Source organism: Xylanibacter sp., from assembly GCF_057607445.1.
Window position 1 is genome coordinate 57,672 of the sequence record NZ_DBLZAX010000006.1, and the last position, 115,343, is coordinate 173,014.

Genomic DNA, 115,343 nt, shown 5'->3' on the forward strand with positions numbered 1-115,343 from the left:
TTCATGTTCAAATACAGCGAGCGCCCCGGCACATACGCATCGAAGCACCTGCCCGACGACGTATCTGAGGAGGTTAAGCTGCGCCGCCTGGCAGAGATGATAGAGCTGCAGACCAAGCTGTCGGCAGAGTCGAACGCCAAGGACGTAGGCAAGGAGTTCGACGTGCTGATAGAGGGCTTCAGCAAGCGCAGCCGCGAACAGCTCTTCGGACGCACCGGACAGAACAAGGTGGTGGTGTTCGACAAGGGCAACTGCCACATCGGCCAGACCGTAAGGGTAAGGATAACCGACAGCTCGAGCGCAACGCTCAAAGGCGTGCTCGCAGACGGCGGCGAGGCATAAAACCGACTAATTGGAAGCACGATAATATTAACTTTGAAGAGAAAGGCGGCACTCTTATCATCAAGAGGCCGCCTTTCATGTTCTGAAAGGGCACCTTTCGCCGTCCGAAAGACCGTCTTTTGCAGCCTAAAAGGCCACCTTTTAGAGCCTGAAACATGGCCTTTTGCAACGCACTGTGTATCAATGTGTTATACAGCCCGATACATTCCGCCCCGAAGCGCCGCACGACAAGCCGCACGACAGGGGCACGAAACTGTAACTAACGGCACCAGTCCTTCATGCTGCAAGGCGCTGACAGGACACGGAAAAGCCGGCAGCGGCGTGCCTTCCGCCATGCTCCGGCAGTATGACAACCGGCATGGATTAGCCCCTCAAACAGCCCCCATATCGCCTTTGCGGCCCCTCAGACAGCCCCATAATGAACTAAAACGGCCGCCATATTTTGTTTTCTTGCACAAAAACACTATCTTTGCAACCGGAATAAACCTAAATTCCATAAAAAGAACAACCCACGGATAGATGAAAGAATTTTTACAAGTATTGCGCCGTTTTGTACCTCCCTACAAAAAATACCTGGTACTGACGGTGGTGTTTAATATCCTTTCGGCGGTATTGAACATCTTTTCTTTCATGGCCATAATACCAATCCTGCAGATACTTTTCAAGACTCAGGCGGCCAGCGTGCCTGCCGGACTGATGGACTGGGGCAGCGGCAACATGAAAGATGTGCTGATAAACAACGCCAATTATTATATCTACGAGATGATCGGGAGCATGGGCGCCACCACAACGCTGCTCGTCATAGGCCTGTTTCTGGCCTTCATGACGTTTCTGAAGACGGGTGCCTATTTCCTTTCGTCGGCTACGATAATTCCTATACGCACAGGCGTGGTGCGCGACATACGCAACCAGCTCTACCGCAAGATTACGTCGCTGCCGCTCGGATTCTTCTCCGAGGAGCGCAAGGGCGACATCATAGCGCGCATGAGCGGCGACGTGCAGGAGATTGAGAACTCCATAATGTCGAGCCTCGACATGCTCTTCAAGAACCCTATACTGATAGTGTTCTATTTTGCCACGCTGCTCGTCATCAGCTGGCAGCTGACGCTCTTCACGCTCGTCATAGTGCCCATCATGGGCTGGTTCATGGGCTTTGTGGGCCGCAAGCTGAAGCAGAAGTCGATAAAGGCGCAGTCGCTGTGGAGCGACACGATGAGCCAGGTGGAGGAGACGCTTGGCGGACTGCGCATCATAAAGGCCTTCTGCGCCGAGGAGAAGATGAACCGCCGCTTCGACAAGATTAACTCTGAATACCGCGAGAACATACGCCGCGTGAACACCCGCCAGCAGATGGCCCACCCGATGAGCGAGTTTCTCGGCACGGTGATGATTGTCATAGTGCTCTGGTTCGGCGGTGTATTGGTGCTAAACAACATGACTCTGAGCGGCCCCACATTCATCTACTATCTCGTTATACTCTACAGCATAATCAATCCGCTGAAAGAATTCTCGAAAGCGGGCTACAACATACCCAAGGGTCTCGCCTCGATGGAGCGCGTGGACAAGATACTCATGGCCGAGAGCAACATCAAGGAGCCTGAGCATCCGGTGCACATAACCGACTTCAAGAGCAAGATAGAGTTTCGCAACGTGTCGTTCAAGTACGACCAGAAGTGGGTTCTGCGCAACATCAACCTCACCATAGAGAAGGGCAAGACCGTGGCGCTCGTAGGCCAGAGCGGCGGCGGCAAGTCGACGCTCGTAGACCTCATACCGCGCTACTACGACGTGCAGGAGGGCGAGGTGCTCATCGACGGAGTGAACGTGAAGGACATGGGACTGCACGACCTGCGCTCGCTCATAGGCAACGTAAACCAGGAGGCCATATTGTTTAACGACAGTTTCCGCAACAACATATCGTTCGGCGTTGACAACGCCACGCAGGAGCAGATAGAGAACGCCGCAAGGATAGCCAACGCTCACGACTTCATCATGGAGTCGGAACACGGTTACGACACCAACATAGGCGACCGAGGCGGACGCCTCTCGGGCGGACAGCGCCAGCGCGTGAGCATAGCCCGCGCCATACTGAAGAACCCGCCGATACTCATCCTAGACGAGGCTACGTCGGCTCTCGACACCGAGAGCGAGCGACTGGTGCAGGACGCGCTCGAGCATCTGATGAAGACGCGCACCACGGTGGCCATTGCCCACCGCCTGTCGACCATCAAGAACGCCGACGAGATATGCGTCATACACGAGGGAGAGATCGTTGAGCGCGGCACCCACGAGGAGCTGCTCGCCATCGACGGCTACTACAAGAAGCTGAACGACATGCAGACACTGTAATCAACTAACCGGAGAAAGAGGAATGAAAGAGTTTTTATATAACATAATCTACGGCATTTTCTATCTGGTGTCAAAGTTGCCTTACAGGGCCCTCTATGTGATATCAGACATCGCCAACCTCGTTCTCTACCACATAGTGCGCTACCGCCGCGACATCGTCAGACGCAACATAACATCGGCATTCCCCGAGAAGAGCCTCGAGGAGTGCATCAGCATAGAGCGCGGATTCTACAAGTGGTTCTGCGACTACTTCGTAGAGACCGTCAAGCTCATGTCCGTCAGCCGTCAGGAGCTGCTCAGCCGCATAGAGTTCAGGGGCATCGACAAGATTGAGGAGTGCTTCGACAGAGGCCAGACCTGCGCCGGCATACTCGGACATTACGGCAACTGGGAGCTGCTCTCGGCCACAGGCCTTGTCATAAAGAAGCATCCCGAGGCCGTAATCGGACTGATATACCACCCCCTGCGCAGCCAGCTCTTCGACCGCCTGTTCATCAACATGCGCCAGAGCATGGGCGGAGTGTGCGTCCCCAAGAAGGACATACTGAGATATCTCGTGTCGTTCCGCAGCCAGAACCTCATGAATCTCTTCGGCTACATTGCCGACCAGGCGCCCCGCTACCGCAACATCCACCTGTGGCTGCCGTTCCTCAACCACGACACACCTGTGTTCACGGGCGCCGAGCGCATAATGCGCAAGATGAACAACGCCGTGTTCTACATCGACGTTGAACGCCCCGAACGCGGAAAATATATCTACACCTTCAAGCTCATGACCGACAAGCCCGGCGAAATGCCTGAGTTTGAGATAACCAAAAAGTTCTTTGTCATGCTCGAGCAGACCATAAGGCGCGAGCCGCGCTTCTATCTGTGGAGCCACAACCGCTGGAAACGCACGAGGGAGGAGTTTGACAAGGAGTTCAAAATTGAAAACGGACACGTGGTGAGAAAGTAGGCCGAAAGCCTGTCACACGTGAAACATATAACATTAATGGGCCGGCACACGCCACGCTGCACAACAGCGGCAAGCATGCGGCAAAGTGCCCTGGAACGGCAAGACGGCGCAAGCCGGCACGGCGGCCAGGCAGAATGCAGCCCGCAACAAAATATGTAAAATATGATTATAGGATACGACGCCAAGCGCATTGTATGTAACCGCACCGGACTGGGAAGCTACGCCCGCACACTGATCAACGACCTCTCGGAGGTTATAACGCCCGACATAAAGCTCAACCTATACGCCCCCGACAAGGGCGACAGCGCGCTGAGAAGCCAGGTAAGAGAGTCGGCAGGCGTAAGATTCGTGTATCCCCGCAGGAGCCTTTCGGGCCTGCAGAAGGCATGGTGGCGCATGCACTCAATGGTGGACGACCTCTGCGCCGACGGCGTAAAACTCTATCACGGACTCTCGGGCGAGCTGCCCATAGGCATAAAGAAGGCCGGCATAAAGACCGTGGTTACCATTCACGACATCATCTTCATGCGTCATCCTGAATGGTACAACTGGCCCGACACCAAGATTTATGCGTGGAAGTTCAGAAAGACCTGCGCCGAGGCCGACCGCATAATAGCCATCAGCGAATGCACCAAGCGCGACATAATGCTCTACGGAGGCGTAAACCCCGAGAAGATAGACGTTATATATCAGAGCTGCGGCTCGCGCTACAAGATGCGCGAAGGCGAGAAGAAGATGCACGAGGTGCACACGGGCTACATGCTGCCCGAACGCTACATCGTCAACGTGGGCACCATCGAGGAGCGCAAGAACGTGCTGCTGGCAGTGAAGGCACTGAGGATGCTGCCCGAGGACATAAGTCTGGTGATAGTGGGCAAGGCCACCTCATACACCGAAAAGGTGAAGGCGTATATCAGGGAGAACGCTCTCGAAAGCCGCGTGAAGATACTTCACAACGTGCCCAACGAAGACCTGCCCGCCATTTATCAGATGGCCGAGGCGTGCGTCTACCCCTCACGTTACGAGGGCTTCGGCGTTCCGGTCATCGAGGCCATACAGAGCGGACTGCCCGTTGTGGCATGCACGGGCAGCTGTCTTGAGGAGGCAGGCGGCAACGGCACCATATATGTCGACCCCGACGACGTCTATGCCATGGCCGAAGCCATAAAGCAGGTTGTCAAGGGAGCACCCGGACGCGAGGAGCGCATAGCCGCAAGCCGCCAGTATATAACGCGGTTTGAGGGCAACAACGTGGCCCAGCAGGTGATGAACGTCTACAGAGACGTGCTCGGCATCTGACGGCAAGGACACGCCAAAGGGGCTATAACCATATAATACAAACAAAGCAAAGGCACGGGCGGATATAAGCAATGCCGCCGCCGAAGCCCTGCAAAATAACGTAACGACTATGAACGGCGAAATATTCTCCATACTCATACCCACATGGAACAACCTGCCCTTCCTTAAGATATGCGTGGACAGCATAAGGAAGAACTCTACATACAGGCACCAGATTATAGTACACGTCAACGACGGAAGCGACGGCACGCTCGAATGGGTGAGGCAGCAGGGCCTCGACTACACCCACTCGCAGACCAACGTGGGCGTGTGCCTGGCCATGAACATGATGCGCAGCAAGGTGAAGACCGACTATATGCTCTTCATCAACGACGACATGTATGCGCTGCCTGAATGGGACAAGGCGCTGTATGACGAGATAAAGGCGCTGCCCGACAACCGGTTTTTCCTGTCGTCGACGACAATACAGCCCCGCACAAAGGGCGACTCGATAATAAACGCCGACTATGGCGACACGCCTGAGACATTCAGGGAGCAAGACCTGCTCAACGAGTTCCGCACATACAAGATGAACGACTGGATGGGCGCAACGCTGCCGCCGAACATCGTTCACCGCGACATATGGGACCTCGTGGGCGGCTACAGCATAGAGCTTTCGCCCGGAATGTACAGCGACCCCGACTTCACCGCCAAGCTGTATCTCTGCGGCATAAGGATGATGAAGGGCATATCGGCAAGCCGCGTGTATCACTTCGAGACAAAATCTACCACCCGCATACGCAAGAACATGGGACAGATGCAGTTTCTGCTCAAGTGGGGCATGACAAACTCCACCTTCAGGCGCATCTTCACATACAAAGGACACGACTTCGACAGCCGCCTTACTGACGCCTACAGGCACGACGGCCATCTGAAGGCCAACATCCTGCGCGGACGCCTGAAGGCTCTGTGGTGGATGCTGACAAAGGACTTCGGACCGCTGTGGAAGTTCTGGGACAACGACAAGAGACAATAAGCCCGCAGCCCTGCCGGCACCATACAAAACAGGCCTGCCGGCAGACTGAAATACAAAAGACCACATATCGCATTGCGAAAGACCACATATTGCAGGCTGAAAGGCCACATATTGCAAGCCAAAAGACGGCATATCGCAAGTCGTTGAATATCAATGCGATACACAGAATGCCGGCAGCACGGCAAAATGTAATATAAAATTTCATCCGAATTAACAACAACCATATATGATATTAGGAGTATTACTGCCCCACACAAAGCTCTACGGCGGCGTTAAGCGCTTTCTCGAGCTCGGCAACATCTTTGTCGAGCAGGGCCACCGCTTCATAGTGTTCACACCCGACGGCAAAGGCCCCGACTGGTTCGACTTCAAGGGCGAGATGAGCACCTTCGACAAGATTAAAGGCACAAAGCTCGACGCCCTGTGGACCACCACGGTGAAGATGATGCCCATGGTGCTTGAGTCTGATGCGCGCCACAAGATATTCTATCATGTCAGAAAGAGCGACAACGTGGCCAAGCTGATGAAAAATCCCGAGGTTGAGGTGTTCGCATGCTCGTCTAACGTATACGAGTACGACCTCAAGAAGTTCGGCCGCGAGTCGTTCAAGGCCATCGGCGGCGTAACCGTTGCCAACTATAAGCCCAAGGAGAGCTATGAGGTGAAAGACCGCCCGTTCGTCGTCATGGCATACGGACGCATCGTGGAGCGCGTTAAAGGCACCCACTACGTAGTGAGCGCGTGCGAAAAGCTCTATGCGCAGGGCTACAACATAAAGCTGCTCCTCTATGACACGCCGGTTGACGAAGGCGCCGCACGCCGCATAAAGGAGTTTACGTGCAAGTGCCCCTTCGAGTTTGTCGTAGGCCATCCTTTCGACCGCAACTGGGAGCTGTTCAACCGTGCCGACTGCTTTGTGTCGGCCGAGAACCCGCGCTACACCGGATGGAACAACACCGTGGCCGAGGCCATGGCGTGCGCCGTGCCCGTGATAGCCACCAAGGCCGGCACGCTCGACCTGCTGCGCGACAAGGAGAACGGCATACGCTCGGCACGCTGGCGCTTCTGTTTCAGACGCCACATCAAGGAGCTTTACCAGAGCGAGGAGCTGAGAAGGAAGTATGGCGAGGCAGGACTGCGCACCATACGCGACTTCGACTGGAGCGTAGTGGCAAGAAAGATAACTGATTATCTCGAGAAGAAGGACAACAACTGAATGACAACGGAGCAAGGAGTCAGGCTCCCGAACAGATAAAAATCAACAGAAGATGAAGATACTCGTAACCGGCGCGGCCGGATTCATTGGCAGCCGCTGCGCCGAAATGCTGGCCGAAAGAGGCGACGAGGTGGTGGGAATCGACAACATCAACGACTACTACTCGCCCGAGCTGAAGTTCTACCGCCTGCGCCGGACAGGGATAGAGGCCGACGCCAGCCTGCGCATGGGCCACCGCACGGTGAGCACCAAATGGGCCAACTACACGTTTCTGCGCCTCGACATCGAGGACAAGGGCGCCCTCGACATGCTGTTCGACCAGGTTAAGTTTGACAAGATAATACATCTGGCGGCACAGGCAGGCGTGCGCTACTCGATAGAGAACCCCTACGCCTACATGCACAGCAACTGGATTGGCTTTCTGAACATACTCGAGTGCTGCCGCAACTTCAACGTGGAGCATCTCGTCTATGCCTCGTCGAGCTCAGTCTACGGCATGAACAGCAAGGTGCCTTTCTCCGAAGACGACGTCGTGATAAGTCCCGTAAGCCTCTATGCAGCAAGCAAGAAGAGCAACGAACTGATGGCCCACGCCTACTGCAAGCTCTACGGCATAGCCTGCACCGGCCTGCGCTATTTCACCGTATACGGCCCCGCCGGACGCCCCGACATGGCCCCCATGCTGTTTGCAAGAGCCATTAGCGGCGGCAAGCCTATCAAGGTGTTCAACAACGGCGACATGATGCGCGACTTTACCTACATCGACGACATTGCCAACGGCACCATCATGGTGCTCGACAAGACGCCCGACGGAACGGGAACGGCAAACGGACTGCCCTACAAGGTGTATAACATAGGCCTTGGAAGCCCCGTAAGCCTTACCGACTTCATAGCCGAAATAGAGACAAACCTGGGCCGCAAAGCCGAAAAGATACTACTGCCCATGCAGCCGGGCGACGTAAGCCGCACCTGGGCCGACACCACAAAGCTCGAAACCGAGATAGGCTACAAGCCGAAGGTTGCGCTGCACGAGGGCATAAAGAACTTCATCGAGTGGTTTAAGCACTACGAGAACATTAACCTCTGAGCCGCCCATGAGCAAGGAAAAGATAATGACCATGACGGTAGGCAGCGGCTTCAGCGCGCTCAGCGGCTTTGTGGGCAGCCTGCCTCAGACGTTCAGTCAGGGGGGCACTACGCTCTACAAGGGGCGCAATACGGTGAAGTCGTTCTGCGTTGACGGCCGCACGCTCGTGGTGAAACACTACAAGCGGCCCAACCCCGTGCAGCGCGTGGCCTACTCGTTCTTCAAGAAGAGCAAGGCCGCAAGGGCATATCTCTTTGCCGCCATGCTGCGCGAGAGGGGATTCAACACGCCCCGCGAAGTGGCATATCTTGAGCTTGGCAACGGCATACTGATGTCCGACTGCTACTTTGTGTCGGAGTCGTGCATGCTGCCGCCGCTCACCGGCCTGCTCAGACGCGACGACTTTGACCGCGACGCGGCCGACGCGCTGGCTCATCTGCTGGCACAGCTGCACGAAAAAGGGGTGATGCACGGCGACCTGAACCTTACGAACATCCTGTATGAGAGGACTGCCGACGGCGGCTTCAGCTTCTGGCTGATAGACACCAACCGCTCAAAGTTCATACAGCCGACGGAGGACGACTGTGCCGAAAACCTGAAACGGCTCACACACGACAAGCGGCTCATGGACTATGTGATAAGGCGCTACGCCCAAATAAGAGGCATCGACGCCGACAAGACCGTGGCGCTGGTGATAAAGAAGCTCGACGAGTTTGAGCACAAGCGGGCCGTAACGGGCAAATTCAAGAAAGCTTTCAGAAAGATAACCGGCAAGCAGAAAAAACGCTGAAAGGCGCACGCCGCAGCACTGGCGGCAGCATGCTGGCACATAAAAAACACTTGTTACTATGAAAAAATACGATTACCTTATTGTCGGAGCCGGCCTTTTCGGGGCTGTGTTTGCCCACGAGGCGCGCAAGGCTGGACGCAAGTGCCTCGTGATAGACAGGCGCGACAGCACCGGAGGCAACATCCGCTGCGAGAGCATTGAGGGCATCAACGTGCATAAATACGGCGCTCACATATTCCACACGGACAAGAAGGAAGTGTGGAAATATGTTACACGGCTGGTTGAGATGAACCGCTTCACCAACTCGCCCGTGGCCAACTTCAACGGCAGGCTGTACAACCTGCCCTTCAACATGAACACTTTTTATCAGCTGTGGGGCACGCGCACGCCTGCCGAGGCCGAGGAGATGCTCAAGAAGCAGCGCGCCGAGTATGCCTCGATAGAGTGTCCTGCCAACTTTGAGGAGCAGGCGCTGAAGCTATGCGGACGCGACATCTACGAGACGCTGATAAAGGGATACACCGAGAAACAGTGGGGACGGCCTGCACGCGAGCTGCCGGCGGAGATAATAAAGCGTGTGCCGGTGCGCATGACTTTCGACAACAACTACTTCAACGACCCGTATCAGGGCATTCCAGAGGGCGGATACAACAGGCTCATCGACGCCCTGCTGGAGGGCACGGAGACCATACTGCAGCTCGACTTCTTCAGCCGCCGCGACGAGCTTTGCTCACTGGCAGACAAGATAGTGTTCACCGGACGCATTGACAAATACTTCGACTACCGCGCCGGAAGGCTCGAATACCGCAGCCTGAAGTTCGACACCAAGGTGATAGACACGCCCAACTTCCAGGGCAACGCCGTGGTAAACTACACCTCGGCCGACGTGCCCTACACCCGCATCATTGAGCATAAGCACTTTGAATACGGCACTCAGCCCAAGACGGTGATAACCTACGAGTATCCCGCAACATGGAGCGAGGGCCTCGAGCCGTATTATCCCGTCAACAACGAGCGCAACAACGCCATAGCGGCCGAATACCGCCAGATGGCGCGCAGCATGGGCAACGTGATATTCGGAGGCCGCCTCGGGCAGTATGCCTACTTCGACATGGACGACACCGTGGCCGAGGCTCTCAAGCTGGCAGAAAAGGAAATGGGAAATTAAGAAGTAAGAATTAATAATTAATACTTAAGAAAATTTCTCTGCCCCATATTATGAATTCAGAATTGTGAAACAAAGTTCGGCATCAGCCAATTATGATTTGTGAATTATGAATTATGAATTAAATAACTGTAAGTATCTTTCGCGCAACTACAAAGGTCTGGGCAGCGCGGGCAACAAGGCCAAGACTGACATAGAGAAGATTATGGACAGCATGGGCCTCGGCAACGCCGGACTCAGGCAGACCACATACAACAACAAGCTGGCGCACTTCTTCCTGACGCTCGCCGGAGTGATAAAGTCGCCCTTCAGCCTGAAACGCGGCGACACGCTGCTGCTGCAGTATCCGCTGAAAAAATACTTCACGCTGGTGTGCCGCATGGCCCACATGAGGGGAGCGCGCGTAGTTGTGATAATACACGACCTGGGCAGCTTCCGCCGCAAGGCGCTCACGCCCGAGAAGGAGATATGCCGGCTCAACCACGCCGACTACATAATAGCCCACAACGACAGCATGAAGCAGTGGCTCGAGAGCCACGGATGCCGCGCCATGGTGGGCACGCTGGGCATATTCGACTATCTGTCGGACACGCAGGCGGCAAAGAACAACAGCAGCGAAGACACACGCACCATAGTGTATGCCGGAGCGCTGAGCCACCGCAAGAACACCTTCCTCTACCGCTGGGGCGAGCACATAAGCTCGTTCAAGGTGAGGCTCTACGGCAACGGCTTCGAGATTGGCAAGGCGAAGGGCGCCGACAAGTTTGAGCTGATGGGCTTCGTAAAGTCAGACGAGCTTATAGCCACGGCGCGTGGCCACTTCGGCCTGGTGTGGGACGGAGCCTCTGAAGACGGATGCACGGGCGACTGGGGCGAATATCTCAAGATAAACAATCCGCACAAGACGTCGCTCTATCTGCGCTGCTCGCTGCCCGTGATAATATGGAAGCAGGCCGCCCTGGCGCCGTTTGTAAGCAAGCACGGCATAGGTCTGTGCGTCGACTCGCTGAAAGAGCTCGACACCATTCTGCCCAACATCACACAGGGACAGTATGCCTGCATGAAGATGAACGCCGAGCGCATAGGCAACCTCATAGCCCAGGGCAACTTCTTCAGAACTGCCTTTGAGGAGGCTGTAAGGCGGCTTGACGAAAAAGACAATGAAAAATAAGCATAACAACATGACAAACATTACAAGAACAATACTGACGGCGCTGATAATAATGCTGGCCGCAACGGCGGCACGCGCTGCAAAGGTTGACACGCTGAGCGTGTACAGCCAGAAGATGAAGCGCAGCCTCAGCACCATAGTATACACGCCCGACGCCGCAGGCGAGGCCAAATATCCCGTGATTTACCTGCTGCACGGCTACAGCGGCAACAGCACCACATGGCCGGGAATAACCGACGTGGCGCGCCTGGCCGACACCTACCGCACCATCATCGTCTGCCCCGACGGACAGAACAGCTGGTATGTCGACTCGCCCGTCGACCCGTCGATGCAGTTTGAGACGTTCATATCAAAGGAACTGCCCGAGTATATCGACGCCCACTACCCCACCTATGCGCGCCGCGAGCTGAGAGCCATAACGGGCCTGAGCATGGGCGGACACGGAGCCATGTGGAACGGACTGCAGCATCCCGACGTGTTCGGCAACATAGGCACCACGAGCGGATGCATGGACATCTGCCAGTATCCCAACTGCTGGCAGATAGAGAAGGTGCTGGGCAACAAGTTTCAGAACGAGACAGTGTGGAAGTCTCACTCCGTATACTATTCGCTCGACCGCCTGCTCGGCTCGCGCCAGAACATCATCATCGACTGCGGCTACAGCGACTTCTTCTATCCCGTGAACCTTCAGACGCACAAGCGCCTGCGCGAACTCAACGTGAAGCACGACTTCTACGTGCGCCCCGGCGGCCACACGGGCGACTACTGGCACAACTCGATAGACTATCAGATAATGTTCTTCGCCAAGCAATTTGACAAAGTGCTGAAAGAGAAATAACTCTTTGTCCTGCCTACATGAGCGCACGGCGCAGGCATAAACGCCAACGACAACACGCGGCAGGAACATCTTTACGACATAAACAATAAAGGAAGGTGCATCAGAATATGTATGCTAAAATACATTCTGACGCACCTTCTTTTTTTATATAAAACCTGATGATTTTCTTGTGGCTAATTCATAGCGCAATGCAAAACAATCAAGATTATCTCGTAACAGTCTTATTTACGCAATTCGCCTAAATTGGATTTGTTTTTCTGTCAAACAATCCTTTTACAATATATTTCTCCTTGTCTGTTAAATCTCTCATTATGCAGAATTAGAATACTAACGATAATTGTTTCACCATTAAGCCCGACAATGTGGCAATGCCAAAACTCAACAAGGTCCCAGCTAACACATATTCTGTCTTGGCTGTATCTGTGTCCTTAAATCGAAGTAAAGATTTTGCAGCTATGATAAATCCAACAGCTTCATATTGGCCGATTAGAACAAATACCAATGTCAAGATTCTTTCTAAATTTCCAATGAGTGCCCCTGCATTTTTCATATTTTCGCAAGATTCGGTTTCTCCTATTTTATACCGTTCCAATATCAGTTTTATCAGAATATTTGTAGGTTTCAGACAGCATAATACGGCGAATATAAATATCGGAATGGATATATTGTCACGAAAGTTTAAACATTGAATTGGCAAATGGCACTGCAATACATATTGGTGTGCAATAAAACACAAAACTAAGATATGTACAATCTGGTCTATTAAAAATTGCCACAGTCCTTTGCCCATATATGATTTCACTGCATCAATCAAAAAATGTGTTACAACTATGAGCAACGCATAAAGCCAAAAACCAATGGTTGGAACAAATACCCATGAAAGCAGCCCCATGATTATTGCATGAATATATAGAAAGGAGCTTTTAAGTTTTGATACTTCTTTCCTCTTACAATATTTGTCGCTTTGCAGATAGAAATCTCCAATTACATGAGCCGTCAATAGACTTAACAACAACCAGCTGTTCATATATTTTCAAAATTTAGTTGTTCAAAATAATCCAATGCCTCTTCTATGCAATACCATTTGGCTGAAGTTGAATGCTGATTTATTCCTGACTGCTTTACACCTAATATATCTGCTATTTCCTGCTCACTTTTAGACAAAAGTTTATAATAAACAACCTCACTCTGCCGTCTTGTAGTATTATTGAGCAAGGCATCGGTCAGCATTCCGACCGTTTGTAACGCTGGTTTAAGTTGCTTGTCAGCAGGTTCAATAATGAATGTACCGTTTTTGTTTAGAGCGCCCATTCCGCTTAATGTCCGGCCTGATAAATAAATTGCCTCTCCATCCATGATGCCGTGTTCCTTATCTACAATACGCATATCACCTATTCCCACAGCTATACGTATTCCGTATGTTTGGAACAATTTTTTCTTTTTTGATTCTGCAACAGGAAAAGACTTAATGCAACTCTTAATAATTAGAGCTACCCTAAAGCTGTCCTTGGCCGAAGGCAAAAGGCACTCTATGTAATCTCCTTTTATTATCCTTCCCCAAAATCCCGGAAATCTGTTTTCGAGGACAGAAAATAAATCTTCTATCCTTTGCTTCAAGGCAATGGTTTCTTCGATACATAAAGATGTGGAAGAAACTATATCGGCAGAGATGGCTGCATACATAGATTTAATACGTTAACTATTATTTAATGCAAAGGTATGAATAATATCTATATCGGCAAAATATTATAAGTTAATTAGCTTATAAAAGTAAAAAATAAGCTATTTAACTTATTATGATGTATTATAAGTCCTAACTTTTATTCTCATCTGGCCTATATTTCTAATTCTTCGCCAAGCAATTTGACAAAGTGCTGAACGAAAAATAACTTTTTATCCTGCCTACATGAGCGCACGGCGCAGGCATAAACGCCAACGACGACATACGGCAGGAACATCTTTACGACATAAACAATAAAGAAAGGTGCATCAAAATATGTATGCTATGATACATTCTGACGCACCTTCATTCTTTTGCCACAAATGTGCGCAATAACGCAAGCGCAATAGCCATTTCCTCTCCGTCAGAACAATAGCAACTTCTTTCTATGCAACAAATAAGAAAAATGAAAATAATGATATTCATATTATTTTCGTTTCATTTTCTATAAAATATTGATATTTATATACAAAATCAGAAAAAAAATCGTATTTTTGGCTATGGATATAATTTCTTAACTAAAAAAGGAGGTGCACGAAAAAAACTACGTCTAAATTGTATTGAGGCTTTTTCTGCATTTGCAAAATGTTTATGTAACGACAATGAACAAACGGAACCGGTTGTGAGTAATATTTAAACTGATATAGGAATTTTGTCTCGCTCTATAGATGCAAACGGAGCGACGAACAAATATTACATTGATAAAATAGCCATGTCTTACATTACAGGTTCAAATTGGCAGAATTAAGAGAAAACCATCAGTTAAGTATTGAAAGAAAATACTATCTATGCATTCGGCATGCATAGTTCAAAGCACATTTGGCAAGCGACGAACTTTTATACTGATCAGCAGTAATCTACAAGCCAAATTTTACAAGCATGGTCTAACAACTATAACTTGCAAAATTTGTTTATCTGTGTTCAATAACCTTATTGTAAACGACCTTAAAATAAAAACACAATGAATAAACTTATCTTAATACTTTCACTACTATTCATGGCGCTGCCAACGACAGCACGCAACAATCCTGACGACTACAAAGTAACCTGCACGCTGACAGACGGCACGGTAATTGAAGGTTACATCTCGATTCCTTCCACATCACACCTAATTTCACCGGTATATGACATAAAAATAAGCGATACCTACAAAGGTAAAGCCCGTAAATACACATCAGAAGAAGTGAAAAGAATAGTTTACACGTCAACTCTCAATGACTCCTTACCCTTAATTTACGAATCGGTAAAAGCACAAAATAGTATACCCAATCTATTTAGCAAGGATCCAAAGCCTTTTAAGAAGCCAGTATTCCTACAGCTAATTTACGAAGGAAAGAACGTCAAAGGATATAAAACACTAACCACTGATTATACAGTGAACAATAATAGTACCAAAGTCAATTATGTTTGGCGATATTACTATCTAAAGAAAGGAGATGAGATAGCCAAAGCTTATTGGCTCGGCATAAAAGGAATCTTTTTAGTTATGAAGAAAGCCATGAAACTATATTTCAAGGAGTTTCCTAAGCTGGTAGAAATGGTAGATAAAAAAGAGATAAAAGGAAAGCAGTTCCGCAAAAATCCGGCAATGGTGCTTCCGTTGATGGATAAATTCTACGTGCCCGAAAAATAACAGCCATGTTATCATGGCCTACTAAATATCCATACTCAAAATGGCACTCGTTGACAGTTTCAACGAGTGCCATTTTCATTAGCCGTATCTTGCCATACAGACCCATAAACAAATTATTCATATCATTCCTGATATTTGCGCTAAAGTGTATGTCACAAGCAAAAGAATCACGAAAAGTTCCAAGCTTGTGCAGGCTCTGCATGCTAATATCTTTACTGACAGCTTTCGGGTGAAGTGCTTGTCTTTCAGAGGTTCAAAATTGTCTGTATTGGCAGTTTTTTCGGCTTGACAATTCTTTGTATTATATCTCCGCTTTAGTTGACAACAAAAAGCCTATGACTTACGACCAAAAAGTGGGCCGGTTTTGCATGAAAAGTGGCCCACTTACGGGTCGTAAACGGGCCACTAACAGTATGAAAGTAAATGAATGCGATTTGCTTAATGTACAGTCATACAAAACACATGAAATATTTAGACTGAAAGGAAAAACGTATAAAATAGTTACGATTTTCGGCGTGTTTTTGATTTGCAGGCTGATGCAAGACGCCATGACGGCTGAAAAGGATCAAAAAAACATATGTCTAAAAGCTGCGAACATTAGTTTTAAGCCAAGATAAGTGATTATGATTTGGCCGGAAAAGTTTCTCTTTATCAGATGTGCATACACTTCAGGCCGTCATCAAACCACACGACAGGCATTGCCGCCAGGCTTTTATTTACACGGCGCATCGTGCCTGAGCAATGGCCCATGGCAGCGCGCAGGCTTGCCACAGGCATGAACGTCAGGGCGCAATGCTGTTTAGATAGTTCTCAAGATTAGTGTATCCGTTGCTGCCAAGGACGTTGCGGTCGGCAGGATTGGCAGGGTCGAGGCCGTGCTCACGCTCCCATGCGTCGGGCATGCCGTCATGGTCGGAGTCGGCAGGGGCGGCGGCGCTCTTAAGCTCGGGCCATCCGCCCACATCATGCTGCGAGTCTATTATGCCCGTGGGCACATGGTCATCGCCCGCGTCTTTCCTGCTGCTGTAGCTCTTGCCGCCGAATGTGGCCGTGCCAGAGCGCACCTCTGCCACTATGCGACGGTCTACCGCGTCGCGCACGGGCAGCGAGCATCCCGCCCTGTCGAGCACTGCCTCGTATGCCTCGTGTGGCGTCTGCTCATCTATCTTCATGGCATCCCAGGACTTGCCGAGCCTTATCCTGTCGAGCACGCTGCTGCCGCCCTGCGGCTGCACTCCGCCGTTCCAGTTGTCGCGCGTAACAGCGCCGTTGCCCTCTACCACGTTGCCCTCTACATACCACAGACCGTAATCGTCGTCGCCGCGGCCGCCGGGGTTTACTATACGGTAAGACACCCTGCCGCCGCGCGTGGCCGGACCGGGCTTATAGTAGTTGCCCACCATGTTCACCATTATCGAGCTGAACTCTGGGTTGCCCTTCTGCTGCCTCTCGCCGCCGTAGCTGCTGTTGTAGCCCCAGTTGTAGACAACGTTGTTGCGATAGTCGTTGCGCCCGCCTCCCGACGCCCAGCGCGGGTTGCGGCTCGAGTGATGGGCTATCAGGTTGTGATGATATGTGCTGAGGTCGGAGCCCCATATGCCGCCGAAGCCGTGGCTGCCCTTAACGTGGTTGGAACCGAAGAGGCTCTCGGTGATCATGCACCACTGTATGGTTACGTTCTTGCAGTGATACACCGACATTGTCTCGTCGATGCTCCAGCTTGCCGACACGTGGTCGAGTATGATGTTCTTGCGGCCGCGGCAGCTTAAGGCGTCGTCGCTGCCGCCACTCTCGTTGCCCAGGCGCACACGTATATAGCGTATTATCACCTCGTCGGCGGCTATGCTCAGCGGATAGCGCTTTATGCAGATGCCGTCGCCGGGAGCGGTCTGTCCGGCTATGGTTATGTAGGGGTTGCGTATTGTGAGCTTTTTCTTCAGGTCGATGGTGCCCGACACGCGGAACACCACCGTGCGCGGTCCCTCGGCCTCAACGGCATGGCGCAGGCTGCCCTCGCCCGAGTCGTTGAGGTTGGTAACTTCGTAGACGTCGCCTCCGCGGCCGCCTACGGTAAACTTGCCATAGCCCTCGGCCGTGGGGAAAGCCTTAAGGCCGTCGGCCATGCACAATGCCGGCACGAGGGTAGCTGCAACAGAAAATATAAGTTTCTTCATGGTTCAGTAAGACTTGTTTTAACCTTATATAAAAGCTACAGTGCAGGCTCTGCGCATCACTGCAGCACCTCTGTGCCTTGGGCCACGCTCTCGGTCTCGGTGCTCTTTGTCCACGGCATCTTGTCCTTGGGCCACACGCCGTCTACGATGGGATAGGTAACGAGCTTTGAGGGGTCTATCACCACGTGCTTTATGCGCTTGCGGTGCCATGAGTAGGTGATATGCACCAGTCCGTCGCTCGTCTGTATCACTGCCGGATACGAATACTGCACTGCGCCGGTGCGGTATTCAAGCACGGCGGCAGCCTCCCAGTCGATGCCGTTGCGCGTCATGGCCACGGTCAGTATGCCCCTGCCCTTGCGCCCGCCTATGGTGTCGTTGCGCGTAGAGTGGTTGTAGACAAGCAGATGGCGGCCGTCCTTCAGCGTAACGGCGTCTATGGCCGAGTTGTTGTTGGGCAGCGTGGTGTCAGTTATCGGGCCCCATGTCAGTCCGCCGTCGTCCGACCATGTCTGCGCTATCCTCGTGTCGGGTCCGCTGCCGTTGGGGCGTGCCAGCAGCTGCAGGCGCTTCTGCGAGTGTACGAGGAAGGTGGGCTGAATGAGCTTATACTTTGTTCCGGCAGGATCGCTCAGCGCCGGCGTCTTGGTCCATGTGCGGCCGTTGTCGGTGCTACGCTCCACGTGTATGCGCTTGCCGGGTGCGTCCTGCAGGCTGGCTCCTGCCACGATGGTGCCGTCGTCGAGATACACGGGCTTGTTGACCACAGGACCTACGAAGCCTTTGGGCAGGGCCACGGGGCGGCTCCACGTGAGGCCGTTGTCAGAAGAGGTTATCACGCGGCCCTCGTCTATCGTCGGACAGAGATAATATATCTGTATGTCGCCTCCCTTGAGCTGCACCAGCACCGGATTGAACACCGTGCCGCCTTCGCCGTCGGCTATGGCCACAGGCTCCTGCCACGTGCCGCCCTTGGGCTTGCGTGCCAGCCATATCTTTACGTCCTTGGCGCGCTCGCGCGTGCCTCCGAACCATGTGCATAGCAGAGTACCGTCAGACAGTTCCATTATAGACGATGCGTGACAGTCGCGCGTGGGAGACTTCATGAACACAAACTCCTCGAGCACTATGGCCTGCTTGCCCGGATCGGCCTTGCTGCCTGCCCATGCCGAAGCCGCAAGCAACAAGGAGCATAACAATATTGAAAATTTCTGCATATAATATTAAGTTGTATTTAATGTTTTTTATTTCACTGTAACAACCACACGGGCGTAGCGCGTAAGGCGCGGCGTGCCGTTGTCGGTAACCTCACACACCACGTGTATGGTCTGCCCGGACTTTGCATCGGCAGGAACTGTCAGCATTACATTGACAGACCCGCTGTCTGATATATCAACAGAAGCCGGATATGTGCCGGCCTCGGCATACTGCCACCAGCTGAAGGTGAGGCTGTCGCCGTCGGGATCGGAAGTGCCCGCAGCGCTAAGACTGACCTTGCTGCCCGGCTTGGCCTTTATGTCGGCACTATGCGCCAGCACAACCACAGGCTGATGGTTGGCATCTGCATAAGACTTGACGCACCAGTCGGCACGGGCCGCAAAATCGTTCTGCATTGCAATGCTCCATCTCCACATCGGCTTAAAGTAAGCGCTGCGCTGTTCGTCGGTGGCAGTGCTGCCTGGACGAAGACTGCATCGCCCCCAGCCGTTATCGCCATACCAGCGGCCTTCAGGATACTTATATCCTTCAACAGGCACAGGGTCAAGCCATGTGTTCTCGCGCACCAGCACGTAACGGCCACCCCATCCGCCCCATGAGGGATTCTCCAGATTACGCAGTCCGACATTTATTGTATGCAGGAAAGCCGGAGAGTCGCCCTCTGAACGGAAGTCGCCATTGTCATGAGCCTTATACGAACCACACAAGGCACCATGATTCTGCAATATGTTTTCCTTCATCCATGCGCCTTCATAATACTTCTGCATATAATCAGGCTGAACCATTTTCCAACGGTAGGCGATGGCCTCAAACTGGTCAGATATGATTGTCTTTATGTTGTATTTCTTCCAATGAGGACGTATATAAGCCTGATATGTGCTGTCCTGCTCCCATATAAGGAAGAGCCTCATCTTGTCTGCCACCTCGGCCATGCGCTCAGGATAAGTCTCCTCTATGGTCTTCAGCGCACGGGCTATGGTGTTCGTGCCTCCCCATGCCTGTATCCACACCGGGCGCTTGTCGGCATTGTCGAGCAGCACCTCAACAATACGCTGTGAGCCTTTAGTAACTTTGTCCATTTCACCTTCAGTCTCTACATTGCCAAGATAAGTACGGCTGCGCAAAAATTCAGGTGAAGGATATCTCCTGTCGTGCTTCAGCAGATTGGGATAGACCTCGGCATATGCATTCAGCGTAGGCTCCATCCAGTCGTCACCGGCCCATTTGTGGCCATGCCAGTGATATTGCGAGCTTGATGTTATGATACCCTCAATGTCCCATTCGTTTGAATACAACAGGAAACGCACCAAAGAGCATTCATCGTCTATCTCGCCGTCGCTCGTCACGATAACTCTTGTTCTGTCATCCTGAGCCACAGCCTGGAACGGAGTGCCGCACAGCAATATTATCAACGGCAGGCTCAAAGCTAGAAATATTCTTTTCATTTGAAACAGTATTTATTTTCAGTAACGTCATTTAACAACATTCACTATTACACGGGCATAGCGCGTAAGGCGCGGCGTGCCGCTGTCGGTAACGGCCAGTATGATGTGCATCGTGCCGAGACGGCCGCCCTTGGGCACTATAAAGTAGGCGTCGCGGCTGTCGTGGCCCACTATCTTTAGCGGACTGCCTGTGCGCGCCGTAGCCACGTTGAAGGTTCCCGGCTCGGGATAGTAGAACCAGCTGTACGAAAGGCTGTCGCCGTCGGGGTCAGTTGTGCCTGCTGCGCTCAGTCTTATGGTGTCTCCCGTGGCGGCTGTCATCTCTGCCGCGCATGCCAGTGCAGGCACAGGCGGATGGTTGGCCTCGCCGTAGTCCTTCACGGTCCAGTCCATGCGTGCTGCAAAGTCGTTCTGATAAGCCTCGCGCCAGCGCCATATCGTGGCCTTGTTGCTTGTGTGCCATGAGCCGTCGCAGCCCATCACCTCGTCTTGCGCGTCGGTCCATATCGGCCTTGTCTCAGGCTCAATAAACCAGCGCTCCGTGCGCGGCTGATACAGCTCGTAGCGTCCGCCCCAGCTGCCCCAGTCGGGATGCTCGGCACAGCCCAGTCCGTTGTCAATGAGATACATAAACGTGGGCGAGTCGCCCTCCATCAGAAACTTCATGTAGGGATACTGCTTGCCCAGCTCGCCCTTGCTGCGTATGTGCTCGTCGAGCCACGGATTGTCAACTATGCTGATGTCGGCCCCGGCAAAGCGGCCGTGAAACTTGTCGCCGCTGATGCCGCTCCATGTGGCGTAATGGTATCCGCCAAGGCGATGGAAGCCCGGACTGACGATATAGAACAGGTCCTTGAACGTCTTTCTTATCCACACGCCGCTGTCGTCCTGGTCTGAAATGGCATACACACGGAGCTTCGACACAAAAGCCTTAAGCTCGCTCTCGCTGCGCGTGGCCTTAACCTTCCACAGTGCCTGCGCCAGACAGTTGGGGCCGCCCCACACAAGCACCCACACCGGACGGCTGTCGCTGCGGTCTACGGCCTTGATTATCAGTTCGGATCCTTCAGAGTCCATGCCCTTGCCCACGGCATGCATGCCGTAGTCGGGGCGTCCCTCCTTTATCACCGACAGCAGATAGCCGGCCGAAGGATAGCCCTTCTCGTGCTTCAGCAGATTGTCTCTCACCTTGCCGTATGCCGTCACAATCTCGCGTATGCGCCATGCTGCCGTCTCCTTCTTCTGATGCACCGACGTTGTGGCAACAAGTCCTTCAACGTCCCACTGGTTAGAGTATGTCAGGAAGCGCACCATCGACATTGCGTCGTCTGGCTCGTTCTCAATGTCCGTAAGCACTATCACGCGGGGCTTGCCTGCATTGCCTTTATCTGCCGCGAAAAGCCTCAGCGGCTGAAGCACGGCAATGACAACAAACAGTAATGTAATCTTGATTTTCATGATATTAATATTTTCTGATTTTCAATCACTTGCTGATTATGTTCCGCTAATATAACATTTTTTGTGGCGAGGCACGCAACGCAAAGCACAAATAGCAGTCGAATAATCAAAAATCAATATATCTGAAAGCCGCAGACATTAATCTCAAAGTTTTAAAAAGCAATAAAAAACAACGGTTTATTGCGCCATGTATAATAAAAAAGCTAATTTTGCACGACGACACGCAGTTGTTATCATAACAACATTCTGACCTACATGGCAAGTATCCTTATAGTTGAAGACGACCTTACATACGCAACCATGATGCAGACATGGCTGCGCAAAAAGGGTTTCACGGTTGAGAGAGCAAGCTCCGTAAGCGCCGCGGCACGGGCCGTGACCGACAGTACGGGCTTCGACCTCATACTGTCTGACCTCCGTCTGCCCGACCACGACGGTCTGTTTCTGCTCAACTGGCTGCGCAAGAAGAATATGCAGACGCCATTCATCGTGATGACGAGCTATGCCGAAGTGCAGAACGCCGTGCTGGCCATGAAGTCGGGAGCGTGCGACTATATAGCCAAACCCGTGCAGCCCGATATCCTGCTGCAAAAGATAAACGACGCGCTCGACAGCCACAATGCCGCAGCAGGCGCCACGGCAGGCGCCACGCCAACGACAGCGACAACACAAGCAGCCCACGACAACAACGCGGCGGCAGAACAGAAGACGCACACGGCCGCCAAGAAATACATAGAAGGCACGAGCGAGGCCTCGCGCCAGCTCTACGAATATGTCAACCTCGTTGCGCCAACGCCCATGTCGGTGCTCATTCTCGGAGCCAGCGGCACGGGCAAGGAGTATGTGGCGCGCCGCATTCACAGCCAGAGCAGCCGCGCCGACAAGCCCTTCTTTGCGCTCGACTGCGGAGCCATACCCAAGGACGTGGCGGCATCTGAGTTCTTCGGATACACCAAGGGAGCCTTCACAGGCGCCACGACCGACAAGCGCGGAGCCTTTGAGGAGGCCAACGGCGGAACGCTGTTCCTCGACGAGGTGGGCAACCTGACCTACGACGTGCAGGTGCAGTTGCTGCGTGCCCTTCAGGAGCGCAAGGTGCGCCCGTTAGGCTCGCCAAAGGAGATAAGCGTAGACATACGGCTGGTGTGCGCCACCAACGGCAACCTGGCGCAACTCGTGGCCGACGGAAAGTTCCGCGAAGACCTTTATCACCGCATCAACGAGTTCACCATATATATGCCCGAACTTAAAGACCGCGGCGCCGACCTGTTTCTGTTTGCCGACCTCTTTGTCAGTCAGGCCAACGAGGAGCTGGGGCGCAACGTGGCGGGATTCGACGACAAGGCGTCGGAGATGCTTGCGCGATACAGCTGGCCGGGCAACCTGCGCGAGCTTAACAACGTGGTGAAGCGTGCCACCCTGCTTACGCGCGGCTCATACATCGGCACCGAGGAGCTGTCGAAGGCCATGACGCGCCCCATGAGACAGGAGCCAACAGCCCTGCACGACGAGCAGACCGAACGACAGCGCATAATAGACGCCCTGCGCGCCACCGGCGGCAACAAGACCAAGACGGCCCAGCTGCTCGCCATCGACCGCAAGACGCTATATAACAAGATTCAGAAATACAACATCGAGGCGTGAAGGGGCATTTGCCAATTGAGAATGGAGAATTGAGAATGGAAAAACAAAGTTCGGCGTCAGCCAATTATGATTACTCTTGTGGCGGTTAAAACGGGGATGTTTTAAGGCTGCAAGTTTCACATATTAGTCAGCATAATTCATACTGAAGATTTGCATAGTCAACTTAACTCTATACATTCAGCAAAAACATCGTAACATGATCAGGAGAATAATTATTGCGGCTTTGGCCTTAATGTGCATCATGCCATACACGGCCAAGGCGGACACTACTCTGAGCGAAAGAATATATATACTTTCTTCGATATGGAAAGAAATAAGCAACAACTTTGCATTTCCTGAGAAATTCAAGGAGACTAATCCTGACAGCCTTTACAGATGCTATCTTACTAAGGTCTTGAATGCCGAAAGCGAACAGGAGTTTTCGGACTTAATGACGCAGTTCATGGCTCACTTCGACGAGGGACACACGCGATTTAACGACAGCAACATCATACGCTACAGGGTGCCGCTGATACTTACATGGGCTGGAGACAAACTGCTGATAACCAACACTACAAGGCAGCTAAAACCGCTGTTGCCTGTTGGCAGCGAGATTAAGAAGGTGGACGGCCTGACGCTCGACGAATATCTGCAAAGGCATGTCTATCCGTATGTTTCGGCTCCCAACATGGAATGGAGAAAGAGAAAGGCTCTCGACATATTCCTTACAGGCAAGGAAGGCGCGGAATTTCATATTGAGATAACGACTCCTAAGGGCAAGACCATAAACACAAAACTCATGACAAGCATAAGGAACTACGACGACACTGACGACTGGAGCATCAGACGCGACACGGCAAAATGCCGCATAAAGAAGCTGCCAGGCAACATCATGTATATGAAGATGAGCACGTTCACGTTGCCCGGCACAATAAAAAGCGCTTTTGAGAATAACCTCTCTGATTTCTTGTCTGCCAAAGGCGTGATATTCGACATACGCGGAAACCGAGGAGGAACAGACGAGTCATGGCACAACATAATAAGACATATCGCCGACAGAAACACTAACATATTCGACGGCTTAAAGATTATGACAAGAGTGGCTAACACGGCTTACGAGATGTACGGCAAAAATGTCAGCCAACTGGCCGACTACTATAACGGCGTGGCCATGCAGCCCGTTCAGGAAGGCTGGTTCGTGATGAAGAACAACACGCCCGACTCGTTGAGAATAACCGCCCCCGTTATAATTCTTGTTGACGGATTTACGGCATCGGCAGCCGAAGACTTTGCCGCAACAATGAAGAACCTGTCGCTCGGCAAGATTGTAGGCACGCCGACAGCGGGCGTGATAAGCAGTCCTAAATTCTGCAACTGGGGGCACGGGTACTCGTCGCTGATAGCAGAATGCCGCTTCACCAATCCCGACGGCTCAGATATTATCAACACCGGCATACAGCCTGACGTCTGCATAGAATATACCGAAAGCGACGCACTGGGCAAGACCGACTCGGCACTAACGGCTGCGCTGAAGATGCTGAAAGGCAAAAAATAGAACAAGACATCAACCCCAATCAAAACAAAATCATGATTATGTCCGTTTTGCTCAGTCATTATATGGCATAGCAAAACGGACATAATGCAATATATAAAGAACATTTATTTTATTATATGGCGCTAAGCATGCCGCTCTTTTTGCCGCTGCGGCCTGAGCATCAGCCACACCCCCGACATACACAACAGCCCTACGCTCAGCAGCGTAAACCATATGCAGCGCTCATTGCCCGGAATGCGCACGTCGTAGGGGTTATCCGGATTATACAGCACCCCAATGCTGTCGCCTTCACTACAGAATGGCAGATAGCACTTCTCCGATATATACGTCTTGCCGTAGCGCTCTGTCTCGTAGCTTATGCGCATCTCCCAGTGCGTACGCCTCTTCCGGTGCCGGTATTCTCTCTTATAGCTGAGCTTGTCTATCACGCCCGTGGCATAGCCCAAAGCGCCTGAAGCCTTCGACAGCGACACAAGCCCGTAGACGCCTCCGCCGAGCATGAGCAGTCCTACGACAAAGAGCAAAAGACAAATAATCTTATTGCGAGACGACACCGCACATCTCCCTTCCGTTCCCTGCTCCGAATATCGTTTATCTGTTGTGTATTTCATAATCTAAACCATTTCTGCTACAAAGATAGCCAAAGGCGAGAGCAACGACAAATAAAAAACAACAAAGTTTTTTTCATTTGGCACTGCCGAGCCGCATCCTATCTTATCTAAAGATAGCCAAAGGCGAGAGCAACGGCAAATAAAAACGGCAAAGTTTTTTGATTTGGCACTGCCGAGCCGCACACTATCTTATCTAAAGATAGCCAAAGGCGAGAGCAACGACAAATAAAAAACGGCAAAGTTTTTTCATCTGACTTTGCATTAAAATTATTATATTTGCAACAAAACAAACATCAGACAAAGAATAATGAAAATATATAAAATATGCTTCAGCCCGACGGGCGGAACCGAAAAGGTGGCTGGATTTATTGCCGCAAAGCTCGGCAACGACATAGTAAACATTGACCTTACCGACCGCAAGGCCGACTTTAAGGGCGTTGCTCTCAACGGCGACGACGTGGCCGTGATAGCCGTGCCGTCGTATGGCGGACGCGTGCCTGCACCGGCAGCTGAACGCATAACGCAGATCAGCGGCAACGGCGCAAGGGCCGTAATAGTATGCGTATACGGCAACCGTGCCTATGAGGACACTTTGGCCGAACTGCAAGACTGCGCTGTGAAGGCAGGATTCAGCATCGTAGCAGCCGTGGCTGCAATAGCCGAACACTCTATTGTCCGCCGATATGCCGCCAACCGCCCCGACCAGGACGATTATACCGCACTTAACAAATTTGCCGAACAGATAGCCGCCAAGCTGAACAGCAACTACTCTGCCACGCCTGCAATACCCGGCAACAGACCATACAAGAAGGCCGGAAACGTAGGCTTCGTGCCCCGCCCCACAGCCCAATGCACAAGCTGCGGCCTGTGCGCCTCAAAATGCCCGACAGGCGCTATCAGCGCGGACAACCCTGCAAAGGTGGACAAGAAGGCCTGCATATCATGCATGCGCTGCGCCGCCGTATGTCCTCACGGCGCAAGAAAGGTGAACAGACTGCTCCTCTCTGCAGCAAACATAATGCTGAAGAAAGTATGCTCAATAAGAAAAGAATGTGAGCTTTATCTCTGACATCACAGGGCGTATGACTTTTTCCGGCATCTCACTTACAAGATTCCCCTACCCCTGACAGCAGCACTTATTTGTAAACATTCTTCATGTTTTCCCGACCGTTTGACGCTCTCAGAACACGCATGCTCTTCGCCATACCGCGGTTTGGGGCAGAAAAGGACAAAAAACGGGGCGTTTTGTTAAAACGCTGACTGACAGGGAGTTGCAGCAAATAAGAGAGAAAAACAGAAGTGTTAAAAAACATAACCGGCCCACTTACGCATAAAAAGTGGCCCAGTTACAGATGAAAAGGTGCCATTTCTGAGGCTCAAACCTATAGTTTCAGGCCCAGAAATGAGTGATTTTAGTGGCATTTGTCTGTTTGTTCGCAAACGTATGTTAATGAAACGACGTTCTTATTGTCACTTCATTAACATACATTTACTTTTTATTTCCTAGATTGAAAAATATTTTTGTCATAAGTTTTTACCGCCATCTCCACGCCTCATTTAAACTATGAAATAAAAAGCGCCTATGAAAAATCTAACCAAAATCAGCTCAATATAAAAAATACAGACCGAATACTAATAACCGATTTTGGTTAAAAAAATTTTCATTATTTTGCGTTATCTTTTGTTTATATTTATATTTTTATTTAATTTTGTCGACGAACTAATATATCTGTTACCTCCGGTGAAGCTGAACACAGTTCACTGATAACGGCGGGCATAAGGTCCTGCTGGTGACAGAATGTGGTCGGGGCCTCAAGTGCAAGGCCCATCAGGCTAACACCGGATAAGGTATACAATTTACTTATTTTGCATATTAAAGACATTTACCTGCAACTTGTTACTAACTTAAAGATATTTACAGGCATAAGCTTTGTTATCTGAGAATTGAGCAAACATTTCCTGACGGGTGTGTCTTTTAATTATGTATTTAGCGCTTAACCGCAATACGCTAAGACAAAATGTGCTCGTTGTCTAATGAGAACACCCGGCGAGGCGGGCAAACCTCAAACACCGGATTTGCCTCCGATGTGTCCCCCAGAACGTGTAAATCAGCTAAAGGGGTGTCCCCCCGTAGTGTCCGGAGACAAAGTGCCGACCCGCCCGACAAGCCCGACCAGGAGGCTGTGTGGTTCCTGATGAGGGCTGCATACGGACAGGAGAGAAAAGCCAAAGACATACTTGAGGCGGAAAACATAGAAGTGTTCCTGCCCGTAACCAACAAAATGCGCATAATAGGCGGCAAGCGCAAGCTGATAACAGAATCGTTGATACCCAACTTTCTGTTTGTACACACCACCGAGAGAATGATAAGAAAATACGTGGGAAGCCCCGGGCTCAGTTTTCTTCATCACTATTATATCCCCAACAAAGACGAAAACGGCTGTCCGATAGGCAAAAGCGGAATAAAACCGCTCATAGTTCCCGACGACCAGATGGAGTCTTTCCTCAAATGGTATGAAACTGAAGACGAGAACAAGATGTTCATCTCCGACACTGAGAGCGACATATCCAAGGGGGACAAGGTGAAGATAATAAGCGGTAAGTTTACCGGATTCAGCGGCTTTGTCTGCCGCGTAAAAAGGCAAACCCGCGTGGGGGTAACCATCAATGGCTTCGGCACGATAGTGACAGCATACGTCCCGAAGGCATTTTTACAAAAAGTCACAGAACAGTAAAGAAACAAATTATATCTACAGCAAATATATTTTAAACAGATATGGATATCTTAATCGGTAAATTTGGTAATCAGCCATTTAAACTGACCGAACCAAGCATAAGCCGCGAGCATGCCTTGTTTCATCTTGACGAGGCCACCGGCAAAATGACCCTTAGAGACAACAACTCGACCAACGGCACATGGATAATGTCGGCCAGCGGCAGCTTCAAGCGGCTTACGGGCGAGGTTCCGGTGAGCCTCAACACGCTTGTGCGCCTCGGGGCAAGACACACCTTCCGCATAAAGGAGCTTATGGCGCAGCAGCCGCCCAAGACCGACGACGCCGTGGACATAAGCGAGCTGCGCAACATCTACGAGACCTACAACCGCAACAAGATGTCGCTAGAGGCCAAGACGTCGAACATAATGATGATGAGAATGGCGTCGCTGTCGCTGGGAAGTATCTTTGCCATACTGCTGACGATGCTTCTGCCCAAGGATTTTGCGGGCGACACCACCGCCAGCGCCGCCATCAAGGTGGCAGGCAGCATCATAGCCATAGGCTTCTCGTGGATCATAGTTGACGTGAAGAACCGCAGCCTCATACAGCGCAAGGACCAGAACGAGCGCTTTTTCAGGAAGAAATACTGCTGCCCCAAGTGCGGCTACCACTTCGGCACAAAGCTCTATGAGAACATCCTGGCCGAGGGCAAATGCCCCAACAGCAGCTGCAAGTGCAAGTTCAAGGGAAAATAACAACCTTAAAAAGACATCATATTATGAAACACACAAGCATGATTAAGCTGATATCGCTGTCGCTGATGCTCCTGCTGGCAGCAGCGGCATTTCCGCAGAAGACCTACGTGGTGTCGGTCGGCATAGGCGAGTACAAGTATCCGCAGGTGGCCCCGCCCCTGCCCTGCTCGGTGGGCGACGCCCGTGCCGTGTCGCGCTTCTTCTACAAATACAACGGCAGCAGCGTGTTCATGCTGCTCAACTCTAACGCCACGCGCGACCACATACTGAGAGTGCTCAAGTCGGAGTTTGCCAAGTCTACGCCCAACGACGAGATAATCTTCGTCTACAGCGGCCACGGCGTGCAGGGCGGACTTACCACCTACGAGACCAAAGACGCCTCGAGTCTCATAACATACAACGAGATACAGAACATCATGAAGTCGGCCAAGGCCCGCCGCAAGGTGATTCTGGCCATGGCATGCTATTCGGGAGGACTAACGCTGAAGAACAGCAACGGCGGCAGGACGCCGCAGCGCAGCACGCAGAAGACAAGCGTGATGCTCTACACGTCGAGCCGCGCCAACGAGGTTTCGTGGGAAAGTCCCGACATGACCAACTCATTCTTCATCAGCCGCATACTCGAGGCCTTCAGGGGCGCCGCCGACAAGAACGGTGACAGGAAGGTTACGGCGCGCGAGCTGTTCAACTATGTCAACCCGAGAGTAATCAGCGACACTGAAGGCCAGCAGCATCCACAGATGTGGGGTAAATTCGACGACAGCATGGTGGTCGTTTACGTAAAATAAAAACAACTATAGCAACAATGATAATAAAATGTCCATACTGCGGCCGGCGATTCGAGCTTCAGCGCCGTCCGCCCGAAACATTCTGCTGTCCCAAATGCTCATATAAGGTGCCGTTCAGCGTGATACTGCAGGAGCAGCACTCTGAGAAGACCATGGCAGCGCCGGCATCAGGCGCCCCAGTTACGGCAGGAGGCGAGCCCCAGGGACTGCCCACGTCGGTCATCAACGGACAGGGAGACAAGACGGTGGTGGTAGAGGGCCTCAACGGCGGTCTGAAGACAAGGCTCATACCCGAGCTGCAGCAGAAGAGCAAGGGCATACTGCAGGTGAGCTTCCAGGGCATGAGCTTCGGCACTATTAGCCTGCCCCACGGCAACTACTACAACCTGGGACGCAAGAGCTCTGACAGCACCGCACAGATAAAGATAACACCCGACATAGCCATGAGCCGCATACATGCAGGCATGCGTACCGTGAAAACGCCCGCAGGGCAGATTGTCTACCAGATAACATCCGTGAAGACAGAAAACCCCGTATACGTCAACGGGCATGCCATACCCAAGGGCAAGGCTTACAGCCTGAAGACGGGCGACATGATAAAGATGGGCGAAACCCTGATGAGGTTTCAAATGGTGTAAACACTGAACAACGATAGATTATGTCACAGAACAAGACAATAGTACCGGGCGTCGACTACGACAACCCCGGAAGCAGCGAGTATGACGAGGCAGCGTTCAGCAGCCTCTACACACGTTCGGGCAACGACGACAACCGCACGTGCATAGCCGGCGCGCAGGGACAGGGCTTCCAGGCACAAAGCGCGTCAGGCGCAGCCGTGGCCGACAGAGACACCCGGCAGATAACCATGCAGAACCGCGTGATAGTGGGCTGTCTCTTCTCCATATCCCACGGACTGCTTGGCGAGATGTTCCCGCTCTATCTCGGACGCAACGCCATAGGGCAGGCTGCCGGATGCGACGTGTGCCTAAGGGAGAAGACCGTGTCGCCCGAGCACGCCATACTCTACATACGCAAGGAGGGTAACCCCGCGCGCTTCAACATGACCATAACAGACTACAACTCGGCCAACGGAACCGAAGTGAACGGCACCGACGCCAGATATAACACTCTGACCGTAAACGAGAACGACGTCATAAGCATAGGCAGACACTACAAGCTGCTCGTAAAGACATTCAACGTGGAGGAGGCCGGCCTCTTTGAGGACGAAGGCTTTGAGGAGACAGGCATGGCGGCTGCAAGCGCCGCAACGGCAGCAGACGCCCAACCCGAGGCTGACATACAGGACAACTTCTACTCACCATCGGGCAGCAGCGACGACTCCTCACGCACCGTCATATCGGGCATGTTCTGACACGCCGGCCACACGCCCGTAAACCATCATACAGAAACATATATCGCTTGACAATGAACGATAACCATCCTACATCTATAATCGGCCTTGAAGAAATAAAACTCATAGCCTCAACAGACACATGCGAGGCATACGGACGCTCCGGCATAGGCGGACGCGAAGAAAACCAGGACTCATACGGCGGCATGGTCAGCGGCAGGGCTGTCATCCTGACCGTATGCGACGGCATGGGCGGCATGAACGGCGGACAGACGGCATCGCGCATAGCGGCCACGGAAATAGTGCAGACCCTGGCCGAAGTGCCGGCAGAGAAGATTGGCCCCGAGGCCGTGAGCAGCGCCGTTGCCAACGCCAACGCAGCCATCTACAGGCGCGCGCTCAACGACCCGCCGCTGCGCGGCATGGGCACCACGACGACGGTTGTGGCCATAACGCCCGAGGCGGCATATCTGACACACATAGGCGACAGCCGCATCTACCAGCTGAGAGGCGGAAAAAAGATATTCAGAACCTTCGACCACTCAAAGGTGTTCGAGATGGTTGCGAAAAATCTGATGACCGAAGAGCAGGCGCGCCTGTCGAGCTTCTCCAACATAATAACAAAGGCCCTGGGCATAAGGCCGCAGGCTGCTGTCCAGGTGGAGAAGATACCCTACAGGGCCGGCGACAGGTTCATACTCTGCTCCGACGGCATATGGAACTGTGAGCCCGAACCTAAGATCATAAAGATGTTCAACGCCTCAAAGCGTCCCGACGAAACCCTGCGCTATCTGACAGAAAGAGTCAACGCCATAGGCATACAGAACGGCGAAAACCACGACAACCTTACAGCAATAGTTGTCGACATGAAGAAAGACTCAACATACCAGTACAGCTACATGCGGCGCATAAAGGACGCTCTGTCAGAGCAGATAAGGCAGATAAAGAACAAGAAATAAAAAAGATAGACATAACGCATGAAGAAAATAACAGTAGGACGCGGCAACGACTGCGACATTGTCATACCCGACGAAAGGGACAACGTGAGCAGACACCACATGGTCATCTCGTTCAACCTGCTTGGCAAGATGACCATAAGCGACACAAGCAGCAACGGCACCTTCATCAACGAAAGGAGAATGCTGAAAGGAACATCCATACCCGTAACAAGAAACGACAAGATAAGGCTCGGAGACCGCTGGAACTTCGACTGGAACCTGGTAAAGGACCCTTACGTAACAATGCGCAAGACAATTATTGCGGCAGCCTCACTGCTGGTTGTTGTCATCATTGCTGCAGTATGGCTCATGTCTGCCGGACTGGCGCCGGCACCCGAAGCTGCTCCTGCTGCACCTAAGGAATATGTAGAGCAAGGCAAGGGCGAATGGAACAAAGACTCCACCAACAAGGTTGCCCCCACGGAGATGTCGATACCCATAGGCACCAAAGCCGCTGCCGGCGACAACGACGCAAGCACCCGCAGGCGCAGCAGCAGAAAGCAGAGCGCAGGCAAAGCCGTAAAGGCTAAAGGCAACGCAGGGCAGACCAAGGCATCGGCCAACGTGAATGCACGCACGGACAACATGCCTGTAATAAACTGACAATAAACACATCCGGCAGCATGGGCAATAAGCCAAAGGCCGGATGGCTGACATAAATACCGACCGGCATTAAGGATTACAGCAACAGCTGCCGGCAGAAAGCAGATAAAACACAGAATAATAAAAACGTTTTTAACAATAATGCGGACAACTATATACAAGACTGCATCAGCAGTTGTTCTCCTGTTGACCATCATAATTCCTGCATACGCACAGCAGGAAACCACCCTGATAATGAAAAACGGCTCAAAGATTACGGGCAACATCGTGGTTCAGAGACCCGGCAAGGACATCACCGTGGAGGCAACAGAAGCACTGCTGGTGGTCAGCGACGGCGAAATAAAGTCGAAGAAAGACAAATATGTAAGATACGAAAAACTTCCGCGCGAATGGAAGCGCTGGGCCATGGAAACAAAGGCTCTGCAGGGGAACGCCGACGGGCGCTATCTGATGATGCACAGCATAACAACAGGAAACTACACCTACACCGACGTGGTGAAGACCGAAAAGGGCAACGCGCAGACCGACACTTACCTGCAGGCCGTGCCGACAACATTCAGCATAAAATGGAACGACATACAGGAAATCAGGCGCAAGGCTCCTGAGGCTGAAGAGGCCACGGGCGTTGACGACGAGGTGGAGACGGCGGCAGGAAAGACTTACCGCGGAACCATAGTGTCGCAGAAGATAGGACAGACGCTGGCTGTAAAGACCAGTTCGGCAACGGTAGAGCTGGGCATGGGCAACATACGCGAGATACGCAAGGTGGCACGCTCGCTCTCGCAGCCGCTCTTCGGTCAGGCAGGATTTGTCAACACGATAGTGATGAAGGACGGAACATCCAAGGACGGCATAATGACAGTTCAGCATTATGGCGCTAAGGCCGACGACCAATATGTAACGCTGCTGCACGAGGACGGCTCGAAAGAGAAGATACTAGCAGCCGACGTAACGGAATACAGGACAGCATACACCGGTGAAGACGACGAGACATACAAGCCCGGCAGAGTCTACGTAAACGAGTTTGCCATATCAAGGGCAAGGACAATGACCGAAGACGGCGTCACGGCCTATGTGGACAAGAAGGTGTATCCCTTTCCCGAAGGCATCGTTACCACCTTCAAGGCTGCCGGCGCCAAGTTTCAGGGCAGCTGGTACCTGATAGCCCTCGACAACGTGGAACTGAAAAACGGCACAAAGAGCCAGGGCTACACCACCAAGACAAGAAAGACCAACTGCATTGACCCGTCGACAACCGACATGTCGGGCGGCATTAGCAGCATATCGTTCACCTATCTCTCACCCGGCTTCTATGCCCTCGTATGCGACGACAGCCCTGAAACCTACGTGATAAAAATAACCAAATAGGCATACATAAAAATAAATATATGCGCAGGCTTTCAGTCTATATCTCCTATAATGAACGACGCCCGCCTGAAAAAAAATTTGAGTTAACCGTAAGAAAGTCATCCTAAACAAATCTATACTAATATAAAGGCAAGGCCGGCTAAGGGCTGAAGCCTCTGAGAACAGAAAACGAAAAAAAATAACCATTAAACTGTAAGATTATGAATACTAACGGAACTAACCCAGGAATGAACGTTGAGGATTATGAGGATAAAGCCATCCAGAAGAGCAATGCAGCAAAGAGAATAGCTGTTGGCGGAGCAGCCTTCTTAGGAGGAGCGGCAGTGGCCGGCGGAGCAGCCTATGCGGCAGGACAGCCTGAAGGACAGACGGCAGACGAGACGCTTACAACTGAAGACATAATAGGCGGAGCCGAGGCAGGAAGCGAATATAAGGAAGCTGAAACACAAGAAACCCAGGAGACTCACACCGCTACGCACACAACGACAGAACACGTGGTGATAGTGGAGAAACCGGCGGCAGAAGTGTATCATGAGGAGGCACAGGCGGCAGAAGAGCCGAACGTAACATGGGACGAAACCACAAACTTCTATGTAGGCGACACAAAGATAGGCTCTATCGAGGAAGGCACCATCAACGGCCATAAATTCGCAATAGCCGACGGCGACGGCGACGGCGTGGCTGACCTGCTCGCCGTAGACTCAAACGGAAACAACCGCTTCGACCAGGACGAGTTCATGCAGCTCAGCGAATCGGACAACATACACATGGGACACGAAACGGCTCAGGTAACCAACGAGCGATTCACCCCACAGGAGATAAACGGATACGATGAACAGCATCAAGCAAATGAAAACTATATAGCACAGAACCAGGAGCCTATATACAACAACTTTGAAGACGAGAAGACCGGCGAGGCATACCACGGCGACTTCGCAGAGAACAATCCTGACTACAACCCTAACGGACTGGTAGACGGATATAACTCTAACCAGTATCTGGCAGAAAACGACAGATATTCAGCCGAAATGGAAGGTTTGCCCAACCCTGAAAGCCGTATAGACGACGGATTCAACGAAGACATAGCCGAAAACGACATATATGCTGCCGACGAACAGCCTGAAGAATATATAGCCGAGAACGATACTTATACTGACGACAGCACATACACTCCCGAAGTGGACGATCCTGCAATGGCACAAGCCGAAACATACGGCGAGCCTGACAACATTGAATACGACAGCGACCTGGCCGAAAACAATGCTGATGCCGAGGCCGACGAGAACAGCGAATCGCTCGACTCCATGATGGAGAATGAGGAGTTTCTTGGATAAATAGAGAAATAACACAGATAGTCAAACAATAAAAACAATTAAGAATATGCCTAAGAAAACTTGTCCAAACGGACATATATACGACTCTAACATCTATGGTGACGAATGTCCGTTGTGCCCTAAAGACGGCAACAGCACACAGTTTAACTCAAAACAAGATTTCGGAATGCCTCCGTTCGACCAGGCTCCTGACTCAGCATACAGAACACGCGTTGCCCCTCCTGCAGGAATGCCGCAGCAGGGGGCAATGGGTTCGCCTGTGATGGGCGGAATGGACGCTGCCGGCGAGACACGCTTCCCCGGACAGCAGCAGTCGGCACAAAGACCCGTGAACGGCACCATAATCAGACAGCCCAAAGGCGTGCCCACGGCACAGGGACGCAAGCTGGTAGGATTTCTGGTAACCTACAACCGCGATCCGCTGGGCAAGTCATACAACATTTATGAGGGCAAGAACTTTATCGGACGCGACCGCTCATGCGACATCTGCGTGCCGGAAGACAAGCAGATGTCGGGCCGCCACATGTCGCTCCTTTACAGAAACGTGGACAACAAGTTCAAATACCGCGACGAGCAGTCGAGCAACGGAACCTTCGTCAACAAGGAGCTTTCTGACGAAGGCGAACTGAAGAACTACGACATAATACGCCTGGGCAGCACCGTGTTCATTTTCATAGCAATACCACAAATAGGATAATATCATGGAAAACTATATAATAGCCAACTGCACCGACACGGGCAGGGTGCGCAGCGTTAATGAAGACAGCATGACCACGTTCGACTCTCCAAACGGAAGAGTCGTTGTAGTATGCGACGGCATGGGCGGACAGAAGGCCGGCGACGTGGCATCGCAGCTCGCCGTGGCCGTGATACAGGACATCCTGACCGACAACACATTCGCCACAGCCGAAGAGGCTATCAACAGCTCTATCATTGCCGCCAACCAGGCCATACTGCGCAGGGCTTCGCAGAACGACGGACTAAGCGGCATGGGGGCTACATGCGTGATGATCATCATCAGGGACGGACAGGTTTACTACGGCTCTGTGGGAGACAGCCGCATATACTACGTGGCCAACCGCAACATACATCAGATAACCAAAGACCAGTCGTATGTCCAGGCGCTCGTCGACTCAGGACAGATAAGCAAGGAAGACGCCGAGCATCATCAGGACAAAAACCAGATAACCAATGCCCTCGGACTTGAGAACATGACACCTCCCGTGATAGGACAGATGCCTATAACACCAGAGCCGGGCGGTGTGTTTGTGCTGTGTTCCGACGGCCTCAGCGGCATGGTCAGCAACAATGCCATACTCAACACCGTAACACGCTATGACCTGCCGCTGAAGGAGCGTGCAGACATGCTGGTGAGCCAGGCCAACGATGCAGGAGGAGTAGACAACATAACGGTGCAGCTCGTGGAGTTTCCAGGCGGAGGAGGCAAGCGCGGCAGCATGCAGCCCAACGGCTACACCTCAACACGCGCAAAGAAAAGCCACACGCTGCTTTACTCCATAATAGGCCTGCTGATGGTGGCAATAGCCGGCGGAGGCATCTACTGGTACCTGAACAAGGACAGCAAGCCGCAGACAAAGCCCGAGGTAATAATGAAGAAGACACAGACACAGGCAAAGCCGCAGCCGAAAGCTGAGAACGCTGAACCTTCAGCACCCGAGACTACGAATAGCACAAAGGAGGTGAAGAAGGTGATAACCGTAAAGGAAAGCGAGCCCGTCAAGACCGTAAAGCCAAAGGTTACAGACAACAAAATATCTACAAAGAAAGCCATCACGAAAGAAGCTCAAAAAGCAACTGACAAGAAAGGAAGCTCAAAGACAGAAGAGATAAAGAAAAAGATTGTCGAGGAAAAGAGCGGAGACACCGGCAGGAAAGAGAAAGATGGCATTGTGTATGAAAATCTAAAAGGCGAAAAATAATTATCTCGATGAGACAAATTGCTAACTATATCATTGACGACGAGCCTATTGCCCGTGGAGGCATGGGGAGAATATTCCGTGCACGCGACACCAAGGGCAACATAGTGGCGATAAAGGAGATTCTCCCGGAATTTGCCACCGACTGGTCGATAATAGACAGAATAGAAAAGGAGGTGAAGTTCCTTGTAAGAATAGACCATCCCTCTATCGTAAAGCTCTATTCGGCCTTCCGCGACGAGCACACACAGTGCTACTATATCGTCATGGAACTTGTTGAAGGACTGAACATCGAACAGTATGTAACAAGGCATGGCCCCATACCAGAACAGCAGGCTGTGGAGATGATGATGAAAATACTCGACGCGCTGCAGTGCGTACACGACTCACACATCGTGCACCGCGACATCAAGCCGTCGAACATCATGGTGCGCCCTGACGGCAGCATCTGCCTGCTGGACTTCGGCATAGCCAAGGATCTTGACAACAATAACGGCAACACCATACCGGGCTCTATACTCGGCACAAACGGATATATGAGTCCGGAGCAGGCTGCCGGCTACTCCATAAACTACCGTTCGGACATATATGCCGTAGGCTGCGTGTTCTTCTATATGCTCACAGGACACCATGCCTTCAACACGCTCTCCAACGAGTTTGAGACGAAAGACTCGATAATAAACGACGAATTTCCGAAGCTCTCCAAATACAAGAAGGGCATATCCGACGTGCTGCAGAAGGTGCTCGACAAGGCTACGGCCAAGAACATGATGCAGCGCTACCAAAGCTGCTACGAGTTTATGTCGGCACTGAGCAACGGCACCAACGTAAGCAACATATCATCGCGCAACATGCCGGTGAAGATATCCGTAGGCCGCGAGATGTGCGACATCATAGTGAACGACTCGGCACGAAAGATAAGCCGCCACCACGCTGACATAGAGCTGAAGGAGTTTACCGGAGGAAAATATTATGTGTTTACAGACTGCAGCTCAAACGGCACTATCGTAAACCGCAAGTCTGTATGCAAGACCTCGGTAAACATCCCCGCAAGCGGGCCTGCCCCGGAGATTTATCTCGCAGGAGTGATTGAGGGACATCTCGACTGGAACAAAGTGGTGGAAGAACTCGACAAGCGTGCACGTGCCATACAGGACGCGGAAGACACGCCGACGGAAGATGACAACACCGTGTCGGAAACGACAACCATATCCAAGCCCAATGAAGAAAACGCTAAATATGTAGAGAAGGATGCCACGGGATGGCTGATAGCAGCCTACATATTTGCCATTCTCGGCGGATTCTTAGGAATAATACTTGGCACGGTGGTAGCCACAGGAAAGGTGGAGATGGTGAGCGGCGAAAAAATATACAAATACAAGTCTGACCACCGCAGGCTCGGATGGGGTGCGGCAATATTGTCCATCATATCCATGGTCGTGTGGAAATTCGTCATCCTTGTGTGATAACCTTCCATTACTGATATATAAGACTCTTGGAGACATTACCCGCCGGCGGAATTATCCTGACTGGCAGCTGACAGTTATAGTTTCAAACGATATCATTTCAGCCTGCGGAACATGGGCTTTCGTCTTCTGAAAGATAACCTTTCACAACATAAAAGGACACCTTTTGGAAACCTGCCGGAATCAAGAGAAAACCGTAAGAAAAAGCCGCAGAAATGCGACAGACCGTAAGTTCCGGCGCCATGGCATAAAAAAACCTGACGTCTACCTTGAAAATCATTCATTGAAGCAACATGATACCGACAGACATACTTAATTATAGAATTGTGCGCCACCTGGGCTCAGGCGGCATGGGCAGTGTTTATCTTGCTGTAAACACAAACATTGACCAACAGGTGGCAATAAAGGCCTTGAAACCTGAAATAGCCCGTAACCCCGCGCTCCGCGCACGATTCAAGCAAGAGGCCGAACTGCTCTGCTCGCTCGACCATCAGGGCATTGTGAAGTTCCTCAACTATGTTGAAACGCCTGAAGGCGTGTTCCTTATAATGGAATATGTCAAAGGAATAACGCTCGAAGACTTCATCAACAAGAAAAACGGTCTGATTGTCGAAAAGAAAGCCTATCCCATGATATGTGAGATACTTGATGCGTTTGAATATGCCCACTCCAAAGGCATTGTTCACCGCGACATCAAGCCCTCGAACATAATCATACAGGAAGACGGGCATATTAAGATAATGGACTTCGGTATAGCCCAGATTGTGTCTGAGGCGAACATGGCTGACAGCAGATACATAATGGGCACACCGACATACATGAGCCCCGAGCAGATTTACGGCAGGAACGTAGACACCCGTTCGGACATATATTCAATCGGAGTGCTGATTTACCACATGCTGACAGGCCGCGCACCGTATGACTCAACCATGCTTACGGCGCAGGAAATAAGGCAGAAGGTGGTGAGAGAAGACATGCCGCGCATGGCAGAATATTATCCTTATATATCAAACAAGATACAGGAGGTTGTAGACAAAGCCACACAAAAGATTCCCGAAGCACGCTATCAGTCGTGCATGGAGATGAAGGCCGCCGTGAAGAAAGCCATTGCCCCCGACCCTATACCGCGCCCGCTGATCTACGGAGGAGCAGCCGTCGCGGTGATACTGATGCTCGTGGGCTTCTTCACATGGGACTACTACCGCACAAAGGTAAAATACTATCGCGATTATGTTGAAGTCTACGGCATACCCGAAGGAGTGGGCCGGCTGAGCAGCAGCGAAATGTCTCACCGCGAGGCGTCGTACCGCTTCGAGTATTCAAGACACAAGCTCCGCCGCGTGTCGTACGTGAACAGCAAGGGCAAGCTGGTTGACCATCACGACTCTGAAGACAAAGACCGCATAGTTGACATGACGCTGCTCTACACCGAAGGAAGCGGAAAGGTTGACTCTGAGAAATTCATGGACCGCAGCGGCAAGGTGCTGTACGTAAAAGACTACGACAGCAACATGAAGACCTGCACCTTCAAGCTGGACGACGAACTCGGCACCGAGATGACGCTCAACGCACAGGTGAAACTCTTTCAAAGCGCATTCGATGTTTCTCTCGACGGAAAGGGAAAGATATCAAAGTACATTCTCGAATACGATGACGAAGGACATCTCGTGAAGGTTGAATATGCCGGATTCGGCAATGTCAGGGTGCCCGACGGACAAGGCATCTTCGGCCGCAGATATGTCCTTGATGACGAAGGACGCGTAATAGAGGAACACTATCTTGGAAAAGACGGCAAGCCCAAGGCCACACAATTCGGCCTCGGCGTGAAGAAATTCACCTACGACGATGACGGCAACCTGTCTAAGATTGTTTACCTCACGGTGGACGGAAAGCCGAGCAGCGACGGCAACAACTGCCCGGTGGTGCTGCTGACCTACGACAAATGGGGCAACCGCACATCAGAGAAATACACCGACATAAACGGCCAGCCGATGATACGCAAGGACGACGCATTTGCGGGCATACTCTACGAATACAACGACGACGGCACATGCAAGAAGAGACAGTATCTCGGAGTAGACGGCAGGCTGACATACGTTAAAGGCGTCAGCGGATATGTCAACGAGTATGATGACAACGGATACCTGTCGGGCATTTCGTATGTCGATGCCAAAGGAAATGCGGCATACTTCAACGACACGGATGACGAAGCCACATATTCGAAACAGAAATTTGTCAACGACGACAAGGGGAACATTATCGACCACAAGCTGCTCGACGCGTCGGGCGAACTCGTAGAGACGGCATACTTTGCCCACAAGAAAAGCACATACGACTCGCTGGGCAACATGCTCACAGAATATTACTTCGACAAAAACGGAAAGATATACGCACCTGCCAAACTGGGATACGCCGGTCTGGAGGCAAGATACGACAAGCAGGGACGCCTGGCAAGACTCACCTACATGGGCGCGGCCAAGGAGCGCATAATGCTCTCAGACATGCACTTCTGCTATTTCACCAAAGAATATGACGCCCGCGGAAACTGCACGAAGTTCTCTTACTTCGACGACAAGGACAAGCCGGCCATGACATCACAGGGAGCGTCAACGGTGTGCTATGAATATGACGACAACGGAAACGAGACAGCGCGCTACTTCCTCGACACCGAAGGCCGTCCGTGCGTGCTCAACAATTTCTGCTCACGCGTGGAATACGAGTACGACAGCCAGGGCAACTGCATATCAGAAAGGCACAAGAACACCGACGGAAAACTGATGTCGGTGTCGGGAGTGGCATACTATGAGTGGGAGTTCGACCAGAAAGGCAACGTAACGGCCGAACGCTCCATGGGCACAAACGGAAAGCTTGCCGCAGGGAAATATGAGATCAGATACAAATATGACGGACGCGACAACGTAACCGAACGCTCATACTTCAGCAGCGGAAACAGGCCGGCACTGTGTGACGGGGGATATCACAAAGAGGTGATGAAATACAACTCGAACAACATGTGCGTGCAACAGGAATACTACGGAACCGACGGCAGGCTGAAAAACATCAGCGGACAGAACCTTGCTGTCATAAAGCGCGAATACGACGAGCGCGGAAACAAGACCTCGGAAGTGTTCTTCACGCAGAACGGCACACGAGGATGCGACAACGAGAAGGTGCACAAATACTACAACCAGTACGACAGAATCGCCAACAAGGTGAGCCATCAGATTTCATTCGGCATTGACGGCAAGCCCGTTGTAGCCAACAACATCGCGGCTGAAGGCCGCACCGTCTACGACAAGCGGGGCAACATGACCAAGATAATGTGCTATGACGGATACGGAAAGAGCATAAACGGCAGACAGGGATGGAGCGAGTGCAGATTCACATACAACGAAGCCGGCGACATCACCTCGAAGGCATACTTTGACATCAACGGTAAAGCCGTTGCCGACAAGAGCGAGAAGATACACAAGTATACATACACATACAACGGGATGCGCATGCTAAGCAGCGAATCTTATTACGGCGCCGACGGCAAGCCGGCAAACACGGCAAGCGGATACAGCACCGTAAAATATAAGTACAACAAGCAGAACCAGCTTACGGAAACGGCATGCTACGGAGCCGGAGGCCGCCCCGTGGACAACAGTCAGGGATGGCACCGCCTGGTTTACTCTTACAGGGCTGGCACACAGTATAAATGCGTCTTCTACGACAAGAACAACCGCAAGCTGGGCACAGCCACAAACACAGACGGCAAATGGAGCCTGCAGGTGGAGCAACGGCAGAACATGACCGGAGGCTATGGCTGGCAGGCAGCATGGCGACAAGCGGCAAGAGAGTGCCCCACGAGGATAGCCGACGGACTGACAATAGAAAGCGTAACCGTAGGCAACGACGCCGTTACCCTGGCCGTATACATCGAGAACTTTTCATCAGAACAGATAACAAGCGAAATGCTCAACGTCCTGCGGCAGTTTGTGTCAACACTTAGAAAGTCGACGTCGACGCCGTCGTATGTTGACATACGCATGATAGTGTACGACATGAACCACGAAAGGACAGCCATAATATAAAAGAATAAGAACAATAACACCTATAAGACGATGAAAACTTTAAAAATCATTATCTGCCTGCTTTTAGCGTTTACGGCATCAGCATCGGCAGGCGATCTGACTCCGGCTCAGAAAGACGCACAGCTAAAACTTTACAACTATTTGCAGAAGAAGAAATACGAACCTTCTGTCGACACGTCTGACAACAGTGTATGCTTCCGCCGCGAGGGAGTGCTCTACTGGATAACGTTCGACGAAAACTCGCCCATACTCTACACCTTCCACAGAAAGGCATTCAAGGTGGGTGCTGACGAGATGTCGTATAAGCGCATACCCAGCATAATAGCTGCCAACGAGGTAAACCGCAAGCACAAGACCGTGAAGCTTACCGTTGAAGACAAGAAGGTTGAGATAGCCATACAGGTATATGCCGCAAAGACCGAAGACTTCACGGCAGTGTTTTCAAGCTACTTCTCAAGATTCGAGGATGTAGACACCGACTTTAAGAACGAATACCAGACGGCTCTAAAGGCTGAGCGCGAATCAATGAACAGACTGGAAGAGGAGGCACGCAAGGACCTTCCGCCAAGCGTGCTCACCGACAAGATTGTCAACATGTCATTCCGCCTGCTCGATGCTGACGGCGTGGAGAAGACGGCCTACGACCAGCCTCTGCGCAGCTTCAACGCAAGATACATACAGGCACGCATAGAGTTTGCGCCATGGAGAGAGAAGGCACAGGACTTCGACCTGCAGCTGAGGGTTACAAGACCTAACGGAAAGACCATCTGCATGCCAGGAAAAAAAGTAACCTCGGAGATGAACATAACACTCGAGAAGTCGAAGAAGAACCAGATGATAGAGTTAGGACAGTTCGGCTCGCCTAAAGAAGGATTCTGGAAGGCCGGTGAATACAAGGTGGAAGTCATCGAGTCGGGCGACGTAATTTACACCACCACGTTTAATATCCTGTAAAACACACACAACATGAAAAAGCTAATCATATTTGCCGCCATAGCCGTGCTGACGGCGGCTTTGTGCGTAAGCTGCAAGCAAAAGAACAAAGACATTGAACTGCTGCAGAACTTTGTTGAAGAGATAAACTCACAGCCGGGCAAAGACCTTGCTAACGGAACCGTGCTGACAAAATGTGAATACAAGCAGGGCGACAGCCTCTTCACATACAGGATAAAGATAAGCGACGACCGCTTCAGCAACGTTGCGGCAGACTCGGTGAAGAGCACGTTGTCAAAGAAGCTGACAGAGCCGGGAATGCAGAAACTTGTAAAGATACTGTCGCGCAATTCTATCGGACTTCAGTATGTCTACGAGATGGAAGGCAACGAGATGAGCGTAGTGTTCACTCCTTCTGAACTTAGCACACAGCAGAATCAATAACATTTCATCAACGTTGTGTCAGAACCGGATTTGCCCGTACACCTGGCTGCAGCAGCAACACGTTGCATGCTGCGCCTCAGGTAGCGGTCAAAGCGGTTCCGGCACTTTTTTATTATAACACATATTGTCATGACATTCACAGATTCAGTCAGATCATGCATAAACAAATATGCCACCTTCAGCGGGCGCGCATCGAGGTCAGAATTCTGGTGGTTCTGGCTTTTCATCTTTATTGTGCAGATCGTTTCGCTCACCATATTCTCCGTCATAGGCTATCTGCTGGGAGGCTACGACGGCTGCACGATATCATTATCTATCTGTTCAGTATTATGCATCCTGCTGCTCACCGTGCCATACTTATCGGTGCTTGTCAGGCGCCTGCACGACACTAACCACAGCGGATGGTGGTATTTCATATCGCTGATACCGCTCATAGGCACAATATGGCTGATAATACTTCTTGCCACCGACAGTGACGAGGAGAACAAGTACGGCCTGCCTGTTTATTAACACACAACACCTTTACAAGCAAAGAACTGAAAAAACAACAATAAAAAAATGGCAAAAATAAGACTACAGGGAGAAGAAGAGAAAAGAAAAAACATATGTTTTGAGGTTGACACCGCCAATCCGCCAATAGGCGAAGGAGGCATGGGCAAGGTGATGAAGGGCGTCTGCATAGACATCGCGACCAACATATCGCGCCCCGTCGCCATAAAGTTTCTTTATGAAGACCTGCCGCCACACGCCATCGAGAGGGCACGGCGCGAGGCATCAATACGCCTGCGCAACGACAACCTGATAGAGATGCTCGGATTCATCGAAACCGAGACTAAGCACGGCACGATGACACGCAAGCACTACCACGTTGTCAGCGAGCTGCTTAACGGCATTCCGCTGTCGAGCATCTTTGAGGGCAAGTGCACCGACGCCGACGGCCACGAGAATCCGTTTGCCAAGAAGCTGCTAAAAGAGTTTCAGGCAGACTCCGTACACTTTGCAAAAACCATAATGCTCAACGTGCTTTCAGGACTCATAGCGCTGCACGACGCTGGATACGTACACCGCGACATCGACCCGTCGAACATCATGCTGACCGAGGACGGACACATCAAGCTGATCGACTTCGGTATAGCGAAGCAGGTGAACAAGCTCACCACCAACGACCGCGGACTGACAACTGCCGGAACCTTCATGGGTAAGGCTGAATATGCCGCGCCAGAGCTTGCCATAGGCGACCTGAAACACCAGAACCAGACCACCGACATATACGCCATGGGCATACTGCTCTATCAGTGCATCGTGGGCCATGTGCCGTTTGAAGGACAGTCGCACGTAGTGCTCGAGAAACAGCTGCACAAGAAAATTCCACTCGCACAGATCAAAGACCGCGGCATGCGCAAGATAATAGAATGCGCCACCGACAAAGACCAGAACGTGCGCTATCAGACAGCGGCACAGATGCGCGTGGCGATAGAAAACCTCGACGGCAAGAAGCGACAGCTCAAGAAGTCGACAAGAATAACCATAGCTGCCGCCTGCGCAGCCATAGCGGTTGCCATAATAGCCATAGGAGGCGTGTCATATCACAACAAGAAGGTGGAGCAGGAGCAGATAGCTCTCGAGATAAAAGCCACCAACGACTCGCTGCGCACCAAGACCGAAACCCTCACTCTCACGGCCGACAAGAGCCTCGCCACGGGCGACAGGCACGACGAGGGATACGAACGCCACTATATCGACGCCTACAAGAAATACATGGAGGCACTGGCCATTGCCAAAAAGATAACAGAGAACAAGCCTGACACCAAGAACATAAGCCTCAACCGCGACAAGGCCAAGGACGCCCTGCTGAAGGCAAAGGCCGAACTGGAAGCCAAGGCTAAAGACTTTGAGGCCAGCGACATGCAGGATATAGCCAAAGAATTCCACACCAGAGTTAAGAACATTACAGACGCATTAAGTTATAATCCATAATCTTTTTTTGAACTATGAGTACTATTGCCAAACTTCTTTTAACCGTTGTCATTGCCGTGTTGTCTCTTCAGGCCAACGCACAGACCGCCGGCGACCGCCTGTTTGCACAGGGACAGAAGCTGCAGCTGAAGCAGACCGTAAGCTCGCAGAAACAGGCCATTGCAAAGTTCAGCGCAGCCAAGAAGGCCTACGACTCAAGCACCAAGAAGGCCATGTGCGACAACCAGATTGCAATATGCAGGAGCAACATCAAGCTGATAACGCGAAAGACAAGGACCGTGACGAAAAAAGAGACCGTCGTGCTCGAGAAAGCCGACTCTGCCGTTCCGCCCGAGGTGGCCAAAGCCCCCGTAAGGCTCAGCCTGTCGGTGTCGTCGGTAGAATTTAAGTCGTCAGGCAAGAAGAGCGACAACCACGAGGTGACGGTAAACTGCAACTACGACGACTGGACCTACACCTTCCCGGAATGGGTCGACGTCACCAAAAACGGCAACAAGCTGACGCTTACCGCCGACCCCAACAAGACAGACGGAGAACGCTCGGGCGTACTCACCGTAAAATGCTACGATGAGAAGGCCGAACTGATGATCTATCAGAAAAAGCCGTTCTCGCTGAAGTCTCTCATCGGCGGCAAGAAGTAAGAACAACATAAGCAGACATGAATATCACTGACCGTGAAGTGGTCCGGGCACTGCTGCAACGCGACGCCCGGGTCACAAGGGACTTCTTTTACCGTAAATGCTATCCGCTCTTCAAGTCTGTGTACGACAACTACCACACAGACTGCTCGTCGTGCATGGAGTTTATAAGCGAAATATACGTCCACATAATGACTCCCGACAAAGCCGGCGGACAATGCAAGCTCGAAGGGTTCAGATACCAGAGCACGCTCTTCACATGGCTAAAGGCCGTGTGCCTCTTCTACTGCTACAAGAGATATGAGCGCAGGACAAAAATGCCGACAGAACAAATTTCTGAAAAATTTGACGGCCAGGGTGTAAGAATCGACACCATTCCCGCATCTATAGAGTTAGACATCTCATCTCTTCAGGCCGACGACGCCGAAACCATACTGAGGCTGATGCCCAACAGAAGATACAGCAGGCTGATAAGGCTGCGATATCTATGCGGACACACCAACGAGGAGACGGCCATGATGATGGGAATGAACATGAACACCTTCTACAACAAGCACAAGATGGCTAAAGAACAATTTTTAAAGACACTAAGAACGGAGGAAATGCGACATGGATGACTACGGCAACTTTACCCTTGACGAGAACATGTTTTCGGCATGGCTCGACGGAAATATGACGCCCGACGAGGAAGAGGCTTTCATGGACATGTGTGCCGACGACCCCGCCATGGGCGAAATACTCGACGCCAACGACCAGGTGGACGACTACTACGAAAGTCTTGTAGACGGAGGATACGAAATACCCGAGGAGCTCGACACCGACTTCGACCTGCCCTACATATCACCGGCAGACGAAGACGACGACATTTACAGCTATGAAGACATCGAACCGTATGACGACAGCAGCGACAGCCATGACATGACTGACGACGGCATGACAGACAGCGACGGCTTCGACGACGACAACGCGACGGACCACTTCGGCAGCGACACTTATCAGGACATGGACTTAATGTAGCCCATACAGACACATACGGCGGGCCGCCACGCCAACGGCGGCCGCATGGACATCTGAAAATTTACTATCCGCAGCCCTCTCCCATTGAGGTGCTGCGGATATTTTTATTGCAAACAATATTAATCATTAAATCAATAATTTGCTTTAAAATTCTTATCTTTGCATAGTAACAAACATCCGCTCATCAATATCATAGCACGACCGCCCGTTGTGATTTGCTTTAAAATTCTTATCTTTGCATAGTAACAAACATCCACAGAAGCATACGGCCAACTCGCAACAATGTTGTGATTTGCTTTAAAATTCTTATCTTTGCATAGTAACAAACATCTTTAAGGCTTCCTGAGAGTTCTTAAGGTTGGTTGTGATTTGCTTTAAAATTCTTATCTTTGCATAGTAACAAACATCGGTCACCGAAAATATATCCATCGCACAGAGGTTGTGATTTGCTTTAAAATTCTTATCTTTGCATAGTAACAAACATCTATTTCGTATTGAACAACCGGTGTGATATTGTTGTGATTTGCTTTAAAATTCTTATCTTTGCATAGTAACAAACATCTATGCCACCATCTGCATTTAGAAATCCTGCGTTGTGATTTGCTTTAAAATTCTTATCTTTGCATAGTAACAAACATCATATGCTTGCGGGTAAGTTCCTCAGAAGCTGTTGTGATTTGCTTTAAAATTCTTATCTTTGCATAGTAACAAACATCCCAACTTCGGAAATATCCAAGTCACCTGTCGTTGTGATTTGCTTTAAAATTCTTATCTTTGCATAGTAACAAACATCTCTGTAAGTATTACAGAGAAACCGCTTGTGTTGTGATTTGCTTTAAAATTCTTATCTTTGCATAGTAACAAACATCGTTATGACATGGAAATGCTGACGCCGAAAAGTTGTGATTTGCTTTAAAATTCTTATCTTTGCATAGTAACAAACATCACGATATACGTAAATATCTGATGCATAGACAAATACAAAGAAAATCAGAAAATAAAAAATGATGTTTGCATAAAACGAAAATCCCGCCTTACGACGGGATTTTTTATTTGTAAGAGGTTATAAAAAACATCCGTCTCAGAACAACTCAAGCTGCTGCCCCGGAGCATTCGGCTCTACAGGTTTGTGCCCATAAAATATCTCTATATTGCCAAACTGCTTGTCGGTTATGCAGAGGATGCCCACATTGCCAAATTCAGGAAGGAACGACTTTACACGCTTTATGTGAACTGCGGCATTCTCCATGCTGGCGCAATGGCGTACATAGATAGAAAACTGAAACATGGTGAACCCGTCGCGGCGCAAGTTCTTACGAAAAAGCGCGTAAGCCTTTTTGTCTTTCTTGGTGTCGGTGGGAAGGTCGAAAAATACAAGTATCCACATAACCCGGTATTCGCTGAATCGGTCCATAGTATAGATTATTAGAAACATATTTCGTCAATGCCCAGCCGCCATACTCTTATTAGAGTTCGGGATAAGCAATGCGGCGCAGTTCGCCGCTGAAACATTTGCAGAGCGACGCTGCCGTCTGCGTGGCGGCAATCATTAGCGGACTGCGCCGGCCGCCAATCACAACGTCAAGCGTAGGTATGGAGAGCAGCTTCATCTTTAGCGGCTTCGTCAGTTCAGAATATTCTTCAGTGTCGTGTCCTGCCGCCATGTCATACACAAGTCTGTCAACATAGGGGCGGTAAGGCTCCATGATGTCGTCTGCCAGACAATAGGCGTTGTAACGGTTATGATGATGTATGCCGAGCGTGGGCAGCAAGCCGGCAGACACAAGCGAGCGGGCCATAACGGCTCTCAGGATGGCATAGCCATAGTTGAGAAGATTGTTAGGCGGCATGCCGTCGCGGCCACGGGTGAAGCCCGACAGCCCTGAAACATCCCTGAATATATGTTTCCAGTAATAAGCAGCGGCACGCCCCTCAAGATTGTCGGGGTCGCCGCTGCGCACGTCGGCCGACCACCGCTTCATGCATCCTGTTTCTATCCCCGAAATATTGTCGAGCACTGCCGCCTGGTTGTCAATCTTGGCCTTGACGGTCTGCTGCCATAGCTGCTTTTTCAGCGGCAGCGACGCTTCTATCTGCCGGCTGAAGCGCTCGCTCTGCAGCGTGTTGCCGCAAAGCGGAAGCATAAGCCCCACGGGCATGCCGCGCGAGTCGCAGGTTACAACGGCACAGTTGTTTTCGAGCAGCGCCTCGAGCAGTCCGTGCGTAAGCGTTATTTGCCGGTTGTCGAGCACAACCACACCGATGTCTTCCACCGGTATGGTTCTTGTGCTGTCTCTCTTCATGCTGTCCGGCAGGCCGCTCTTCTCCACCTCAGGCAGCTTTATTACGAGCTGCGCGTCGCGTAACGAGAGATAAGCCGGACTGGTGAAACATAGTGTGCGCTTTATCATAAATTATTTTTATAATTAATATTCACCTAAATCTTCTATCTTTCCAACCTGATTTATTCTAACCTTTACTATATCTTTTATTTTGCTTAATGTATTTATGCGTTTCCATGTAACGCCGAATAATTCTTTATTATATTCAACTTTTGTTTCCAAATGATGCCTGAAAACATAATCTTTAGAAGATAATTTCTGCACTCTAAACAAATTATGACTTATTAAGGCATAGTTTTTCGGATTAAGTAAGTCGATCTCTTTCGGATTGAATCCTGTCTCTTCGTTCGGGAATACAAAATATTCGTTCTGCTTCATCGTGAACAAGAACTGCCAGCCCAAGTCTTTGTTATATTCCTTATCTATTATGGGCAGATGCTGTATTGCCCTCGCCGTTGCCTCATAAAACGAAACCATGTGCTCCTGAAGATTACCGTCTGCATCGCGGAATATGGCCACATGGTGGTTGCCGCTTGTTTGAACAAAGTCTGTAGGCTGCTTCTTACCATCTTTGTCAAGTATAAGCTGTCCACGGTTGTCTCTTTTATCATGCAGTGCTTCAGCATTAGACACGCTGCTTATAGTTACACGCTTAATGGATATTCCTTTTTCTTCATCAAGCCATATCGGATTTTCGTCGAGGTTGGAAAATGCCTTTTGCATGTCTCCTCCATATTGTTCAAGCCTTTTTTGGAGCAGCCGTTTTATGCCAATGTCTATAACCTTTTCTATTTTCAAGTCAGGTGATACTGCTTCACGTTTTGTGTAAAGAGGCGCAAGCATTACGGTCTTCACTTTTTCAGGTACGGTTTCAGTATGCAGACTATCGGTATATAAAGGAGTCTTTGCAAGGCTGTTTTTGCCTGTAAAGGCTTTCTTGGCGTCACCGTCATGCTGCCTCAGCCGCACAAGAAGCGCTTCACGATAACGCTTGCACGCAACAGTCATTATCTTGTCTTCGGTAAATGATGCGTTCACTTTCTCCTCTTTCGTTGCATATTGTCTTATGCGTCCGTATATGGTTTCGTTATGTAGTTGTCCTCGTGGTGTGAGTTGTATTCTCTTACGCTTTCCTTTTTCTGCTTTTTTCGCCTTAGTGATGTTCACATTACGTGTAACCACCTTATTTTTCGCTTTTATAGACACAAGAATGTTCTCAAGATGACGCTTTGCCTCGGTACGGAATTCATCAAGCGGCATAGGCGGATAAAACCTAAGCTTGCCCTTGTTGTCACGATAAAGTTCCTTTCGTTCTATTGCGTATATACTGCCACCCTTGTCGCTTCGGGCATTTAAGTTGTTAAGATATTGTATGAAAGCTGGTTTTGTGAACGCAATGGTCAGCGCGTCCATTGCATGGTGACGCTGGTCGTTACGCTTTGTCCAGTCTTTAATATGCCTGATGCGCCTTCCGTCTTTGTCTTCTATTATCTCTGTTAGTCCAAGTTTGTCGTATTTATCCCAGTTAAGTTCCTTCATCATGTCAACAAGCTGCCAGTCTTCACGCAATCTGGAGGTAACAGAACCTGTTGTAGGCACTACTCTTCTTGTGATTTCTTCAAGAATCTCACAAGCCTTGCGGGCAATGTATTGAGTGTTGCTCAAGTCGCGGTTAATAAACCCATCGGGAATGTCTTTTTCCGTTGTAAGAAGCCTCTTCAGCTTTGTCTTGCTTATAATCTTTTTCTCACATAGCTGATTTATCTTTTCCTTATATTTTTCAAGTCCATCTTCTCCATATTTAACTTTCACATAATCATAAGCTGTAGAGTCGGCTTTATCCAGGTTCACGCTTCTTGCCTCAAGAGTCTTGTTCGAGAAAGAATCATCAAACAGCTTAGCCTGAGGTATGATATGTTCAATGTCAAATTCCTTGCTGAACAATTTTTCACGTGGTATATAAGTGTTCGAATAAAGAGTCTTAAATCCGTTGTCCTTCAGTTCAAGATAAAGTCTGTATCTAACAATGTCGTTGCGGCTTACGTTTTTCAGTCCGAACTCTTCTTCAAGTTCTTTCTTGTATTTCTCATTTTCAGCAGTAGTTTTTCTTATCGTTTTTACGGTCTCCTCACGCTGAGCCTTGGTTTTCTTCAGCTCGCGTGCCATTTCTACACGTATCTCGTCGGGTCTTCCGTAAGCATCCACAACAGCATTCACTACGTTAATCATCTGATTTAGGATTTTCTCAACTACAGGATTACGCAGACTGTTGCGTGGCAGAAGGTCTATCTTGTCTTTCAACGGTCTAGCTTCGATCTCTTCTTTTGTCAACGACCTTTTTGAATGACGGTAACCGGCGTATTGGCAAGCGTCGCTATATCCGAGGCCGTCTTTCATGTAAGGCAGTATCTTGTGCATTGCCCTTACGCTAAGATTGCCGTAATCAGGCTCGAGTCTTATGCCGGCAATAACGGCGGCATACTCTTTGTCAAATCCATAACATTCGGATATTTTGCTTATGAGACTTTCGTTGCCAGTCTTTGACTTGTCGCCCTCATATGAATAGAGCAAATGCCAAAACATGTAAGACGGCTGCTTGTCGAAAGCCTTGCCCTCAACAGATGAGTCAAACGAGAATATGTCTGTATTGAAACCAAGTCCGTTGAATATTGGGAACACTATACTTTCTACTTCATCAGCCGATATCTTAGAAAAATCATACTCGCCGTGCCCGCTCATTTCAATGATTTTGCTGCATGCCTCCAACAAAGCAGCCATCGTAGTGTTGCCCTTCACCTCATTATAGTTAAGGTCAAGTTCCTTGTAGTTTTCAAAGAGCAATTTAAGAATTTCTTTCTTCGTCAATTTGCTTTTGAAGTTGAGTTCCTTGAATAGAATCTCTTTCTCTTCCTGTTCGAGAAAGCGTTTGCCAAACTTTTTGCCGACTGTTTCGCCAAACAGGTCAACTTGGTTGTCTGCAACAACCATGCCCGACACCTGAAGATTGTTTATAGCCTGCCATATCCTGAACTCCTGATACATCGGTGATGACTTAGGGCATACGCGCGGACCTATTGTCTTTTTAGTCTTTTTGCCGTCCCTTTCAATTTCAATCTCACGGTTTTCAAGTTCACACAGGCTTATGAGTCCCTTTTGGGATTTAAGCGGACGCTGGTAAAAAATGATAATGTCGCGTATAAGATGTTTTAATTCAGGAGTCAGCTCTTTATGAAACTTAGACTGAGTCTCCCAGATACGTTCAAATTCATCAAGATAGTCTTGACGGTAAAACACTTGATTTTTAAGACTGAAATTAGGATTCTTATCAAGCTCGGCCATCTGATATTGCCCGACAGTAAGCTTATTAAAAAACAACTCTTTGCTGCGGTCGCTTATAGCTCCGAGATATCCGCTCGAATTTTTTATCTGTCCATTAACTTTCTGCAAGACTATTGCAAGTCTTTCAAGGTCTATTTTATGTTGCAGGCTTTCAGCACGCCATGCATAATCTTCTTTTTTCTGCTCCCATCCCTTGATATTGCGCTTTATGCCTTCTATGGCAAATGGTTTTGAACAGATAGCCCAAGTCTCCTTGTCGCCTTTACCCTTCAGTTCCTCTTTTAGACTGTCTGTCAGCACATCCGGATAAAACTGTCGCTGAAAGTTCCATATCTTGTCAAATTCAGCAACAAGGTCAGAACGGTAAAAATCAGGTATATTATTCTTGCCCTTTCGTAAAAGCGATACAACATACTGCCCTGGAGTAAGATTATCATCATAAAGTTTTTTCGCAACTTCCATACCGTCAATCAGCTGTCCGCTTTCATCATTAGATTTTGCCTTACGGCTGCTTTTATAGCCACGCTTCTTGTTTATCATAAGCAAGACACGCGCAAGTTCTTCAAGCGAAATCTCTTCTGTAACAGCTTTGGCTCTAAGACGATAAGTTTCAAATGTTGTCCTGTTACCATTTTCGTTCAACAGAGTTTCAGCCGTTATAAAACCATAGTCTTTCAGCAGACTTATGAGACTGTTACGACGAAGCTTATACCGCTGCAAGTTTCGACGCATACTACGCTTAAGGGTACGGTCGGCATTTGTTGTAATCGACTTACCTTTCTCAAAATTACTCTGTTCATCTGCAGTAAGATAGATTTCTCTTACTCCAAGCCTCGTTATAGAGGATTGTTCATTCTCGTTTTCTCTCTCTTTCACCAAAGCCCAGCCTATACTGTTGGTGCCGAGGTCTAGTCCTAATATATGTTTCATCTTCAATTAAATCAGTTGCAAGTTAAGTTAATGTACAAAGATAGCGAAAAGCGAGAGCAATGACAAATAAAAAACTATGTTTTTTAACTTGGCTTTGCCGAGCCGAATACTATCTTATTTAAAGATGGTGAAAAGCGGGAGCAACGACAAATAAAAACTATGTTTCTTACGAGCCGCGTTATAAACAATTATATTATTAATGAAGCAATAAACTATAACTGTTTTTCAGATTAAATCTTATGAATATAGCGCAGCTAATTTGTAAACTTTCTTCATGTTTTCCCGACCGTTTGACGCTCTCAGAACACGCATGCTCTTCGCCATACCGCGGTTTGGAGCAGAAAAGGGCAAAAAACGGAGTGTTTTGTTAAGACGCTGATTGACAAGGAGTTGCAGCAAATAATAGTAAAAAGCGGAAGTGTTAAAAAACATAACCGGCCCAGTTACGCATAAAAAGTGGCCCAGTTACGGATGAAAAGGTGTCATTTCTGAGGCTCAAACTTATGGTTTCAGGCCCAGAAATGGCTGATTTTAGTGGCATTTGTCGGTTCATCTGTAAATGTATGTTAATGAAATAATATTCCAATTATTGTTTCCTTAACATACGTTTACCTTTCATTCTCTAGATTGAAAAATATTTTTGTCATAAGTTTTTACCATATATACAGTAAATAACGCATGGCAAATTCTTGATGTTTTTGATATTGCTGTACGAGGAAAAAGAATGATATGCTTATGAGTTTTGCCGTTGTAATATTCCATTTCCTTACTATTTTACATATCTAAACTGTTCTCTTTGAGCAAGAAATCGAAAAGACCGATTGTACATAATACTTCTTACTGCCGAGTAATGCAAATATAGAGTTTTTTTACTTGTCTGCACTAATACTGCATTAAAAATCTGTCAACATTGACAGATTTTTAATGCAGACAACGTATGAGCAGCACATTTTTAAAAGTATTCTGATTTATTGCCGTACTATAAAAGTTTCGCTTCCATGATTAGAAAATATGTTTGCCACGACTTTTCTACAATGAGTTGTATTTGCATCACAGCCTTAACAGAAAGTATCAGTATGCAGACATAATGCCATGAAAAAAATTATCATGCTGAGTGCTACAAGAATAAGCTTAACTGCATATCATGACAAAGAAAAATACACGGCAAACAATGAAGACCATGAATATAAACTAAATAACTTAGTTAAAAATGATGTATTCTGTACTACATTCTTATATTTTCGCTATATTTGCATAACATGAACAGAAATTTGCCTTCTGCATAAAGAAAAGAATATATCGCTAAAATAAAAACTTTATTGCCATGAAAATCATCAGTCTTATACTATTGCTAATGGCCCTGACGGCAGCCTCAGCCAGAGCCGACAATAACACAACAGAAGCGCTGGGCGACAGTTGCATGAAAATAAACGACACGTTCAACGCCATGAGATATTACGGCGAGGCGCTGCAGACAGACAGCTCAGACGCTATAAAGGACAAGATGGCGCACTGCCTGTTTATGCGCGGCGAATACCGCAAATGCGCGGCAATACTCGAAGGTATGGCAAAGAAAGGCGCCGACAGTCTGAATGTGGAGACGATGCGCCGGCTGTTTGACTGCTACAGATACATGGACAACACGGCAAAACAGATAGAATGGGGCAACAGATTGCTGAGCAGATGCCCTATGGACGGCATCGTGACGGCATACATGGCACACATATACAACAGCGACGACAACATATCGTCGCCACAGAAGGCTTATGACATTACGGCAAAGTATATGCAGACAGACTCAACGTGTCTGCCCGTGATGCGCGAATATGCCGACGCAAACTTCCTGATGCGCGACTACGGCAAGGCTATAAATGCGTACAACAGGCTGCTCGAACTGGGCGACTCTACCTACAACACGGTCTACTCGCTCGGCATGGCCTACATGCAGACGGGCAAAAACCCTATGGCACGCAGATGGCTCACCAAGGCAGCCGAAAAAAGCAAGATGCAAAATGCGGGATGCCTTTACCGCCTCGGCATCGTGTGTGTCGACATGGACAGCTTAGCCGAGGGCATTGACTATCTGGAAAAATCAATCGAACTGATGGAGCCAGACCATACGGTGCTGTTTGTAGTAAAGCGCGCATTGGGCGAAGGCTACTACAAGCAGGGCAAATACTGGTCGGCAATATACGCATGGCGTGAGGCGCTTAAACTCAACCGCAACAGCATGGCCACGATATTCAACACTGCGCAGGCATACGGACTTGTGGGCAAACACGACATGGAGAAGGCTTACTACAGAACTTTCCTGAGCATGGCGGCATTGGTGAAGCCCAACAAGGAGCTTAACCAGATGGTGGAACAGGCCGAGACAGTAGTGGGAGTGAAGGAGAACTTCAACGGAGCCATAATAAGCCTGCCTGAGAACTGACACGTGCCGGCTGCCTAAAACGGAAAGACGCCACGTCGGCACATAATAAAGACAGCTTATCTCAGATTAATACAATACTAATTAAATATTTAAGCCTATGAAAAGAAATCTTTATTTTGTTTCTCTCTTCCTGTTTTTCTTCTCATTAAAAGGCATTGCGGCCATTCCTGAAGGGGCAATACCATTTATCTTTGACAGGCATCTGTATTTTCAGTGTACGCTTAATGACACCATACCTGTTACCCTAATTTATGACACCGGGGCTGATTTTCTATACTTAGACCAAGATTATCTGAAAGTAAATAATCTTCAAAATGCTTTCGGCAGAAAAGGCAGGGCCAAAATCGGGGGAGCAGGCAACAGCGGACCTCAAAGCGTAGAGATATTCATCGAGCCCGTCAAGATTCACTGCGGTGATATGGAATATCAAAACAAGATTACTCCTATAATTAAGCTGCGTGACATTCTCGGCAGACATACCGACGGCTTGTTAGGCAACACTCACCTACTGACATCTCCTTTGGAAATCAATTTTAGCGAGGGATACATAAAACAGCTTAAAAAACCGTTTAAAGATGATTTGCTTGATAACTATATAAAACTTGACGCACGATTTGAGAAAAACCGTATTGATGTAAAGGCCAAACTTCAGATTGACGAGAAGAACACCTTGGAAGGATGGTTTAGAATGGATTTAGGATGTGGATCCTCTATCAGTCTTACTAACGAGGCAGCATCTTCTCTGAATATTGATGACATACCGAAAGCATACTTCAGGACACAAGCCGGCGGCATTGGCGGCGGTTCTGACCAGTTTATTATAAGAGCCGCGCAATTCTGTATGACAGATACACTTAAAGACATCGTAATAGATTATTCTGTTAATGAAAAAGGCGCTTTGTCATTCGGCAAGCCATATTTAGGTCTGATTGGAAATAAAATATGGTCGTTATACGATATTGTCTTAGATCCGGAAAACTCTTCAGTGTGGGTGAAACGCAACAAGAATAAAGGAATGTACATGCAATCATCTGTAACCCATATGGCAACTTTTGACCGCACGGATATTTATGAAGGATGGATAGTGAACGGATTATACAAAGACGGAATAGCAGAAAAGGCCGGTATTGAAATTGGAGATATAATCATAGCCATAAACAACCGTCCGGTAAAAGAAATAACATGGGAAGAACAACGAAAGGGGCTAAATCTTAATGGAGAAGTTGAATATACCGTCAAAAAAGCCGACGGCAAGATAGTTTGCTATACATTACACGTTGACAAACAGATAATCTGATTTAATGCCTTACTGAATATTAAGTTTTTTATAATCGGGAGAGAAATTCTTATTTTTATAGGAATGAAGCTAAGATAGCCCTATTGCCGTTTTATATTGAATATCTTGCCGTCCGCTATTTTCTAGACATAGACCGTTATGCCTGCTAAATAGCAGACGGCAAGACAGCAATATGTAAAATAGACAGATGAAAACATCAATCTGCCCGCAGAAACAAACCATATACCGGCTTGCGACCGATAAAGGTTAAACAGGCTCTTGGGCAAATATGATAAAAATATGAAAAACTGTTTGAGCGTTAGCATTTTATTAGTATCTTTGCAGACAGAATTTTAAGCAAATCACAATAAGGATTATTCCGTTGTGAAAACATTGAGGTTGGCTCGTCGTCCTTTAACGGCGGGCATTTTTTATAATGGCCGAAAGGCTTTGACAAATGGGTATTGACAACAAGATTTCACAATAAGTTATGGACACTAACATTTCCGACTATGAGATAATGGCGCCCGTGGGCAGCCGCGAGAGCCTGCAGGCAGCACTGCAGGCAGGTGCCGACTCGATTTATTTCGGCATCGAGAAGCTGAACATGAGGGCTCACTCGGCAAGCACGTTCACCATTGACGACCTGCGCGAGATTGCAGCAACATGCAACGAACACGGCGTAAAGACATATCTGACGGTTAACACCATCATCTATGACGAGGACATAGAGCTGATGCACCAGATTATCGACGCCGCCAAGGAGGCCGGCATATCGGCCGTAATAGCGAGCGACGTGGCCGTGATGACCTACTGCCAGAAGGTGGGCCAGGAGGTGCACCTGTCTACACAGCTTAACATAAGCAACATCGAGGCGCTGAAGTTCTACTCTCAGTTTGCCGACGTTGTGGTGCTGGCGCGCGAGCTGAACATGGAGCAGGTGGCAAAGATACATGAGCAGGCTGAGCAGATGAACATCTGCGGACCGTCGGGCAAGAAGATACGCATAGAGATGTTCTGCCACGGCGCGCTGTGCATGGCCATCAGCGGCAAGTGCTATCTGAGTCTTGACAACGCGTCGCGCTCGGCAAATCGCGGAGAGTGCATGCAGCTGTGCCGCCGCTCGTACATCGTGACGGACAAGGAGACAGGCACGGAGCTAGAGATTGACAACAAATATATAATGAGCCCGAAGGACTTGAAGACGGTGCGCTTCATCGACCGCATGATGAAAGCCGGCGTAAGGGTGTTCAAGATTGAGGGCCGTGCGCGCGGCGCTGAGTATGTCTACACCGTGGTGAAATGCTACAAGGAGGCCATACAGAGTGTGCTTGACGACACATTCACCGAGGAGAAGAAGGACGAGTGGGACGAGCGCCTGGCAACGGTGTTCAACCGCGGATTCTGGGACGGCTACTACCAGGGACAGCGCCTTGGCGAATGGAACAAGAACTATGGCTCTAATGCCACGGAGCGCAAGGTTTACGTGGGCAAGGGAGTCAAGTATTTCTCTAAGCTCGGCGTGGCAGAGTTTACGTGCGAGGCGTGCGAATTCTCAGTAGGCGACAAGATGCTTATAACGGGTCCTACAACGGGCGTGATGTATGTAACCGTAGAGGAGATTCATGACGACACTCATGCTGTTGAGACAGCGCAGAAGGGCACCCGCGTATCGTTCCGCGTGCCTGACAAGGTGAGACCGAGCGACAAGCTGTTTAAGCTGGTTAAGGTGGAGCCGAAATATTAAATTTAGGAGTTAAAGGAGTTAAAGTAGTTAAAGGAGTTAAAGTCAAATGCTTTTCTTCTTGGGAGTTAAAGTCAAATGACTTGTTGACATAAAACAACTTTGCATTTGGATTTTTCACTTTTCGTTTTTCACTTTTCACTTTCATAAGACGGAAATTAAAGTAAAATGACGTGATTAGCCTATATGCTAAATAAAAAAATATTTGCTGCTTATATTATGTGGTCGATAGAGCAACTTAAATACTGCAAAGAGTCGGAAGACAAAGTGGAGTTCAAGAAAGGTGAACACGGAAACGTAGCCTATGACGGAGGCTCGCGACTGAAACCTTCGGAACGCCGCCGCTGCATATTGGGTTATGTTACCGCCTTATGCAACGAAAAAGGCGGTTCGCTCGTAATCGGCATGGAAGATAAGTATCCGCATAAAGTTGTAGGAACAAGACAGAATGAAAACAGCACGGGCGAACTGGAGGCAAACATATACCGCGACACAGGCATAAGACCGAAAATATACGAACTGTATGAAGATGAAGCCGAAAAAAAAGGCCGTGTTCTCGTGATAGATGTTCCGTCACGACCGGCAGGAACAGTATTCAAGTTTGAAGACGTTCCACTAATGAGAGTAGGCGAAGAACTGAAACCTATGTCGGATGAAGTTTATCTAAGTATTATTCAGGAAAATGAGCCCGACTTTTCACAACAGATTTGTCGTGATGCCACTTTAGATGAATTAGATCCTGACGCATTGTCTGTTCTTAAGGAAAAATATGCAAAAAAACAGAACAATCCGATATTTCTCACACTCAGCAACAGACAGATTCTGAGCGACCTGCAACTGATAACTGATGAAGGAGTAACCAATGCCGCCGTAATATTACTCGGCAAAGAGGATTTTATCAAGCGTGTATATCCCCAGGCATCAGTGATGCTTGAATACCGCCATTCAGAATCGCAAATAACCTTCGACAACAGGATATCCTATTCGCAGCCGTTCTTTATAATGATAGACAGGCTGTGGCACGACATAGACCTGCGCAACGGTAAGTTCCAGATTAAAGAAGGACCATACATCTTTGATGTTCCTTATTTCAACGAGGAGGTTATACGCGAATCCATAAACAACGCGATAACCCACAGAGACTACACCCGGCACAGTGAAACCGTGATTAAGCAATATCCGCAAAAACTTATTGTTACTAATGCCGGAGGTTTTCCTCATGGCGTAACTATTGACAACATCCTCACCGTACCAAGCACACCTAGAAACCGCCTGCTGGCAGATGTCCTGTCAAAAACAGGTATTGTAGAGCGTTCCGGTCAGGGCATAGACAAGATATTCTACAGAACATTGTCTGAAGGAAAAGAAGCTCCTGACTATTCAGGCAGTGATGCATTCAACGTTGAACTTATATTGTCGGCCATAATCCAAGACAAGGCCTTTGCCCTTTTCATAGAATCAGTACAGCAGAATCTTGCCGAAGACAATAAATTGTCTGTCTTTGAAATTGTTGTTTTAGACAAAATAAGAAGAAATGAAAAAACTACAGCTTTAGACAAGGCTGTAATAAAGCAACTTATGGACAGGAACCTGATAGAAAAGCGTGGAAAGACCAATGGCATACATTACATATTATGCCGGAGTTACTACGAATTTACAGGAAATACGGCAGAATATTCAAAAAAGAGCGACTGGAACACTTCGCAGGTTACATCGATAATTATACCATTCCTCACAAAATATAACAAAGCCAAAATGGGAGACTTTGTAAAACTTCTTGACGGTCATCTTACAAGACGCCAGGTAAGAGTTTATATACAACACATGGTTGACCAAAATATCCTTACTGCAAGTGGTAAAGGTTATGGCACATATTACGAAATAAGCAACAATTATAAAAGGAACTCCGTGCTTATTGACAAGGCGTTCATCTTAGGCATTGAGGAACTGAAGAAGCGCGGAAAACTTAAATGGCCAAATAATGACCAAGAGAAAGATGACAAATAAGTCATTATAACGTGTAAGTATTTAAATATCAGATAATTAAAATGGCCATGATAATATGGCCATGATATAAGATAAAATAATAAACTGTTTACAAACACATAAAAAACAAAGGATATTATGACAATAAATGAAGCACAGGACGAGGTGATAGAGGAGTTTTCTGACTTCACCGACTGGATGGACAAATATCAGTTGCTCATTGACCTGGGCAACGAACAGAAGCCGCTCGACGACAAGTATAAGACGGAGAGTAACCTCATTGACGGCTGTCAGAGCCGCGTGTGGCTGCAGGCTGACTATGAGGACGGCAAGATTTATTTCACGGCTGAGAGCGACGCGCTTATCGTCAAGGGCATCATCGCCCTGCTGATACGCGTGCTGAGCGGACACACGCCGCAGGAGATTCTCGACACAGACCTCTATTTCATCGACCGCATCGGTCTGAAAGACCATCTCTCGCCCACCCGCTCAAACGGTCTGCTGGCCATGGTCAAGCAGATCAGAATGTATGCGCTGGCGTTCAAAGTTAAAAACTAAAAGTGAAGAGTGAAGAATTCATTTGAATTGACAATTCATAATTCTTAATTCACAATTCATAATTTCCGCCTTCTTGGTCAAATCATAATTTTCAATTCTCAATTATCAATTCTCAATTTGAATCGATGCGCAAGTTAAAGGTTACGGAGATGAACCGTCTGACGGTAGACGAGTTCAAGAGTTCTGAGAAGATGCCGCTCATCGTGGTGCTCGACGATGTGAGGAGCCTGTATAACGTAGGCTCGGTGTTCCGCTCGTGCGACGCTTTCCGCGTAGAGGCTGTATGGCTCTGCGGCATCACGGCATGTCCGCCCCACGCAGAGATACACAAGACGGCGCTCGGAGCTGAGGACAGCGTTGAGTGGCGCTACTTCAAGACGGCTGCCGAAGCCGTAAGCGAGCTTCACGCCATGGGATGCAAGGTGATGGCCGTGGAGCAGTGTGAAGGCAGCACCATGCTCAACGAGTTTGTGCCCGACGCCGGCCAACGCTATGCCGTCGTGCTGGGCAACGAGGTGAAGGGCGTGCGCCAGGAGGTGGTTGACGCCAGCGACGGATGCCTTGAGATACCGCAATTCGGCACGAAGCACTCGCTCAACGTGTCGGTAACGGCAGGCATCGTGGTGTGGCACTTCGCGCAGGAGCACATCAAATCAGCAAAGCAACAGCAATAATGCCACGGCACCGCAATAAGCGGCGGCATAACACAGAACACATACGGCCCTGAAGCCGGCCGAAATAAAACAACGTCCGCAGATGTCTGCATCAGGCAGAATCTGCGGACGTTGTATTTTCTATCTTGCTAATATAATCCTATCTGTTCCACACCTTTACAGAGCCCAGCCTTGTAGAGATGATGTATGCACCTGCCGGCATGCTGCTGATGCTTATACCCTCCTGCGAGTTATATTTCTTCATGTCCATCAGCACGCCCGTCTGGCTGTACACTCTTACAGGCTCGTTTTCAGCCACACCCGTCAGGCGCACTCTGCCGTCGGCATAAACAGCCTGCACCATGTCCTTCACAGCCGGACGTATCACGTTGATTCCGGTAGACGCCACAGGAGCATATTCCATCACAAGCTCGTCATACACAGCCATCTCGCCCGTGTTTCTGTCCGTCTGATAAACGATGTTTGAGAGTATGGCGTTCTTCGAGTTGAGATAAACCGTTCCGTCCCACTCGTTCTCCACGGGATAAAGCGTGTTGACAGTCTCGAGCGACAGGTCGTGCGTGTATTCATCACGGCTCGACGGCTGCTCTTTCACTTCGCTGTATGTCATCCATTCCACAATGTTGCCGGCTTCGTCATACGTGCACACCTCGCCTCCGGCCGGCATCTTTGCGCCGGTGAAGAAGTCGCCAATGGTGCTTATCTTCTCAACCATACGGTCCTTGTCGTCATAAATATACTTCGTGCCGCTCGAAAACGTCATCTCATCGCCGAAGAACGACGAATAGACATTCTCCTCGTCCAGACGTCCCTTGTCGTCATAAGTATAGATCACCTCCTCGAATTTCTCCGTCAGCGCCTCGTCAACGTAGGTGTTGCGCTTAACGAGCTTGTCGCCTTCGTAGACATACTCATAGACACCGCCAAGTTCAAACTCGCCCTTCTTGCGGTTAAGGTTATAGTTGGCACGGCTTAAGATGCGTCCGTTCTCGTCATAAGTGTATCTCACCTGCGTAGAATATGTATAGAAGTCGTCGCCCGAGAACTTCTGGTATCCCTTCTCGAGCACCTCGTTTCCGTTTTCGTCATAAATATATTTCAGCGTATAGTCGTAGATAAAGCCTGCCAGTTCGCGATACTGCACCGCACTGTCTACACGGCCGTTGGCATCGTCGTAGAAGTATTTGTAATAGTCGTTAGTGTGCTTAGATGTTATTCCGGTCAGCTTATATTCATACTGCTGGGCAAATGATGCCGAAGAAAACAATACAGCGATGATAAGGGAGATAAAATTTCTGTTCATAATGCGTTTGATTTAGAGGTTATACATGTTGTTTCTTAAAAGCTATAGCATTCCGAAAGCAAATATAAGCAAAATTTTATAAAAACAAAAGATATTTTGTAAAAATGTAATAATCTTTTATAAAATCAGCCCTTAAAGTTAAAATTAGTCGTCATAGCAAGACAATTTGCAGACAATTTCAAGGCAAAAAATCTGTCAGCCGCCGCATTGTTTCTATCCATTCAGCCCCAGCGTGCCCTCAGCCGGCCCTATGCTCTTTGCCGGCGCCATGCCATATGACATTTTTAAGGCATAACACACCATGCCAAAGAAAACATCCGGCGGCACCCTGCCATACATTAAACCGCAAACACAATATCTTATATTCAGAATACTGCCTGTATTTTACACCCTATCTGTTATTATAATCCGGCCGGTATTTTTGCTTTAATACCGAGCGGAATTTTCATTTGACGTTCCGCAGGCGCGGCTGATATGCCAAGAAGAAGCCTACAAAAGACTGACGACGAAGGCAGGAATAAGCCGAACAGGCTGAGCTATATGCTGCCTAAGAAGCGTTTTGAGACAATAAATGCGGCAGCCCGGACACCTGTCCCGACTGCCGCATTCAACGCGTCATACCGCATTATATGATATCACGTCAGGCACCTGCCGCGCCCTGACTTATTATATCTATAAGTATAGGTTTCATTCCGCCGACGAAACATTCAACGGCGATGACCATAAGCAGAAGGCCCATAAGGCGCATCATGACGTTGTTGCCCGTCTCGCCGAGCACGCTCACAAGGCGCGTGGAGGCCGCGCAGGATGAAGTATGTAAGCACGTAGATAAACACTATCGAGCCTATCAGTATGCTCTTCATCGTTATTGTATGGGCGTCGCTCATCAGCACGATGGTGTTGGCTATGGCGCCCGGACCGCAGAGCATAGGTATGCCCAGCGGCGTTATCGATATGTCGTTGGCATAGGTCTTTATCTCGTCAGAGTTGAGTTTCACGTGCGTGTAGCGTGCCTGCAGCATGTCGTAGCCTATCTTGAAGATTATCACGCCGCCGGCTATGCGGAAGCCGTTGGTGGATATGCCGAAGAACATGAAGATGAACTGGCCGGCAAAGGTGAACACGATGAGGATGATGAGCGCCGTGATGGTGGCGCGCTTTACGATAGACTGGCGCTGCTCCTCGCTCATGCCCTGGGTCATGGTAAGAAACACGGGCATCGTGCCGAGAGGATTGGCAAGCGTGAAGATTGACGTGAGGCACAACAGTGCGTAAGGAAGTAATGTTTCCATGGTTTTTTAAATTTTTCTGCAAATTTATAAATAAATTAATAATAAAGACATAAATGTCATGAAAAATAAAAATAATAACCGCCCAATGGTTATTTCGGCTGCGCGTGCCGGCAAATACAGCCGCCCCAAAAGCACACAGGACAGCGCCGCAAGGGCGCATATTAGGGGTTTCCCTATGCAATTTAGGCCTTTTCCTTTTGACATCTCGCCATTTTTTAGTTTCTTTGCACCAAGTAAACAATATTCAGAAACTTATGAGCACGAAAACAATTAAGAGATTTGCCATAGCCGCACTGGCAGCAACAGCACTCTCACTGCCGGCATCGGCACAGAATTATTGCCACAGCCGCTACTACAACGAGAGCACCGGAAGACTGGAATATTCTTACGGACGCCACGACAGCGGACTGGGCACGGGCAACATGTATTACGGTTTCCGCATAGGCCCGGCGTTCTCAACGGTCAACTCTGACGACCCAACGCTCGACGGCAGCGACTCGCAGACAGGCCTGACCGTAGGAGCAGTGGTGGGCATTCCGCTGTCGGCCGACATCCCGCTCTACCTTGAGCCGGGACTCTTCTACACCGAGAAGGGCGGAAAGAAGGACATAATAAACGACATGGGCGAGAAGAAGAAGATGACCTACGACCTCAACTACATAGAGGTGCCAATAGTGCTGAAGTACATCTACAGCATCACCGACCACTTCTCCGTGCAGCCGCAGTTCGGCGGATATCTGGCATGCGGCGTGGGCGGCAAGATGAAGAACTATGACGAGCGCAAGGCCTTCAGCTCGTTCTCCGACGATGCCTTCCAGCGCTTTGACGGAGGTCTGCGCGTGGGATGCGGCGTGGCTTACGACCTGTTCTACTTCGACATAACATACGACATCGGTCTGTCTAACATCTGTCACGACACATTCGACACGTCGCACAACGGATGTCTGTCGCTCAACTTCGGCGTAAACTTCTAAGTCTGCCGATGCCGTTCCAAAGTGTGTACCCGGACGCATGCCGCAAGGCATGACGACAACATATCACAATTTATTTTATAATGTTATTTTAAACTGAGGCTGCCTGCCCGCAAGGGTCACGGCGGCCTTTTTCGTTGACAGCCTTACGGGCTGCGCCACCGCCCGTAAGACAAGCGGTCAGCCCAGCCCAAATCCGGCGTTATTGTTCAGCCTGAATTTTTGCCTCATGGTAATCCCGACACACATAACAACACACCCTACAATGCGCCCCACATGAAGCCTCTGTCCGGCCGAACCGCAACAGCCTCACTACACCAGTCTGCCTTCTGCCATAGAGCGCTCCGCCTGCAGCAGCCACTCCTTGCGCCATACGCCCCCGGCATATCCCGTCAGGCTGCCGCCCGAACCGATGACGCGGTGGCAGGGCACTATGAGCGACACGGGATTGCGCCCTATCGCTGCCGCCACGGCCCTCACAGCCCCAGCGCCACACTCGCCGCAGGCAGCCATGCGCAGCGTCAGTTCCTTGTATGTCAGCGTAGTTCCGCATGGAATGTCCGTCAGCCTGAGCCACACAAGGCGGCTGAACGGCGTGCCCATAAGGCTCAGCGGCGGCACGAACTGCGGCTCATGGCCGCTGAAATATTCGTCGAGCCACCTCGCCGCAAGCCTCAACACGGGCACGTCTGCCTCTTCGGTCCTACCGGTCAGCGTGCTGCCGTAGTGCTTCTGTCCGTCAAACCACAGCCCCGTAAGCCTGTCGTCGCGGCATGCCAGGGTTATCTCTCCCAGTGGCGAATGATATTTGCATGTAAATGAAATGTCGCTCATGCGGATATGTTTTTACCTGTTAAACGATTAATGCGGCACCACAGACTGCCCGTTTACATGCCCGGCGCCACATTTCATCATAATATATGGCACGACAGAAACAGACTATACACACCAGAAAGCCTCATGCCGCCATACGGCTTTGCTAATTCCACTAACAGCTGCGTTTGCTCTCTGCCACGAATCTTCGCAGCAGAAAGGTCAGAAAATATGGAAATGTATAGAATTTACCGTTGAATCCGATGTTCCTGTAGCCCAGTTTGATGCCATATTTCACGTCATTATATTTGTCGTCATTCAGCAGTCTGTTCAGCGAAGCCGTAGCCCCGTCGTTGGCTTTCACCTCCACAGGGATAAGCGAATCGGCATTCCTAATGAAGAAGTCCATTTCAAGAGCCGGCCTGTCGCTGTGGTAATAAAACAGCCTGTAGCCCTGCTTTACGAGCATGTCGCCTACGATATTCTCGTATATTGCCCCTTTGTACGTGCCGAGATTCTTGTTTGCCCTAAGGTCTTCCTGTGCTTCCTCGTCGAGCGAGGCTATCAGCAGTCCTGTGTCCTTAAAATATATCTTGTACATTTTGGGGTCGTAGTTGCCTTTCAGCGGCAGCTCGGGCTGATTAAGGCAGTAGCACACGTTCACCACTCCGGCATCGGCGAGCCATTCAACGCATCCCATATAGTCTCTGTTGCGCGCGTTTCTGGCTATCTTGGTTATCTGAAACCGCTTGTTCTCCTTTGCCAGGAAGGTCGAGATATGGTTATACACCGCCTTCACCTTTGCCTTGTCCAGGCCCTCAACATATTTTGTTATGTCCTCCTCATAGTCTTTCAGCAGCTGGCGCTGAATGTCGAGCGTGCCGCTGAAATTCTTGTTTCTTACATACGTGCTGACCACTTCGGGCATGCCTCCGATGATGACATAGTCGCGGAACAGGCTCATCAGTGTGTCCATCTGCAGTTCAGACAGCGGCCTTACGTCGAGCATGTGACTTAGCAGGTCGGCCGTGAACTCGTCATTATAGCCCTTTGCCCACAAAAATTCCTCAAAGTCCATCGAGTGCATCTCGTAGTCCTCTTTATATCCCACGCTGTTAGATTCTATCTCATTGTAGCTTATCCCCATGAGCGAGCCTGAGCAGATTACGTCGAAACGGCCGTCGAGCTTAAAAAACTTCAGCGACGTGGCGCAGTTGGGGCACGCCTGAAGCTCGTCGAAGAAAAATATGGTATTGCCGGGAATAAACTTCAATTCAGGATTCAGCAGTGATATATTCTTCAGTATGGCGTCCACCTCAAATCCGTCGTTGAATATCTCACGGTATTTTTTCTGCTCGATAAAATTTATCTCTATCACGCTTGCATAATTCTGACTGGCAAACCACTCTACTGAGCACGTCTTGCCTATCTGCCTGGCACCCTTGATGATAAGAGGCTTCCTGTCAGGTCTGTTTTTCCAGTCAGTCAGATATTTGTCAATCTTTCTTTTCAGCAGTTTCTCCATATTCCCAAACGTCTTGATACATCTGCAAATATAGTAAATTTCATATTTTCCGCATCATAAAAACCCATATTTTTCACACTTTCCGTGCCATATTACCCCATTATTTTCACATTTTCCATACAATATACAGCCATAAATTTCACACTTTCCGCATCCAAAAGGCCTATAAATTTCACATTTTCCCCTTATTAAGGCCAAAAGTGATCAGCTGTATAAGCAGACTAAGCCAACTGACGATGCTTATTCTGACAGTATCTGCGTAATGACATCATGAAGGTCGTGCGGCACACTATACATCGTGGCGCCACCGCATTTTGTAAATATTTCAGACAAAATCCATACCGTTTGACGCCTTCAGAATGCCCATGCTCCTCACGTCTCCGCGATTTTGTCTGAAAAACATCAAAAAACAAGCATTCACACTAAAGCATTGACATACAGACATTTAAGCCATTTTGAAAGCAAAAGCCGCAGTGTTAAAATATATTACTCTGCCACTTTCGTTGCAAAACCCATAGGTTTACGCTCCCAAAGCAGTGCTATTGCAACGCAAAACAAGCCCTTCCATGCCCAAAAACATCATCCTCACACTCCCTTTAGCCGCACAAAAGCAAACATAAGTTAAAATAAGAGCACTTTGAGCATCATTTCTTTAACATCCATTAAAGCCTTCTTCTCCAGATTACAAAAAAATTTTGTCCTGACTTTTTACCGCGTTTTTAGTTTTTGTATGAAAGTAGTGAAATTATTTGTTGATACAATATGGGCAAATTTTATTATCAATGACAATAACGTTCCAGAAGAGACAAAAGCAGGGCAAATTCGGACAATTACCATAACTATAGAATTTTGTTTTTTACATAAACAAGCACAAAAAATCAATATAATTTGCCAAATCACATTAAATTTTAGAGATTTGGCAAATTATAGCTTATTTTTAATCAAAAAAACAGCCAATATATATATATATCATCAAGACTCTTTATCTTCACGTTTGCAATTCTCTGCTGTTACAATCATTTTTAAACAGACATAGCGCTCTATTATTTTGATCCGTTCTACAAATGATACATAAAATGTAACTACAAAAATTGTTGCAACAAAAAGTGTATATACATTTATTGTAGTATTTTAATGACCAGCATCGTTTTTATATAAATATCATGGCAAAAATTGTACAGTCATAATGGGCTTGAGCATTTGTATAGAAACAATATATTGTTTGTTAGAGGTGAAATACGAACCCTATGAAAAATAATAGTGTTTAGTATCTTCGAAAATTTATTTTTGTAACATATCATAAAATAAAGTAAAACCGCTATATTTGTATATTATATAATATGTTGGGCTACGACACAAAAGTATAATAAGTACCAAGTTACCAACAAAACTGAAGCATAAGATGCAGATATGGGTAAGTAGACTCTGCTGGCCAAATTGCGCAGGAACATTAAGATTGCTCGGATTTCCGAACGTGTCACATGTTCGTCTCTTACACACGCATAGAGAAAGGCGTACCGACAGTGACAATAGTTATTTATCTCTGGGTGCTTTATGCACCTCAACTATATGACGATATTCTCCTACTTGCAAAGGAGACAACTACGGATTTTACTATAATGATGAATAACTTTAATATGCTAAATTACTAAAACTAATCAAGTTGTTAATACCCTTCAGAATGTACAATTACTACTAATTGGTTGTGTTATTTTAAAAAAAATAATAACTTTGCCATATAATTTAATTTCTTAAAGATGGAAGGTAAGAAAATAAATCGGTTGAAATTAGTTTTGGTCGAGAAGAAGCGGACTGGTGTTTGGTTAGCGCAAGAATTAGGCGTTTCTCCTGTGACAATCAGTAAGTGGTGCTCAAATATAACTCAACCGTCACTTTTAACTCTTAGTAGGATTGCAGATTTGTTAGAGATTGATCCTAGAGTTTTATTAAATGGTAAAGAATAATATGGATAGTTCATATAGTCAAATAGTTGCACTCATCTGGAATATCGCAGATGATGTTTTGAGGGATGTCTTTCTTAGAGGACAGTATCGTGATGTGATATTACCTATGGTTGTTTTGCGCCGTCTTGATGCACTTTTGGAACCAACGAAAGAAGACGTAGAGGAAGAAATAAAAGAAAGTGGAGTTGATAATATAGACGAGGGAGTTTTGAAAGACATTACAGGGCTCAGTTACTTTAATACAAGTAAGTGGACCCTCAACCGTTTGAAATCCCAGGCTTCGGATAATAATGATATTTTATACGATAACTTTGTAGAATATCTGAACGGTTATAGTGAGAATGTCCGTGATGTGCTTCGTAACTTTGAATATTACACTAAAGCACGAAAATTGGCCGACAATGACAGACTGCTTTCCATTATTGAGCGTATAACTGATCCGAGAATTAATCTAACCGATAAGAATACTATCGATCCTGATGGCTTGCCCTTACCGGCACTAACCAATGTGGGTATGGGAACTGTCTTTGAGGAACTGCTTCGTCGATTCAATGAGGAAAATAATGAGGAAGCGGGGGAACACTTTACACCAAGAGATGCGATTTCTCTTTTGGCGCATTTGGTCTTTGAACCCGTAAAGGAGAACCTCCCTAAGATTATAACACTATATGATCCGGCATGTGGTTCAGGTGGTATGCTAACTGAAAGTCGTGAATATTTACTTGATTTAGGAGTACGAAGTGCTGCTATTCAGCTATCTGGTACAGAAATAAACCCAGAGACGTATGCTATCTGTAAATCAGATCTTATCATAAAAGGTGTGGACCCAAGCGGCATACATTGGGGTAATACAATTACAGATAATAATTTTGCTGATAAGTCATTTGGTTACATGATAACCAATCCTCCTTATGGTAAGTCGTGGAAAGAAGATAAAAAGAAAATCTATCATGAAAAGACGCTCCTAGATCATCGTTTTGAACTGAGCTTGACTAATTTTATTGGAGAAGAGAAGATTGTGGATTCTACTCCTCGTACATCGGATGGACAGTTGCTTTTCCTTTTGGAAGAAGTTGATAAGATGAAACCTCTAGAATTTCAACCACAGGGAAGTCGTATAGCTTCTATTCATAATGGTTCGTCTTTATTTACAGGTGATGCCGGTAGTGGAGAGAGCAATATACGCCGTTATCTTATTGAAAAAGATTTGGTTGAAGCTATTATACAATTACCTAACAATATTTTTTACAATACGGGTATTTCTACTTATGTGTGGATGCTGACCAACAAAAAAAAGGATAACAGAAAAGGAAAGGTGCAGCTTATAGATGCTTCACAAGCTTTTGAAAAACTAAGAAAGAATCAAGGCTCAAGAAATTGCACAATTGAGCCTTATCGTACGGATATTTTAAGGATCTATACAGATTTCGTTGAACAAGAAGCTAACGAGGTACTGAAAGTAGGGTCTAAGATTTTCGACGGCGACGATTTCCGTTATTACAATGTAACTATTGAACGTCCGTTGCGTCTTCGCTGCCAGTTTAATTCGTTAAAGATTGATGAAATGATTTATGATAGCAGTGATATTGAAGTAAGTAAGTGGTTGTATAATACTTATAAGGATAGAGTCTTTTCTGGTTTAGATTCAGAAATTCCAACTATAAAAGAATATCTGAATGATCAGGATATTAAGATAACCGATAAGAAACTAAATAAACTCATTTCGGCAAAAGCATGGAAAGACCGTCAGCGATTGATGATTGCTGCTAAGGTCTTGATGAAGGATATAGGTACGGATGTTTATATGGATTATAATCTATTCTCCACCAAAGTGAATGCTGCCGCTAAGGAGCTGAAACTAGAAATAAGTACTGCCGAATTGAAAACTATATGCAGAGCGATGTCTGTAACAGATTCGAAAGCGGCACCTGTTGTAAAGAAAGAGCATAAGGCTAATAGTAAGGATGTTGTAATGCTTTTGGATACTTACGGTGTGCCAGAAGAAAAACTTTCTGATTATGGCTATAACTTAGTAAAAAAAGGCATGTATGTGGAATTTGAGTCCGATAGTGAGCTTCGTGATAATGAAAAAATACCGGTAAAAGAAGATATCTATGATTATTTCCAGCGTGAAGTTCGTCCATACGTTGAGGATGCATGGATTAATCTGCCGCAGACTAAAATAGGATGTGAAATATCTTTCAATAAGTATTTCTATAAGCCGACTCCTTTACGTTCACTTGAAGAGAATGAACGAGATATTCTTGCTTTAGATGAACAAAGTCAAGGATTTATTAAATCACTGTTTGAACTGATGTAAGCATGGAAAAATATAATGAATATAAAGATAGTGGTGTACAGTGGCTTGGTAAAATTCCAAAACATTGGGATGTTATTAAGGCTAAATATCTGTGGAATGAAGTATTTTCTTTTTCAGGAAATGGTTCAGAAAATTTATTGTCTGTATCTCAGTATGATGGGGTAACACAAGCTAAGAATGAATCTAGAAGTGAATCTCTTAAAGGTTATAAGAAAGTAGCCAAAGACAATCTGGTTATAAATATCATGCTTGCTTGGATGGGTGGTCTTGGCGTTTCAGAATATAATGGCATCGTTAGTCCGGCCTATTGTGTCTATAGACTGAAAAAGGCTGCAAATCCCAAGTTCATGCATTATTTGTATAAAACGCCTATGTATTTGGCTGAATTTGCGAGACATTCGACTGGTGTAATACCTTCACGTTGGCGTATGTACACGGATGATTTTGGACAAATTCTGACTCTTATTCCACCAATAGATGAGCAAGATAAAATTGTTTCTTATCTCGATAAAGTTTCATCAAAGATTGATGAAGCAATCGCCCAGCAACAAAAGATGATAGATTTGTTGAATGAGCGCAAACAGATAATTATCAATAATGCAGTAACCAAAGGGCTTAATCCAGATGCTCCAATGAAAGATAGTGGCATTGATTGGATTGGAGAGATCCCTGAGCATTGGGAGCAAAAAAGACTACGTTTTCTTTGTAATATAAAAACGGGGGATAAAGATACGATTGATAGGGAGGATAACGGGAAATATCCATTTTATGTTAGATCTCCTAAAATTGAGCATATAAACTCTTTTTCTTTTGACGGAGAGGCCGTATTAATGGCCGGAGATGGTGTAGGAGCGGGAAAGGTTTTCCATTATGTTAAGGGAAAATTTGGTTGTCATCAAAGAGTATATATAATATATAATTTCAAAAATATAGAAGGTGAATATCTTTATTATTACATGCAAATTAAGTTTAAGCATATAATAGAGCAGTATAGTGCAAAAAGCACTGTTGATTCTGTGAGATTATTCATGTTGCAAAATTTCAATATACTTATTCCTTCAACTCAAGAACAAAACAACATTATTTCACATATAAGAAATGCGACGGTGCGTATTGATAAAGTCATTTCCTTTCAACAGAGAATGCTCGCCCTCCTTCAGGAGCGCAAACAAATAATAATCAATGATGTAGTAACCGGAAAAGTAAAAGTATCATGAATAATTCATATTACATATTAGCAAAAGAGGTTATCCAGATAGAACGGCTACATATTTGTACATGGGAATTTCCTAATGCCGATTCATATATAGAGTTTGGTATGGAATTTTCTTATGAAAGTTTTATAAATAACACTTTAAATATTTGGTTATCAGTTCCTTTTATTAAGGAGAGAGATGAAGTAAAATGTTTATTAGAGAATTTGTCTAATAGCGCAAATAGTCGCTTTATATTTAATAATATAGTAAGTGGAATTAGTAATATTGGAGCCGATCATCGGGATGGAAGTATCTTGCAATTCGAGGAACGTGATTCGTTGACTATTTTACCTTGCAGGATAGACGTTTCAAGTGGTTTTCTAAAGTTTACTCTTAATAGGCCTAATAGATCTGAAGGGAATTTGTATTTTAGAGTTTTAGTAAAACATAATGGAACAATTGCGATAAAAAAATCAGGAATTGCCCAAAATACATATATATATGACCTGAAAATTAATGAAACTCGTAATTTACCAGAAGACATTTATAATTTGAAATCAAATGAAGATTTGCAGATTTGTCAAATTCAAAATCTGTTTTGTCTACACTCTGTCCCTGATGATTTTGAGTTTAGTTTTATTGATTCTTCTAAGCTTAAAAATATTAGAAAATTAGAGACAGAGGCCTTCAAAAAATATCTTCCGGATGTGAAAGATATAGGTAAAGATTGCTATAATATAATATTTTTAAAAGATTGCAATAAAGATAGTTATTCCCTATTTACTACATGTTCTGAAGAAACTATTGGGAATAAGCAAATAGCATTAGCTATAGGTGCAAATATTCTATGCAGTTTATTATTTGCCTTTTATACGGTACGGTCTGAATGGGTGTCAAATGTAAAATGGTATTGTCAGATTCCCTTAGAATATTTTATTGCAGTTGCGATATTGTTTATTTTATTCTCATATTGGATTATAAAAAGAAAATAATATGAAAGCTTTATTAGATACCAATATTATTATTCATAGAGAAGCAAATAAAATTGTGTCTCAAGATATAGGTATTCTTTATCGTTGGTTGGATAGAGGGAAATATACAAAATGTATTCATTCTGCAACTATTGATGAGATAAAGAAAAATCCCAATAAAGAAACGGTTAAGCTTTTCTTGGTAAAATTAGACAGTTATGAGACAATAGAGATACCTTCACCTATACAAGATGAAGTAAAAAAAATCTCTGAAAGCTATGATCGTACAGGAAATGATTTAATTGATACTTCTTTGTTGAATGAAGTATTTGTTGGACGCGTAGATATATTAATCACTGAAGACAAAAAAATTCATAAAAAAGCTAATGTTTTAGGAATTCAAGACAAGGTTTATACGATAGATTCTTTTTTGGAAAGAACTTTTGCAGAACATCCTGATTTAGTTAATTATAAAGTTCTTGATGTCCAAAAAATAAAATTTGGACAGCTCAGTCTTGAAGATCCTTTTTTTGATAGTTTAAAAGCTGATTATATTGGCTTTGATAAATGGTTCATAAAAAAATATGATAATGAGGCATATATTACTATAAATTCAAATAATGGGATGCTTTTGTCTTTCCTCTATTTAAAGGTGGAAGATGAAAATGAAAGTTATATGGATATAACCCCTATGTTCTCGCCTAAAAAACGATTAAAAATTGGTACTTTCAAAGTTATAAGTAACGGTTTTAGGTTAGGTGAAAGATTTATTAAAATAATTTTTGATAATGCTTTGAAAAATCATGTTCAAGAAATATATGTAACCATTTATGATAAACGTCCTGAACAAAGACGATTAATTGAATTATTGGAACAATGGGGATTCACTTTGTGGGGGAAGAAGAATGAAGAACTGGTATATATTAGGGACTTCTCACCTAAATATGATGTAAAGGATATTAAAGGCTGTTTCCCTTATATTTCAAGAGAACGGCATGCATATATAGTCCCTATATATCCTAAATATCATACAGAACTTCTTCCAGATTCTATTTTAAATACAGAATCACCGCAAGAATTTATTGAAGATTTTCCTCATCGTAACAGTATTAATAAAGTATATGTCTCAAGGGCTCTTGAACCTTATCCGGAGATTGGAGACATTCTAATTTTCTATCGTACGGGAGGATTATATAAAAGTGTTATTACTACGATAGGAGTAGTGCAGGAACTTAAATTTGATTTTAAAGATGAAGAAGATTTTATTTCATATTGTCGAAAAAAAAGTGTTTACCCAGAACAGGAATTGAGGAACATGTGGAAGTCGTCGATAAGACATCCTTTTGTTGTAAACTTTTTGTATGTATATTCTTTTCCGCATCGAATTAATATGCAAAGGCTTATAGATCTAAAAATTTTATCAGGCAGAAACGATGCACCAAGAGGATTTAAACCGATAACAAAAGAACAATTTGAAATTATTTTGAAAGAGACAAAAAGTGATGAAAGTTTTATTATCAATTAAACCTGAATTCGTAGATAGGATTTTTGATGGGAGTAAAAAGTATGAATATCGTAAAATGTTATTCAAAAGAAATGATATAAATGTGGTTGTTATCTATGCATCTGCTCCCGTCAAACGCATTGTCGGTGAGTTTAGGATAAAAGATATATTTTCAGAAAGTGTAGACGTTTTATGGGAGAGAACAAAAGAATATTCCGGTATATCGAAAGAATATTATTTGTCATATTTCCAACATAAAAATATTGCAAATGCAATAGAAATAGGTAAAATAAAAAAATATAAAAAGATGAAAATGCTCTCTGACTATAATATTGTCCAGGCACCACAATCTTTTTGTTATATATCAGATTAGAATTAAAAATATGAACAAGACAAACGAACAGGCTTTTGAAGCTTTAATAGAAAAGGCGCTTGTTGGCACAACATCAGAAGAACGTCAACAAACAGGTGCTAATGATATTGATGCACAGTCTCCAGATTTAGATAAGTATTATTGGGGACTGCCGAAGGATATGTCCGACAAGAAGTATGCTTTTGATATGCGTCGTTTGTGGTCGTTCTTGAGGACAACCCAACAAAATATTCTAGATGAATATAAAGGGAAAAATATTGAAAACGAACTTCCTAAGCAACTTTCGAAAGCAATTGATACATTTGGTATTATTGATGTACTAAGGAAAGGTGTTGATATAGATAATATTCATGTCACAATGTTTTATCCGAAACCATCGCCTGCCGATAGTCAATTATCAAAAGAAAAATATATGCAAAACCAATTCTCCGTGACCCGTCAGCAGACCTTTTCTGTTAGTAATCCAGGCTTGGAGATTGATATGGTGTTGTATATAAACGGTCTGCCGTTATTTACATTCGAATTCAAGAATCCATGGACACATCAGACTGCCAAATATGATGGTCAAAAACAATATAAAGAGGAACGGAATCCGAAGGAAGCACTTTTGAAATTCGGTCATTGTCTTGCCCATTTTACAATGGATAAGAACGAAGTATATTTCACCACTAAATTGAATTCGGGCAAAACATTTTTTATGCCGTTCAATCAAGGCCTGCCCAATGGGCTGGGAGCAGGAAATCCAGTTAATCCTAATGGAGGATATAAAACCGCATATATGTGGGAGAAGGTCTTGCAAAAAGATATTGTGGCAGACATAATTATGAATTATGTGCTATTTGATTATGGTGAAGCAAAGACTCAAAAGAAGGTTCCTCATATCATGTCCAATGCTAAAAAACTTATATTTCCACGTTTTCATCAGCTTGATGTGGTTAGTAAATTGATTATTGATGTAGCAAAAGTTGGCGTTGGTAAAACTTATTTGATTGAACATTCGGCCGGTTCAGGAAAATCAAATTCAATAACGTGGTTGGCATACAAACTTATAGATGTTTGTCCTGTTACGATGGATGCAGTTCGTGCAAAGACACTAGATTCGCGTTTATATGATTCTGTGATTATCGTTACAGACCGTAGATTGTTGGACAAGCAGATAACAGACAATATTAAGGCTTTTGGTAAGAGTGAAAAAATTGTAGCTCATGCTGATACCTCCAATGATCTGAAAAAAGCCATTGAAGATGGAAAGCGAATAATTATTACAACGATCCAGAAATTCCCTTATATATGTGATTCTATATCGGATGTGAGCGAACATAATTTTGCTATTATCATTGACGAGGCACATAGTTCGCAGTCTGGTATAGCTGCTGACAGTGTGAATAAAACAATTCAGAAGGACATGGATTGTGAAGGGGCAGATACAGACGAACTTTTGGAAAAGCTGATGAAAGATCGTAAAATGAGCACAAACTGTTCTTACTTTGCATTTACAGCAACTCCAAAGAAGGAAACGCTTGAAAGATTTGGCTCAGAGGATGAAGAAGGAAAATTCCATCCCTTCCATCTTTATAGTATGAAACAGGCTATTGAAGAAGGATTTATTCTTGATGTGTTGTCTAACTATACGACATATAAAAGTTATTATGAACTGACAAAAAGTATTGAGGATAATCCTGAATATAATAATGAAAAAGCCCAAAAGTTGCTCCGCAGAGCTGTAGAGCGAGAACCTAGAACTATAGAAGCCAAGGCTGAGATTATGCTGACACATTTTGATGCTAAGATATTCCGTAACCATAAGCTGAAAGGAAAGGCGAAAGCTCTGGTGGTAACTAAAGATATTGAGTGTGCGATTTTATATTATAAGGCACTCCAGAAGTTGGTGGAGGCAAGGAAACTTCCTTATAAGATATTGATAGCATTTTCTGGAGAGAAACAGATTATAGACAAAAGCATTGGATATGATACTCCAATATATAATACAAATAATATACAAGCTGCAGAACCCTGTGGAAATTATTATGTGACACGTCGCTATACAGAGGCAGAAATGAATGGATTTCCTGATACTCAAACAGCAGAAAAATTCGAGTCAGATGATTATCGGATTTTAGTCGTTGCCAACAAATATCTGACAGGATTTGACCAACCGAAGTTGTGTGCTATGTATATTGATAAGCCTTTAGATGGCGTGTTGGCTGTCCAAGCTTTATCACGTCTTAATCGGGCAGCTCCTGACCTAGGTAAGCTTAGCGAAGATTTATTTGTTCTCGACTTCTATAATAAAATAGAAGATATAAAAGAAGCTTTTGACCCTTTTTATACTGCCACAACTTTATCAGAAGCTACAAATGTGAATGTACTTCATGAATTAAAAGCCACATTGCTTGGAATGGGTGTATTCGATATGGACGAAGTAAATGAGTTCATCGATTTGTATATTCGTGGAGAAGAAGCTGACAAATGGGCTCCTATTATTGATGTTGCTGCACAACGATTTAATTCAGAAATTGAATGGGCTGAAAATGGAAAAGCTGATTTTAAGATGAAATGCAAGCAATTTGTTAAGGTTTATTCCAAGGCAGCTGCTATTATGAGTTATGAAGTCAAGGATTGGGAAAAATTATTCTGGTTTTTACGTTTCCTAATACCTGAACTTTATATTGAACCCAATGGCGGTAATGATATAAAAGACTTGCTTGATTATGTCGATTTGAATACATATGGCTTACGTCGTACAGTTTTGAATGAGACAATTAAGCTTGATGCTGGAGAAACTGTAATTGACCCTAACAAACCTATAATGGTGAATGCTGGAGGAGAAGATGATGAGCCTAAAGATCCATTGGATATAATTCTTAAAGATTTTAATGAACGATGGTTTAAAGGATGGGATGCTACGCCTGATGATCAGAAAGCAAAATTGATAAGCATTACAAAAGCTGTAACGGAGGATGAAGATTATCAGACTCTTGTTGTGGGTAATCCTGATAAGCAGGCTGTCGATGAAGCAATGGCTACTATAATCGATCGAATTATCCGAAAAAAACGTAAAGGTGATATGTCTTTATACAAGGAATATCAACAGAACGATGGTTTTAAATATAATCTGCGTAATCTGATTAATCGCATGCTAGGTGATCTCGACTATGTAAAATGAATGTATGTGAGTAAAATAATTTTACCTTTAAAAAACAAGACGAGGTTGACTCAAAAGCATGAGCCAGCCTCGTTTCGTTCGTACTTTTGATCGAGAACATTTATAAATATTAAACCCAAATCATAATAAGTGATTGGGGATTATTATACCTATTGTGTAGATGTTTATAAACTAAGGAATTTTAGTATTAAATTTCTATGTGAGGAGAACATTTTACTCAATAACAATCTTATACTGCATAAAATGATACATATTTTGTGCAATAGGCATTGTTATTTGAATAAAGAACAGTAATTTGTTTTCAAGTTAGATTTCTTACAGGTATAGCGGGCTATGTCAAGAATAAGCGAACAAAAAGACGATAATAAAAGGTAAAAAGACGGCTGAAAAACATGAATGCACAAAATAGATAAAGCTATGCGCGGGATAATGACTGATTTGGGTTAAAATCATCATTATCCGATTCTTCGTATTCTAACTCACAAGATGTATTGTTCGGGGATATTATGTCGTTCTATTTCGCCTTCAAACCGGCAGGTATAAATAGAGCCTTGGGAGCGAAACTTCGCTCGCCTTATCACGTAGGAAAAAAATACTATTTACGCCTATTTGCCGGGGGAGACTACGGAAGAAGATGTAAATTGTCGGGGGACTGGCTCTACTTTTCACCGCGTTCGGGCCACAGGGTGTAGTCTAAGGCGCGGTTGCTGTCGGGAGCAATCTCTATCGGAGCGTTGTCCTGCCGTACGTCGTCTGATGCCGTGGAACGGTTGTAGAGCGTAACAGCCACATAAGCAGTGAGCGCAGCAACAACTAATGCCAGCAATGCAACCACGATGCGCTGACGGTTGTCTGTGCGCGGCAGCGACATAACGGCCGACATGTCTGCCGGACGCTCAGAGGCGTTGCGCCGGGTGCAGGCTGCGGCTATGCGGCGCAGATAGGCGTCGCCAGTAAGCCGGGCCATGTCTCTTACCACCATTCCGAACGAATAGATGTCGGCCTTTATGTCGGGCTTGGCGTCGGGCTGAAGCTGCTCCGGGGCGATGTAGCCCGATGAGCCGGCAGGACATTTCAGCACGTTGAAATAGTCGCTGTCCGACAGGCTGAAGTCTATCAGCTTGGTGTTGTGGCCGTTGTGCGTTATCATTATGTTCGAAGGCTTCAGGTCGCGGTGTATTATCTGCTTGCTGTGTATGTATCCGAGCGCGTCGGCCAGCTGCTCGGTTACTCTGCGCGCCATGTCGGGCGTCAGCGTCTTGCTGTCAATGAGGCTCTTCAGCGTGTCGCCATCGATATATTCCATAACGATGACCGTGCCCAGCTCTGCCACCTCCTCCATGCTTATGGTGCGGCAGATGTGCGGATGGTCCATCTGCAGCCCAATCTCAAACTCCTTGGCAAGGGCCTGACGGTAGACGGGCGTGTAGGCAAAGTCGGGCTTCAGGCATTTCAGCGTATAGCGCTTGCCGAAGCGTGTAGCTGTCAGCAGGCGCGTATGTCCCGACCTCGATACGTAGAATTCGCTTATGTCTCTGAAGGCGTTCTGCACGGGTATGCGCACGGCACTGTCCATCTCGCCGTCTATGTCGCTCATGTATCCTGAGGGGCTGTCGTCCAATATTTCGGTGTCTGAATTGTTCATTTCTCAATGTTGATGACGTTAATTATGGTTAGTCCGCCGTTGCGGCCTGCCACAAAGGGGGCCGTGCGGCCGTCAGGTCGCTCGATGTAGGGCAGATAGAGCGGCTGCTCCTTGATGAAGCATCCTGTGACGAAGCTGTCGCCGGGCACGAGCTTGCTGTTCTGCGACAACACCACCTCATAGCGGCTCTCGCCCACGTAGCGCAGGCGCACCAGGCGGTTGGGGCTCCAGCCTATCTCCACCTCCGTTCCGGCATCGAGCTCGTTGCTGATGAGCTGCTTGGCGTTGAAGAACGACGAGTTGTAACGTGTGCTTGTCTTGAGCCACGAAACAAAGGCGTAATAGTTGGCATGGCCAAGATACTGGGCCCGGATGTCGAGCGTAAACATGCGCGGCTTGTGGCTGTCGTTGACATATCCCCAGAGCCTCTTGAGCGTCGACGCGGACACGTTCTGTCCGGTGTCGTGGCTCAGATGAACCGAAAACTCCTCAAAGTCGGTTGTCGTGCCGAGCGTCTTTCCATATTTCTGTTCAATGAGCAGCTTCAGCTCCTCTATTTCAGGTGTATTCATTGTCATAAACTTAAATGCTGTTTTGTTTGTAAATGAGCAGCACGCGTCATTCCTCTACGATGGTGCCGAAGCGCTTCCAGCTCGAGTCGGCACGATAGAAGTTGCGCCGTCCCTTGGGCACGTGCAGCGTGCATGTTGGCAGAAAGTCGGGCGTGCTGGTCAGGGCGTTGCTGTTGCACACGGGCGGATACTGTGCGTCGACATACAGATGCTCGAGCGGACAGCCGTCGAACACATAGTCAGATATCAGCTCTGTGGCTGCACCGAGGCGCACCGTGGTGAGCTTGTCGCACTTCTGGAAGGTGGCTGTGGGTATGAGTCTAAGCCCTGACGGCATGACCACTTCCTCTACACTGCTGTCGTAGAACACGGCCTGCCCTATCTCCGTGAGGTTGTCGGGCAGGGTGAAGCGTGTTATGTGGCAGCCCTGGAAGGCATAGTCGCCTATAGCCTTGACTGTGGACGGCAGCGTATAGTCGCCCTGCTTGCCTATGGGGAACCACAGTATCTCTGTGGCACCGGCGTCGAACAGCACTCCGTCTATGCTGCTGTATGCAGTGTTGGCTGCCGACACGTTGATGGCGGCGAGCGCCGTACAGCCCGACGACGGACTGATGTCGGTGGCTGATGCCGGTATGGTTATCTCTCTGAGCGCCGTGCAGTTCATGAAGGCGTCTTTCTCTATCTTGACGGCATCGGAAGGCAGAGTAACGCTTGTAAGCAGGGTGCAGTCGGCAAAGAGGCCGTAACCCACTACATTATTCTCGGTGTATCGCGACGAGCCATACACTCCTCCGCCCTCCACGATATGGGCGTCGGCCATGTTTACCTGTGCAAGGCGGCCTGCCGTGGCAGAGCCGTCGATGTCGCGTCCCATCATCTGGCGCAGGCACCGCAGGTCGTCGCCGTTCATAGGACCGGCAATAGACAGCGTAGTATACTCGTATTTGCTGTCGCCCATAAGTTCTTCAAACTCGCCCGCATCGGCCAGCAGAACGGCATCAGACGTGGTTATGGTCAGCGCCTCGCCCACGCTCTCGCCCTCGCCGTTGGCGGCGTAGGCCTTTATCTCGTAGGTGGCATTCTGGCGCAGTCCGCCTATGCGCACCCTCATGCCAACGCCTTCAGCGCCCGGCGTCTCAGCCTCTACGCTCTGCGTGTCGCCTGTCTCAATGTCGGTTACGTAGCATCCCGTGGAGGTTATGGTCTCGTTGCCGTCGTCCGTTATTTCATATTCTACAATGACGCTCATTGGGCCTTGGCTCAGCACTGCCGGCACGCCCACCGTGGGCCTGTCGTTTGGCATGGTTACAAAGGTCATCGTGTTGCCATGCAGCTCCACGCGGCCGTTGGTGCCATGCAGTCTGTAGTAGTACATCGTGCCCGGCTGAAGCCCCGTCAGCTGTATTTTCACCTTGTTGCCGTCGGGGTCAAGCACGCCCGTGGTGTGGTCCATCTGGTCTGTCGTGCCGTATCTGAAGCGCAGCTCCGGCATGTCGGTACTTCCCTGCAGCATCACCTCGCCTGCGATGACGGCCTCAGTGCGCGTTACGCCCGAAGCCTCACCCGTTACGAGGCGCGGTTCAAAGTTATCCGGAGCCTCATCGCTGCTGCATGCGGCCAGCGTCAGCAGCAGCGCTATCATTGTGGTGAGTGATAATATCCTTGTCTTCATCTTTTGCCAATGTTAATGCCTACACCTATGCAGCCCTGCCAATGGCGTCCGGCTATGGTTACAGCAGATGCCGACACGCTTATCCGTCCGAACGACAGCATCACGCCAAGCTCGGCTGCGAGGCCCTTGTGTGTCAGGCCGTCGTTGAGCGCAAGTCCGCCTCCTTCGCTCTCAGCCAGCTCCCATGCCGTGGCCGTGCGGCCATAGCCAATGCCCTCAAACAGGCTGACCATGCGCCCGAGGCGGTGTATCGCTCCGGCCGTCACGGTGTATGTCGAGTGGCGTGTCTGTCCTGTGTAATATGGTTTTATGCTGCTTCCGTCGGTAAATCCTTCCTTGTCGCAGGTGGTTACGGTCTTGCCTATGCTGCGAAGGTCGGCACTTGCATGAACGAAGAAGCCATGGCGGCGCATTAATGCCACCATGACACCCCACGAAGGTCCGTTTTCGTGCATCGAAACTGTAAACAGGGCATGAGTCCTGAGCGGCAGCTTCGGCCGCCGCTTCTTCACGGCTATTGTGTCGACGATGGTCTTTGTCAGCACAATAGTGTCGTGCTTAAGGGCTATGTCAGGCTTGGGCGAGTTGATGACCATCTCGTAGGTCATGTGACTCTCGAGCGGTTTCTCAAACTTATAGTCGCGCATGACGCCCCATTCAGGATGTTTTATGGTAATCTTTTTTGTGCCTTTGGGCAGATAAAGCCATATCTCGCCTACATTGTCCTTACGCATGACAATGCCCAAAGGCGACGAGAAGGCATACTCGGGCGTGGCCGTAACCTTCAGCAGGGCGCACGCCTCGTCGTTGAGGTCGCGCACCGGAGTGATAAAGGCGCTCACGTCGTTGGGCAAGACGCGAAACTTAGTCACGCTGAACTGCTGTGCCAGGGCCGTGCCGCAGCCTGCCATGCAGAGCATGAGCGTCAGCAGCAGTGCCTTTAACGTGCGTATATGTAACATCTTGCCTGTCATATAGGTTTGTTTAAAGTGATAATGTCGTTTGTCTTAGCTTAACTTGTCTTTAGTTACTCCAGGTTGAAGTCTCTGATGTTCATCACTTCGTTGTCATCGCTGATGGTCTCTGTCGGCTGCCATGTGCGCACATGTATCAGCGGCATCGACTCGTTGCGGAAATCCCAGAGCAGGAAGAGGTAGCCGTCGTCAGCATAGCGGTCGCTCTTGTACTGCTGGCGGAGGCTGACGCCGTAGATGCCGTCCATTGTTGGATGGCGCATTATGCGGAAGTCGGAGAACTTTACGCTTATGTTCTTGCTGGCGGCAAAGGCCTTGCTTAGCCGCGATATGTATTCTTTCTTGGTGCGGATGTTATACTCAACGCGCGACGCCGGCATAAACTTGCCTTCGCTGCCGGCCTTGGTCTTGACCACGTTGCCCACGATGATGAGGGCCTGCTCGCTGAACACCTGGCGCAGAAAGTCGATGTCCTTGGTGGTGTAGGCCATGCGGAAGTGTTCGCAGTAGTTGAGTATCACGCGGCGGCGCTGAGCATCGTCAACCGACAGTTTGCCTGCAAGGATCTTGGCAGCCTCCTTATAGAAAGGATTGCTGCGTGCCATTTGTTTAAGGTCGCCGTCGGTCATGCTGCCCGACTTGTCTGCCTTGCCGCTATTCTGTCCGCCTTCGTATGTGCTCTGTCCGGGCGCCTGCGCCATAGTGCTGCTCTCCTCTTGCTCAACCGTAGAGGGTATGCCGGTGCCTGTGCTGAAGAACGTAACGTTGCCGTTGCGGTCGACAAATCCCTCGCGGCCTGTGCCGTTCTCGCGGAAGCGCAGCTGTCCGTTGCGGTAGCGCACGTCGAACATGCAGTTGCGCAGCGGTATTGCGAAGAGCAGTCTGTCGTTTTCGTCTACCACCGCAAAGGTCTCATATCCCTTGCCGTCAACGCGGCCAACAAGCTCGAGCCCCTCATGCAGCCCGTATCTGTTGATGTTTTTTTTGCTGTCAGTCTGTCCGAGGGTGGGCTGCAGCCCCAAAGCCACAGCCACACCCCCTAAAATGAGAGTTAGTATGGATAGTATATATATTGTCGCTTTCATTCAAGTTGATAACCGGCAAGACTATTGCCAACCGACAATCTCGCCTCCTATTTCAATTTTAATCTGTTCAGGGTTGCCTGATATGATGAAGTTTACAAGATGTTCCGTGCCGGGCTTAAACTGGAACGTGCTCTCGTAGAGATACGACACGCCGTCCATCACAACCTCTATCAGCGGCATGCGGTTGGCCACGCGCTGAGGCACTATTATGGCCGAATAGATATAGCTGCTTATCTGTCGGGCCCTTATCGTGGTGCCGTTGCCCCTTACATATTTTGTGGCAACGCCGGCACTTAGGTCTATGGTCGACTCAGGCACAGTGTTATGCACATACACCTCGGCGTATGTAGGCATCTCGCCCTCAAAGTCCTCGCCCTTTATCAGGCGTATGGTGAGCTTGCTCATTATGTGCTTGAAGGCCAGGGTTACGGGAGAGTTTGACGCGCTGACGTTGTTGGTCTGTGCATACAGGAAGTCGCTGGCCTCATAGCCGTCGGCCGTGCTCTGGTCGGTCTGCACGCTGAAGGGCAGGTCCTCGATAGAGCTTACGGACGTCATGTAGGGATAATAGGCATAGAAGTTGTACGTGCCTTCGTCCCAATAAAGCGTGCGGCTTGCTGTCCATGAGCTGCCGCTGCACGTCAGCGGCTCGTTGTTCACAAGATTGCCGCCTATCTCGAGGGGCTTGTCGGTGCTGCTTGCGAACAGGCCTATCCTGTCGCCGTTCTCAAATCCCGAGTCGGTCACCCTTGTGCGCTGTGAAGGATGAGTCACCTCAAACCTCATGGGCGTATGCCTTGCGTCTACCGGTGTGTCGTCTTCCTGGCTGCATCCGGCTGCTATCAGCGCAACAAGTGCAAGACCTATATGTATAATACGCTTTTTCATCGTCTTTATTATTTAATTTACTTAAAAATTTATACTAAAATAGCATTTTTCACGTTATCCACAATTTCCGTTTCATGTTTTTATCTGTGGCGGCGTGCCTTGCGCATGTTGCTGAGCGGACTGCCCTTATGTATTTTGGGCGGCATATGCTGTCCGTGCCCAACGCTTACAGAACCGACACCCATGCCACGGGTGACGATGCCTGCATCACGTTTGTCGTTGGCAACAAATTCCTCGAACGAGAATGTCTCGCCGGCATAGCGTTTGATACGCCTTACGATGCTCTCGCGGCTTATTGTGCTGTAATAAGGAATTTCGTTGTTCATGCATGAGTTCTGCTCTGAACGGAACACGCCGCGACTGTGCATGAATCCGCCTTCATAGATGTCAACAACATCGCTGTAGCGGCTGTCGGAAATAAGGTGGCTCCATGGCACTTCGTGCATCTTGCCCGTAAGCGACAGGTTGTCGTACCAGCCGAGCGACTTTGCCCAATTAATGGCGTCTACATGGCCGCAGCACGTGCAGTTGCAGAAGTCGATGAAGGCGTTATGGTAGATATACTCGTCGCCAAGCTTGCCGAAGCCGTGACCGCCGGCCTCATGCTGTATCACTCCGCGGGTGTCGAGCGGATAGCCATAGGTGCTCCGCGGACAGAAGGCTATAGCCGAACCATCCTCCCACATCTGGCAGATGCCGCCGTATTCAGTAGTGTTGGGCACAATGATTATCAGCGTCTGGTTCAAGTTGTTCTGATTTACGGTCGGTGCATTGAGCGCATAGCTGAATATCTCGTCATAGTCGGCACGCAAGCCGACACCACTGGTGAATGTTGTGCCGAAACGGTTGTAGCGTATGGTGTTCACCGTGCCTATACCGCTCTCGTTAGACATGGCAAAACCTATGTAGATGTTGAAGTATTTTGAGTATGTCTTATAAGGTTCTATGGTTATAAGATATTGAGCAGCCTCTTTCAGGGCAGGAAGACAGTCGCCTTCGGCTATGTCTTTGGCGTTGTATCCGTCGCCTATAATCACAACATTTATTCCGCCTGTGTTGCCTCGTGTCGCCTTCTGCAACGTCAGCCACTCGTCTTCACCATAGATGTAGTCATACTGACTTACGCTGCACGTATGGGTATAGTCTTCATTTTTCAGCTTGAACACCACTTCGCCGGTTCTGTTGCCGGCACCTTTCGACAAAGTGTTTATACTTATGGTCACCTCCGTCTTGCCTTTACCGCTCATTGGCGACAGTTCACACCAGTCGGGCTTGCTCTCAACTTCCCATTCGCCTTCAGCATCCAGCACCAATGTCTGCGTGTGTCCGTTGTTCAGTGCGCATACCGTAGACGGACGGCATACCAACTCATGATGGGCGGCAATGCGCTTGAAATCGCACCATCCCGGTGCTGCCTGATACTGGGCTATGGCACTTTCGGGCACTTCAAGCGTGAAGTTATCCTTGGCAACACCTTCAAAAGCCGTGCCTTCAACATAGGCAGGCATTTCTCCCTTACATACAATAGAACCTATGCCGTAGCACTCTTTAAAGGCGCCATCTCGCACACTTTCTATACCTTCTGGAAAGACAATTCCTTCCAAAGAACGACAATTAGCAAAAGCCTCTTTGCCAATGCTCGCCACATCCTGCGGAATTTCGAGTGTTCCCATCAGGCGCCAGTTTCCGTAAAAGGCATCTTCGCCTATATAAGTCAGTGAACTCGGAAGTGACAATACGCCGGAAAAATCACATCCAGAGAAAGAATAATCACTGATAATATTTAATTCTTTTGGTAACTTTAAATCACCACGTAAAGGAACATTGTTAAATGCAGACTTTTCTATAGTTGATATTCCGTCATGCAACTGTAGATTACCATTAAATCCACTTCCAGAGAAACATTCTTCAGAAATAATCTTCACACCCTGTGGAATTGTGATGTCGCCAGTCAGATTTTTACAATTCTGAAAAGCTCTTTTTCTAATTTCTTTCAGCTTGTCGGGTAGATGCAGATTTCCATATAGTCCGGAACATCCTTCAAAACTTCTCTCACCGATAAATTCCAATGATTCAGGCAGAATAAGTTCACCGACAAATTTACAGTTAGTGAAAGTACCATTAGACCAATTAGACTCGAATCCATTACCAATTTTTTTTAGTGTTGATGGAAGGGAGAGTGAACCGTTGAATGCACAGTCACCAAATGCTGCAGTCTTGACTTCTGTTACACCTTCTGGAATTATAAGAGAACCTGTCAGATTTTTACAACTTTCAAATGCGCAACTATTTATAATCTTCAAAGTGTCTGGCAATACAAGTCTGTTTAAACTGTTTTTTTCAGCCATGGCACCCTCTGGTATCTCATCCTCGTCATAAGTCCTTGGTTGTAAATTTCCTGAACCATAATGCAACTTGACATCAGTGCGGGCTATCTTCACATTTTTCAAGTTGAGAGCCTGTAGTGATGTCATTTCGTCTCTCATAAAGTAGAAATCAACTCCGTTTATCTGTCCCGTTATCTTCAGGTTCTTCAGCTTTGTATAGTCCTTGTTGGCAGCAGTGATAGCGTCTTTAAGATGACCGGGGGTAGAGTTGATTATGACATACTCTTTTGCCGTGGCGTTATGGCTTACGAGGTCGTTCTCCCATGGCGTGATGCTCTCGCTTACAAGTGTGAGTGCATATTGTCCGCTTACAGACTTTTTATCGACGCGGATTGTGAAGTTACTCATCTTTCCTGCCGTATACGTAAACGCCTCGTTCTTGCTGAACTTATAAGGTATTCCGCCGATGGTTATGCTGAACAGCGTGGCGCCTGCCGGTACGGTCTGAGGCACAACTATTGCACGCCACTCGTCGCCTACGCGTGCCGGCATTGTTGATGTCTGCTCTATGCCGCCGCTTGCCTTTACAGTTCCGTCGGCAAGGTTTATCGTAGCCTCGCGTATCAGGTTGGTGGCAAGTACCACACGTTCTGTCTGCTCCCATTCGCCGTCGGCAAAGCCTGTACCCTTTGTGAGGGTTACACGGGCGTTGGCCATGCGGTGAGCCATGGGCAGACGGATAACCTTATCTGTCGGAGCCACGTCGGCCACCTTACCCCACAGAAAGTCGCTGGCCTCATAGCCGCCCATCGTGCCGTCTTCCGATGGTTTGCTCTGATCGCGCTCTACGGTGAACGGATAGGCGTCTATGCTCTCGGGACTGCCGAAGGGATAATATCCGTATATGTCCACGTGAGTGTGGTCGTCTTTCCAATAAATATCATAGGCCGAGTTCCATTTATAGGCAGCTTCGTCGAACGTATGGCGCACGTTGTCTGCCCTGTTGCCGTTCAACTGCAGTGTACCCGGCGTGTTGCCGTTATAGTCGACAATATACACGCCCATCACGTCGCCGTCGGCAAAGCCGTTGTCGTTTACTCTCGTAACCGCCAGCTGGTCAATCTCGCCCGACAAAGTTATCTTCTTTCCGTTGCCGCGACCTGTGTCGTCAGTAAACAGATCATCAGAGCATCCTGCCAACAAGTGGCAGAATGCTAATATATATATTAAAATTTTGTATTGGTTCTGTCTTCTCATAATCTTATGGCTTTATCATTTGTTTAAGACTTTAGCCTCCATCTATATAGACCCGAACGTGGTCAGCGTCTGTGCCTGCGCGCTTTCCTTATGCTCTTTAGCGGACTGCCCTTATGTATCTTGGGCGGCATCTGTCGTCCATGATATGTTGATGTTGAGCCTACGCCGCGTGTGGCACTGACTGCACTGCTTGCGTCAGTCTTGTCGTTGGCCACAAATTCCTCAAACGAGAATGTCTCGCCGGCATATTTCTTTATTCGCCTTACTATACTCTCGCGGCTTATGGCGTTGAAGTATGGCACATTGTTGTTCATGCACGAGTTCTGCTCTGAACGGAACACGCCGCGACTGTGCATAAATCCGCCTTCATAAATATCTACAAGATTGCTGTATCGGCTGTCGAATATCAGATGGCTCCATGGCACTTCGTGCATCTTGCCCGTGAGCGACAAGTTGTCGTACCAGCCAAGCGACTTTGCCTGATTAATAGCACCCACATGAGAACAACACATACAATGACATGCGTCGATGAAGGCATTGTGATATATATACTCATCGCCAAGTTTGCCGAAGGCATGACCTCCTGCCTCATGCTGCAAAACTCCACGCGAGTCGTAAGGATATGCGTCTGTGCTACGCGGACAGATTGCTATAGCCGAGCCGTCTTCCCACATCTGCGTTATGCCGCCGTATTCGGTAGTGTTGGGCACAATTATTATCAGCGTCTGGTTCAGGTTGTTCTGATTTACGGTCGGTGCATTGAGCGCATAGCTGAATATCTCGTCATAGTCTGCGCTTAATCCTGAGCCGCCAGTGAATGTTGTGCCGAAGCGGTTGTAGCGTATGGTGTTCAAAGTGCCTATACCGCTCTCGTTAGACATGGCAAAGCCTATGTAGATGTTAAAGTATTTTGAGTATGTCTTATATGGCTCTATGGTTATAAGATATTGTGCAGCCTCTTTCAGGGCAGGAAGGCAGTCGCCTTCGGCTATGTCTTTTGCGTTGAATCCATCGCCTATAATCACAACGTTTATTCCGCCTGTGTTGCCTCGTGTCGCCTTCTGCAGCGTCAGCCACTCGTCTTCACCATAGATGTAGTCATACTGGCTTACGCTGCACGTATGGGTATAGTCTTCATTTTTCAGTTTGAACACCACTTCGCCGGTTCTGTTGCCGGCACCTTTCGACAAAGTGTTTATACTTATAGTTACTTCCGTCTTGCCGTTACCGCTCATTGGCGACAGCTCACACCAGTCGGGCTTGCTCTCAACTTCCCATTCGCCTTCGGCATCCAGCACCAATGTCTGCGTGTGTCCGTTGTTCAGTGCGCATACCGTAGACGGACGGCATACCAACTCGTGATGGGCGGCAATGCGCTTAAACTCATTCCAGCCAGTGGCTGTCTGATATTGTGGAACAGCCGACTCTGGCACTTCAACCGTAAAGTTATCCTTTGGCACGCCGTCGAAAGCATTGCTGCCAATATAAGGAGGTATTTCTCCTTCACATACGATAGAGTTTATGCCGAAGCAACTTGAAAAAGCTCCTTGACGAATACTTTCAACACTTCTAGGAATAATTAATCCTTGCAATCCTGAACAATAGCTAAATGCGTTATCTCCTATAGTTTGTATTTTATCAGGAAACTCCAAAATTCCAGACAACCGACTATTTTCATTAAAAGCATTATTACCAATTGACAATAAACTCTCAGGAAATTTTAAATTACCTGAAAAAGAACAACCGGTAAAGGCACCATCGCCAATTTTTGTAAGACCTTTAGGAAGTATAAGTTCTCCTTTAAAATCATTATTACAAAATGCCATACTCTCTATTTTTGTAATGCCATCTGGAAGATAAAGTGTGCCATTAAAACTACAATTGCCAAAAGACATTCCTGATATTTCTTTAATTTTTTGTGGTATTTTTAAATCACCTCTTAAATTTGTGCAAGAATTAAAAGCGCAAGCTCCAATATACGTCAAATTATCTTGAAGACTTAAATTACCATAAAATCCATTGTTATATTCAAATGCGTTAGCACCTATATATTGTAAATTTATGGGAAGAATTAATTGACAAGTAAAATCACAGCTATGAAATGCAGAACTAGCAATATATTTTAAAGTATTAGGCAAAGACAAATCCCCTTTTATACCTCTACAAAAGGCAAATGCGCTGTATCCAATACGTGTTACACCTTCAGGTATCATCAATGATCCACTAATATTTATACAATTTGAAAATGCACGTTCAGAAATAGCTTCAAGTTTATCTGGAAGCACTAGATACAACAATGACGACTTACCTTCCATTGCTACATAAGGTATCACGCCCTCTTTTTCTACATTATCACTTATCCCATTCCATTCTTGTTCCCCAAATTTTCCATACACTTTGACATCCTTCAAATTCAACGCCTCGAGCTGAGTCATCTCATTTTTCATAAACTCAAAATCTGTTGCGTCTATCTCTCCTGTTATCTTCAGGTTTTTCAGCTTTGTGTAGTCTTTGTTGGCAGCAATTATAGAACTTTTAAGATGTCCGCGTGTCGTGTTTATCACAATATACGCCTTGCCTTCGGCGTCGTGGCTTACGAGGTCGCTCTCCCATGGCGTGATGCTCTCGTTGACGAGCGTAAGAGTGTATTGTCCTGTTTCGGCTTTCTTGTCAACACGGATGGTGAAGTTGCTCATCTTTCCTGCTGTATACGTAAACGCCTCGTTCTTGCTAAACTTATAAGGTATGCCGCCCACGGTTATAGTGAACAGCGTTGTGCCTGCCGCTACTGTCTGAGGCACAACTATGGCGCGCCACTCGTCGCCTACTCTTGCAGGCACTGTGGCCGTAGGCTCTACGCTGCCTTTGGCTTTCACCGTTCCGTCGTTAAGGTTTATCTTTGCCCCTCGTATCAGGTTGGCCACGAGCACAGTGCGCTCTGTCTGTTCCCATTCGCCGTCGGCAAAGCCTGTGCCCTCGGTAAGTGTTACGCGGGCGTTGGCCATACGGTGGGCCATGGGCAGACGTATTACTCTGTCTGTCGGAGCCACGTCGGCCACCTTTCCCCACAGAAAGTCGCTGGCCTCATATCCGCCCATCACGCCGTCCTCCGAAGGCTTGCTCTGGTCGCGCTCCACGGTGAACGGGTAGGCGTCTATGCTCTCCGGACTGCCGAAGGGATAGTATCCGTAGACGTCAATGTGTGTGTGGTCATCTTTCCAGTAGATGTCGTAGGCAGAGTTCCATTTGGCGTTGGCGGCGTCGTATGTATGGCGCACGTTGTCTGCCCTGTTGCCGCTCGGCTGCAGAGTGCCGGGCGTGTTGCCGTTATAGTCGACAATATACACGCCCATCACGTCGCCGTCGGCAAACCCGCTGTCGTTTACTCTCGTAACCGCCAGCTGGTCAATTTCGCCCGACAGTGTTATGCGGTTGCCGCTGCCGCGGCTTTCGTCTCCGCCGAAAAGATCGTCAGAACAGCCTGCCAATAAATGACAGACTGTGATTATATATATTAAAAGTTTGTATTGGTTGCTTTTTATGGTAATCATCTGCAGACTTTATTTAATGGCGTTAAATTTTTACATGCTACATTAGTACAACCGACCTGAAACATTATTCTGCCGTTCCGCCATTATCTGTGCCGTCGTCTTCCCAATCATCTATGTCGACGTTTATTCCGTTGCTTGTCTTGCTCAGCGTCACGGTGAATTTGTGGCGCTTGCCGCTCTCAAATGTAAATGCCTTCTGCAGGTTGTAGTCGCGGCCGTCAACGGTTACAGTCACCAGGTTGCCCTGTGCCACTGTCTGCGGCACTATTATGGCCTTGTAGCTTCCGTTTTCTTTCAGCGGTGTTATGCTTGTGGCTGTTCCCGTGGGCGTAACGGCTTTTGTTGCAAGGTCTACCGTGGCCTGTGTCTTTATGCCGTTTATCTTCACGCTTACTGATGCTGCGGCCAGGCTCTCGTCGGTAAATCCGTTGCCTGCCGCCAGATTTATCAGCATCTGGCTCATCACGTGCGATGCAGTTATGCCAACGGCAGCCTCTGTGGGTGCCACGTCTTTTGTAATTCCCACAAGCAGGTCGGATGCCTTATAGTCGCTTGTGTTGCTCTGGTTGGCCATCGTGCTGAACGGCATTGCGTTTACCGATGTCAGCGACGGCGTGTAGGGGTAGTAGAGATAGAAGTCGGCGTGTGTGGTCTCGTCTTTCCAGTATATCTGTTCGTCAGGAGTCCATGTTCCGCTGTATGTAAACCTCATGTTGTCAACATGGTTGCCGACCGGCTGCAGCGTTCCCGGTGTTCCGTCGGCATTATGGTTCACTACGAACAGACCTATCCTGTCGCCGGCCTCAAATCCGTAATCTGTGGCTCTCGTGCCGTCTACGCTCTCCATCGTAGTGCTTATCTTTATAGGCACGGCGTGGGGCGACGGCGGGTCGATTTCGCCTTCATCTCCGTTGTTTTCACTTGATGAACATGCGCAGAATGCAAGTGCGGCAGTCATCCATATAAGTATATTTTTCTTAATCATACCCAACAGTCTTTATAAGGTTTATCGTTTGTGAGTGCAAAGATACGCCAAAAGCAAACGCAAAACAAGTTCACAATGGTTCACAAACTTAAAAAAGTGAATATTTAATATGTATGAGCGTCAAAAACGGATGTTTTATGGACATTTTACCATAAAATAAGACAGAAATTCATGTTTTTTATGTGCACGTATAAACAGCAGCTGATGCCGATGCGTTTTCTGTCTTCAGCGAAAATTGTGTATATCCGCATAACAATAGATAATATTAGGAGGCGGCTCGGCAAGACAAAATCAAAAAAAGTGTTTTTTTGTTTTGCATTGCACTCGCCTTTCACTATATTTACATAATACAGGAGGCGGCTCGGAAAGACAAACTCAAAAAAAGTGGTTTTTGTTTTACATTGCACTCGCCTTTCACTATATTTACATAATATAGTAGGCGGCTCGGCAAGGCAAACTCAAAAAAAAGTGTTTTTTTGTTTTGCATTGCACTCGCCTTTCACTATATTTGCATAATGAACGGGCGGGATTCCGCCGTATAAGTCAACCATACATAGAAAGGAAAGACGCAAAAATGAAATACCCAATAGGAATACAGAGCTTCGACCGGATTATAGAAGACGGCTACGTTTATGTAGACAAGACGGACATGATTTACGACCTCACTCATGAGGGCGGAATCTACTTCCTGAGCCGTCCGCGCCGCTTCGGAAAGAGTCTGCTTGTGTCTACGCTGAAGAACTACTACCTTGGCCGCAAGGATCTTTTCAAGGGTCTTGCCATCGACGGCATGGAGAAGGAGTGGAACGTTTATCCTGTGTTCCATGTTGACTTCAACGGCGGAAACTTCACAAATGCGGGCGAACTTGAACAGAAACTCAACTTCTGTCTGTCGGAATGGGAACATCTTTATGACATGCCTGTACGTCAGAACGAGCTGGGCTACGGCGACCGCTTTGTTGAGATTTTGCGTACTGCCCACGCCAAGACAGGCCGCCGCGCTGTGGTGTTGATAGACGAGTATGACAAGCCGATACTCGACGTGCTCGACATGAGCCGCGAACTTGAAGACCGCCACCGCAACGTTCTCAAGGCCTTCTACTCCGTGTTCAAGGGAGCCGACGCCCATCTGCAGTTTGTCCTGCTAACGGGCGTAACCAAGTTCTCGCAGGTCAGCGTGTTCAGCGGTTTCAACCAGCCCAAGGACATCAGCATGGATGCGCGCTACGAGACGCTGTGCGGCATAACGCAGGATGAGCTTGAGCATTATTTCAGCAGTCCTATATCCGACCTTGCCGTTGAATACCAATGCACTCCGAATGAGATGCGCCAGAGGCTCAGACGCCAGTATGACGGCTATCACTTCAGCAAGCGTATGACGGGCGTCTACAATCCTTTCAGTCTGCTCAACGCTCTTGACAGTCTTAGCGTTGACGACTACTGGTTCCGCTCGGGCACTCCGACCTATCTAATCCGCCTGCTTGCACACTTCAACGAGAACATGAACGAGCTTACGGGCAAATATTACGCCATGGAGGAGTTCATCGACTATAAAGCCGACGTGGAGCGCCCGCTGCCCATGATATACCAGAGCGGCTACCTCACGATAAAGGACTACAACATGCGCCACAACACATTCCTTCTCGACTTCCCCAACGACGAGGTCAAGAAGGGCTTTCTCACGATGATTGCTTCTTCGTATCTTCAGCCGCGCGAGCGTCTCAACGGCTGGATATTCGACGTGATTGACGCCATGGAGGCAGGCGAGGCAGACAGTCTGCGCACGCTGTTCACCTCCTTCCTGTCGAGCATCCCCTACACCATGCGCCGCAAGGACAACGAGGCGGAGCGCGAGCGCTACTTCCAGTACACGTTCTATCTCATCATGCGGCTTATCAGCGTCTACACCGTTTACACGGAGAAAGTGCAGAGCCAGGGGCGTGTTGACTGCGTGGTGGAGACTCCGCAGTATGTATATATCTTTGAGTTCAAGCTCGACGGCACGGCAGACGAGGCTCTCAGTCAGATAGAAGACAAGGGCTATGCCCGCGAATATTCGGCCGATGCGCGCCGTGTGTTCAAAATCGGCGCTAGCTTCTCGTCGGAGACGGGAACTATATCCGACTGGAAAGTGCAGGATTGAGCTTTCGCCTTACAGCAGATATGGCCGTAAGTTACGATGACATAATAATAAATTTTTGTTTTACATAGTTCACATTCCGGTTCGGGCTTCGTGTCCGGGCTGGATATTTTTTGTCCCTGACCAGCCATTTTACATCCGGCTGTGTTGCCGTTTTATATCGGGCTTATGGCCGTCTGCCCTACATTAAACGAGAATCCTGGCTGAATAATAAAGCCCTGTATGGGTTAAAAAACTGCATGCCGTCTGTTTATGATTAGCCAATATTTTTGTAACTTTGCAGCCACCGAAAACCATTCGGATTCTTGAACACTAACAAAAACATATCTTATGGGAGGATTCTTCGGAACAATCTCGAAGTCGAATTGTGTTACAGACCTGTTCTACGGTACTGACTATAATTCGCATTTGGGAACAAAGCGTGGCGGACTTGCCACTTATAATGCGGAGGAGAAACAGTTTATGCGCTCAATCCACAACCTTGAGAGCACATACTTCCGCACTAAGTTTGAAGACGAGCTCGGCAAGTTTTCAGGTAACTCAGGCATAGGCATCATCAGCGACACTGACGCCCAGCCTATCATCATCAACTCACACTTAGGACGCTTTGCCATCGTAACCGTGGGCAAGGTGAACAACATCAGCGAACTTGAGCAGGACCTGCTGGCCAGGAATATGCATCTGGCGGAGCTGAGTTCGGGCAAGACCAACCAGACCGAGCTCATAGCGCTGCTGATAATCATGGGCAAGAACTTTGTTGAGGGCATCGAGAATGTGTTCAACAAGATAAAAGGCTCGTGCTCGCTGCTGCTCCTCACCGAGGACGGAATCATCGCGGCGCGCGACAAATGGGGCCGCACGCCTATCGTGATAGGCCGCAAGGAAGGCGCGTTTGCAGCCACGAGCGAGTCGAGCAGCTTTCCTAACCTCGACTATGAAATCGACCGCTATCTTGGTCCGGGCGAGATTGTGCGCCTCAGGGCCGACGGCGTAGAGCAGATGCGCAAGGCCGAGAAGCAGATGCAGATATGCTCGTTCCTGTGGGTTTACTACGGATTCCCCACATCATGCTACGAAGGCCGCAACGTTGAGGAGGTGCGCTTCGAGATGGGAAAGAAGATGGGACAGCAGGACAAGTCGGAGGTTGACTGCGCCTGCGGAATACCCGACTCGGGCGTGGGCATGGCTCTCGGATATGCCGAAGGCAAGGGTGTGCCCTACCACCGCGCCATATCTAAATATACGCCTACATGGCCGCGAAGCTTCACTCCAAGCCGTCAGGAGCTGCGCAACCTCGTGGCAAAGATGAAACTGATACCTAACCGCGCCATGCTCAAGGACAAGCGTCTGCTGTTCTGCGACGACTCTATCGTGCGCGGCACGCAGCTGCGCGACAACGTTAAGGTGCTGTTCGACTACGGCGTGCGCGAGGCTCACGTGCGCATAGCCTGTCCGCCGCTCATCTACGGCTGTCCGTTCATCGGCTTCACGTCGTCGAAGAGCGACCTCGAACTGATAACGCGCCGCATAATAAAGGAGCTTGAGGGCGACGAGAACAAGAATCTTGAGAAATATGCCACCACAGGCTCGCCCGAATATGAGCGCATGGTGGAGATAATACGCGAGCGCCTGGGCCTCACTTCGCTCAAGTTTAACACGCTCGAAAACCTCGTCGACGCCATCGGTCTGCCCAAGTGCAAGCTCTGCACTCACTGCTTCGACGGCACCGGCTGCTTCTGACGTATTATATATAAGGCGGAGTCTGTAATTTCGGATTATAAAGGATGTATATATTCCCGTCATCCGTTCGGGCCGCTTTTCTGACATTACCGGTGTCTTTTTGTCAAGTCCTGTCGGGCGTACAGTCAGCTATACTCTACCGTCGGCTTACAAAGATACACTTGCTAAGATGCAAAAAGCGCATCGGCCGAATTGACAGAATCCTGCCGTAAGCAATATTGAAGGTGAAGACCGGGCACAGATGCTTTGGCCGTTCACCTTCTTTTTTTATGCCGCAGCAGCCGCAGTAACCTTTCAGCCAGCCTGCATAACGGCATACGGCGTGCATACAAACAAGTCGATACGATATTATTAAAAACATTTCAACAGTTCATACCATGATCATCAGACAGACATTAGTAGTGCTGACAGCCCTTCTGTCGGCATCGGCATGCGCCCTGGCGCAGACATTCAGCGTAGGAAACCTTACTTACTCGGTAACCGACAAGACTGCCGGCGAGGTTGACGTCAGCTCGTGCGAGAGCTACGAGAGCGAGATAGACGTGCCCGCCACGGTAAGCCACGGCGGCATCAGCTATAAGGTAACAGGCATAGGCATAACGGCATTCAGCGTCAAGAGCAGCCTCAGGCGCATAGGCCTGCCCGAGGGCATACGGCATATCGGAGAAGAGGCCTTTGCCTATTGCAGCCAGCTTACGTCGATGTCGCTGCCTGCCAGCGTGGAGAGCATAGGCAGCAAGGCGTTCAGCGGATGCCTTATGCTATCTCGCGTGAGCATGGGCAACGGCGTCAGGAGCATAGGCAGCGGCGCGTTCATGGACTGCAGGTCGCTTCTGTCGGCTGCCGTTCCGGCCGGTGTGCGCATCATAGAGGCAGCCACGTTCGGCGGATGCAGCTCGCTCAGGGAGGTTAGCCTGCCCGAAGGTCTTGCCATAATAGACGACCTTGCCTTCAGAGAGTGCGGCTCACTCAGCTCAATATCCCTGCCCGGCTCACTGACTTACATAGGCGACGAGGCCTTTGCCTCATGCGGCAGCCTTGCCCGGATATCGCTTCCTGCCCGGCTCATGAGCATAGGCGACAAGGCGTTCAGCGGCTGCGTATCGCTCAGTTCGATAGTGTTGCCCGACAGTCTGATAAGCATTGGCGACGGAGCCTTTGAGAAGTGCCGCAGCATAAGCAGCATAACCATGCCCTCAGGCACCACCAGCATAGGCAGCGAGGCGTTCAAATATTGTATGAATCTTGGCAACGTGGTCATAGGCGAAGGCGTTACGTCCATAGGCGACAGGGCGTTCAGGGTGTGCACGTCGCTGCGCCAGATAATGGTAGGGGCAACGGAGCCGCCCGCAGTGGGTGCCGACGCTTTCTTCGGCGTGTCGCGCCGTACAGCGGTGCTTGTGCCCTCAGCCTCGCTCGATGCCTACCGCCAGGCGGCCGTGTGGCGCGAGTTCAACATCCGGCCCATGTAGCCGTGTGGCTGCCCTGCCATGCTTCTTGGCGCAGGGCGGCAGCTCATGCGTGCCGTGGCGCAGACATCCGCAATACCCTTGTTGCAAATATCTGACTGACAGGCGTTTGCGCGTGCGATGCAAAAGACCGCAAATCAGCCTGCAAAAGGTATGCTTTTAGGCTGCAAAAGACCACCAGTCGCAGGGCAAAAGGCATGCTTTTAGAAAATGGCCTCAGGCGGCAAGCCGATGACTTAATATAATAAGGCGGCCGGAGGCGTCAGCATGCCTGCACGGCTAAACCATACACCGGCCTGATGACCGGTATAGATTTTACAGCAGATCACGCCCCGAAAAATCTTCACCGGCGTGCCAAAGCGGAGCGTGTGTAGAGGTGTGGAACGGCGTTTCCACACTTTTTTGTGGAAAAATTCCACACCTCTTCCACACTTTTCCACACATCCCACAATTCCCCAAAATATCATAACCGCCTGATAATCACCGACATAGCTGTTTCTGGCATAGTTTGGCACGGCTGTTGCAATATGAATAAGCGAGAACGTTGAAAATAAAATTATTAACAATAAAAAAAGAAAGCATTATGAAAAAGTTAGTTTTCGCTGCAGTAGCAGCTCTCGCATTGGTTTCAGTTAGCAACGTATTTGCAGGTCAGAACGAAAATAAAGTACAGAACACAGTAGTATCAGACACAACAGTAACAACTCCCGCTCCTGCAGACACAGTAGCTACAGCTGAATAAAAAGTTCGGTTAAGACAAGAATAATAGGTTAATTCATTTTTTCGGAGATAAGGCGTTTTATCTCAAAAGCGAGCCCCGGAAGCTGTAACAGCCAGCTGACGGGGTTTGCCTTGTTTATATGTCTCATGCCCGAAGATGATACTAAAAAAGGCATAAAACTTACAAAAAGTGAACATTTTGCGGTTATTTTTGCCAAAATAATGCATCGTTGACATATTTTTACTTTATCTTTGCAAAAATGGGACATTGCTCCCGGCACGCCCGGTTGGCATGCAATACGACGCGCAGGCAGCCCTGAAGTCTGCGCTTGGACTAATACTTGAAACGGATGAAGACAGGCGTACAGTTTAAGATAGCGGCGGGATACACACTTGCAATATTGGTGCTCGCCCTGGCGGTGTGGCTGGTCTACGGCAACACCAGGGCCTTCATGCAGATAGACAAGGCCGAACGCGAGTTTATGGAGCGGCGCGACGTGGTTGACAGTCTTATCTACTGCTTTCTCGAAACCGACAACTGCGAGAGGTCATTGTGCCTCGGCAACACCGACGAGCTCGACAATTTCGACGCATCGCTCCGCAAGACCATGGCTTTGGCCGACTCGCTGAAGGCCATGGTCAGCGACAGTTCGCAATGCCTGAAGATCGACTCGCTGCGCAGCATGCTCCTGCTGAAGCGCGAAAATACGCTGATGATTGTCGACGAGATGGCCAGAAACAACCCTGACAAGTTTTTCCGCGAGAAGGTTATCAAGCTGCAGGAGGGGCAAGACTCGGTCGTGATACATCCTAAATCGGTAGAAGTGCAGGAGAACAAGGAGGTGGTCTACGACATCGTGAAGAGCAAGAAGGGCTTCTTTGCACGCCTTGCCGACGCCTTCCGCAAGCAGCATGCCGACACCATACAGGTGAGCAACCGCAGCCGCAAGGCCGTAACCGACTCTGCACGCCACAGCATCAACATAGCCGACACCGTGGCCGGAGTGCTCAAGGAGATTAAGCGCGAGGAACTGAAGGCGCGCAGGGCACGCCAGGAGCAGCTCGACGAGAAGCGGCAGACGCAGCAGCTGGTGGGCGTGCAGCTGGCCCGACGCATAGAGCAGCTGCTCGAAGACATACGCGACGAGGAGCACCGCGCGCTGCAGGCAGCTATAGACACCGACCTGTCGGGGCGCCGCAGCGTCATGCTCAAGATAATATCGCTTGCCCTGGTGGCCGTCATGTCGGCCGTGGTGCTGCTGCTCTACGTCAGGCGCGACATGCGCAGGGCACGCATCTACAACGAGAACCTCGAGCGGGCAAAGGCCGAGACGGAGCGCATAATGGCGCAGCGCGAGCGTCTGCTGCTCACCATCACCCACGACATAAAGGCTCCGGCAGCCTCGATATCGGGCTTCATAGAGCTGCTCGGCGATTATGTCAGAGACGGAAAGGCGGCATCCTACCTGAGCAACATCAAGAATTCTGCCACACATCTGCTCCATCTGGTCAGCGCACTGCTCGACTATCACCGCCTTGAGAGCGGCAAGGTGGAGACGCGCAGCGTAAGCTTCAGTCCGCGACAGCTCGTCGACAGCTGTGCCGAAGGCATACGTCCGCAGGCCGAGGCCAAGGGTCTTGCCGTCGAGAGCGACACCTCCGGATGCGGCTCACGCCTGTGTCTGGGCGACGCCTTCCGCATAAAGCAGATACTCGACAACATTATAAGCAATGCCCTTAAATACACCGACCAGGGCAGCATAGCCATATCGGCGCGCATGCAGGGCAGCCGCCTGCAGGTGGATGTGGCCGACACGGGACGCGGAATGACGCCCGAGGAGGCGCGCCGCATATTCAACGCCTTCACGCGTCTGCCCGGAGCGCAGGGCACCGAGGGCGTGGGCCTGGGCCTGTCGATAGCACGCGAGCTGGCCACTCTGCTCGGAGGGCGCATCACGCTCGAGTCGGCCAAGGGCAAGGGCACAACGTTTCATGTGTCGCTTCCGCTTGAGTTCAACGGCAACGGCATGCAGGGCGACGAGACTGCGGCAGCCGAAAGCAGGCCGGCAGGCACCGGCATAAAGCCCGGACACAGACCCGAGGGCATGACGGCCGACAGGATCAGCATACTGATTGTTGACGACGACCGCCTGCAGCTGCAGCTTCTGCGCGAGATGCTCACGGGCATTTCGGGCGGCAGATGGCACATAACGGCATGCAGCCATGCCGACGAGGCACTGAGACAGCTTGCCGACCTGCGTCCGCACGTGTTCTTCATAGACATAGAGATGCCCGAGATGAGCGGCACGGAGATGGCTGCCCGCATAGCCGGACGCTACGACACGCTGCTCATAGCCATGACGGCGCACGAGCCGAGCATAGAGCCAAGACTGCTGGAGGCTGGCTTCGACGCATGCCTTTTCAAGCCGTTCAACACCGACCGCCTGTGTGCTACGCTCCAGGCTGCCACAGGCATTGAGCTTGATGGCGGCAAGACGGTTGCCGGGAAGGCTGATGCTGACGGCGGCGGGGGCACCGATGAAGACGGCAACGGCGATGAATGCCGCACAGACAAGGCACCTGACGCCACGGGAGACGACGACGGCAGCAGGACCGGAGGGCACGACTTCGGGGCCGTAACCGAATTTGCCGCAGGCGACAACGAGGCGTGCCACGAGATTCTTTCGAGCTTCATGACCGAGATAGACGGCCACATGGCCACGCTCGACAAGGCCAAGGCTGGGCCCGACCGCGCCGCCATAAGCCGCGTGGCACACAAGGCGCTGCCCATGCTGACCATGATAGGGGCGCGCTCTGTCGACGAGTTGAAGGCTCTGTCGCCCGAACACATAGACAGCGTGGCCGACGCCGACATGGCGGAAATGTGCGAAAAGATAGCCGGCGAGATGCGCCAGATAAGGCATGAGCTCGACGAAGAGATAAAGGCTCTGGGCTAACCGCCGGCCGAGGCGTGTGCAACGGCTGTTATTGCGCACGCCGACAGAACATACTACGGCACGCAGGCTCCGCGCCTGATGTGCGTGCCATCCTCTTTATTGCTGCTATTAAGACAAGCCTTATATTAATGAACCCTAACCTGTTATTACCATGAAAGGATTACGACTGATTTTATTTTTGGCCGCAATGATAGCTGTTGTGCCTCTGGCGGCTGCCGACAAGCTCAGTGAACTGAGGCAGAAGGCCGACGCGCTGCATGCCGGCGGAAAGAACGACTCGGCACTTATAGTGGCGCGTGAGGCTCTCGACGTGGCACAGAAAAGCCGCAACACCACGGCAATAGTGGGCATTAACTCGTCGATGGGCGTGTATCTGCGCACCATGGGCAAGACCGACGAGGCGCTCAGACACTATAACGAGGCCATGAAGCTCTGCACCACTGCCGAATTTAAGGCCAAGGCCGACGAGGACGCACGCCAGGAGGCGGCTGCCCTCTACCTCAACCTCGCCACGCTGCACATAGACATGCAGCACAAGAAGGAGGCCATGTATTACGCCGGACTGTCGGTAGACTGGACGCAGAAGTGTGCCGACAAGGCCTTCAAGGCGCAGATGCTGTCGCAGAACGGACTGATGTTTCTCATGGCGGGCGACAACAACAAGGCTGCCGACATGCTGACACGGAGCTACGGCTACGCCATGGAGCTGGGACAGACCGACGCTGCCATGAGCGCGGCGGCATATATGGTGGCCACGGCCGACAGACTGGGCGACAGGCGCGGGGCAGACATGTGGCGCGGACGGTGCCGCACGCTGGAGCCCAAGGTGGAATCTACGATGACGCTCGTGGCTTATTATCAGATATTGTGCAGCATTGAACTAAACCACGAAAACTGGCGCGGGGCGCTGCCGCTGTTCAAGAAGATTCTGACAATCAAGGGCATAGAGCAGATGCCCTTCGTGGTGTACGACTGCTACAACAACATGCACGAGGCCTACGCACGCCTCGGACAGTGGGAGCAGGCCTACGGAGCCATGACCAAGGCCGTAGCCCTGAAGGACAGCTTGTTTGAGAGCCAGAAGGCCGAGAGCATGCGCGAGCTTACCGTGAAATATCAGGCCAAGGAGAAGGAACTCGAGCTGGCGCAGAAGAAGGCCGAGCTGGCCGAGACGCGCATGTATGTCAGCACGGGACTGCTCGTTGTGGCGGTGCTGGCTGCCCTGACCGTGGTCTACATCATGAGGCAGAGGCGCAGGGCGCGCATGCAGGCCGAGGAGTTTCGCAGGCTGCAGGCCGACACCGACCGCAGGCTCATGCAGAAGTATGTGGACGGACTGGAGAACGAGCGCGAAAGGCTGGCGCGCGAGCTTCACGACGGCGTGTGCAACAGCCTGTACACCGTGCAGCTGAAGATTGCCGCGGGCAACGGCGACGCCGCAGGACAAGCCGCCATGCTCGACGACTGCCGCGAGCAGGTGAGGCGCATATCGCACGAGATGATGCCGCCGGAGTTCAGCTATGCCGACATAAGCATGGTGCTCGACGACTATTTGTGTCAGGCGGCAGGCGCAGGGCAGTGTGAAATAACGTATGAGGCCGTGCCCGAGGATGCCGACTGGAGCCGCGTGGCCGACGCTACGGCGCTCGAGATATACCGCATAGCACAGGAGGCCGTGGCCAACGCCATGAAGCACTCGGGCGCAACGCGCATAGACGTGGGCATGAGGCTTGAAGGCAACAGCCTCAGTCTGACCGTGAGCGACAACGGACAGCCACAGCAGCACGCATCGGCAGGCATCGGACGGCGCACCATGAGGCAGCGCGCGGCAGCCATCAACGGACAGATAACCACGGAGAGCGGGGGCGGCACCACCACCGTCAGACTAACCATAAGCAGTCTGCCCGAAAAGAAGACAAGGCCGTAAGACATAAAATTTCTTAAAAAACCACGGATTTCCGTTATTGCAAATATGAATGTATGGTATAATTTTGCCCCGATGAACGAGGCACAAAAATATTTGCTGCAGGACCTGTCGGTTGCAATAGTCGACGACCACGCGCTGATTCTTGAGGGATTCAAGAGTCTGATGCAGGGCTGCAACGCCAAAAACGTCGAGACGTTTGGCTGTGCGGCCGACCTGATTGACGCCATGGGCCGCCACAGCTTCGACATATACATAATAGACATAGGCCTGCCCGACATCGACGGCTTTGAGCTCATCGACAAGATACGCTCGCGCCACGCCGGGGCAAGGATAATAGTCAACACCATACATGAGGAGATATGGCTGCTAAGGCGCATGCTCGACAAGGACGTCAACGCCATACTGTTCAAGTCGACCGACTTCATGCAGATGGTCAGCGCCATAGCGGCCGTGATGTGCGGCGAGCAGTATTTCTGCCCGGGAGTGAAGCGCAAGATATCAAGATACACGCAGCGCATAGAGCATCCGTCGGAGAGAGAGACCGACATACTGAGGGCGATAGCCGGAGGATACACCTCGAAGGAGATAGCCAACATGCTCTTCATATCTGAAAACACGGTTGAAGCCCACCGCAAGCGGCTCTTCGTGAAGCTGGGCGCACGCAACATTGCCGACCTGATAGTGAAGGCCATCGACCGCGGATACATCAACGCCTCGGAGATAGTGAAGGGCAACAAGAACGACAAGAACACCTGACGCCGACACCGCTGTTGGCAGCCGACGTAATGTTTTGATATCCAGTATGTTATGAAACACGGCTTTTTGCACTGCAAAAGGCCGTGTTTTGCGTTGTAAAAGGCCACCTTTCAGCTCCTGAAAGGGCACATATTGGGCGGCACGACCGTGCCCGGTAATATATCTTTACATTTCAGCTGCATCTTCCAGCGGCATGTACTGGGCTGTCTGCGGCTGCCCCTATACGCAGGCACGGGCACGCGGCATTGCGCCTTCATGGTTATCTCATTTCTCGCCCTACGCCATCAGGCGGCTTAGGCCTATGTCAAGATTTTTGCCCGTGGCGCAAAAATGAGGGGGCGGCGGCTTTGCGTTTTGATGCGGTTGCATTAACTTTGCATGCGTTTTTCAGGATAAATAATCAAAGCTAAGCAAATGAAGAAAAGTCTTGTGGCTCTGGCCTTCGGCACACTTGCCTTGGGCATAGCCGAGTTTGTCATGATGGGCATCCTGCCCGATGTGTCGCGTTATTTTGATGTCAGCATCCCCACTGCCGGCCACTGCATATCGGCCTACGCCCTGGGCGTGTGCTGCGGCGCCCCTCTGCTGGTGGCGTTCCACAAGTATCCGCTAAAGCGCCTGCTGCTGTTTCTTGCCGGCCTCATCCTCTTCGGGGCTGCGCTCTCGGCCATGGCGCAGAGCTTCGTCATGCTTGTCGTGGCCCGTTTCATCTCAGGTCTGCCCCACGGCGCCTATTTCGGCGTGGCGTCCATCGTGGCAGTAAAGCTGGCCGACGAGGCGCACAAGACCAGTGCCGTGTCGATAATGGTGGCGGGCATGACCGTGGCCAACCTCTTCGGCGTGCCTCTTGCCACGGCTCTCAGCTCGCACATATCGTGGCGCTTCCCGTTCATGCTGCTCATCTTCATCAGCATCATCGTGATATACTATGTGTGGAAGTGGATTCCGGCGTCGGTGGGTGCACTGCCCGACGAGGGCTTCCGTCATCAGTTTGCCTTCCTTCGCCACGGCGCGCCCTGGCTCATCCTTGCCGCCACGATGCTGGGCAACGGCGGCATATTCTGCTGGTACAGCTACGTCAGCCCGCTGCTCACGTCGGTTGGAGGCTTTCCTCATGAGGCCCTGTCGGCACTGATGATAGCCGCAGGCTTCGGCATGGTGGCGGGCAATCTTATCAGCGGCCGCCTGTGCGACCGTCATCGGCCGGGACACGTGGCCGCCGTCACGCAGACCATAACCATAGCCACGCTGCTTCTGATATTCCTTTTGGCCGGCTACGGCTGGATATCGGCCGCACTGATGGTGGTGTGCACGGGCTGCCTGTTTGCCCTGAGCAGTCCGCAGCAGTTTCTTATACTTAAGCATGCGCCGGGCGGCGAGCTGCTTGGCGGCGCAGCCATACAGGTGGCGTTCAATCTGGGCAACGCCATCGGGGCCTTCTGCGGCGGCCTGCCAATGGAGCACGGGGCCACTCCGCGCTGGTCGGCGCTCGTGGGCGTGCCCTTCGTCGTCATGGGACTCGTGGCTTTTATCTGTTTCTGCCGCAAATATGAGCACCGAAACGTTGCCGTTGACTGAAAATTATTAACTTTGCATCTGTGAACAACATTCAGTCATCATCCGTTCAGGCCCTGCGCCAGCAACGCCTGCTGTTGGAGATAGAGTACAACAGCGAGAAAGAGGCCTTCCGCCGTCAGACCGAGACAACGGGACTGGCGCGCAAGGTGAAGCGTGGCGACGCGTGGCATCCGCTGCGCTTCGTGCGCAGCTACTACAATTCGCTCAATCAGCTTTCTGTTGAGGTTGTGCGCACTGCCGACACCGACATTGAGCACAACTTCGAGTTCGGACGCCCCGTGTGCTTCTTCCGCATGAGCGAGGGGACAGAAGGCAAGTCGATAAGATACTTTAATTTCACCGGCACGGTGAGCTATGCCGACGGCGACCGCCTTGTGGTCACCGTGCCCGACAACGCACCCGTGGCAGAGCTGCAGGCCACCGAAGGACTGGGCGTGCAGCTGTTCTTCGACGAGACGAGCTACCGGCTTATGTTCGAGGCTCTAGACCGTGTGATAGGCGCACGCGACAACCGCCTTGCCTATCTGCGCGACCTGTTCTATTCGGGCGTGCCGGCTGCCGAACTTAGCTTTGCCCCGATAAGCTTTCCGTGGCTCAACAAGGCGCAGCAGGAGGCTGTCAACAAGGTGCTGCGCGCCAAGGACGTGGCCATTGTGCACGGACCTCCGGGCACGGGAAAGACCACCACGCTCGTTGAAGCCATATACGAGACGCTGCGGCGCGAGAGCCAGGTGCTGGTGTGCGCACAGAGCAACATGGCTGTAGACTGGATTAGCGAGCGGCTCGTAGACCGCGGAATAAGCGTGCTGCGCATAGGCAACCCGACGAAGGTGAACGACAAGATGCTGTCGTTTACATACGAACGGCGCTTCGAGGCTCACCCCGACTATCCGCAGCTGTGGAGCATACGCCAGGCCATACGCAAGCTGAGGCAGGAGCGCAAGCGCCGCGACAACAGCTGGCACCAGAAGATGGACCGCCTGAAGAGCCGTGCCGTGGAACTCGAACTGAGGATAAACTCGCAGCTCTTCGGCGAGGCTAAGGTCATCGCCTCAACACTTACGGGCAGCGCGAGCCACTTGTTGTCAGGGCAGAAGTTCGGCACGCTGTTCATCGACGAGGCGGCACAGGCGCTCGAGGCTGCATGCTGGATAGCCATACGCAGGGCATCGCGCGTGGTGCTGGCGGGCGACCACTGTCAGCTTCCGCCCACGGTGAAGAGCATTGCGGCGCTGAAGGGCGGACTGGGCACCACGCTCATGGAGCGCATCGTGGCGCGCAAGCCGTCGGTGGTTACGCTGCTGACGGTGCAATACCGCATGAACGAACAGATAATGCGCTTCTCGAGCAACTGGTTTTATGACGGACGCGTGGAGTCGGCGCCCGAGGTTAAGTACCGCGGCATACTCGACTACGACAACCCCATAACATGGATAGACACGTCGGAGAGCGACGCTAAGGAGGAATTTGTGGGCGAGAGCTTCGGCAGGATAAACAAGATTGAGGCCGAACTGACGCTCGATGCCCTTAAAAACTACTTCACCAAGATTGGCCGTCAGCGCATAGCCGACGAGCATATCGACGTGGGCGTAATATCACCCTACCGCGCCCAGGTGCAGCTTCTGCGCCGCATGGTGCGCAAGGCGGAGTTCTTCAAGCCCTACCGCGGCTGCATAACAGTGAACACCGTTGACGGATTTCAGGGGCAGGAGCGCGACATCATCGTAATATCGCTCGTGCGCTCGAACGACGACGGGCAGATAGGCTTCCTGTCAGACCTGCGCCGCATGAACGTGGCTATAACCCGCGCACGCATGAAACTGATAATAGTTGGCAGCGTGCAGACCATGACTCGCCACGCCTTCTACAAGGAGCTGTACGGCTACGTGCAGGAGTCTGCCGGCATTTAGGCAGCATAAAGACATCAGAAAAAGCAGACATCGAAACATAACAAACAAAGGAAGACATGCTTCAGAGAGACTACATTTCGCGACTTATACGTGAGTTTATGGCGGCGCTTCAGCGCTATCTCGAGAAGAACGAGGCGGGAGCGCGCCGCAAGACGGCAGAAGACCTGTTCCGCCAGTACTTCGGCTCGTATGAGTTTTATCACACGGCAACGCATGACGAGATAATGTCATCGTTCGAAAAGTATCCCGAGGAGGAGCGCATAAGCCGCATGGAGATGCTTGCCGAGCTGTATTATGCCGAGGCCGACGACCGCCCCGAGCCGTTCAGGACGCAGCAGCTCGACATGGCCCTCAGCCTGTTCAGGTTTATCGACGCCCACAGCCGCACTTTCTCCATCGACCGACAGAACAAGATCGGCGCGATAACAAAGATGATATACAGCGGCGGAAAATAAAAAAGGCACGCTTACTTGCGTGCCGAAAGTGTTACTGTTACGTTGCCCTTGCCGAGCAGTTCTTTAAGCTCTGCCTTACTCATGCCGTCTATCTTGCCCAGACGCGTGAAGTTCCACGTGTTGGTGTCGTAGTAGATAACGAAATTGTTGCCCTGATACAGTATCAGGTCGCCAGCCTCCGTGGTTATGTTCTCGTTGTTCTGCGGCAGCGTGTGGCCCAGGCTGCCCACCTTCTCAAAGTTGCCGTAGTCGCTCATGTCTATCACGATGTCGCCCTCTTTCAGCAGGTCTATCAGCGCTCTTGCCGAGCTGTTGTCTGCCATTGTGGCCGTGAGGGTGCGGCCGTTCACCTTTATGTTCATCTTGCTGTAATTTATGTTGTTGTCTTCATCTGTTGCGGTTTCCATCGACTTGATCCATTGTTCCACCTCACTGCGCTGAGTGCCTGCGCCAAACCTGCGTCCTGCGGTCCATGTGGCTCCGGGCGCGAGCGCCTGCAGCAGGGTTGCGCTTGAGCCTATGCCGCTCGAGCCTGACGTGCAGAAGGGTATTACGGTCTTGCCGCTGAGGTTGCAGCTCTCAACGAAGGTGTAGACAACGCGCGGCGCCTGCCCCCACCATATGGGGTAGCCAAGGTATATCGTGCGGCACTTGCTCAGGTCGGGCACGCTGCCCTTGATTTCCGGGCGCGCGTCGGGGTCGTTCTGCTCGAGCGACGAGCGCGACTGCGGATTGCTGTAGTCGAGGTCTGCCGCGGTGTAAGGCTCTGCCGCCTCAATTCGCCATGTGCCTGCGCCGGTTATGTCGGCTATGTGGCGAGCCACGCCCTCGGTGGTGCCGGTCTGCGAGAAATACACCACCATTACATCGTCCGCCTGTCCGCCAGGCGTTGCCGGTGTGGTGCCGGCGGCGTCGCTGCCGTTGTCCTTGGCGCACGAGATATGCGATACGGCAAGGCAACACGCAACGACATAATAAAGAAACTTTTTCATACTTACATAGTTTTTTGGTTCAACAACTGCTCTTGCTGTCTCTTCAGGCTTATGCCCCTGCATGGCGTCACTCAATTAAGAGCGCTGCGGAGCATGCCTTTTTCTGACGCTACAAAATTATTATATTCCTGCATGCGGCATGGTATATTATTTACAGATAAATGTACCCAAAAAACGGAAAACGCCGTCTTCACTGTCTTTTGCCATGTTCTGCCCCCATGTCACCCTGCCACGGCGGCACTGAAAGGGCGCATCTGGCAGTGCGGAAGACTGACATTTGGGGAACATCATGTGAACATCAGAAACAAGACTCTTAGCATGAAAAAGCGGCAACGGAGACGGCCGGCAATGCTGCCAAGCAGCACCGCCACACGACGGCGGCAGACATCACCGCGCAAAAGGCGGCAAACGGCGATGCGAAAGCTATCCTTTCGGGCGCCAATATGCCACATATTGCAGCGCAAAAGGACAGCTTTTGCAAAACGGTCAAACAGCCGTGGAAAAACAGCTGAAATAAATGCGCCCGCCTGCGGCATAAATCTCCGCAGGCGGGCGCACTGTCATCGTGATGCAGCCTGACGCTTTAACCGCCATAAGGCGCTATGACTAGGTCTGCATTTTGCTTTATATTGAGCTGTATTTCGTCTTGTTATCAGCATGAATGGCAGGCTATGTCAAGAAGGAACGGACGAAAGAAGGGGAACCGAAAACTGAAAGACGGCTGAACACAGGAATACACATAAAGGATAAAGCCGTATGGGGCATAATTGCCTACATGGGTTTATGTCCGCCATTAGTCAGTGTCTCTTCTTCCTGCCGCGCGCCATCTCTGCCCTGATGCGGCTGAGCGACTGGGGCGTTATGAACAGATACGAGGCGATGTATTTCAGCGGCACGTGCTGCAGCAGTTCGGCCTTCTCGTCCAGCAGAGTCTCATATCGCTCGCGTGCCCTCGGCGCACCGCTGCTGAGCAGCCACCGCTCTATCTCGAAAATCTCTTTCTCATAGAGCCTGCGGCCTATGCGCGCAGCCTCAACCGACGACATGAAGAAGTCTTCGGCGTCGCTGCGGCTTATGCCATAGACAACGCCGTCGCTCATGGCCTCGAGCGCTATCATCGACGGCATGTTGCCCACAAAGCACCACGACGAGAAGAGCAGGTCGCCCTTTGACGCAAACCACAGGGTTATGTCGTTGCCGTCGGAATTGACATACGACGCGCGCCATATCCCGTCCACTATAATATATATGTCAGTGTTGCGCCCTCCCCTGCGCACAAGCGTGTCGCCCTTCAGTATCTCCATGCGTGTCATGTGAGCCTTGAGAGCCTCAACGTCGCTCATGCTGAGTCCGCTGCGCCGGCACAGACACTCCTCAAAAGTTTCCATAATCACACGTATTAAAATCGTTCGGCATGCCTTTTGCCCGAATATCCCACAGCCAACGGCCTGCACCGGGCATTCAGCCGTCATGCGCGCAGCCACCCGTTACGCCGGCACCGCTGCCTGACAGCACGTCAGCACACATGCACCTGCATCCAGCACGGACAGGTCGGCACGGACTGCGACAGACCGCGGCAGCAGCCGCCATAAAGCCATAGGCAGCCGCAAAGGTAGCAAATCATTTCCGATTTCTCAAATACATCACAAAGATTAATACGCACGTAAGCAGCTCCGCCACAGGCACGGCGAGCCATATGCCGCTCACCCCGCACAGCTTGGGCATCAGCCAGAAGCACAGCAGCATGAGCACATAGCCGCGCATGGCCGTGATGAACATGGCGGCAGCGTCGCGCTCAACGCTCTGACAATAGCCTATGGCCACGATGTTGACGGCAAACGGCACGAAGCCCAGCGCAAACAGGGGCATGCCGCCCACGGCTATCGTGTTGGCAGGAAAGCCTGCCGGAATGAACAGCGACACTATGTCCGGCGCGAAGAAATACATTATCAGCAGAAACATCACGCCGCTGCCAAGGGCCGTAAACAGAGCCATGCGCAAGGCAGAGCTTACCCTCCGGGTGAGCCTTGCGCCGTAGTTGTAGCTCAGTATGGGCTGAGCCGACTGCGCTATGGCGTTATACACCATGAAGATTATCGGGAACACATAGCACGCTATGCTGTAGGCCGCCACGCCGTCCTCGCCGAGATAGGCTATGAACACATAGTTGCCGGCAAACATCATGGTGGCGATGGCCGCCTCGCAGAGCAGCGACGGGAAGCCCAGACGGCACATATAGCCCACGTTGCGGCGCGTCATTCGCAGACTGCGCAGATGGGTCTTAACACGGCATAGCTTTATGGTGCGCCCCATCATCAGCATATACCACAGCACCATGCCGGCACCGGCTATATAGCCAAGACTGGTGGCCACGGCTGCGCCTATCACGCCCCAGTGGAACACAAAGATAAAAAGATAGTCGAGAACGATGTTGAGCAGCGCCGGCACCACGTTGCACATCATGGCGTAGCGCGGCGAGGCGTCGAGCCTTATGTAGAACATTCCGGCGCTGAGCATGGCGCTGAACACAAAGAACGGCACGGCGCCGTAGATATACTCGACGGCAGGCGCGAGCAGACGCTCAGAGCTGCCAAGCAGGCAGGCCACGCCGGGCGCACGCCACACGATGAGCGCACTGAACGCCGCCACCAGCATGCTGAGGGCTATCACGGCCTGAGTGACGTTTATGCGCGCCGTCTTTGGCTTGCCGTGTGACAGATGGATAGACGCCACCACCGACGCGCCCACGCCGAACATAAGTCCGATGCCGGTATTTATAAGAAACAGCGGCGCAACGATATTCACCGCCGCCAGAGCATCGCTGCCAAGGCCGCGGCCAACGAATATGCCGTCGGTAATAACGAAAAGGGCCGACGACACCATGCCGAGCAACGTGGGCATGAGCAGCTTGCTGAAAAGGCTTGACACCTTTGTTGTTCCGAAATCTATACTGTCCTTCATCATACTTTACGGTTGTTAGTTGTTGATATCGG

At 49.3% G+C, this 115,343-nt stretch carries 86 protein-coding genes, 2 pseudogenes and 1 CRISPR repeat array (1 of these 89 only partly in view); of the genes and pseudogenes, 62 read left to right on the plus strand and 26 right to left on the minus strand.

The genetic code is table 11. The annotated features are described in order from the left end of the window. The 11 genes from miaB to ACZMIG_RS06430 form a co-directional block, all read left to right on the plus strand. A protein-coding gene (miaB, locus tag ACZMIG_RS06380) for a tRNA (N6-isopentenyl adenosine(37)-C2)-methylthiotransferase MiaB (RefSeq protein WP_487889293.1) crosses the window boundary here: on the plus strand, window positions 1–342 show its 3' end. Its footprint begins 1,044 nt before the window's first position; 342 of the gene's 1,386 nt are visible here — the last part of the coding sequence; its start codon lies beyond the left edge, outside the window; its stop codon occupies window positions 340–342. Between the two features lie 519 nt (window positions 343–861). Continuing rightward, window positions 862–2,691: an ABC transporter ATP-binding protein gene (locus ACZMIG_RS06385; RefSeq protein WP_021854512.1), complete on the plus strand. Its 1,830-nt coding sequence runs from the start codon at window positions 862–864 to the stop codon at window positions 2,689–2,691. Between the two features lie 22 nt (window positions 2,692–2,713). Then, the gene (locus ACZMIG_RS06390; protein WP_021854513.1) at window positions 2,714–3,646 is read left to right on the plus strand and encodes a lysophospholipid acyltransferase family protein; all 933 of its coding nucleotides are present in this window, start codon (window positions 2,714–2,716) and stop codon (window positions 3,644–3,646) included. A gap of 162 nt (window positions 3,647–3,808) precedes the next feature. After that, window positions 3,809–4,945 (plus strand): glycosyltransferase family 4 protein, encoded by a 1,137-nt coding sequence (locus ACZMIG_RS06395; RefSeq protein WP_302024515.1) that lies wholly within the window; start codon window positions 3,809–3,811, stop codon window positions 4,943–4,945. Between the two features lie 109 nt (window positions 4,946–5,054). Beyond that, window positions 5,055–5,960: a glycosyltransferase family 2 protein gene (locus tag ACZMIG_RS06400; protein ID WP_302352445.1), complete on the plus strand. Its 906-nt coding sequence runs from the start codon at window positions 5,055–5,057 to the stop codon at window positions 5,958–5,960. 226 nt (window positions 5,961–6,186) lie between these two features. After that, complete coding sequence (locus ACZMIG_RS06405) at window positions 6,187–7,176, plus strand: glycosyltransferase family 4 protein (RefSeq protein WP_021854516.1); 990 nt, start codon at window positions 6,187–6,189, stop codon at window positions 7,174–7,176. 52 nt (window positions 7,177–7,228) lie between these two features. Beyond that, a complete protein-coding gene (locus tag ACZMIG_RS06410; RefSeq protein WP_487889294.1) occupies window positions 7,229–8,263 on the plus strand; it encodes an NAD-dependent epimerase in 1,035 nt (344 codons plus the stop codon). A 7-nt stretch (window positions 8,264–8,270) separates the two neighbouring features. Beyond that, a complete protein-coding gene (locus tag ACZMIG_RS06415) occupies window positions 8,271–9,053 on the plus strand; it encodes a lipopolysaccharide kinase InaA family protein (protein WP_487889295.1) in 783 nt (260 codons plus the stop codon). Window positions 9,054–9,111: 58 nt separating this feature from the next. Then, entirely contained in the window at window positions 9,112–10,221 is a 1,110-nt protein-coding gene (glf, locus tag ACZMIG_RS06420; RefSeq protein WP_487889296.1) for a UDP-galactopyranose mutase, read from the plus strand. A 106-nt stretch (window positions 10,222–10,327) separates the two neighbouring features. Continuing rightward, window positions 10,328–11,389 carry a glycosyltransferase gene (locus tag ACZMIG_RS06425; RefSeq protein WP_487889297.1) on the plus strand — a complete coding sequence of 354 codons (1,062 nt, stop codon included), beginning with the start codon at window positions 10,328–10,330 and terminating at the stop codon, window positions 11,387–11,389. Further along, window positions 11,379–12,227 carry an alpha/beta hydrolase gene (locus ACZMIG_RS06430; RefSeq protein WP_484446338.1) on the plus strand — a complete coding sequence of 283 codons (849 nt, stop codon included), beginning with the start codon at window positions 11,379–11,381 and terminating at the stop codon, window positions 12,225–12,227. Before ACZMIG_RS06425 ends, ACZMIG_RS06430 begins: the two co-directional genes overlap by 11 nt. A gap of 319 nt (window positions 12,228–12,546) precedes the next feature. Here ACZMIG_RS06430 and ACZMIG_RS06435 read toward each other — a convergent pair whose 3' ends face one another. Both ACZMIG_RS06435 and ACZMIG_RS06440 read right to left on the minus strand, forming a co-directional pair. Further along, window positions 12,547–13,254 (minus strand): DUF3307 domain-containing protein, encoded by a 708-nt coding sequence (locus ACZMIG_RS06435; protein ID WP_487889298.1) that lies wholly within the window; start codon window positions 13,252–13,254, stop codon window positions 12,547–12,549. Continuing rightward, window positions 13,251–13,910, minus strand: coding sequence for a helix-turn-helix transcriptional regulator (locus tag ACZMIG_RS06440; RefSeq protein ID WP_487889299.1), 660 nt, complete (start codon window positions 13,908–13,910; stop codon window positions 13,251–13,253). Before ACZMIG_RS06440 ends, ACZMIG_RS06435 begins: the two co-directional genes overlap by 4 nt. Before the next feature lie 998 nt (window positions 13,911–14,908). Here ACZMIG_RS06440 and ACZMIG_RS06445 point away from each other — a divergent pair. Then, entirely contained in the window at window positions 14,909–15,580 is a 672-nt protein-coding gene (locus ACZMIG_RS06445; protein ID WP_482682224.1) for a hypothetical protein, read from the plus strand. Between the two features lie 782 nt (window positions 15,581–16,362). Here the strand turns inward: ACZMIG_RS06445 and ACZMIG_RS06450 are convergent. The 4 genes from ACZMIG_RS06450 to ACZMIG_RS06465 are packed head-to-tail and all read right to left on the minus strand — an operon-like array spanning window position 16,363 to window position 21,875. Beyond that, window positions 16,363–17,754: a pectate lyase family protein gene (locus ACZMIG_RS06450; RefSeq protein ID WP_487889300.1), complete on the minus strand. Its 1,392-nt coding sequence runs from the start codon at window positions 17,752–17,754 to the stop codon at window positions 16,363–16,365. Window positions 17,755–17,810: 56 nt separating this feature from the next. Then, on the minus strand, window positions 17,811–18,971 hold the full coding sequence (locus tag ACZMIG_RS06455) for a sialidase family protein (protein ID WP_287602795.1): 1,161 nt from the start codon (window positions 18,969–18,971) through the stop codon (window positions 17,811–17,813). A 27-nt stretch (window positions 18,972–18,998) separates the two neighbouring features. Further along, window positions 18,999–20,417 (minus strand): DUF1593 domain-containing protein, encoded by a 1,419-nt coding sequence (locus ACZMIG_RS06460; RefSeq protein WP_487889301.1) that lies wholly within the window; start codon window positions 20,415–20,417, stop codon window positions 18,999–19,001. A gap of 27 nt (window positions 20,418–20,444) precedes the next feature. Then, the gene (locus ACZMIG_RS06465) at window positions 20,445–21,875 is read right to left on the minus strand and encodes a nucleoside hydrolase-like domain-containing protein (RefSeq protein ID WP_487889302.1); all 1,431 of its coding nucleotides are present in this window, start codon (window positions 21,873–21,875) and stop codon (window positions 20,445–20,447) included. A 255-nt stretch (window positions 21,876–22,130) separates the two neighbouring features. On the opposite strand from ACZMIG_RS06465, the gene ACZMIG_RS06470 reads away from it, so the two are divergent. Continuing rightward, on the plus strand, window positions 22,131–23,519 hold the full coding sequence (locus tag ACZMIG_RS06470; RefSeq protein WP_418874285.1) for a sigma-54-dependent transcriptional regulator: 1,389 nt from the start codon (window positions 22,131–22,133) through the stop codon (window positions 23,517–23,519). A 196-nt stretch (window positions 23,520–23,715) separates the two neighbouring features. Further along, window positions 23,716–25,053 (plus strand): S41 family peptidase, encoded by a 1,338-nt coding sequence (locus ACZMIG_RS06475; protein WP_487889303.1) that lies wholly within the window; start codon window positions 23,716–23,718, stop codon window positions 25,051–25,053. Between the two features lie 122 nt (window positions 25,054–25,175). On the opposite strand, the gene ACZMIG_RS06480 is transcribed toward ACZMIG_RS06475, so the two are convergent. Continuing rightward, complete coding sequence (locus tag ACZMIG_RS06480; protein ID WP_487889304.1) at window positions 25,176–25,664, minus strand: DUF3592 domain-containing protein; 489 nt, start codon at window positions 25,662–25,664, stop codon at window positions 25,176–25,178. Between the two features lie 307 nt (window positions 25,665–25,971). On the opposite strand from ACZMIG_RS06480, the gene ACZMIG_RS06485 reads away from it, so the two are divergent. From ACZMIG_RS06485 to ACZMIG_RS06585, 21 genes are all read left to right on the plus strand, one after another. Continuing rightward, complete coding sequence (locus ACZMIG_RS06485; RefSeq protein ID WP_487889305.1) at window positions 25,972–26,733, plus strand: 4Fe-4S binding protein; 762 nt, start codon at window positions 25,972–25,974, stop codon at window positions 26,731–26,733. A 1,051-nt stretch (window positions 26,734–27,784) separates the two neighbouring features. Next, the gene (locus tag ACZMIG_RS06490; protein ID WP_164511766.1) at window positions 27,785–28,399 is read left to right on the plus strand and encodes a UpxY family transcription antiterminator; all 615 of its coding nucleotides are present in this window, start codon (window positions 27,785–27,787) and stop codon (window positions 28,397–28,399) included. Window positions 28,400–28,440: 41 nt separating this feature from the next. Further along, window positions 28,441–29,136, plus strand: coding sequence for an FHA domain-containing protein (locus tag ACZMIG_RS06495; RefSeq protein ID WP_021854078.1), 696 nt, complete (start codon window positions 28,441–28,443; stop codon window positions 29,134–29,136). A 23-nt stretch (window positions 29,137–29,159) separates the two neighbouring features. Beyond that, the gene (locus tag ACZMIG_RS06500) at window positions 29,160–29,924 is read left to right on the plus strand and encodes a caspase family protein (RefSeq protein WP_302024421.1); all 765 of its coding nucleotides are present in this window, start codon (window positions 29,160–29,162) and stop codon (window positions 29,922–29,924) included. A 17-nt stretch (window positions 29,925–29,941) separates the two neighbouring features. After that, window positions 29,942–30,562, plus strand: a complete 621-nt coding sequence (locus ACZMIG_RS06505) for an FHA domain-containing protein (RefSeq protein WP_125105164.1) — start codon at window positions 29,942–29,944, stop codon at window positions 30,560–30,562. 20 nt (window positions 30,563–30,582) lie between these two features. Continuing rightward, entirely contained in the window at window positions 30,583–31,296 is a 714-nt protein-coding gene (locus ACZMIG_RS06510) for an FHA domain-containing protein (RefSeq protein ID WP_487889306.1), read from the plus strand. Window positions 31,297–31,349: 53 nt separating this feature from the next. Beyond that, entirely contained in the window at window positions 31,350–32,234 is an 885-nt protein-coding gene (locus ACZMIG_RS06515) for a PP2C family protein-serine/threonine phosphatase (RefSeq protein WP_487889307.1), read from the plus strand. Between the two features lie 18 nt (window positions 32,235–32,252). Then, window positions 32,253–32,876, plus strand: a complete 624-nt coding sequence (locus tag ACZMIG_RS06520) for an FHA domain-containing protein (RefSeq protein ID WP_487889308.1) — start codon at window positions 32,253–32,255, stop codon at window positions 32,874–32,876. 141 nt (window positions 32,877–33,017) lie between these two features. Then, window positions 33,018–34,244 (plus strand): hypothetical protein, encoded by a 1,227-nt coding sequence (locus ACZMIG_RS06525; RefSeq protein WP_487889309.1) that lies wholly within the window; start codon window positions 33,018–33,020, stop codon window positions 34,242–34,244. 200 nt (window positions 34,245–34,444) lie between these two features. After that, window positions 34,445–35,578 (plus strand): hypothetical protein, encoded by a 1,134-nt coding sequence (locus ACZMIG_RS06530; RefSeq protein WP_147630739.1) that lies wholly within the window; start codon window positions 34,445–34,447, stop codon window positions 35,576–35,578. 46 nt (window positions 35,579–35,624) lie between these two features. Beyond that, window positions 35,625–36,275 (plus strand): FHA domain-containing protein, encoded by a 651-nt coding sequence (locus ACZMIG_RS06535; protein ID WP_053397597.1) that lies wholly within the window; start codon window positions 35,625–35,627, stop codon window positions 36,273–36,275. Between the two features lie 4 nt (window positions 36,276–36,279). Next, entirely contained in the window at window positions 36,280–37,518 is a 1,239-nt protein-coding gene (locus tag ACZMIG_RS06540; protein ID WP_487889310.1) for a Stp1/IreP family PP2C-type Ser/Thr phosphatase, read from the plus strand. Between the two features lie 8 nt (window positions 37,519–37,526). Further along, window positions 37,527–38,981, plus strand: coding sequence for a protein kinase domain-containing protein (locus tag ACZMIG_RS06545; RefSeq protein ID WP_053397599.1), 1,455 nt, complete (start codon window positions 37,527–37,529; stop codon window positions 38,979–38,981). Window positions 38,982–39,274: 293 nt separating this feature from the next. Further along, complete coding sequence (locus tag ACZMIG_RS06550) at window positions 39,275–43,057, plus strand: serine/threonine-protein kinase (RefSeq protein ID WP_021854089.1); 3,783 nt, start codon at window positions 39,275–39,277, stop codon at window positions 43,055–43,057. 30 nt (window positions 43,058–43,087) lie between these two features. Beyond that, on the plus strand, window positions 43,088–44,011 hold the full coding sequence (locus tag ACZMIG_RS06555; RefSeq protein WP_053397601.1) for a hypothetical protein: 924 nt from the start codon (window positions 43,088–43,090) through the stop codon (window positions 44,009–44,011). 12 nt (window positions 44,012–44,023) lie between these two features. Further along, window positions 44,024–44,434 (plus strand): hypothetical protein, encoded by a 411-nt coding sequence (locus tag ACZMIG_RS06560; RefSeq protein WP_487889311.1) that lies wholly within the window; start codon window positions 44,024–44,026, stop codon window positions 44,432–44,434. Window positions 44,435–44,563: 129 nt separating this feature from the next. Then, window positions 44,564–44,944, plus strand: a complete 381-nt coding sequence (locus ACZMIG_RS06565; RefSeq protein ID WP_021854092.1) for a DUF805 domain-containing protein — start codon at window positions 44,564–44,566, stop codon at window positions 44,942–44,944. Window positions 44,945–44,992: 48 nt separating this feature from the next. Then, window positions 44,993–46,411, plus strand: a complete 1,419-nt coding sequence (locus tag ACZMIG_RS06570) for a serine/threonine-protein kinase (RefSeq protein ID WP_021854093.1) — start codon at window positions 44,993–44,995, stop codon at window positions 46,409–46,411. Between the two features lie 14 nt (window positions 46,412–46,425). Continuing rightward, window positions 46,426–47,052 carry a BACON domain-containing protein gene (locus tag ACZMIG_RS06575; protein ID WP_487889312.1) on the plus strand — a complete coding sequence of 209 codons (627 nt, stop codon included), beginning with the start codon at window positions 46,426–46,428 and terminating at the stop codon, window positions 47,050–47,052. A gap of 17 nt (window positions 47,053–47,069) precedes the next feature. Continuing rightward, on the plus strand, window positions 47,070–47,666 hold the full coding sequence (locus ACZMIG_RS06580) for an RNA polymerase sigma factor (protein ID WP_021854095.1): 597 nt from the start codon (window positions 47,070–47,072) through the stop codon (window positions 47,664–47,666). Then, complete coding sequence (locus ACZMIG_RS06585; protein WP_287603676.1) at window positions 47,659–48,066, plus strand: hypothetical protein; 408 nt, start codon at window positions 47,659–47,661, stop codon at window positions 48,064–48,066. The genes ACZMIG_RS06580 and ACZMIG_RS06585 overlap by 8 nt, the downstream gene beginning before the upstream one ends. A 131-nt stretch (window positions 48,067–48,197) precedes the next feature. Beyond that, window positions 48,198–49,012: direct repeats of the CRISPR family, unit length 47 nt; unit sequence GTTGTGATTTGCTTTAAAATTCTTATCTTTGCATAGTAACAAACATC. A gap of 135 nt (window positions 49,013–49,147) precedes the next feature. Here ACZMIG_RS06585 and cas2 read toward each other — a convergent pair. From cas2 to cas9, 3 genes are read right to left on the minus strand one after another with little or no spacing between them, the layout of a single operon-like run. After that, on the minus strand, window positions 49,148–49,480 hold the full coding sequence (gene cas2, locus ACZMIG_RS06590) for a CRISPR-associated endonuclease Cas2 (protein WP_021855902.1): 333 nt from the start codon (window positions 49,478–49,480) through the stop codon (window positions 49,148–49,150). Window positions 49,481–49,532: 52 nt separating this feature from the next. Continuing rightward, the gene (gene cas1 / locus ACZMIG_RS06595) at window positions 49,533–50,477 is read right to left on the minus strand and encodes a type II CRISPR-associated endonuclease Cas1 (RefSeq protein ID WP_487889313.1); all 945 of its coding nucleotides are present in this window, start codon (window positions 50,475–50,477) and stop codon (window positions 49,533–49,535) included. Between the two features lie 15 nt (window positions 50,478–50,492). Further along, window positions 50,493–54,677: a type II CRISPR RNA-guided endonuclease Cas9 gene (gene cas9, locus ACZMIG_RS06600; RefSeq protein WP_303053257.1), complete on the minus strand. Its 4,185-nt coding sequence runs from the start codon at window positions 54,675–54,677 to the stop codon at window positions 50,493–50,495. A gap of 1,324 nt (window positions 54,678–56,001) precedes the next feature. Between cas9 and ACZMIG_RS06605 the strand changes: the two genes are divergently transcribed. The 6 genes from ACZMIG_RS06605 (at window position 56,002) to ACZMIG_RS06630 (ending at window position 63,349) form a co-directional block, all read left to right on the plus strand. After that, entirely contained in the window at window positions 56,002–57,111 is a 1,110-nt protein-coding gene (locus tag ACZMIG_RS06605; RefSeq protein ID WP_487889314.1) for a tetratricopeptide repeat protein, read from the plus strand. A gap of 97 nt (window positions 57,112–57,208) precedes the next feature. Then, the gene (locus ACZMIG_RS06610; protein ID WP_487889315.1) at window positions 57,209–58,408 is read left to right on the plus strand and encodes a PDZ domain-containing protein; all 1,200 of its coding nucleotides are present in this window, start codon (window positions 57,209–57,211) and stop codon (window positions 58,406–58,408) included. Between the two features lie 469 nt (window positions 58,409–58,877). Next, entirely contained in the window at window positions 58,878–60,134 is a 1,257-nt protein-coding gene (locus ACZMIG_RS06615) for a peptidase U32 family protein (protein ID WP_487889316.1), read from the plus strand. 216 nt (window positions 60,135–60,350) lie between these two features. Further along, window positions 60,351–62,138, plus strand: a complete 1,788-nt coding sequence (locus tag ACZMIG_RS06620) for a DUF8451 domain-containing protein (protein ID WP_487889317.1) — start codon at window positions 60,351–60,353, stop codon at window positions 62,136–62,138. A gap of 117 nt (window positions 62,139–62,255) precedes the next feature. Further along, window positions 62,256–62,675 carry a SufE family protein gene (locus tag ACZMIG_RS06625; RefSeq protein WP_125105143.1) on the plus strand — a complete coding sequence of 140 codons (420 nt, stop codon included), beginning with the start codon at window positions 62,256–62,258 and terminating at the stop codon, window positions 62,673–62,675. Between the two features lie 125 nt (window positions 62,676–62,800). After that, entirely contained in the window at window positions 62,801–63,349 is a 549-nt protein-coding gene (locus ACZMIG_RS06630; RefSeq protein WP_418874383.1) for an RNA methyltransferase, read from the plus strand. A gap of 139 nt (window positions 63,350–63,488) precedes the next feature. Here ACZMIG_RS06630 and ACZMIG_RS06635 read toward each other — a convergent pair whose 3' ends face one another. Then, window positions 63,489–64,652 (minus strand): hypothetical protein, encoded by a 1,164-nt coding sequence (locus tag ACZMIG_RS06635; protein ID WP_125105142.1) that lies wholly within the window; start codon window positions 64,650–64,652, stop codon window positions 63,489–63,491. Window positions 64,653–65,292: 640 nt separating this feature from the next. After that, window positions 65,293–65,944: pseudogene (locus ACZMIG_RS06640) on the minus strand (MarC family protein). 58 nt (window positions 65,945–66,002) lie between these two features. Here ACZMIG_RS06640 and ACZMIG_RS06645 point away from each other — a divergent pair. Together ACZMIG_RS06645 and ACZMIG_RS06650 are read left to right on the plus strand one after the other, a co-directional pair. Then, window positions 66,003–66,218 carry a hypothetical protein gene (locus ACZMIG_RS06645; RefSeq protein WP_147630742.1) on the plus strand — a complete coding sequence of 72 codons (216 nt, stop codon included), beginning with the start codon at window positions 66,003–66,005 and terminating at the stop codon, window positions 66,216–66,218. Then, the gene (locus tag ACZMIG_RS06650) at window positions 66,199–66,918 is read left to right on the plus strand and encodes a porin family protein (RefSeq protein ID WP_302952178.1); all 720 of its coding nucleotides are present in this window, start codon (window positions 66,199–66,201) and stop codon (window positions 66,916–66,918) included. The genes ACZMIG_RS06645 and ACZMIG_RS06650 overlap by 20 nt, the downstream gene beginning before the upstream one ends. 309 nt (window positions 66,919–67,227) lie before the next feature. Here the strand turns inward: ACZMIG_RS06650 and ACZMIG_RS06655 are convergent, their stop codons facing one another. Then, on the minus strand, window positions 67,228–67,749 hold the full coding sequence (locus tag ACZMIG_RS06655; protein ID WP_487889318.1) for a methylated-DNA--[protein]-cysteine S-methyltransferase: 522 nt from the start codon (window positions 67,747–67,749) through the stop codon (window positions 67,228–67,230). Between the two features lie 154 nt (window positions 67,750–67,903). Beyond that, entirely contained in the window at window positions 67,904–69,253 is a 1,350-nt protein-coding gene (locus ACZMIG_RS06660; protein WP_487889319.1) for an ATP-binding protein, read from the minus strand. Between the two features lie 730 nt (window positions 69,254–69,983). Between ACZMIG_RS06660 and ACZMIG_RS06665 the strand changes: the two genes are divergently transcribed. The 9 genes and pseudogenes from ACZMIG_RS06665 to ACZMIG_RS06705 all read left to right on the plus strand — a co-directional run bounded on the left by ACZMIG_RS06665 (window position 69,984) and on the right by ACZMIG_RS06705 (window position 80,747). After that, complete coding sequence (locus tag ACZMIG_RS06665) at window positions 69,984–70,289, plus strand: hypothetical protein (RefSeq protein ID WP_487889320.1); 306 nt, start codon at window positions 69,984–69,986, stop codon at window positions 70,287–70,289. Between the two features lie 366 nt (window positions 70,290–70,655). Then, window positions 70,656–70,851 (plus strand): annotated as a pseudogene (locus ACZMIG_RS06670) (transcriptional regulator); the annotation flags it as partial. A gap of 159 nt (window positions 70,852–71,010) precedes the next feature. Next, window positions 71,011–71,217 carry a helix-turn-helix transcriptional regulator gene (locus ACZMIG_RS06675; RefSeq protein WP_013616568.1) on the plus strand — a complete coding sequence of 69 codons (207 nt, stop codon included), beginning with the start codon at window positions 71,011–71,013 and terminating at the stop codon, window positions 71,215–71,217. 1 nt (window position 71,218) lies between these two features. After that, window positions 71,219–73,537, plus strand: coding sequence for a type I restriction-modification system subunit M (locus ACZMIG_RS06680; RefSeq protein ID WP_487889321.1), 2,319 nt, complete (start codon window positions 71,219–71,221; stop codon window positions 73,535–73,537). Between the two features lie 2 nt (window positions 73,538–73,539). Continuing rightward, window positions 73,540–74,754, plus strand: coding sequence for a restriction endonuclease subunit S (locus tag ACZMIG_RS06685; RefSeq protein WP_487889322.1), 1,215 nt, complete (start codon window positions 73,540–73,542; stop codon window positions 74,752–74,754). After that, on the plus strand, window positions 74,751–75,725 hold the full coding sequence (locus ACZMIG_RS06690) for a hypothetical protein (protein ID WP_487889323.1): 975 nt from the start codon (window positions 74,751–74,753) through the stop codon (window positions 75,723–75,725). The genes ACZMIG_RS06685 and ACZMIG_RS06690 overlap by 4 nt, the downstream gene beginning before the upstream one ends. A gap of 1 nt (window position 75,726) precedes the next feature. Beyond that, window positions 75,727–77,229: a PIN domain-containing protein gene (locus tag ACZMIG_RS06695; protein WP_487889324.1), complete on the plus strand. Its 1,503-nt coding sequence runs from the start codon at window positions 75,727–75,729 to the stop codon at window positions 77,227–77,229. Then, on the plus strand, window positions 77,207–77,581 hold the full coding sequence (locus ACZMIG_RS06700; protein ID WP_487889325.1) for an ASCH domain-containing protein: 375 nt from the start codon (window positions 77,207–77,209) through the stop codon (window positions 77,579–77,581). Before ACZMIG_RS06695 ends, ACZMIG_RS06700 begins: the two co-directional genes overlap by 23 nt. Window positions 77,582–77,591: 10 nt before the next feature. Further along, window positions 77,592–80,747 carry a type I restriction endonuclease subunit R gene (locus tag ACZMIG_RS06705; protein WP_487889326.1) on the plus strand — a complete coding sequence of 1,052 codons (3,156 nt, stop codon included), beginning with the start codon at window positions 77,592–77,594 and terminating at the stop codon, window positions 80,745–80,747. A 658-nt stretch (window positions 80,748–81,405) separates the two neighbouring features. Here ACZMIG_RS06705 and ACZMIG_RS06710 read toward each other — a convergent pair. From ACZMIG_RS06710 to ACZMIG_RS06750, 9 genes are all read right to left on the minus strand, one after another. Beyond that, entirely contained in the window at window positions 81,406–82,392 is a 987-nt protein-coding gene (locus tag ACZMIG_RS06710; protein WP_021855877.1) for a serine/threonine protein kinase, read from the minus strand. Beyond that, window positions 82,389–82,970, minus strand: a complete 582-nt coding sequence (locus ACZMIG_RS06715; protein ID WP_487889327.1) for a hypothetical protein — start codon at window positions 82,968–82,970, stop codon at window positions 82,389–82,391. Before ACZMIG_RS06715 ends, ACZMIG_RS06710 begins: the two co-directional genes overlap by 4 nt. 40 nt (window positions 82,971–83,010) lie before the next feature. Further along, complete coding sequence (locus tag ACZMIG_RS06720; RefSeq protein WP_487889328.1) at window positions 83,011–84,639, minus strand: leucine-rich repeat domain-containing protein; 1,629 nt, start codon at window positions 84,637–84,639, stop codon at window positions 83,011–83,013. Next, window positions 84,636–85,613, minus strand: coding sequence for a hypothetical protein (locus tag ACZMIG_RS06725; protein WP_487889329.1), 978 nt, complete (start codon window positions 85,611–85,613; stop codon window positions 84,636–84,638). Before ACZMIG_RS06725 ends, ACZMIG_RS06720 begins: the two co-directional genes overlap by 4 nt. 53 nt (window positions 85,614–85,666) lie before the next feature. Continuing rightward, window positions 85,667–86,698: a hypothetical protein gene (locus tag ACZMIG_RS06730; RefSeq protein ID WP_302024746.1), complete on the minus strand. Its 1,032-nt coding sequence runs from the start codon at window positions 86,696–86,698 to the stop codon at window positions 85,667–85,669. 21 nt (window positions 86,699–86,719) lie between these two features. After that, window positions 86,720–87,586 carry a fimbrillin family protein gene (locus ACZMIG_RS06735; protein WP_053397628.1) on the minus strand — a complete coding sequence of 289 codons (867 nt, stop codon included), beginning with the start codon at window positions 87,584–87,586 and terminating at the stop codon, window positions 86,720–86,722. A gap of 80 nt (window positions 87,587–87,666) precedes the next feature. After that, window positions 87,667–91,170, minus strand: coding sequence for a leucine-rich repeat protein (locus ACZMIG_RS06740; RefSeq protein WP_487889330.1), 3,504 nt, complete (start codon window positions 91,168–91,170; stop codon window positions 87,667–87,669). A 62-nt stretch (window positions 91,171–91,232) separates the two neighbouring features. Beyond that, complete coding sequence (locus ACZMIG_RS06745; protein WP_487889331.1) at window positions 91,233–94,721, minus strand: leucine-rich repeat protein; 3,489 nt, start codon at window positions 94,719–94,721, stop codon at window positions 91,233–91,235. A gap of 64 nt (window positions 94,722–94,785) precedes the next feature. Beyond that, entirely contained in the window at window positions 94,786–95,706 is a 921-nt protein-coding gene (locus tag ACZMIG_RS06750; protein WP_021855869.1) for a fimbrillin family protein, read from the minus strand. Window positions 95,707–96,280: 574 nt separating this feature from the next. Here ACZMIG_RS06750 and ACZMIG_RS06755 point away from each other — a divergent pair. The 10 genes from ACZMIG_RS06755 (at window position 96,281) to ACZMIG_RS06800 (ending at window position 111,358) form a co-directional block, all read left to right on the plus strand. Continuing rightward, the gene (locus tag ACZMIG_RS06755; protein ID WP_487889332.1) at window positions 96,281–97,849 is read left to right on the plus strand and encodes an ATP-binding protein; all 1,569 of its coding nucleotides are present in this window, start codon (window positions 96,281–96,283) and stop codon (window positions 97,847–97,849) included. A gap of 327 nt (window positions 97,850–98,176) precedes the next feature. After that, window positions 98,177–99,586 (plus strand): amidophosphoribosyltransferase, encoded by a 1,410-nt coding sequence (locus tag ACZMIG_RS06760; RefSeq protein WP_021855866.1) that lies wholly within the window; start codon window positions 98,177–98,179, stop codon window positions 99,584–99,586. A 377-nt stretch (window positions 99,587–99,963) separates the two neighbouring features. Next, on the plus strand, window positions 99,964–101,058 hold the full coding sequence (locus ACZMIG_RS06765; RefSeq protein WP_487889333.1) for a leucine-rich repeat domain-containing protein: 1,095 nt from the start codon (window positions 99,964–99,966) through the stop codon (window positions 101,056–101,058). Window positions 101,059–101,638: 580 nt separating this feature from the next. Beyond that, on the plus strand, window positions 101,639–101,797 hold the full coding sequence (locus ACZMIG_RS06770; RefSeq protein ID WP_021855864.1) for a hypothetical protein: 159 nt from the start codon (window positions 101,639–101,641) through the stop codon (window positions 101,795–101,797). A gap of 328 nt (window positions 101,798–102,125) precedes the next feature. Further along, window positions 102,126–104,732 (plus strand): hybrid sensor histidine kinase/response regulator, encoded by a 2,607-nt coding sequence (locus tag ACZMIG_RS06775; RefSeq protein ID WP_487889334.1) that lies wholly within the window; start codon window positions 102,126–102,128, stop codon window positions 104,730–104,732. A gap of 151 nt (window positions 104,733–104,883) precedes the next feature. After that, window positions 104,884–106,659 carry an ATP-binding protein gene (locus ACZMIG_RS06780; protein WP_487889335.1) on the plus strand — a complete coding sequence of 592 codons (1,776 nt, stop codon included), beginning with the start codon at window positions 104,884–104,886 and terminating at the stop codon, window positions 106,657–106,659. 45 nt (window positions 106,660–106,704) lie between these two features. After that, window positions 106,705–107,415, plus strand: a complete 711-nt coding sequence (locus ACZMIG_RS06785; RefSeq protein ID WP_021855860.1) for a response regulator — start codon at window positions 106,705–106,707, stop codon at window positions 107,413–107,415. A gap of 414 nt (window positions 107,416–107,829) precedes the next feature. Further along, on the plus strand, window positions 107,830–108,993 hold the full coding sequence (locus tag ACZMIG_RS06790; protein WP_487889336.1) for an MFS transporter: 1,164 nt from the start codon (window positions 107,830–107,832) through the stop codon (window positions 108,991–108,993). A gap of 20 nt (window positions 108,994–109,013) precedes the next feature. Further along, complete coding sequence (locus ACZMIG_RS06795; protein WP_487889337.1) at window positions 109,014–110,903, plus strand: AAA domain-containing protein; 1,890 nt, start codon at window positions 109,014–109,016, stop codon at window positions 110,901–110,903. 56 nt (window positions 110,904–110,959) lie between these two features. After that, on the plus strand, window positions 110,960–111,358 hold the full coding sequence (locus ACZMIG_RS06800) for a hypothetical protein (RefSeq protein WP_021855857.1): 399 nt from the start codon (window positions 110,960–110,962) through the stop codon (window positions 111,356–111,358). 11 nt (window positions 111,359–111,369) lie between these two features. Here ACZMIG_RS06800 and ACZMIG_RS06805 read toward each other — a convergent pair whose 3' ends face one another. From ACZMIG_RS06805 to ACZMIG_RS06815, 3 genes are all read right to left on the minus strand, one after another. Next, complete coding sequence (locus tag ACZMIG_RS06805; RefSeq protein ID WP_482682280.1) at window positions 111,370–112,350, minus strand: flavodoxin; 981 nt, start codon at window positions 112,348–112,350, stop codon at window positions 111,370–111,372. Between the two features lie 797 nt (window positions 112,351–113,147). After that, window positions 113,148–113,738 (minus strand): Crp/Fnr family transcriptional regulator, encoded by a 591-nt coding sequence (locus ACZMIG_RS06810; protein WP_021855855.1) that lies wholly within the window; start codon window positions 113,736–113,738, stop codon window positions 113,148–113,150. A gap of 232 nt (window positions 113,739–113,970) precedes the next feature. Then, on the minus strand, window positions 113,971–115,311 hold the full coding sequence (locus tag ACZMIG_RS06815) for an MATE family efflux transporter (protein WP_053397672.1): 1,341 nt from the start codon (window positions 115,309–115,311) through the stop codon (window positions 113,971–113,973). Window positions 115,312–115,343 lie beyond the last annotated feature (32 nt).

Bases quoted from the DNA above. Each gene is read 5' to 3' on its own strand.
- ACZMIG_RS06385 (WP_021854512.1), top strand. From the start codon at position 862: ATGAAAGAATTTTTACAAGTATTGCGCCGTTTTGTACCTCCCTACAAA.
- ACZMIG_RS06390 (WP_021854513.1), top strand. From the start codon at position 2,714: ATGAAAGAGTTTTTATATAACATAATCTACGGCATTTTCTATCTGGTG.
- ACZMIG_RS06395 (WP_302024515.1), top strand. From the start codon at position 3,809: ATGATTATAGGATACGACGCCAAGCGCATTGTATGTAACCGCACCGGA.
- ACZMIG_RS06400 (WP_302352445.1), top strand. From the start codon at position 5,055: ATGAACGGCGAAATATTCTCCATACTCATACCCACATGGAACAACCTG.
- ACZMIG_RS06405 (WP_021854516.1), top strand. From the start codon at position 6,187: ATGATATTAGGAGTATTACTGCCCCACACAAAGCTCTACGGCGGCGTT.
- ACZMIG_RS06410 (WP_487889294.1), top strand. From the start codon at position 7,229: ATGAAGATACTCGTAACCGGCGCGGCCGGATTCATTGGCAGCCGCTGC.
- ACZMIG_RS06415 (WP_487889295.1), top strand. From the start codon at position 8,271: ATGAGCAAGGAAAAGATAATGACCATGACGGTAGGCAGCGGCTTCAGC.
- glf (WP_487889296.1), top strand. From the start codon at position 9,112: ATGAAAAAATACGATTACCTTATTGTCGGAGCCGGCCTTTTCGGGGCT.
- ACZMIG_RS06425 (WP_487889297.1), top strand. From the start codon at position 10,328: ATGAATTATGAATTAAATAACTGTAAGTATCTTTCGCGCAACTACAAA.
- ACZMIG_RS06430 (WP_484446338.1), top strand. From the start codon at position 11,379: ATGAAAAATAAGCATAACAACATGACAAACATTACAAGAACAATACTG.
- ACZMIG_RS06435 (WP_487889298.1), bottom strand. From the start codon at position 13,254: ATGAACAGCTGGTTGTTGTTAAGTCTATTGACGGCTCATGTAATTGGA.
- ACZMIG_RS06440 (WP_487889299.1), bottom strand. From the start codon at position 13,910: ATGTATGCAGCCATCTCTGCCGATATAGTTTCTTCCACATCTTTATGT.
- ACZMIG_RS06445 (WP_482682224.1), top strand. From the start codon at position 14,909: ATGAATAAACTTATCTTAATACTTTCACTACTATTCATGGCGCTGCCA.
- ACZMIG_RS06450 (WP_487889300.1), bottom strand. From the start codon at position 17,754: ATGAAGAAACTTATATTTTCTGTTGCAGCTACCCTCGTGCCGGCATTG.
- ACZMIG_RS06455 (WP_287602795.1), bottom strand. From the start codon at position 18,971: ATGCAGAAATTTTCAATATTGTTATGCTCCTTGTTGCTTGCGGCTTCG.
- ACZMIG_RS06460 (WP_487889301.1), bottom strand. From the start codon at position 20,417: ATGAAAAGAATATTTCTAGCTTTGAGCCTGCCGTTGATAATATTGCTG.
- ACZMIG_RS06465 (WP_487889302.1), bottom strand. From the start codon at position 21,875: ATGAAAATCAAGATTACATTACTGTTTGTTGTCATTGCCGTGCTTCAG.
- ACZMIG_RS06470 (WP_418874285.1), top strand. From the start codon at position 22,131: ATGGCAAGTATCCTTATAGTTGAAGACGACCTTACATACGCAACCATG.
- ACZMIG_RS06475 (WP_487889303.1), top strand. From the start codon at position 23,716: ATGATCAGGAGAATAATTATTGCGGCTTTGGCCTTAATGTGCATCATG.
- ACZMIG_RS06480 (WP_487889304.1), bottom strand. From the start codon at position 25,664: ATGAAATACACAACAGATAAACGATATTCGGAGCAGGGAACGGAAGGG.
- ACZMIG_RS06485 (WP_487889305.1), top strand. From the start codon at position 25,972: ATGAAAATATATAAAATATGCTTCAGCCCGACGGGCGGAACCGAAAAG.
- ACZMIG_RS06495 (WP_021854078.1), top strand. From the start codon at position 28,441: ATGGATATCTTAATCGGTAAATTTGGTAATCAGCCATTTAAACTGACC.
- ACZMIG_RS06500 (WP_302024421.1), top strand. From the start codon at position 29,160: ATGAAACACACAAGCATGATTAAGCTGATATCGCTGTCGCTGATGCTC.
- ACZMIG_RS06505 (WP_125105164.1), top strand. From the start codon at position 29,942: ATGATAATAAAATGTCCATACTGCGGCCGGCGATTCGAGCTTCAGCGC.
- ACZMIG_RS06510 (WP_487889306.1), top strand. From the start codon at position 30,583: ATGTCACAGAACAAGACAATAGTACCGGGCGTCGACTACGACAACCCC.
- ACZMIG_RS06515 (WP_487889307.1), top strand. From the start codon at position 31,350: ATGAACGATAACCATCCTACATCTATAATCGGCCTTGAAGAAATAAAA.
- ACZMIG_RS06520 (WP_487889308.1), top strand. From the start codon at position 32,253: ATGAAGAAAATAACAGTAGGACGCGGCAACGACTGCGACATTGTCATA.
- ACZMIG_RS06525 (WP_487889309.1), top strand. From the start codon at position 33,018: ATGCGGACAACTATATACAAGACTGCATCAGCAGTTGTTCTCCTGTTG.
- ACZMIG_RS06530 (WP_147630739.1), top strand. From the start codon at position 34,445: ATGAATACTAACGGAACTAACCCAGGAATGAACGTTGAGGATTATGAG.
- ACZMIG_RS06535 (WP_053397597.1), top strand. From the start codon at position 35,625: ATGCCTAAGAAAACTTGTCCAAACGGACATATATACGACTCTAACATC.
- ACZMIG_RS06540 (WP_487889310.1), top strand. From the start codon at position 36,280: ATGGAAAACTATATAATAGCCAACTGCACCGACACGGGCAGGGTGCGC.
- ACZMIG_RS06545 (WP_053397599.1), top strand. From the start codon at position 37,527: ATGAGACAAATTGCTAACTATATCATTGACGACGAGCCTATTGCCCGT.
- ACZMIG_RS06550 (WP_021854089.1), top strand. From the start codon at position 39,275: ATGATACCGACAGACATACTTAATTATAGAATTGTGCGCCACCTGGGC.
- ACZMIG_RS06555 (WP_053397601.1), top strand. From the start codon at position 43,088: ATGAAAACTTTAAAAATCATTATCTGCCTGCTTTTAGCGTTTACGGCA.
- ACZMIG_RS06560 (WP_487889311.1), top strand. From the start codon at position 44,024: ATGAAAAAGCTAATCATATTTGCCGCCATAGCCGTGCTGACGGCGGCT.
- ACZMIG_RS06565 (WP_021854092.1), top strand. From the start codon at position 44,564: ATGACATTCACAGATTCAGTCAGATCATGCATAAACAAATATGCCACC.
- ACZMIG_RS06570 (WP_021854093.1), top strand. From the start codon at position 44,993: ATGGCAAAAATAAGACTACAGGGAGAAGAAGAGAAAAGAAAAAACATA.
- ACZMIG_RS06575 (WP_487889312.1), top strand. From the start codon at position 46,426: ATGAGTACTATTGCCAAACTTCTTTTAACCGTTGTCATTGCCGTGTTG.
- ACZMIG_RS06580 (WP_021854095.1), top strand. From the start codon at position 47,070: ATGAATATCACTGACCGTGAAGTGGTCCGGGCACTGCTGCAACGCGAC.
- ACZMIG_RS06585 (WP_287603676.1), top strand. From the start codon at position 47,659: ATGGATGACTACGGCAACTTTACCCTTGACGAGAACATGTTTTCGGCA.
- cas2 (WP_021855902.1), bottom strand. From the start codon at position 49,480: ATGGACCGATTCAGCGAATACCGGGTTATGTGGATACTTGTATTTTTC.
- cas1 (WP_487889313.1), bottom strand. From the start codon at position 50,477: ATGATAAAGCGCACACTATGTTTCACCAGTCCGGCTTATCTCTCGTTA.
- cas9 (WP_303053257.1), bottom strand. From the start codon at position 54,677: ATGAAACATATATTAGGACTAGACCTCGGCACCAACAGTATAGGCTGG.
- ACZMIG_RS06605 (WP_487889314.1), top strand. From the start codon at position 56,002: ATGAAAATCATCAGTCTTATACTATTGCTAATGGCCCTGACGGCAGCC.
- ACZMIG_RS06610 (WP_487889315.1), top strand. From the start codon at position 57,209: ATGAAAAGAAATCTTTATTTTGTTTCTCTCTTCCTGTTTTTCTTCTCA.
- ACZMIG_RS06615 (WP_487889316.1), top strand. From the start codon at position 58,878: ATGGACACTAACATTTCCGACTATGAGATAATGGCGCCCGTGGGCAGC.
- ACZMIG_RS06620 (WP_487889317.1), top strand. From the start codon at position 60,351: ATGTGGTCGATAGAGCAACTTAAATACTGCAAAGAGTCGGAAGACAAA.
- ACZMIG_RS06625 (WP_125105143.1), top strand. From the start codon at position 62,256: ATGACAATAAATGAAGCACAGGACGAGGTGATAGAGGAGTTTTCTGAC.
- ACZMIG_RS06630 (WP_418874383.1), top strand. From the start codon at position 62,801: ATGCGCAAGTTAAAGGTTACGGAGATGAACCGTCTGACGGTAGACGAG.
- ACZMIG_RS06635 (WP_125105142.1), bottom strand. From the start codon at position 64,652: ATGAACAGAAATTTTATCTCCCTTATCATCGCTGTATTGTTTTCTTCG.
- ACZMIG_RS06645 (WP_147630742.1), top strand. From the start codon at position 66,003: ATGAAAAATAAAAATAATAACCGCCCAATGGTTATTTCGGCTGCGCGT.
- ACZMIG_RS06650 (WP_302952178.1), top strand. From the start codon at position 66,199: ATGAGCACGAAAACAATTAAGAGATTTGCCATAGCCGCACTGGCAGCA.
- ACZMIG_RS06655 (WP_487889318.1), bottom strand. From the start codon at position 67,749: ATGAGCGACATTTCATTTACATGCAAATATCATTCGCCACTGGGAGAG.
- ACZMIG_RS06660 (WP_487889319.1), bottom strand. From the start codon at position 69,253: ATGGAGAAACTGCTGAAAAGAAAGATTGACAAATATCTGACTGACTGG.
- ACZMIG_RS06665 (WP_487889320.1), top strand. From the start codon at position 69,984: ATGAAAGTAGTGAAATTATTTGTTGATACAATATGGGCAAATTTTATT.
- ACZMIG_RS06675 (WP_013616568.1), top strand. From the start codon at position 71,011: ATGGAAGGTAAGAAAATAAATCGGTTGAAATTAGTTTTGGTCGAGAAG.
- ACZMIG_RS06680 (WP_487889321.1), top strand. From the start codon at position 71,219: ATGGATAGTTCATATAGTCAAATAGTTGCACTCATCTGGAATATCGCA.
- ACZMIG_RS06685 (WP_487889322.1), top strand. From the start codon at position 73,540: ATGGAAAAATATAATGAATATAAAGATAGTGGTGTACAGTGGCTTGGT.
- ACZMIG_RS06690 (WP_487889323.1), top strand. From the start codon at position 74,751: ATGAATAATTCATATTACATATTAGCAAAAGAGGTTATCCAGATAGAA.
- ACZMIG_RS06695 (WP_487889324.1), top strand. From the start codon at position 75,727: ATGAAAGCTTTATTAGATACCAATATTATTATTCATAGAGAAGCAAAT.
- ACZMIG_RS06700 (WP_487889325.1), top strand. From the start codon at position 77,207: ATGAAAGTTTTATTATCAATTAAACCTGAATTCGTAGATAGGATTTTT.
- ACZMIG_RS06705 (WP_487889326.1), top strand. From the start codon at position 77,592: ATGAACAAGACAAACGAACAGGCTTTTGAAGCTTTAATAGAAAAGGCG.
- ACZMIG_RS06710 (WP_021855877.1), bottom strand. From the start codon at position 82,392: ATGAACAATTCAGACACCGAAATATTGGACGACAGCCCCTCAGGATAC.
- ACZMIG_RS06715 (WP_487889327.1), bottom strand. From the start codon at position 82,970: ATGACAATGAATACACCTGAAATAGAGGAGCTGAAGCTGCTCATTGAA.
- ACZMIG_RS06720 (WP_487889328.1), bottom strand. From the start codon at position 84,639: ATGAAGACAAGGATATTATCACTCACCACAATGATAGCGCTGCTGCTG.
- ACZMIG_RS06725 (WP_487889329.1), bottom strand. From the start codon at position 85,613: ATGACAGGCAAGATGTTACATATACGCACGTTAAAGGCACTGCTGCTG.
- ACZMIG_RS06730 (WP_302024746.1), bottom strand. From the start codon at position 86,698: ATGAAAGCGACAATATATATACTATCCATACTAACTCTCATTTTAGGG.
- ACZMIG_RS06735 (WP_053397628.1), bottom strand. From the start codon at position 87,586: ATGAAAAAGCGTATTATACATATAGGTCTTGCACTTGTTGCGCTGATA.
- ACZMIG_RS06740 (WP_487889330.1), bottom strand. From the start codon at position 91,170: ATGAGAAGACAGAACCAATACAAAATTTTAATATATATATTAGCATTC.
- ACZMIG_RS06745 (WP_487889331.1), bottom strand. From the start codon at position 94,721: ATGATTACCATAAAAAGCAACCAATACAAACTTTTAATATATATAATC.
- ACZMIG_RS06750 (WP_021855869.1), bottom strand. From the start codon at position 95,706: ATGATTAAGAAAAATATACTTATATGGATGACTGCCGCACTTGCATTC.
- ACZMIG_RS06755 (WP_487889332.1), top strand. From the start codon at position 96,281: ATGAAATACCCAATAGGAATACAGAGCTTCGACCGGATTATAGAAGAC.
- ACZMIG_RS06760 (WP_021855866.1), top strand. From the start codon at position 98,177: ATGGGAGGATTCTTCGGAACAATCTCGAAGTCGAATTGTGTTACAGAC.
- ACZMIG_RS06765 (WP_487889333.1), top strand. From the start codon at position 99,964: ATGATCATCAGACAGACATTAGTAGTGCTGACAGCCCTTCTGTCGGCA.
- ACZMIG_RS06770 (WP_021855864.1), top strand. From the start codon at position 101,639: ATGAAAAAGTTAGTTTTCGCTGCAGTAGCAGCTCTCGCATTGGTTTCA.
- ACZMIG_RS06775 (WP_487889334.1), top strand. From the start codon at position 102,126: ATGAAGACAGGCGTACAGTTTAAGATAGCGGCGGGATACACACTTGCA.
- ACZMIG_RS06780 (WP_487889335.1), top strand. From the start codon at position 104,884: ATGAAAGGATTACGACTGATTTTATTTTTGGCCGCAATGATAGCTGTT.
- ACZMIG_RS06785 (WP_021855860.1), top strand. From the start codon at position 106,705: ATGAATGTATGGTATAATTTTGCCCCGATGAACGAGGCACAAAAATAT.
- ACZMIG_RS06790 (WP_487889336.1), top strand. From the start codon at position 107,830: ATGAAGAAAAGTCTTGTGGCTCTGGCCTTCGGCACACTTGCCTTGGGC.
- ACZMIG_RS06800 (WP_021855857.1), top strand. From the start codon at position 110,960: ATGCTTCAGAGAGACTACATTTCGCGACTTATACGTGAGTTTATGGCG.
- ACZMIG_RS06805 (WP_482682280.1), bottom strand. From the start codon at position 112,350: ATGAAAAAGTTTCTTTATTATGTCGTTGCGTGTTGCCTTGCCGTATCG.
- ACZMIG_RS06810 (WP_021855855.1), bottom strand. From the start codon at position 113,738: ATGGAAACTTTTGAGGAGTGTCTGTGCCGGCGCAGCGGACTCAGCATG.
- ACZMIG_RS06815 (WP_053397672.1), bottom strand. From the start codon at position 115,311: ATGAAGGACAGTATAGATTTCGGAACAACAAAGGTGTCAAGCCTTTTC.